102 protein-coding genes and 1 tRNA gene (2 of these 103 running past the window's edge) are annotated in these 115,343 nt (G+C 72.2%); 76 read left to right on the top strand and 27 right to left on the bottom strand.

Translation table 11 applies throughout. The features are described from left to right. Window positions 1-864, bottom strand: the 5' portion of a protein-coding gene (locus AC3X7R_RS16205; protein WP_489966710.1) for a DUF58 domain-containing protein. Its footprint begins 411 nt before the window's first position; 864 of the gene's 1,275 nt are visible here — the first part of the coding sequence; it begins with the start codon at window positions 862-864; its stop codon lies off the left edge, out of view. Further along, complete coding sequence (locus AC3X7R_RS16200; RefSeq protein WP_489966709.1) at window positions 857-1,834, bottom strand: AAA family ATPase; 978 nt, start codon at window positions 1,832-1,834, stop codon at window positions 857-859. The genes AC3X7R_RS16205 and AC3X7R_RS16200 overlap by 8 nt, the downstream gene beginning before the upstream one ends. A 411-nt stretch (window positions 1,835-2,245) precedes the next feature. Here AC3X7R_RS16200 and mraZ point away from each other — a divergent pair, with 411 nt between their 5' ends. From mraZ to AC3X7R_RS16075, 25 genes are all read left to right on the top strand, one after another. Beyond that, window positions 2,246-2,674 carry a division/cell wall cluster transcriptional repressor MraZ gene (gene mraZ, locus AC3X7R_RS16195; protein ID WP_489966708.1) on the top strand — a complete coding sequence of 143 codons (429 nt, stop codon included), beginning with the start codon at window positions 2,246-2,248 and terminating at the stop codon, window positions 2,672-2,674. Window positions 2,675-2,884: 210 nt separating this feature from the next. Continuing rightward, window positions 2,885-3,043: a hypothetical protein gene (locus AC3X7R_RS16190; protein ID WP_489966707.1), complete on the top strand. Its 159-nt coding sequence runs from the start codon at window positions 2,885-2,887 to the stop codon at window positions 3,041-3,043. 8 nt (window positions 3,044-3,051) lie between these two features. After that, the gene (gene rsmH / locus AC3X7R_RS16185; protein ID WP_489966706.1) at window positions 3,052-4,017 is read left to right on the top strand and encodes a 16S rRNA (cytosine(1402)-N(4))-methyltransferase RsmH; all 966 of its coding nucleotides are present in this window, start codon (window positions 3,052-3,054) and stop codon (window positions 4,015-4,017) included. Then, the gene (ftsL, locus tag AC3X7R_RS16180) at window positions 4,014-4,502 is read left to right on the top strand and encodes a cell division protein FtsL (RefSeq protein WP_489966705.1); all 489 of its coding nucleotides are present in this window, start codon (window positions 4,014-4,016) and stop codon (window positions 4,500-4,502) included. Before rsmH ends, ftsL begins: the two co-directional genes overlap by 4 nt. A gap of 98 nt (window positions 4,503-4,600) precedes the next feature. Next, a complete protein-coding gene (locus tag AC3X7R_RS16175; RefSeq protein WP_489966704.1) occupies window positions 4,601-6,391 on the top strand; it encodes a peptidoglycan D,D-transpeptidase FtsI family protein in 1,791 nt (596 codons plus the stop codon). Between the two features lie 32 nt (window positions 6,392-6,423). Then, window positions 6,424-7,941 (top strand): UDP-N-acetylmuramoyl-L-alanyl-D-glutamate--2,6-diaminopimelate ligase, encoded by a 1,518-nt coding sequence (locus AC3X7R_RS16170; protein ID WP_489966703.1) that lies wholly within the window; start codon window positions 6,424-6,426, stop codon window positions 7,939-7,941. Window positions 7,942-7,946: 5 nt separating this feature from the next. Next, window positions 7,947-9,335 (top strand): UDP-N-acetylmuramoyl-tripeptide--D-alanyl-D-alanine ligase, encoded by a 1,389-nt coding sequence (locus AC3X7R_RS16165; RefSeq protein WP_489967091.1) that lies wholly within the window; start codon window positions 7,947-7,949, stop codon window positions 9,333-9,335. Continuing rightward, on the top strand, window positions 9,332-10,405 hold the full coding sequence (gene mraY / locus AC3X7R_RS16160; protein ID WP_489966702.1) for a phospho-N-acetylmuramoyl-pentapeptide-transferase: 1,074 nt from the start codon (window positions 9,332-9,334) through the stop codon (window positions 10,403-10,405). The genes AC3X7R_RS16165 and mraY overlap by 4 nt, the downstream gene beginning before the upstream one ends. Continuing rightward, window positions 10,402-11,862 carry a UDP-N-acetylmuramoyl-L-alanine--D-glutamate ligase gene (gene murD / locus AC3X7R_RS16155; RefSeq protein WP_489966701.1) on the top strand — a complete coding sequence of 487 codons (1,461 nt, stop codon included), beginning with the start codon at window positions 10,402-10,404 and terminating at the stop codon, window positions 11,860-11,862. Before mraY ends, murD begins: the two co-directional genes overlap by 4 nt. A 23-nt stretch (window positions 11,863-11,885) precedes the next feature. Further along, window positions 11,886-13,136: a putative lipid II flippase FtsW gene (ftsW, locus tag AC3X7R_RS16150; RefSeq protein WP_489966700.1), complete on the top strand. Its 1,251-nt coding sequence runs from the start codon at window positions 11,886-11,888 to the stop codon at window positions 13,134-13,136. A 12-nt stretch (window positions 13,137-13,148) separates the two neighbouring features. Continuing rightward, window positions 13,149-14,219 (top strand): undecaprenyldiphospho-muramoylpentapeptide beta-N-acetylglucosaminyltransferase, encoded by a 1,071-nt coding sequence (gene murG, locus AC3X7R_RS16145; RefSeq protein WP_489966699.1) that lies wholly within the window; start codon window positions 13,149-13,151, stop codon window positions 14,217-14,219. Beyond that, complete coding sequence (gene murC / locus AC3X7R_RS16140; RefSeq protein ID WP_489966698.1) at window positions 14,216-15,634, top strand: UDP-N-acetylmuramate--L-alanine ligase; 1,419 nt, start codon at window positions 14,216-14,218, stop codon at window positions 15,632-15,634. Before murG ends, murC begins: the two co-directional genes overlap by 4 nt. Further along, the gene (locus tag AC3X7R_RS16135) at window positions 15,634-16,389 is read left to right on the top strand and encodes a cell division protein FtsQ/DivIB (RefSeq protein ID WP_489966697.1); all 756 of its coding nucleotides are present in this window, start codon (window positions 15,634-15,636) and stop codon (window positions 16,387-16,389) included. Before murC ends, AC3X7R_RS16135 begins: the two co-directional genes overlap by 1 nt. 216 nt (window positions 16,390-16,605) lie before the next feature. After that, window positions 16,606-17,874, top strand: coding sequence for a cell division protein FtsZ (gene ftsZ / locus AC3X7R_RS16130; protein WP_489966696.1), 1,269 nt, complete (start codon window positions 16,606-16,608; stop codon window positions 17,872-17,874). Between the two features lie 3 nt (window positions 17,875-17,877). Beyond that, a complete protein-coding gene (locus AC3X7R_RS16125) occupies window positions 17,878-18,567 on the top strand; it encodes a purine nucleoside phosphorylase YfiH/LACC1 family protein (protein WP_489966695.1) in 690 nt (229 codons plus the stop codon). Continuing rightward, window positions 18,564-19,259: a YggS family pyridoxal phosphate-dependent enzyme gene (locus tag AC3X7R_RS16120; protein ID WP_489966694.1), complete on the top strand. Its 696-nt coding sequence runs from the start codon at window positions 18,564-18,566 to the stop codon at window positions 19,257-19,259. The genes AC3X7R_RS16125 and AC3X7R_RS16120 overlap by 4 nt, the downstream gene beginning before the upstream one ends. Before the next feature lie 58 nt (window positions 19,260-19,317). Then, window positions 19,318-19,818, top strand: a complete 501-nt coding sequence (locus AC3X7R_RS16115) for a cell division protein SepF (RefSeq protein ID WP_489966693.1) — start codon at window positions 19,318-19,320, stop codon at window positions 19,816-19,818. 9 nt (window positions 19,819-19,827) lie between these two features. Then, window positions 19,828-20,130, top strand: a complete 303-nt coding sequence (locus tag AC3X7R_RS16110) for a YggT family protein (protein ID WP_489966692.1) — start codon at window positions 19,828-19,830, stop codon at window positions 20,128-20,130. A gap of 109 nt (window positions 20,131-20,239) precedes the next feature. Continuing rightward, a complete protein-coding gene (locus tag AC3X7R_RS16105; protein WP_489966691.1) occupies window positions 20,240-21,010 on the top strand; it encodes a DivIVA domain-containing protein in 771 nt (256 codons plus the stop codon). A 174-nt stretch (window positions 21,011-21,184) separates the two neighbouring features. Next, window positions 21,185-21,943, top strand: a complete 759-nt coding sequence (locus tag AC3X7R_RS16100) for a TraR/DksA family transcriptional regulator (protein WP_489966690.1) — start codon at window positions 21,185-21,187, stop codon at window positions 21,941-21,943. Next, window positions 21,916-22,479 (top strand): signal peptidase II, encoded by a 564-nt coding sequence (gene lspA, locus AC3X7R_RS16095; protein WP_489966689.1) that lies wholly within the window; start codon window positions 21,916-21,918, stop codon window positions 22,477-22,479. Before AC3X7R_RS16100 ends, lspA begins: the two co-directional genes overlap by 28 nt. Further along, window positions 22,476-23,414 carry an RluA family pseudouridine synthase gene (locus tag AC3X7R_RS16090; protein ID WP_489966688.1) on the top strand — a complete coding sequence of 313 codons (939 nt, stop codon included), beginning with the start codon at window positions 22,476-22,478 and terminating at the stop codon, window positions 23,412-23,414. Before lspA ends, AC3X7R_RS16090 begins: the two co-directional genes overlap by 4 nt. Further along, the gene (locus AC3X7R_RS16085) at window positions 23,411-23,920 is read left to right on the top strand and encodes a GNAT family N-acetyltransferase (RefSeq protein ID WP_489966687.1); all 510 of its coding nucleotides are present in this window, start codon (window positions 23,411-23,413) and stop codon (window positions 23,918-23,920) included. The genes AC3X7R_RS16090 and AC3X7R_RS16085 overlap by 4 nt, the downstream gene beginning before the upstream one ends. 234 nt (window positions 23,921-24,154) lie before the next feature. Next, complete coding sequence (gene dnaE / locus AC3X7R_RS16080; RefSeq protein WP_489966686.1) at window positions 24,155-27,712, top strand: DNA polymerase III subunit alpha; 3,558 nt, start codon at window positions 24,155-24,157, stop codon at window positions 27,710-27,712. Then, complete coding sequence (locus AC3X7R_RS16075) at window positions 27,697-28,278, top strand: hypothetical protein (RefSeq protein ID WP_489966685.1); 582 nt, start codon at window positions 27,697-27,699, stop codon at window positions 28,276-28,278. Before dnaE ends, AC3X7R_RS16075 begins: the two co-directional genes overlap by 16 nt. A gap of 48 nt (window positions 28,279-28,326) precedes the next feature. Here AC3X7R_RS16075 and AC3X7R_RS16070 read toward each other — a convergent pair whose 3' ends face one another. Continuing rightward, complete coding sequence (locus AC3X7R_RS16070; RefSeq protein ID WP_489966684.1) at window positions 28,327-29,004, bottom strand: LON peptidase substrate-binding domain-containing protein; 678 nt, start codon at window positions 29,002-29,004, stop codon at window positions 28,327-28,329. A 71-nt stretch (window positions 29,005-29,075) separates the two neighbouring features. On the opposite strand from AC3X7R_RS16070, the gene hisD reads away from it, so the two are divergent. From hisD to hisF, 6 genes are all read left to right on the top strand, one after another. After that, on the top strand, window positions 29,076-30,371 hold the full coding sequence (hisD, locus tag AC3X7R_RS16065; RefSeq protein ID WP_489966683.1) for a histidinol dehydrogenase: 1,296 nt from the start codon (window positions 29,076-29,078) through the stop codon (window positions 30,369-30,371). Beyond that, complete coding sequence (locus tag AC3X7R_RS16060) at window positions 30,368-31,474, top strand: histidinol-phosphate transaminase (protein WP_489966682.1); 1,107 nt, start codon at window positions 30,368-30,370, stop codon at window positions 31,472-31,474. Before hisD ends, AC3X7R_RS16060 begins: the two co-directional genes overlap by 4 nt. Then, window positions 31,471-32,103: an imidazoleglycerol-phosphate dehydratase HisB gene (gene hisB / locus AC3X7R_RS16055; RefSeq protein WP_489966681.1), complete on the top strand. Its 633-nt coding sequence runs from the start codon at window positions 31,471-31,473 to the stop codon at window positions 32,101-32,103. Before AC3X7R_RS16060 ends, hisB begins: the two co-directional genes overlap by 4 nt. Before the next feature lie 5 nt (window positions 32,104-32,108). Then, a complete protein-coding gene (gene hisH / locus AC3X7R_RS16050) occupies window positions 32,109-32,729 on the top strand; it encodes an imidazole glycerol phosphate synthase subunit HisH (RefSeq protein ID WP_489967090.1) in 621 nt (206 codons plus the stop codon). Window positions 32,730-32,818: 89 nt separating this feature from the next. After that, window positions 32,819-33,556 (top strand): bifunctional 1-(5-phosphoribosyl)-5-((5-phosphoribosylamino)methylideneamino)imidazole-4-carboxamide isomerase/phosphoribosylanthranilate isomerase PriA, encoded by a 738-nt coding sequence (gene priA / locus AC3X7R_RS16045; protein ID WP_489966680.1) that lies wholly within the window; start codon window positions 32,819-32,821, stop codon window positions 33,554-33,556. Further along, window positions 33,553-34,317, top strand: a complete 765-nt coding sequence (gene hisF, locus AC3X7R_RS16040) for an imidazole glycerol phosphate synthase subunit HisF (RefSeq protein WP_489966679.1) — start codon at window positions 33,553-33,555, stop codon at window positions 34,315-34,317. Before priA ends, hisF begins: the two co-directional genes overlap by 4 nt. Before the next feature lie 29 nt (window positions 34,318-34,346). On the opposite strand, the gene AC3X7R_RS16035 is transcribed toward hisF, so the two are convergent. Beyond that, entirely contained in the window at window positions 34,347-34,964 is a 618-nt protein-coding gene (locus tag AC3X7R_RS16035; RefSeq protein ID WP_489966678.1) for a TIGR03085 family metal-binding protein, read from the bottom strand. Window positions 34,965-35,110: 146 nt separating this feature from the next. On the opposite strand from AC3X7R_RS16035, the gene AC3X7R_RS16030 reads away from it, so the two are divergent. The 13 genes from AC3X7R_RS16030 to pyk all read left to right on the top strand — a co-directional run bounded on the left by AC3X7R_RS16030 (window position 35,111) and on the right by pyk (window position 52,128). Further along, window positions 35,111-36,916: an ABC transporter ATP-binding protein gene (locus AC3X7R_RS16030; RefSeq protein WP_489966677.1), complete on the top strand. Its 1,806-nt coding sequence runs from the start codon at window positions 35,111-35,113 to the stop codon at window positions 36,914-36,916. Next, complete coding sequence (locus tag AC3X7R_RS16025; protein WP_489966676.1) at window positions 36,913-38,763, top strand: ABC transporter ATP-binding protein; 1,851 nt, start codon at window positions 36,913-36,915, stop codon at window positions 38,761-38,763. Before AC3X7R_RS16030 ends, AC3X7R_RS16025 begins: the two co-directional genes overlap by 4 nt. A gap of 16 nt (window positions 38,764-38,779) precedes the next feature. Next, on the top strand, window positions 38,780-39,136 hold the full coding sequence (hisI, locus tag AC3X7R_RS16020; protein ID WP_489966675.1) for a phosphoribosyl-AMP cyclohydrolase: 357 nt from the start codon (window positions 38,780-38,782) through the stop codon (window positions 39,134-39,136). Beyond that, window positions 39,129-39,767: a Trp biosynthesis-associated membrane protein gene (locus AC3X7R_RS16015; protein WP_489966674.1), complete on the top strand. Its 639-nt coding sequence runs from the start codon at window positions 39,129-39,131 to the stop codon at window positions 39,765-39,767. The genes hisI and AC3X7R_RS16015 overlap by 8 nt, the downstream gene beginning before the upstream one ends. A 46-nt stretch (window positions 39,768-39,813) precedes the next feature. Continuing rightward, window positions 39,814-40,014, top strand: coding sequence for an HGxxPAAW family protein (locus AC3X7R_RS16010; protein WP_489966673.1), 201 nt, complete (start codon window positions 39,814-39,816; stop codon window positions 40,012-40,014). Window positions 40,015-40,079: 65 nt separating this feature from the next. Beyond that, window positions 40,080-40,862 (top strand): indole-3-glycerol phosphate synthase TrpC, encoded by a 783-nt coding sequence (gene trpC, locus AC3X7R_RS16005; RefSeq protein ID WP_489966672.1) that lies wholly within the window; start codon window positions 40,080-40,082, stop codon window positions 40,860-40,862. Then, window positions 40,859-42,106, top strand: a complete 1,248-nt coding sequence (gene trpB / locus AC3X7R_RS16000; RefSeq protein WP_489966671.1) for a tryptophan synthase subunit beta — start codon at window positions 40,859-40,861, stop codon at window positions 42,104-42,106. Before trpC ends, trpB begins: the two co-directional genes overlap by 4 nt. Then, on the top strand, window positions 42,103-42,897 hold the full coding sequence (gene trpA, locus AC3X7R_RS15995) for a tryptophan synthase subunit alpha (RefSeq protein ID WP_489966670.1): 795 nt from the start codon (window positions 42,103-42,105) through the stop codon (window positions 42,895-42,897). Before trpB ends, trpA begins: the two co-directional genes overlap by 4 nt. Then, window positions 42,894-43,526, top strand: coding sequence for an SCO family protein (locus tag AC3X7R_RS15990; protein WP_489966669.1), 633 nt, complete (start codon window positions 42,894-42,896; stop codon window positions 43,524-43,526). The genes trpA and AC3X7R_RS15990 overlap by 4 nt, the downstream gene beginning before the upstream one ends. Before the next feature lie 22 nt (window positions 43,527-43,548). Further along, window positions 43,549-44,448: a prolipoprotein diacylglyceryl transferase gene (gene lgt, locus AC3X7R_RS15985; protein WP_489966668.1), complete on the top strand. Its 900-nt coding sequence runs from the start codon at window positions 43,549-43,551 to the stop codon at window positions 44,446-44,448. 124 nt (window positions 44,449-44,572) lie between these two features. Then, window positions 44,573-49,102: a glutamate synthase large subunit gene (gene gltB, locus AC3X7R_RS15980; protein WP_489966667.1), complete on the top strand. Its 4,530-nt coding sequence runs from the start codon at window positions 44,573-44,575 to the stop codon at window positions 49,100-49,102. Further along, window positions 49,095-50,555, top strand: a complete 1,461-nt coding sequence (locus tag AC3X7R_RS15975) for a glutamate synthase subunit beta (protein WP_489966666.1) — start codon at window positions 49,095-49,097, stop codon at window positions 50,553-50,555. Before gltB ends, AC3X7R_RS15975 begins: the two co-directional genes overlap by 8 nt. A gap of 118 nt (window positions 50,556-50,673) precedes the next feature. Then, window positions 50,674-52,128: a pyruvate kinase gene (pyk, locus tag AC3X7R_RS15970; RefSeq protein ID WP_489966665.1), complete on the top strand. Its 1,455-nt coding sequence runs from the start codon at window positions 50,674-50,676 to the stop codon at window positions 52,126-52,128. Between the two features lies 1 nt (window position 52,129). On the opposite strand, the gene AC3X7R_RS15965 is transcribed toward pyk, so the two are convergent. After that, window positions 52,130-52,203, bottom strand: a tRNA-Leu gene (locus AC3X7R_RS15965). A gap of 73 nt (window positions 52,204-52,276) precedes the next feature. Here AC3X7R_RS15965 and AC3X7R_RS15960 point away from each other — a divergent pair. From AC3X7R_RS15960 to AC3X7R_RS15940, 5 genes are all read left to right on the top strand, one after another. After that, window positions 52,277-52,885, top strand: coding sequence for an ANTAR domain-containing response regulator (locus AC3X7R_RS15960; protein WP_489966664.1), 609 nt, complete (start codon window positions 52,277-52,279; stop codon window positions 52,883-52,885). A 177-nt stretch (window positions 52,886-53,062) separates the two neighbouring features. Further along, entirely contained in the window at window positions 53,063-54,358 is a 1,296-nt protein-coding gene (locus AC3X7R_RS15955) for a branched-chain amino acid ABC transporter permease (protein ID WP_489966663.1), read from the top strand. Window positions 54,359-54,370: 12 nt separating this feature from the next. Continuing rightward, the gene (locus AC3X7R_RS15950) at window positions 54,371-55,492 is read left to right on the top strand and encodes a branched-chain amino acid ABC transporter permease (RefSeq protein WP_489966662.1); all 1,122 of its coding nucleotides are present in this window, start codon (window positions 54,371-54,373) and stop codon (window positions 55,490-55,492) included. Continuing rightward, entirely contained in the window at window positions 55,485-56,480 is a 996-nt protein-coding gene (locus AC3X7R_RS15945; RefSeq protein WP_489966661.1) for an ABC transporter ATP-binding protein, read from the top strand. The genes AC3X7R_RS15950 and AC3X7R_RS15945 overlap by 8 nt, the downstream gene beginning before the upstream one ends. Continuing rightward, the gene (locus tag AC3X7R_RS15940; protein WP_489966660.1) at window positions 56,477-57,253 is read left to right on the top strand and encodes an ABC transporter ATP-binding protein; all 777 of its coding nucleotides are present in this window, start codon (window positions 56,477-56,479) and stop codon (window positions 57,251-57,253) included. Before AC3X7R_RS15945 ends, AC3X7R_RS15940 begins: the two co-directional genes overlap by 4 nt. Before the next feature lie 96 nt (window positions 57,254-57,349). Here the strand turns inward: AC3X7R_RS15940 and AC3X7R_RS15935 are convergent, their stop codons facing one another. Continuing rightward, window positions 57,350-58,696 (bottom strand): ABC transporter substrate-binding protein, encoded by a 1,347-nt coding sequence (locus AC3X7R_RS15935; protein WP_489966659.1) that lies wholly within the window; start codon window positions 58,694-58,696, stop codon window positions 57,350-57,352. Between the two features lie 309 nt (window positions 58,697-59,005). Between AC3X7R_RS15935 and AC3X7R_RS15930 the strand changes: the two genes are divergently transcribed. Continuing rightward, window positions 59,006-59,560: a GNAT family N-acetyltransferase gene (locus AC3X7R_RS15930; RefSeq protein ID WP_489966658.1), complete on the top strand. Its 555-nt coding sequence runs from the start codon at window positions 59,006-59,008 to the stop codon at window positions 59,558-59,560. Window positions 59,561-59,578: 18 nt separating this feature from the next. Here the strand turns inward: AC3X7R_RS15930 and AC3X7R_RS15925 are convergent, their stop codons facing one another. After that, window positions 59,579-60,028: a hotdog fold thioesterase gene (locus AC3X7R_RS15925; protein WP_489966657.1), complete on the bottom strand. Its 450-nt coding sequence runs from the start codon at window positions 60,026-60,028 to the stop codon at window positions 59,579-59,581. 53 nt (window positions 60,029-60,081) lie between these two features. Between AC3X7R_RS15925 and polA the strand changes: the two genes are divergently transcribed. After that, window positions 60,082-62,754: a DNA polymerase I gene (gene polA / locus AC3X7R_RS15920; protein ID WP_489966656.1), complete on the top strand. Its 2,673-nt coding sequence runs from the start codon at window positions 60,082-60,084 to the stop codon at window positions 62,752-62,754. Between the two features lie 10 nt (window positions 62,755-62,764). Here the strand turns inward: polA and AC3X7R_RS15915 are convergent, their stop codons facing one another. Then, on the bottom strand, window positions 62,765-64,042 hold the full coding sequence (locus AC3X7R_RS15915; protein ID WP_489966655.1) for a lipopolysaccharide biosynthesis protein: 1,278 nt from the start codon (window positions 64,040-64,042) through the stop codon (window positions 62,765-62,767). A 129-nt stretch (window positions 64,043-64,171) separates the two neighbouring features. Here AC3X7R_RS15915 and AC3X7R_RS15910 point away from each other — a divergent pair, with 129 nt between their 5' ends. Together AC3X7R_RS15910 and AC3X7R_RS15905 are read left to right on the top strand one after the other, a co-directional pair. Then, window positions 64,172-65,848 carry an MmpA family trehalose lipid delivery protein gene (locus tag AC3X7R_RS15910; RefSeq protein WP_489966654.1) on the top strand — a complete coding sequence of 559 codons (1,677 nt, stop codon included), beginning with the start codon at window positions 64,172-64,174 and terminating at the stop codon, window positions 65,846-65,848. Between the two features lie 72 nt (window positions 65,849-65,920). Continuing rightward, on the top strand, window positions 65,921-66,082 hold the full coding sequence (locus AC3X7R_RS15905) for a DUF2613 family protein (protein ID WP_489966653.1): 162 nt from the start codon (window positions 65,921-65,923) through the stop codon (window positions 66,080-66,082). Window positions 66,083-66,157: 75 nt separating this feature from the next. On the opposite strand, the gene AC3X7R_RS15900 is transcribed toward AC3X7R_RS15905, so the two are convergent. Beyond that, complete coding sequence (locus AC3X7R_RS15900) at window positions 66,158-67,330, bottom strand: glycosyltransferase family 4 protein (RefSeq protein ID WP_489966652.1); 1,173 nt, start codon at window positions 67,328-67,330, stop codon at window positions 66,158-66,160. 116 nt (window positions 67,331-67,446) lie between these two features. Between AC3X7R_RS15900 and AC3X7R_RS15895 the strand changes: the two genes are divergently transcribed. Both AC3X7R_RS15895 and AC3X7R_RS15890 read left to right on the top strand, forming a co-directional pair. Further along, a complete protein-coding gene (locus AC3X7R_RS15895) occupies window positions 67,447-68,208 on the top strand; it encodes a class I SAM-dependent methyltransferase (protein WP_489966651.1) in 762 nt (253 codons plus the stop codon). Continuing rightward, window positions 68,175-72,338, top strand: coding sequence for an alpha-(1->3)-arabinofuranosyltransferase domain-containing protein (locus AC3X7R_RS15890; RefSeq protein WP_489966650.1), 4,164 nt, complete (start codon window positions 68,175-68,177; stop codon window positions 72,336-72,338). Before AC3X7R_RS15895 ends, AC3X7R_RS15890 begins: the two co-directional genes overlap by 34 nt. On the opposite strand, the gene AC3X7R_RS15885 is transcribed toward AC3X7R_RS15890, so the two are convergent. Continuing rightward, entirely contained in the window at window positions 72,239-73,441 is a 1,203-nt protein-coding gene (locus AC3X7R_RS15885) for an acyltransferase family protein (protein WP_489966649.1), read from the bottom strand. The genes AC3X7R_RS15890 and AC3X7R_RS15885 overlap by 100 nt on opposite strands. Window positions 73,442-73,639: 198 nt before the next feature. Here AC3X7R_RS15885 and AC3X7R_RS15880 point away from each other — a divergent pair, with 198 nt between their 5' ends. Continuing rightward, window positions 73,640-74,521, top strand: a complete 882-nt coding sequence (locus AC3X7R_RS15880) for a PorA family protein (protein ID WP_489966648.1) — start codon at window positions 73,640-73,642, stop codon at window positions 74,519-74,521. A 65-nt stretch (window positions 74,522-74,586) separates the two neighbouring features. Here the strand turns inward: AC3X7R_RS15880 and AC3X7R_RS15875 are convergent, their stop codons facing one another. Further along, window positions 74,587-75,429 (bottom strand): class I SAM-dependent methyltransferase, encoded by an 843-nt coding sequence (locus AC3X7R_RS15875; RefSeq protein ID WP_489966647.1) that lies wholly within the window; start codon window positions 75,427-75,429, stop codon window positions 74,587-74,589. Window positions 75,430-75,635: 206 nt separating this feature from the next. On the opposite strand from AC3X7R_RS15875, the gene rpsA reads away from it, so the two are divergent. Next, entirely contained in the window at window positions 75,636-77,111 is a 1,476-nt protein-coding gene (rpsA, locus tag AC3X7R_RS15870) for a 30S ribosomal protein S1 (RefSeq protein ID WP_489966646.1), read from the top strand. A 42-nt stretch (window positions 77,112-77,153) separates the two neighbouring features. Here the strand turns inward: rpsA and AC3X7R_RS15865 are convergent, their stop codons facing one another. Next, window positions 77,154-77,783, bottom strand: a complete 630-nt coding sequence (locus AC3X7R_RS15865) for an AMP-binding protein (protein WP_489966645.1) — start codon at window positions 77,781-77,783, stop codon at window positions 77,154-77,156. 44 nt (window positions 77,784-77,827) lie between these two features. Here AC3X7R_RS15865 and AC3X7R_RS15860 point away from each other — a divergent pair, with 44 nt between their 5' ends. The 3 genes from AC3X7R_RS15860 to AC3X7R_RS15850 are packed head-to-tail and all read left to right on the top strand — an operon-like array spanning window position 77,828 to window position 80,724. Further along, on the top strand, window positions 77,828-78,736 hold the full coding sequence (locus tag AC3X7R_RS15860; RefSeq protein WP_489966644.1) for a sulfotransferase domain-containing protein: 909 nt from the start codon (window positions 77,828-77,830) through the stop codon (window positions 78,734-78,736). 57 nt (window positions 78,737-78,793) lie between these two features. Further along, window positions 78,794-79,432: a dephospho-CoA kinase gene (coaE, locus tag AC3X7R_RS15855; protein ID WP_489966643.1), complete on the top strand. Its 639-nt coding sequence runs from the start codon at window positions 78,794-78,796 to the stop codon at window positions 79,430-79,432. Then, window positions 79,429-80,724, top strand: a complete 1,296-nt coding sequence (locus tag AC3X7R_RS15850) for a glycoside hydrolase family 3 N-terminal domain-containing protein (protein ID WP_489966642.1) — start codon at window positions 79,429-79,431, stop codon at window positions 80,722-80,724. Before coaE ends, AC3X7R_RS15850 begins: the two co-directional genes overlap by 4 nt. Window positions 80,725-80,731: 7 nt before the next feature. Here AC3X7R_RS15850 and AC3X7R_RS15845 read toward each other — a convergent pair whose 3' ends face one another. Both AC3X7R_RS15845 and AC3X7R_RS15840 read right to left on the bottom strand, forming a co-directional pair. Continuing rightward, on the bottom strand, window positions 80,732-81,697 hold the full coding sequence (locus AC3X7R_RS15845; RefSeq protein WP_489966641.1) for a sigma-70 family RNA polymerase sigma factor: 966 nt from the start codon (window positions 81,695-81,697) through the stop codon (window positions 80,732-80,734). A 161-nt stretch (window positions 81,698-81,858) separates the two neighbouring features. After that, entirely contained in the window at window positions 81,859-84,111 is a 2,253-nt protein-coding gene (locus tag AC3X7R_RS15840; protein ID WP_489966640.1) for a S9 family peptidase, read from the bottom strand. 47 nt (window positions 84,112-84,158) lie between these two features. On the opposite strand from AC3X7R_RS15840, the gene AC3X7R_RS15835 reads away from it, so the two are divergent. The 3 genes from AC3X7R_RS15835 to AC3X7R_RS15825 are packed head-to-tail and all read left to right on the top strand — an operon-like array spanning window position 84,159 to window position 86,359. After that, the gene (locus tag AC3X7R_RS15835) at window positions 84,159-84,848 is read left to right on the top strand and encodes a 5-oxoprolinase subunit PxpA (RefSeq protein ID WP_489966639.1); all 690 of its coding nucleotides are present in this window, start codon (window positions 84,159-84,161) and stop codon (window positions 84,846-84,848) included. A gap of 3 nt (window positions 84,849-84,851) precedes the next feature. Further along, window positions 84,852-85,526 (top strand): 5-oxoprolinase subunit B family protein, encoded by a 675-nt coding sequence (locus tag AC3X7R_RS15830; protein WP_489966638.1) that lies wholly within the window; start codon window positions 84,852-84,854, stop codon window positions 85,524-85,526. After that, window positions 85,523-86,359, top strand: coding sequence for a 5-oxoprolinase subunit C family protein (locus tag AC3X7R_RS15825; RefSeq protein ID WP_489966637.1), 837 nt, complete (start codon window positions 85,523-85,525; stop codon window positions 86,357-86,359). Before AC3X7R_RS15830 ends, AC3X7R_RS15825 begins: the two co-directional genes overlap by 4 nt. Here the strand turns inward: AC3X7R_RS15825 and AC3X7R_RS15820 are convergent. Further along, a complete protein-coding gene (locus AC3X7R_RS15820) occupies window positions 86,346-87,653 on the bottom strand; it encodes a DNA polymerase IV (RefSeq protein ID WP_489966636.1) in 1,308 nt (435 codons plus the stop codon). The genes AC3X7R_RS15825 and AC3X7R_RS15820 overlap by 14 nt on opposite strands. Window positions 87,654-87,795: 142 nt before the next feature. Between AC3X7R_RS15820 and AC3X7R_RS15815 the strand changes: the two genes are divergently transcribed. Next, on the top strand, window positions 87,796-88,707 hold the full coding sequence (locus AC3X7R_RS15815; RefSeq protein WP_489966635.1) for a DUF4192 domain-containing protein: 912 nt from the start codon (window positions 87,796-87,798) through the stop codon (window positions 88,705-88,707). A 40-nt stretch (window positions 88,708-88,747) separates the two neighbouring features. Beyond that, window positions 88,748-90,211 (top strand): glutamate-cysteine ligase family protein, encoded by a 1,464-nt coding sequence (locus tag AC3X7R_RS15810; protein WP_489966634.1) that lies wholly within the window; start codon window positions 88,748-88,750, stop codon window positions 90,209-90,211. Between the two features lie 60 nt (window positions 90,212-90,271). Here the strand turns inward: AC3X7R_RS15810 and AC3X7R_RS15805 are convergent, their stop codons facing one another. Next, complete coding sequence (locus AC3X7R_RS15805; RefSeq protein ID WP_489966633.1) at window positions 90,272-90,757, bottom strand: hypothetical protein; 486 nt, start codon at window positions 90,755-90,757, stop codon at window positions 90,272-90,274. Between the two features lie 135 nt (window positions 90,758-90,892). Between AC3X7R_RS15805 and AC3X7R_RS15800 the strand changes: the two genes are divergently transcribed. From AC3X7R_RS15800 to AC3X7R_RS15785, 4 genes are all read left to right on the top strand, one after another. Continuing rightward, window positions 90,893-91,291, top strand: coding sequence for a universal stress protein (locus AC3X7R_RS15800; protein ID WP_489966632.1), 399 nt, complete (start codon window positions 90,893-90,895; stop codon window positions 91,289-91,291). Window positions 91,292-91,358: 67 nt separating this feature from the next. Next, a complete protein-coding gene (locus AC3X7R_RS15795; protein ID WP_489966631.1) occupies window positions 91,359-91,514 on the top strand; it encodes a hypothetical protein in 156 nt (51 codons plus the stop codon). Between the two features lie 88 nt (window positions 91,515-91,602). Further along, window positions 91,603-92,172, top strand: coding sequence for an HhH-GPD-type base excision DNA repair protein (locus AC3X7R_RS15790; RefSeq protein WP_489966630.1), 570 nt, complete (start codon window positions 91,603-91,605; stop codon window positions 92,170-92,172). Between the two features lie 318 nt (window positions 92,173-92,490). After that, entirely contained in the window at window positions 92,491-93,729 is a 1,239-nt protein-coding gene (locus AC3X7R_RS15785) for an RNA polymerase sigma factor (RefSeq protein ID WP_489967089.1), read from the top strand. A gap of 136 nt (window positions 93,730-93,865) precedes the next feature. Here AC3X7R_RS15785 and AC3X7R_RS15780 read toward each other — a convergent pair whose 3' ends face one another. After that, entirely contained in the window at window positions 93,866-94,342 is a 477-nt protein-coding gene (locus AC3X7R_RS15780; protein ID WP_489966629.1) for a DUF456 domain-containing protein, read from the bottom strand. Window positions 94,343-94,412: 70 nt separating this feature from the next. Further along, a complete protein-coding gene (locus tag AC3X7R_RS15775) occupies window positions 94,413-94,652 on the bottom strand; it encodes a DUF7455 domain-containing protein (RefSeq protein WP_489966628.1) in 240 nt (79 codons plus the stop codon). Between the two features lie 231 nt (window positions 94,653-94,883). On the opposite strand from AC3X7R_RS15775, the gene AC3X7R_RS15770 reads away from it, so the two are divergent. Then, window positions 94,884-96,956: a DNA gyrase/topoisomerase IV subunit B gene (locus AC3X7R_RS15770; RefSeq protein WP_489966627.1), complete on the top strand. Its 2,073-nt coding sequence runs from the start codon at window positions 94,884-94,886 to the stop codon at window positions 96,954-96,956. A 66-nt stretch (window positions 96,957-97,022) separates the two neighbouring features. Here AC3X7R_RS15770 and AC3X7R_RS15765 read toward each other — a convergent pair whose 3' ends face one another. From AC3X7R_RS15765 to AC3X7R_RS15750, 4 genes are read right to left on the bottom strand one after another with little or no spacing between them, the layout of a single operon-like run. Beyond that, window positions 97,023-97,517, bottom strand: a complete 495-nt coding sequence (locus tag AC3X7R_RS15765; protein ID WP_489966626.1) for a beta-class carbonic anhydrase — start codon at window positions 97,515-97,517, stop codon at window positions 97,023-97,025. Next, the gene (locus AC3X7R_RS15760) at window positions 97,514-99,301 is read right to left on the bottom strand and encodes an MFS transporter (RefSeq protein ID WP_489966625.1); all 1,788 of its coding nucleotides are present in this window, start codon (window positions 99,299-99,301) and stop codon (window positions 97,514-97,516) included. Before AC3X7R_RS15760 ends, AC3X7R_RS15765 begins: the two co-directional genes overlap by 4 nt. Then, window positions 99,298-100,023, bottom strand: coding sequence for an LppX_LprAFG lipoprotein (locus AC3X7R_RS15755; protein WP_489966624.1), 726 nt, complete (start codon window positions 100,021-100,023; stop codon window positions 99,298-99,300). The genes AC3X7R_RS15760 and AC3X7R_RS15755 overlap by 4 nt, the downstream gene beginning before the upstream one ends. A gap of 37 nt (window positions 100,024-100,060) precedes the next feature. Next, entirely contained in the window at window positions 100,061-102,532 is a 2,472-nt protein-coding gene (locus AC3X7R_RS15750) for a DNA gyrase/topoisomerase IV subunit A (protein WP_489966623.1), read from the bottom strand. Between the two features lie 77 nt (window positions 102,533-102,609). Here AC3X7R_RS15750 and AC3X7R_RS15745 point away from each other — a divergent pair, with 77 nt between their 5' ends. Genes AC3X7R_RS15745 through AC3X7R_RS15730 form a run of 4 tightly spaced genes read left to right on the top strand, consistent with a single transcriptional unit; the run spans window position 102,610 to window position 107,726 of the window. After that, complete coding sequence (locus AC3X7R_RS15745; protein ID WP_489966622.1) at window positions 102,610-105,321, top strand: bifunctional acetate--CoA ligase family protein/GNAT family N-acetyltransferase; 2,712 nt, start codon at window positions 102,610-102,612, stop codon at window positions 105,319-105,321. A 40-nt stretch (window positions 105,322-105,361) separates the two neighbouring features. Then, window positions 105,362-105,985 carry a sulfotransferase family 2 domain-containing protein gene (locus AC3X7R_RS15740; RefSeq protein WP_489966621.1) on the top strand — a complete coding sequence of 208 codons (624 nt, stop codon included), beginning with the start codon at window positions 105,362-105,364 and terminating at the stop codon, window positions 105,983-105,985. Window positions 105,986-106,005: 20 nt separating this feature from the next. Next, window positions 106,006-106,605 (top strand): DUF5998 family protein, encoded by a 600-nt coding sequence (locus tag AC3X7R_RS15735; protein ID WP_489966620.1) that lies wholly within the window; start codon window positions 106,006-106,008, stop codon window positions 106,603-106,605. Next, entirely contained in the window at window positions 106,602-107,726 is a 1,125-nt protein-coding gene (locus AC3X7R_RS15730) for an alkaline phosphatase family protein (RefSeq protein ID WP_489966619.1), read from the top strand. Before AC3X7R_RS15735 ends, AC3X7R_RS15730 begins: the two co-directional genes overlap by 4 nt. A 12-nt stretch (window positions 107,727-107,738) precedes the next feature. On the opposite strand, the gene AC3X7R_RS15725 is transcribed toward AC3X7R_RS15730, so the two are convergent. Beyond that, the gene (locus AC3X7R_RS15725; RefSeq protein WP_489966618.1) at window positions 107,739-109,325 is read right to left on the bottom strand and encodes an MDR family MFS transporter; all 1,587 of its coding nucleotides are present in this window, start codon (window positions 109,323-109,325) and stop codon (window positions 107,739-107,741) included. A gap of 153 nt (window positions 109,326-109,478) precedes the next feature. Next, a complete protein-coding gene (locus AC3X7R_RS15720; RefSeq protein WP_489966617.1) occupies window positions 109,479-110,132 on the bottom strand; it encodes a thymidine kinase in 654 nt (217 codons plus the stop codon). 80 nt (window positions 110,133-110,212) lie between these two features. On the opposite strand from AC3X7R_RS15720, the gene AC3X7R_RS15715 reads away from it, so the two are divergent. Then, the gene (locus AC3X7R_RS15715; RefSeq protein WP_489966616.1) at window positions 110,213-111,223 is read left to right on the top strand and encodes an aldo/keto reductase family protein; all 1,011 of its coding nucleotides are present in this window, start codon (window positions 110,213-110,215) and stop codon (window positions 111,221-111,223) included. Continuing rightward, window positions 111,220-112,065, top strand: a complete 846-nt coding sequence (locus AC3X7R_RS15710) for a sulfurtransferase (RefSeq protein ID WP_489966615.1) — start codon at window positions 111,220-111,222, stop codon at window positions 112,063-112,065. The genes AC3X7R_RS15715 and AC3X7R_RS15710 overlap by 4 nt, the downstream gene beginning before the upstream one ends. Here the strand turns inward: AC3X7R_RS15710 and AC3X7R_RS15705 are convergent. From AC3X7R_RS15705 to AC3X7R_RS15695, 3 genes are all read right to left on the bottom strand, one after another. After that, a complete protein-coding gene (locus AC3X7R_RS15705) occupies window positions 112,034-112,894 on the bottom strand; it encodes an MOSC domain-containing protein (protein ID WP_489966614.1) in 861 nt (286 codons plus the stop codon). The two genes, AC3X7R_RS15710 and AC3X7R_RS15705, sit on opposite strands and share 32 nt — an antisense overlap. A 13-nt stretch (window positions 112,895-112,907) precedes the next feature. Continuing rightward, window positions 112,908-113,927 (bottom strand): septation protein SepH, encoded by a 1,020-nt coding sequence (gene sepH, locus AC3X7R_RS15700; RefSeq protein ID WP_489966613.1) that lies wholly within the window; start codon window positions 113,925-113,927, stop codon window positions 112,908-112,910. Between the two features lie 119 nt (window positions 113,928-114,046). Continuing rightward, on the bottom strand, window positions 114,047-115,343 hold the 3' portion of the coding sequence (locus AC3X7R_RS15695) for a D-arabinono-1,4-lactone oxidase (protein ID WP_489966612.1). The gene runs 8 nt beyond the window's last position; the window shows 1,297 of its 1,305 coding nt (coding positions 9-1,305); its start codon lies beyond the right edge, outside the window; the stop codon is at window positions 114,047-114,049.

Raw genomic sequence — 115,343 nt, 5'->3', positions numbered from 1 at the left:
CGGGTCCTCTCCCGCGGCGGTCACCAGGCGCACCGCGTAGCCCCGGTGAGCCAGGTGCACCGCCACCGACGCCGCGGCGGCCACGGCCGCCTCCAGGGACGAGGCCGCGCCGTGCCCGCGGTGGGCGGTGAGCCGGTTGTCGAGCAGCACGGTGGCCCGGGACTGCCAGGGCTGCTCCTCCCGGCGCACCATCAGCTCGCCCATCCGCGCCGAGCTGGGCCAGTGGACGCGGCGCAGGTCGTCGCCGCGCCGGTAGTCGCGCACGGTGACGTCCTCGGCGCTGCCGGTGGCGAACGAGCGAGGACGGTTGTCGCCCGACCCGGACCAGACGCCGCCCAGGGGGATCGGAGGCAGGGGAGTGACTCGCGGTGTCACCGTGAGGGACGCGGTGGTGTGGAACGCCCGCCCCAGCTCGACCAGGCCGAACGGGTCGGTGACCCGGATGGTCATCGGGCCGACCTCGTAGTGGCCGCGCACCTCCGAGCGGAGCCGGTAGCTGACGTGCCGCTGCCACACGCGACTGATCCCCTCGAGCACGAAGCGCGGCCGCGCTCCGAGGCTGTAGGGGATCTGCTCCTCCAGCAGCAGCACCCCGGTGGGGGTGCGTCCCTCGTTGGTGAGGGTGAGCGAGACGGTGGCCGGCTGGCCGGCCGAGACCAGCCGTGGCGCGACCTCCCGCTCGAGCGCCAGCCGGTAGCGGGACCGGGCCAGGACCAGGGCCGAGACGACGGGCAGCAGGGCGACCAGCACCCCGACCCGGACCAGGGAGGACTGGCCGAGCACGATGGCACAGGCGATCGCGGTGGCCCCTCCGGCGAGGAAGGCCCGGCCGCGCAGCGTCAGCGCGCCGAGTGCCTCACGCACGACCGAGGTCCGGGACCGGGACGGTCTCCACGAGGTCCGCGAGGACCGCCTGGCTCGTGCGGCCGCTCATCGTGGCCTCCACGGTCGGGATCAGCCGGTGGGCGAGCACCGGCTCGGCGAGGCGGTGCAGGTCGTCGGGGAGCACGTAGTCGCGCCCGGCCAGTGCCGCCACGGCCTTGCTGGCGCGCACCAGGTGGAGGGTGGCGCGGGGCGAGGCGCCGAGGTTGAGCTCGCGCGAGTGCCGGGTCGCGGTGGTCAGGGCGACCGCGTAGTGACGTACGGCGTCGGAGACGTGGACCTGGCCGACGATGTCGACCAGCTTGCGCACCGCGCCCGCGTCGGTCACCGGCTCGAGGTCGTCGAGAGGGTTGCGGCTGGTGTGGGAGTCCAGCATCGCGATCTCCGCGGAGGCCACCGGGTAGCCCACCGAGACCCGGGCCATGAACCGGTCGCGCTGGGCCTCGGGGAGGGTGTAGGTCCCCTCCATCTCGATCGGGTTCTGGGTCGCGATCACCATGAACGGTGCCTCGAGGTGGTAGGTGGTGTTGTCGACGGTGACCTGGCGCTCCTCCATGCACTCCAGCAGCGCCGACTGGGTCTTGGGGGAGGCGCGGTTGATCTCGTCGCCGACGACGATGTTGGCGAAGACGCCACCGGGGCGGAACTCGAACTGCCGGGTGTCCTGGTTGAAGACCGAGACCCCGGTGACGTCGGAGGGCAGCAGGTCCGGGGTGAACTGGATCCGCCGCACCGTGCAGTCGATGCTGCGTGCCAGGGCCTTGCTCAGCATGGTCTTCCCGACACCCGGGACGTCCTCGATCAGCAGGTGTCCCTCGGCGAGGAGGACCACGAGTGCGGCCGTGACCACGTCGGGCTTCCCCTCGATGACGCGCTCGACGTTCTCCCGCACCCGGGTGGTGACCCGGCGCACGGTGTCCAGGTCGGCGCCGCCGGCAGCAGGCACGCTCACTCTCGTCTTCCCCTCGTCGCGACGCAGGCGCTGCGCCGGTCTTCCCTGAGGCGTCCACGGTAGTCGAACGGTGGGGAAGGCGGTGCTCCCTCGGCCGGGGGGACCGGCGGGGGCGGTCCGTTCCCCGGGTGTTCCTCCACTCCGCTCCACCGTCTGCGTCCCGTCCTCCACCGGCGCTCCACCGGCGCCGCTCCTGGGCGACAGCGGAGGAGGCCGGCACGCCGCTGACCTGCGCGTTCGCCCCACCTGCCCGGGGAGATCCCTCCCCGGGGGCCACGCGGTCCGACCGTCTCGCCGGAGACGGCGCGGGCGAAAACGGGGAGGGAAGTCATCAATTCTGGTTGATCGTGGGGGATTGTGGGGTAGTGTGGTGGAAAGTGGTGGAGGGGTCGACTTGCAGGGGGTGCCCGGATGTTCTTCGGGACCTACACGCCCAAGCTCGACGACAAGGGCCGGCTCTTCCTCCCCGCGAAGTTCAGGGACCAGCTGACAGAGGGGCTCGTCGTGACCAGAGGGCAGGAACGTTGTCTGACCATCTGGTCGCTCGAGGACTTCGGTCGGCTCACCGAGCGCCTGGCCCAGGCGCCGGTGACCAACAAGGGCACCCGCGACTACGTCCGCATGCTGTTCGCCGCCGCCAGCCAGGAGGTGCCGGACAAGCAGGGGCGGATCTCGATCCCCCCGGTCTTGCGGGAGTACGCCTCCCTCACCAAGGACGTGGTGGTGATCGGCTCCATGAACCGGATCGAGATCTGGGACCCGGCGTCGTGGGCCACCTACAGCGAGGAGCAGGAGCAGGTCTTCTCCGAGCTGAGCGACGAGGTCTTCCCGGGCATCTGACCGGGACGACACACCAGGTTCCACAACTCCACAGCGGCAGCGCAGGGCCAGGTCTCGTGCCCGCTCCCTCGAACCATCTGGGGTCACTTCCCCGGCACCAGACGGTCTTCCCATCGACGGAGCGGGCAGGGACCTGACCACTGCGACGCCGCCGCACACGAAGCACACCATCCGGGCACCAGCCGGACCAGCACGTGAAGGGTCGAGACCATGCAGAGGACGTACGCAGGCGGCACCGCCGTCGGGGCGGGCCGACCGCTCCGGGTGCGCGACCAGGCCCGCGAGGCACTGGCCGTGATGGCCTTCTCGGCCCTCGCCTCGGCGTCCGTCGTGGTGGCGGTCCTCGTGCTGACGACGTTGGGCAAGTAGGACCGGACATGGAGGGCTCCCGACACGTCCCGGTCCTGCTGGACCGGGTCGTCGCGCTGCTGGCGCCTGCACTGACCGGCACGGCCCCCGTCCTGGTCGACTGCACGCTCGGGCTGGGCGGGCACACCGAGGCCGTGCTCGAGCGGTTCCCCTCCGTCCGGGTGATCGGCATCGACCGGGATCCCCAGGCCCTGGCGCTCGCCGGTGAGCGGCTGTCCCGTTTCGCGGACCGGTTCACCGGGGTGCACGCGGTCTACGACGAGATCGGTGCCGTGGTCGCCGGCCAGGGCCTCGACCACGTCGAGGCGGTCTTCTTCGACCTCGGGGTCTCCTCGATGCAGCTCGACGTGCGGGAGCGCGGCTTCGCCTACGCCCAGGACGCCCCGCTGGACATGCGGATGGACGGCAGTGCCGGTCTCACCGCGGCCGACGTGCTCAACACGTACTCGGCGGCCGAGCTGACCCGGGTGCTCAAGGAGTACGGCGAGGAGAAGTTCGCCCGCAAGATCGCCGGCGCGGTGGTGAGGGAGCGCGAGAAGGAGCCCTTCACCCGCTCGGGGCGCCTCGTGGAGCTGCTCTACGCGGAGATCCCGGCGCCGGCCCGGCGCACCGGGGGACACCCGGCCAAGCGGACCTTCCAGGCGCTGCGGATGGAGGTCAACGACGAGCTCGGCGTGCTCCGACGCGCCCTGCCCGCGGCCCTGGCCGTCGTGGGCGTCGGTGGGCGGGTCGTCGTGGAGGCCTACCACTCGCTCGAGGACCGGATGGTCAAGCGCGCCTTCGTCGAGGCCACCCGGCTCGACGTCCCCGAGGACCTCCCCTTCGTCCCGGCTGGGAGCGAGCCCGCCATGCACCTGGTCACCCGCGGCGCCGAGGTGGCCGACGAGCAGGAGATCGCCCAGAACCCACGCGCGGCCTCGGTCCGCCTGCGTGCCGTCGAACGAGTCCGACCCGACCGAGGAGCAGCCAGATGAGCAGTCCAGCAGTGCAGATCCGCTCCCGCGTCGCCTCCCTCGGTGAGGCGGCCGTCTCGCGGGCCCGCCTCACCGTGGTGCCGCAGACCCGGACGCCGGCCGCCCGGGTCCCCTTCGTCTTCCTGGTCTCGGTGATCCTGCTGACCGGGGTGATCGGGCTGCTGATGTTCAACACCTCCATGCAGCAGGCCTCCTTCACCGCGACCCGGCTCGACGAGCAGGCGGCCACGATGGCCGCCCGCGAGCAGTCGCTGAGGATGGAGCTCGACGACCTGCGCGACCCCCAGCGGGTGGCGCTCCAGGCCCAGCGGATGGGGATGGTCATCCCGAGCACCCCGGTCTTCCTCACCCTCGACGGAGAGGTGATCGGCTCGCCCGGCCCGGCGACGGCCGAGGACGGGCTGCGGCTCACCCCACGACCGCCGGGGCTTCCCGCAGGGCTGCGCCCCGCCGTGGAGTTCGTCGAGGTGCCGCCGGCTCCGTGACGCCCGGCAAGGAATGGGGCGACACGGCCACCGCCTGAGCGGAACCGGGTCCCGTGCCGGGTATCAATGAGCAGCAGTCGTTCGAAGGAGAGCTCCCCGTGTCCAGCACCCCCGGTCCGCCCCCGGCTCCCTCGAGCCGACGGCCGGGTCGACTGAGCCGCCGCGGCTCGCCGATGTTCCGCCTCCGGTTCGGCTTCGTCGTCATCGCGATGGTGCTCTCGGTCTTCGGAGGGCGGCTCGTCCAGCTCCAGGGGATCGACCCGCGCTCCTACGCGCAGATGGCCGCCGAGGAGGGCGTGATCGACGTGACGCTGCCGGCCACCCGGGGCCAGATCCTCGACCGGCGCGGCGAGCCGCTGGCCGGTTCGGTCGCGGGGCGGATGGTGGTGGCGGACCCGAAGATGACCGCCGAGGACGCCCCCGCGCTGGCCACCCTGCTGAGCAACGAGCTCGGGGTCGACTACTTCGCCGTCCTGGACCGCCTCCGGGCGGAGGACAGTCGGTTCGAGTACATCGACCGGCGGGTCCCGGCCACCGAGGCGGACCGGGTGCTGGGGCTGGTGAAGGCGGAGGGCTTCAAGGGGATCACCCTGCGTGACGACCCGATCCGCGACTACCCGGCGGGCGACGTCGCGGCGAACCTGGTCGGCTTCATGGGGGTCGACGAGCCGCTGGGCGGCCTCGAGCGGACCTTCGACGCGCAGCTCTCCGGTACCGACGGCAAGGCGCGCTACACCGTGGGCAGCGGCCACCGGGTCCCCCTGGGGGAGCGGTCGGTCACCAAGCCGGCCAACGGGGAGCCGCTGCGCACCACGCTCGACCGGGACCTGTCCTGGTTCGTCCAGAAGGTGCTCGAGGAGCAGCGTCAGGCCTACCGGGCCGAGAGCGCGGCCGCCGTGGTGATGGACACCCGCAGCGGTCACCTGCTCGCCGTCGCCGACGTCCCCACCTTCGACGCGAACGCGCCCACCGAGAGCGACGAGGCCGACCTGGGCTCCCGGGCGTTCAGCGACGTCTTCGAGCCGGGCTCGGTGCAGAAGGTCCTCACGGCGGCTGCGCTGGTGGACGCCGGCAAGGTCACCGCCCGCACCCGGATCAAGGTGCCCGGCAGCCTGGCCCGCCAGGACCGGGTGATCAACGACTGGTTCGACCACGACACCATCCGGCTGACCATGGCCGGGGTGATCGCCAAGTCCTCCAACATCGGGACCGTGCTCGCCGCCGACCAGTTCACCCCGGCCGAGCTGGCCGGCTACCTGACCCGCTTCGGGCTCGGGCGCAAGACACAGGTGGGCGTGCGCGGCGAGACCCGCGGCCTGCTGCCGTCCGGCGAGGTCATGACCTCCCAGACCAAGGACCGCATCGCCTTCGGGCAGTCGCTCTCGGTCAACGCGGTGCAGATGACGGCGGCGGTCAACACGATCGCCAACGACGGGGTGCACGTCTCGCCCAGCCTGATCGAGGGCACCGCGACCGCGGACGACGGCACGGTGGTCGGCACCGACGTCGCGACGCGCGAGCGGGTGGTCTCCCGGCGGGCCGCGCGGCAGACCGCGAAGATGATGGAGCGGGTCGTCGACCCCGAGGCCGGGGTGGCCCCCAGCGCCCAGGTGGAGGGCTACCGCGTGGCGGGCAAGACCGGCACGGCGCAGCGCGTCGACCCCGAGTGCGGCTGCTACGACGGCTCCTTCTCCCTCTCCTTCGGCGGCTTCGCCCCGGCGGACGACCCCCGCTTCACCGTCTACGTGGTCATCCACAACCCCGCCGTCGACGGCGGCGGCGGCTCCGTGGCAGGCCCGGTCTTCTCCCGCATCATGGGGTACCTGCTCTCTCGCTACCGGGTGCCGCCCACGGGTTCGAAGCCGTCGCAGCTCCCGGTCGAGTGGTGACCCCGCGCCCGGGCGGCGATAGTGTCGCCGGGATGGTGGGCAGTGAGACGACAAGACCTGCGCGGCCTCCGAGCTCGACCCTGACCGAGCTCGCCGAGTGGCTGGGCACCCACGTCGCACCCCGGGTCCTGGGCGAGGGCCGGACGGCAGTCACCGGGCTCACGCTCAGCACCGCCAGGGTCGTGCCGGGCGACCTCTACGTCGCCCTCCCGGGCTCGCGGGTGCACGGCGCCCGCTACGCGGCCCAGGCCGTGGCGTCCGGCGCCGTGGCCGTGCTCACCGACGCCGAGGGCGCCGCCATGCTGGAGGTCGAGGTGCCGACGATCGTGGTCGAGGAGCCCCGGCGCGTCCTGGGGCCGCTCTCGGCCCACGTCTACGACGACCCGGCCTCCGCCCTGCGGCTGATCGGGGTGACCGGCACCCAGGGCAAGACCACCACCACCCGGCTCGCCGAGAGCGCCCTGCAGGGGGCCGGCGTCCGGGCCGGGGTGGTGGGGACCGTCGGGACCCGCATCGCCGGGCAGGACGTCCCCACCTCGCTGACCACGCCCGAGGCCCCCGACCTGCACGCGCTGCTGGCGCTGATGCGCGAGCGGCAGGTGGAGGCCTGCGCGATGGAGGTCTCCAGCCATGCCCTGGTGATGGGCCGGGTCGACGGACTGGTCTTCGACGTCGCGACCTTCCTCAACCTGGGGCGGGACCACCTCGACTTCCACCACGACCTGGAGGAGTACTTCGCCGCGAAGGCGTCGCTCTTCACCCCCGAGCGGGCTCGCCTGGCCCTGGTCAACGTCGACGACGCCCACGGTCGCCGGCTGGTCGAGACGGTGGAGATCCCCGTGCGCACGTTCTCGGCCGCGGGCGCCGACGCCGACTGGCGGGCGGTCGAGGTGGCCACCACGGCGTGCGGCTCCACCTTCACCGTCCTGGGGCCGCGGGGGGTGTCCGTGGCTGCCGGCGTGCCGCTGGCCGGCGACTTCAACGTGAGCAACGCGCTGGCCGCCATCGCCTCCTGCGCCGAGGCCGGCTTCGACCCCGCCCGCGTCTCGGCCGCGCTGGCCTCGGGGCCCGGGGTCCCGGGGCGCCTGGAGAGCGTGGAGGAGGGACAGCGGTTCGCCGTCGTCGTCGACTACGCGCACAAGCCGGACGCCGTGGAGGCCACGCTGCGCACCCTCCGGCCGCTGACCCAGGGCCGGGTGCTGGTGGTGCTCGGTGCCGGCGGGGACCGCGACCCGGGCAAGCGCCCCCTGATGGGCGAGATCGCGGCCCGTCTGGCCGACGTGCTCGTGGTGACCGACGACAACCCGCGCGGTGAGGACCCGGCCGCGATCCGGCGGGCGGTGCTGGCCGGGGTCCCGGACGGGACGACGACGGAGGTGCTCGAGGTCGGCGACCGGCGCCGGGCGATCCGCGAGGCGCTCGTGCGCGCCGCGCCGGGCGACATCGTGCTGGTGGCCGGCAAGGGGCACGAGACCGGCCAGGAGGTGGCCGGCGTCGTCCACCCCTTCGACGACCGCGACGTGGTCCGTGAGGAGCTGGCAGCGCTGTGATCGAGATGACTCTGCGGCAGCTGGCCGACGTGCTGGACGGGCGGGTCGTCGGGCCTGGCGACCCGTCCGGGACCGCCGTGGTGGGCGAGGCGTTCCTCGACAGCCGCTCGCCTGCCCCGGGCGGGCTCTTCGTGGCCGTCGCGGGGGAGCGCTCGGACGGGCACGACCACGCGGCCGCCGCCGTCGCCGCGGGGGCGGCGGCCTACCTGGGCACTCGCGACGTCGGGGTGCCCGGCGTGGTGGTGCAGGACGCCGTGGACGCGCTGGGCCGGCTGGCGCGGCACCTGGTCGACCAGCTCCCAGGCCTGACGGTGCTGGCCCTCACCGGCTCGCAGGGAAAGACCGGCACCAAGGACTACCTGGCCCAGGTGCTGGCCGGGGAGGGCGCCACGGTGGCCACGGCGGGGAACTTGAACAACGAGCTCGGGGTGCCGCTCACCGTGCTGCGGGCCACCCCGGCCACCAGGTTCCTCGTGGTCGAGATGGGGGCGCGCGGAGTCGGACACATCGCCCACCTCTGCGCGATCGCGCCGCCGCGGGTCGCGGCGGTGCTCAACGTCGGGACGGCCCACCTGGGCGAGTTCGGCAGTCGCGAGCGGATCGCCCAGGCCAAGGGCGAGATCATCGAGGGGCTGCCCGCCGACGGGACGGCGGTGCTCAACGCCGGCGACGAGCTGGTCCGGGCGATGGCCCCCAGGACCAGGGCGCGGGTGCTGACCTTCGGCCGCGGCGGCGACGTCGGCGTGCGCGGGCTCACCGCCGACGAGCTGGGGCGCTACGGCTTCGAGGTCGGCCACGAGGGCCGCTGGGCTCCGGTGCGGCTCTCCCAGCTGGGGCCCCACCAGGTGGAGAACGCCGTCGCGGCCGCGGCGATGGCCCTCGCGGTCGGGGTCTCGCTCGACGACGCCGCGGAGCGGCTCACCGCGTCGGTGGCCGCCTCCCGGTGGCGGATGGAGCTGCACCGGCGCGGGGACGGCCTGCTCGTGGTCAACGACGCCTACAACGCCAACCCGGAGTCCATGGAGTCCGCCCTGGAGGCACTGGGGCACCTGGGCGCCTCCCGGTCGGGCCGGACCGTCGCGGTGCTGGGGGAGATGCGCGAGCTGGGCGCGGACTCGGAGTCCCAGCACCGGCGGGTGGGCGCCTCCGCGGCTGCCGCCCAGGTCGACGTCCTGGTCACGGTGGGCCCCGTGGCGGCCGCGATGGCCGACGCCGCCCGCGAGGACCCGGGCTGGCGGGGCACGGCGGTGGTGACCGGCACCCGTGACGAGGCGCTGGCCTGGGTGCGGGAGAATGTCGCGGCCACGGACTCGGTCCTGGTCAAGGCATCCCGTGGTGCGGCACTCGAGCACATCGCGGACGGACTTCTCGAGGAAAGGGACGCTGCTCGATGAGAGCCATCCTGTTCGCAGGCGGACTCGCCCTCATCTTCTCGCTGCTCGGTACCCGGGTGGCGATCACCGTGCTGTCCAACCGCGGCTACGGCCAGGAGATCCGCGACGACGGCCCCACGACCCACCACACCAAGCGCGGCACGCCCACCATGGGCGGCATCGTCATCATCGGGGCCTCGGTGGTCGCCTATTTCCTGGCCAAGCTGATCACCGGCCAGGTGCCCACCGCGTCGGCGCTGCTCCTCCTCTTCCTCTTCGTCGGACTCGGCACCGTCGGGTTCCTCGACGACTTCATCAAGATCGTGAAGCAGCGCAGCCTGGGCCTGCGCAGCAAGGCGAAGATGATCGGCCAGACCGTGGTCGCCCTGATCTTCGGCTGGCTCGCGCTCTCGCCGATGCTCGAGGACGAGCGCGGTGAGACCCCGGCGTCGCGGCACATCTCCTTCATCCGGGACTTCGACTCCTGGGTCGTCCCGACCGCCCTGCTGCTGGTCTTCCTGTGGTTCCTGATCACCGGCTTCAGCAACGCGGTGAACCTGACCGACGGCTTGGACGGTCTCGCCACCGGCGCCTGCACGGTGGTCTTCGCCGCGTACACGCTGGTCAACATCTGGCAGAACAACCAGTCCTGCTCCATCCAGCAGGGCAGCACCTGCTACGAGGTGCGCGACCCCCTCGACCTCGCGGTGGTCTCCGCCGCGATCATGGGGGCCTGCTTCGGCTTCCTGTGGTGGAACGCCTCCCCGGCACAGATCTTCATGGGCGACACCGGCTCGCTCGCCCTCGGCGGCGCCCTCGCCGGCCTCGCCATCCTCACCCGGACCGAGCTGCTCCTCCTGGTGATCGGAGGCCTCTTCGTGATCGAGACCCTCTCGGTGATGCTGCAGGTGGGCTTCTTCAAGGTCACCAAGGGGCGGCGCATCTTCCGGATGGCGCCGCTGCACCACCACTTCGAGATGCTCGGCTGGGAGCAGGTGACGGTGGTGGTCCGGTTCTGGATCATCACCGGCCTGGCCGTGGCCGCCGGCCTCGGCATCTTCTACGCCGAATGGGTGGCGGGGATCGGATGAGCGGCCACGACCCGACCTCCCTGGGACGCACGGACTCCTGGGACGGCGTACGAGCCGTCGTGGCGGGCTTCGGCGTCTCCGGCTTCGCCGCGGCGGACAACCTCAACCACCTCGGTGCCGGCGTCGTGGCCCTCGATGCGACCACGTCGGGCGACAAGGAGGAGCGGGCCGAGCTGCTCGAGGTCCTCGGGGCCGAGGTCAGGCTGGGCGAGGGAGCCACCGACCGGCTGCCCGAGGACGCCGACCTCCTGGTCGTCTCGCCCGGCTGGCGCCCGGACGCCCCGCTGATCGCTCAGGCGCACGCGCGGGGGATCCCGGTCTGGGGTGAGGTCGAGCTCGCCTGGCGGCTTCGGCACCCCGACGCGCCCGCTCCCTGGCTCGCGGTCACCGGCACGAACGGGAAGACCACGACCGTGCAGATGCTCGACTCGATCCTGCGGGCCGCCGGACTCCGCTCGGTCGCGGCCGGCAACGTCGGGCTGCCCCTCGTCGAGGTGGTCATGGACCCCGAGCCCTACGACGTCATCGCGGTGGAGCTCTCCAGCTTCCAGCTGCACTACACCTCGTCGGTGCGCGCCGAGTCGGCCGCGGTCCTCAACGTGGCCGAGGACCACCTCGACTGGTACCCCTCCATGGACGACTACGCCGCGGACAAGGCGAGGATCTACGACCATGTCGAGCGCGCCTGCGTCTACAACGTGGCCGACGAGCTGACCAGGCGCATGGTCGAGGAGGCCGACGTCGTCGAGGGTGCGCGGGCGATCGGCTTCACCCTCGGCGTCCCCGGCGTCGGCATGCTCGGGCTCGTCGACGAGATCCTCGCCGACCGCGCCTTCATCGAGGAGCGTGCCTCCAGTGCTGCCGAGCTCTGCACGCTCGACGACCTGGCCTCCCGGGCACCGCACTTCGTGGCGGACGCCCTGGCCGCCGCCGCCCTCGCCCGGGCGCACGGGGTCCCGCAGGCGGCCGTCCGCGACGGGCTGCGCTCCTTCCGTCCCGACGGTCACCGCATCGAGCACGTCGCGACCTTCGCCGGCGTCACCTGGGTCGACGACTCCAAGGCGACCAACCCGCACGCCGCCCGGTCCTCCCTCCAGGCCTACGACCCGGTCGTCTGGGTCGCCGGTGGCCTGGCCAAGGGGGCGCACTTCGACGACCTGGTGCAGTCGGTCGCGGGCCGGCTGCGGGGAGTCGTGCTGCTGGGACGGGACCGGCACGTGATCGCGGACGCCCTTTCGCGACACGCGCCCGATGTGCCTGTCATCCAGATAGGGGACGGGGAGACTGGGGATCCCATGGAGCGTGTCGTCGACGCGGCAGCCGGCCTCGCCCGTCAGGGCGACACCGTCCTGCTGGCGCCGGGATGTGCCTCCATGGACATGTTCGCCGGCTACGGCGCGAGAGGTGACGCCTTCGCCGCAGCCGTGCGGCGCAGGCAGGGCGGACAGACGGACTGAGACGAGGCAGCGAGGGAGCGCAGATGACCACCGCGAACCCCGAGCACGTCTCCGGCCGCAGCCTCACGTCGTGGGGGAGGACCCTGCGCCACGCGATGGACCGGCCCCTGACCTCCTACTACCTGCTGCTGGGGGCGTCGGCGCTGCTGCTGACGATCGGCCTGATCATGGTGCTCAGCGCCTCCAGCGTCCGTTCGTTCAAGTTCTACGACGACTCCTACGCGATCGTGAAGCGACAGCTGCTGTGGGTCGCGATCGGCATCCCGGCGGCCTGGGTGGCCTCGCGCCTGCCCTACTCCGCGATCAGACGGCTGGCCTGGCCGGGACTCGCGGTGTCGATGGTGCTCCTCGCCCTGGTCCAGGTGCCGGGCCTGGGCATCACCGTCAACGGCAACACCAACTGGCTCGGCGTCGGCCCGTTCGCGGTCCAGCCCTCCGAGGTCGCCAAGCTGGCGATCGTGCTCTGGGCCGCGCACGTCTACGCGCACAAGGAGCGACGCCTCGACCGGCTGCACCACGTGATGGTCCCGGTGGTGCCCGGCATGCTGGCCGTCATCCTCCTGGTGGTGCTCGGGCGTGACCTGGGCACCGCGCTCGTGCTCTTCGCGATCCTGCTCTCCATGCTGTGGATCGTGGGGGCGCCCAGCCGGCTCTTCGTCTTCTCCAGCTCGGTGGTCGGCGTGGTCGCCCTCTACCTGGCGTCCACCAGCTCGGAGCGGCGTGAGCGGCTGACGAACTTCGTCGACCCCTTCAAGGACTACCACGACACGGGGTGGCAGCCCGCCCACGGCCTCTACGCCCTCTCCACCGGGGGCTGGCTCGGGCAGGGCATCGGGGGGTCGACGCAGAAGTGGGGCGACCTGCCGGAGGCGCACACCGACTTCATCTTCGCCGTGCTGGGCGAGGAGCTCGGCCTGGTGGGGACGCTGCTGGTCATCCTGCTCTTCCTCACCATCGCCTACGCGGCGACCCGGGTCGCGGTCGCCACCGAGGACCCCTTCGTCCGCTACGCCACCTTCGGGATCGTGGTGTGGCTCCTCGGGCAGATGATCATCAACGTCGGCATGGTGCTGGCACTGCTGCCGGTCATCGGGATCCCGCTGCCGCTGATCTCCTACGGCGGCTCGGCGTTGCTGCCCTCGCTGGTCGCGCTCGGTCTGCTGATCGGGTTCGCGCGCCGGGAGCCTGATGCCGCCGCGGCCCTCAGGGCACGTCGCCACGCCCGTGCCACCGGGGTGACGGCCATGTCTCCCTCCGGTCGCGGCACCGCCTAGGCTGGAAGGGATATGCGCGTCCTTCTCGCCGGCGGTGGAACCGCCGGCCACACCTCGCCCCTGCTCGCCACCGCCGACGCCCTGCTCCGGCTCGACCCGGCCACCCGGATCACCTGCCTGGGGACCAGCACGGGCCTGGAGGCCCGGCTCATCCCGGAGGCGGGCCTTCCGCTCGAGGTGGTGCCGCGGGTGCCCCTGCCCCGTCGGCCGGGACCCGACCTCCTGCGCACCCCCTCCCGGCTCTGGGCCGCCCGGCGTGCCGCGCTGGAGATCGTGGACCGGGTGCGTCCCGACGTGGTGGTCGGGTTCGGGGGATACGTCTCGGTGCCCGCCTACCTGGCCGCCCGGTCCCGTCGCCTCCCCCTGGTGGTGCACGAGGGCAACGCCCTGCCGGGGGTGGCCAACCGCCTCGGGGCGCGGATGACCCGCCACGTGGCGACCAGCTTCCCCGACACCGCCCTGCCGCACGCCAGCTACCTCGGGCTGCCGGTGCGCCGGATGATCTCGACGTTGGACCGCGCCGCGCTGCGCGACCAGGCGCGTGCCGAGTTCGGCCTCCGCCCGGACCTCCCGGTGCTGCTGGTGACCGGCGGTTCCCAGGGGGCCGCGCGGATCAACGCCGCGGTCCTGGGCGCGGCGTCCGACCTCGCCGCGGCCGGGGTGCAGGTGCTCCACGTGGTCGGGCCCAAGCAGGAGGCGGTCGCCCCGGTGGGCGACGTCCCCTACGTGGTCCGGCACTTCGTCGACCGGATGGACCTGGCCTACGCCGCCGCGGACGCGGTGCTCTGCCGCGCGGGCAGCAACACGGTCACCGAGGTCTCCGGGGTGGGCCTGCCGGCCGTCTTCGTCCCCCTGCCGATCGGCAACGGTGAGCAGGCGCTCAACGCGCGCCCCGTCGTCGACGCCGGCGGGGGGCTCCTCGTCGCGGACCAGGCCCTGACCCCCGAGTGGGTGCGGGCCACGCTGCCCGGACTGCTCACCGACACCCACCGGCTCAGCGACATGGGGCGGGCGGCGTCCCAGGTGGTCGCGCTGGACGCGGACGAGAAGCTGGCCCGGATGATCCTGGGGGCAGGCCGGTGAAGCTCCCGGTGCCCGAGGACCTGTTGCCCGTCGAGGAGCTGGGGCGGGTCCACTTCGTGGGGATCGGCGGTGCGGGTCTCTCCGCGATCGCCCGACTGATGCTGGCCCGGGGCGTGAGGGTCTCGGGGAGCGACGGCGCGCCGTCCCCGACCCTCGACCGGCTCGCCGAGCTCGGTGCCCAGGTGCACGTCGGGCACGACGGGGCGCACGTGGGCGAGGCGGACACCCTCGTCGTCTCCACCGCGGTCCGCGACGACAACCCGGAGGTGGTCGAGGCACTGGGCCGGGGGCTGCGCGTGTGGCCGCGGTCGGCCGGGCTCGCCTCGCTCATGGCCGGCCGGCGCACCGTCGCGGTGGCCGGGACGCACGGCAAGACCACCACCACCTCGCTGCTCACGGTCGCGCTGCAGGCCGCGGGGGCCGACCCGACGTACGCCGTCGGCGGCGACCTCGCCGCCACCGGGGCCAACGCGCACGAGGGGTCGGGCGACCTCTTCGTCGCCGAGGCCGACGAGAGCGACGGCGCCTTCCTGGTCTACCGCCCCCACGCCGCGGTGGTGACCAACGTGGAGGCCGACCACCTCGACCACTTCGGCACGGAGGAGGCCTACCGGGCGGCCTTCTCGGCGTTCCTGGAGCGCCTCGACCCGGACGGGTTCCTGGTCTGCGTCGTCGACGACCCGGGAGCGGCCTCGCTGGCAGCCGAGGCGCGGGCGCGCGGCCTGGACGTCGTCGGCGTCGGGGAGTCCGAGGGCGCCGACCTGCGCCTGGTCGGGCTGAGCTTCGAGGGCACGCACTCCTCGTCGACGGTGCTGGCCGGTGGGGAGGAGCTCGGGCGGCTGCGCCTGCGGATCCCGGGGCGCCACTACCTGCTCGACGCCACGGCGGCGCTGGCCGCCGGGCTCCGCCTCGGCTACCCCTTCGCCGACCTGGCCCGCGGCCTGGAGGGGTTCACCGGCACCCGGCGGCGGATGGAGGCCAAGGGCGAGGCGGGCGGCGTCCGGGTCTACGACAGCTATGCCCACCACCCGGTCGAGATCGCGGGCGACCTCCAGGCCGCCCGGGCCGTGGCCGGCGAGGGGCGCGTGGTGGTCGCGTTCCAGCCTCACCTCGTCTCGCGCACCCGCATCTTCGGGCGCCAGATGGGGGAGGCCCTCGGGGCCGCGGACGAGGTGGTCGTCCTGGACGTCTACGTCGCGCGCGAGGACCCGGACCCGGAGGTGACCGGAGAGCTGGTGGCCCGCGCCTGCCCCCTCCCGGACGACCGGGTGGTCTTCGTCCCGGAGATGGCCGAGGTGCCCGCCGAGCTGGTGCGGCGCGCCCGTCCGGGTGACCTCGTGCTCACCCTGGGCGCCGGCTCGGTCACCTCGCTGGGGCCACGTGTCCTGGAGCTCCTGGCAGAGGATCGCCGCTGATGGTCCGGCTGCCGGGCCGGATCGGCGACCTGCCACCCGCGGAGCGGACCCGCCGGCGCTTCCTGCGACGCCAGTGGGCACGCCGCTGGGGCGTCTGGCGCCGACTCGGACTGACCCTGCTGGTCGTCGGGCTGCTGGCCACCGGCGCGTGGCTGGTCTGGTTCTCCGACGTGCTGGGTGTCGACCGGGTCGACGTCCAGGGGGGCCGGCTCCTCTCGGAAGGCGAGGTCCGCGAGGCTGCCGGCATCGACGCCGGGGAGCCGCTCGCGCGGGTCGACCTCGACGGGGTCCGGCGTCGGGTCGAGACCCTCGCCGAGGTGCGGGCGGCCCAGGTGCGCCGGCAGTGGCCGGACGGCGTCGTGGTCGAGGTGGAGGAGCGGGTGGCGATCGCGGTCGTCGACCTGGGCGGCAGCCTGCGGGGGCTGGACCAGGAGGGCGTCGTCTTCACCGAGTACCGCAGTGCGCCCGCCGGGCTGCCCCGGGTGCTGGTGGTGGGGGAGCTCGACAGCGACGCGCTCCAGGAGGCGGCCGACGTCGTCTCGTCCCTGCCCGCCGAGATCGCGGAGCGGGTCCACCACGTCGACGTGGAGACGGTCGACCAGATCTCGCTGGTGCTCCGCGACGAGCGCGTGGTGCTGTGGGGGTCCGCGGAGGAGTCGGCCCAGAAGGCGGCCGTGCTCGAGGCCCTGCTGACGGCCCGGGACGCGCGACGCTACGACGTGAGCGTGCCCGGTCAGCCCGTCACCTCCGGCTGACCCGCTCGGGCGCCCATATTTCCGGCGCGTCGGCGGCGTGTTGGACGAGATCGGGGCCGGGGCGTGCCTAGTGTCTTCCCCAACGCGAGGTTGACATAACTATAACCCTCAGGCTCACGGTTAGGGTTCCGGCCCGGCCGGAGCGGGAGAGGCCTTGCATCCTCTCCACCACAGACCCCGAGGGCCTCAGGGCCCCGACCAAGGAAGGCGTAGACCGTGGCAGCAGCCCAGAACTACCTGGCGATCATCAAGGTCGTGGGCATCGGTGGTGGTGGCGTCAACGCCGTCAACCGGATGATCGAGGTCGGCCTCAAGGGCGTCGAGTTCATCGCGATCAACACCGACGCCCAGGCGTTGCTGATGAGTGACGCCGACGTCAAGCTCGACATCGGCCGCGAGCTCACCCGTGGCCTCGGCGCCGGCGCCAACCCCGACGTGGGGGCCCGGGCCGCCGAGGACCACGCCGACGAGATCGAAGAGGTCATCAAGGGGGCCGACATGGTCTTCGTGACGGCCGGCGAGGGTGGCGGCACCGGGACCGGCGGCGCCCCCGTGGTGGCGCGGATCGCGCGCTCGCTCGGCGCGCTGACCATCGGTGTGGTGACCCGGCCGTTCGCCTTCGAGGGCCGGCGCCGTGCCAACTCCGCGGAGGAGGGGATCAGCCAGCTGCGCGAAGAGGTCGACACCCTCATCGTGATCCCCAACGACCGCCTGCTCTCGATCAGCGACCGCAACGTCTCGATCCTCGACGCCTTCAAGCAGGCCGACCAGGTGCTGCTGCAGGGTGTCTCGGGCATCACGGACCTGATCACCACCCCCGGCCTGATCAACCTCGACTTCGCCGACGTGAAGTCGGTGATGGCCAACGCCGGCTCCGCCCTGATGGGCATCGGCTCGGCGCGCGGCGAGGACCGCGCCGTCGCCGCGGCCGAGATGGCGGTCTCCAGCCCTCTGCTGGAGGCCTCGATCGAGGGCGCCCACGGCGTGCTGCTCTCCATCGCGGGGGGCTCCGACCTCGGCTTGTTCGAGATCAACGAGGCGGCCGCCCTGGTCTCCGAGGCCGCCCACGCGGAGGCCAACATCATCTTCGGCGCCACCATCGACGACGCCCTCGGCGACGAGGTGCGGGTCACCGTGATCGCGGCCGGGTTCGACGGCGGGATGCCGAAGCGGCGGGAGAACAGCTCCGGCTTCAACCGGCCGACCGCGCAGTCCTCCCAGCAGGGCCGGCCGGTCGTGCCGGCCACGCCGAGCCGGGAGTCCGTGCGGCCCCCGTCGGAGGCGCCCGAGCGGCGTGCCCCGAGCCCGGCGATGGCCCAGTCCTCCGCCTCCGACGGCAGCGGCCGTGGGGCCGGCCAGTCCGGCGCCGACGGGCGTCCCTCGGGTGCCCGCGAGAGTGCCCCGGCCACCACCTCGCGGCCCCGTCCGTCCCGGCAGGTCGAGTTCGAGGACGACGACCTCGACATCCCGGACTTCCTGAAGTAGTCCGTGTTCGCCTACCGAGACTCCCGCGAGAGCGACGTCACCCGCACGCGGGTCGAGGTCGCCTTCACCGACTCCTCCCGAGACCTCCAGGGGCTGCGGCCGGGCTTCCCGGCCGCCCTCGCCGAGGTGGAGGAGGCGGCAGGGGTCCGGTTCGCCCGTCTCACCCAGGTCCACGGCGCCGAGGTGGTCCGGGCCACCGGACCGATGGCGCTGGACGAGGTCCCCACCGGGGACGCCCTGGTCAGTGACGTGCCCGGGCTGGGCCTGATGGTCCGGGTGGCCGACTGCGTCCCGGTGCTCCTCTCCGACCCGCAGGCCGGCGTGGTGGGCGCGGTCCACGCCGGGCGGCCCGGGATGGTCCTCGACGTGGTCACCCGTGCCGTCGAGGAGATGCGCGAGCTCGGGGCGGGGCGCCTGGTGGCATGGCTCGGGCCCCACGTCTGCGGACGCTGCTACGAGGTCCCGGAGGCCATGCGAGCCGAGGTCGCCCGCCTCGTCCCCGAGTCGTACGCCGAGACCTCCTGGGGCACCCCGTCCCTCGACATCGGCGCCGGGGTGCGCGCCCAGCTGCGCCGTGCCGGCGTCGAGGTGGTGGAGGTCGGTCGCTGCACGCGTGAGGACCCGGCCCTGCACTCCTACCGGCGCGACGGCGCCGAGGCCGGTCGTCTCGCCGGCCTGGTGTGGGCGGCATGAGCAGGCGCGAGCAGCTGAGCGCCAACCTGGAAGCGGTCCGCGCGCGCATCGCCCGGGCTCGTGCCGCAGCCGGCCGCGACGACGAGGTGGCGCTCGTGGTGGTCACGAAGTTCTTCCCTGCCGCCGACGTGCGGCTGCTGCACGAGCTCGGGGTCCGCGAGGTGGGGGAGAACCGCCACCAGGAGGCGGCCGCCAAGACCGCGGAGCTGGCCGGGCTGGATCTGCGCTGGCACTTCATCGGCGGGCTGCAGAGCAACAAGGCCGCGGCCGTGGCGGCCTACGCCCACGTGGTGGAGTCGGTGGACCGCCGCAAGCTCCTCGAGCCGTTGGCCCGGGGTGCCGAGCGTGCCGGCCGTCGGCTCGATGTGCTGCTGCAGGTCAGCCTCGACCCGCCCGGGGCGACCCACCGTGCCGGAGCCGCACCCGACCAGCTCGCCGACCTCGCCGAGCAGGTCCACACGCACGAGGCCCTGCGACTGGGCGGACTGATGGCCGTCGCGCCGCTGGGCGAGGAGCCGGAGCGCGCCTTCGACCGTCTCGCCGCGATCAGGGAGTCGTTCCTCGCGGAGCACCCGGACGCGACCGTGCTGTCGGCAGGGATGAGCGCGGACCTGGAGGCCGCGATCGAGCGCGGGGCGACACACGTGCGTGTCGGCTCCGCGGTCCTGGGTCCCAGGCCGGAGGTCTTGTAATGTCCAAGAAGAGGATCGTGCCCGTGAGGGGCGCCACGACGTACCGGAGGAAATTGTCATGAGCGGCGCGATGCGCAGGATCGGCGAGTACCTCGGCCTGCTCGAGGACACGGGACGGTACGACGACTTCGCCGCCGACGACCACGCGGCGGAGACCAGCACGGTCCACGGCCGGGTGGAGGACCGCGCACAGTCGCGCGAGCGTCATCCCGCCCCGGTCGCCGATCTCTCAGAGCGGCGCCGCCCGGCGCCGGTCCCCGACCCTGGAACGGTCCACGAGTTGAGTCGAATCACCACCCTGCACCCGCGCACCTACAACGAGGCACGCACCGTCGGCGAGCAGTTCCGGGAGGGGATCCCGGTGATCATGAACCTCTCCGAGATGGACGACTCCGACGCCAAGCGACTGGTCGACTTCGCGGCCGGCCTGGTCTTCGCCACCCGCGGGACCATCGAGCGGATCACCAACAAGGTCTTCCTCCTCTCGCCACCCAACGTGACCGTCGCGGCCGAGGAGAAGGAGCGCCTCGTCGAGGGCGGTTTCTTCAACCAGAGCTGAGGTCCCCCGGTGGTTGTCGTCGGAACGGTCCTGTATGCCGTCCTGTGGTGCTTCCTGGCCCTGATGTTCGTCCGCTTCGTGGTCGACTGGGTGCAGGTCTTCGCGCGTCAATGGTCGCCCAAGGGTCCACTGCTCGTCGTGCTCGAGGTGGTGTACACCCTCACCGACCCCCCGATCAAGGCCGTGCGGCGGTACGTGCCCCCCATCCGGCTCGGCTCCGTGGCTCTGGACCTGAGCTTCATGATCGTGCTGGTGGCCGCCTACCTGCTGCTCTGGGTGGTCGGCCGCACCTTCGGCGTGGTGGGTGCCTAGCCGCCCGTGAATCACCAGCCACACGGGTCCCTGAACACGGCCGCCCGTCGAGCGCTATTGTTCCAACAGCAGCACCACAAGTTTGCCGACGAAGAGATTGGGTGAGGTCATGCCGCTGACGCCTGAGGACGTGAGCAACAAGCGCTTTACTCCTGTCCGTCTCCGCGAGGGATACGACATGGGGGAGGTCGACCAGTTCCTGGACGAGGTCGAGGCAGAGCTTGCCCGGTTGACCAAGGAGAACGACGACCTGAGGGCCAAGCTCTCGGCCGCGCAGAAGGCCGGCGCCGGGGCACCCGGCTCGTCGCCGTTCGCGATCAACACCGAGCCGGTCAAGGCGCCCGAGCCGACGCCGGCTCCTGCGCCCGAGCCCGTCAGGGCGCCCGAGCCGGTGGCCGCGGCCCCGGCTCCCGTCGAGACGATCAAGGTCGAGACCGTCCCGGACGCCTCCAACGCCGCTGCGCGGCTGCTGGAGATCGCCACTCGCAACGCCGACGAGCTGGTCGACGCCGCGAAGAACGAGGCGGACCGCATCGTGGGCGAGGCCCGCACCAAGGCCGAGCGCCTCGAGGCCGAGTCGAAGACCAGCTCCGACCGCATGGAGGCGGAGGCCCGCCAGCGCGCGCAGATGCTGGACTCCGAGACCGCCGAGCGTCGCCAGCAGATGTTCGGTGACCTGGAGAAGGAGCGGGACAAGCTCAACGGCGAGGTGGAGACCCTCCGCTCGTTCGAGCGCGAGTACCGCTCCCGGCTCAAGACCTACTTCACCCAGCAGCTGGAGGCACTCGAGGGCACGGCCAGCCTCGAGAACCCGGCTCAGGGAGAGGGCGTGCCGGCTCCCAAGCGGCTCCGTTCCATCCTGGGCGAGGACGAGGGCTGAGACCCTCTCACCCGATCGGCAACAGACGGCTGGCTCCGCAAGGAGCCAGCCGTTCTGCGTTGCGGTGAGACGGTTCGCAAAGGCGGGTTGAGTGGCGCCCAACCACGGGCTAATCTCCCTACCCAGCGTGTGGCACCTGCCACATCTTTTTCTTGTCCCAAAGGGGCGTGCTCCATGGCTGGCAGTGCTCGGAAGTCCCTGGCCGGATCGGCGGCCGCCGCGGCGCGACGAGTCATCGGGCGGGGGGCGGGCGATGAGGCCCCCGTCGAGGTGAGTGTCCCGCCGGTCCCGAAGGCCGCGCCCGCCAAGAAGGTGACGGCGAAGAAGGCTCCGGCGAAGAAGGCCCCGGCCGCGAAGAAGGCCGCGCCGGCCAAGAAGGTTCCGGCCGCGAAGAAGGCCCCGGCCGCGAAGAAGGCCCGGACGGTCGAGGAGGCCGCGGCGACCGACGCGGCCACCAAGAAGTCCACCCAGCCGAGCGAGAGGTCGACCCCGGTGAAGAACGCGGCAGTCAAGAAGGGGTCCGCCAAGAAGGCGCCCGCCAGCGCGCTGCGGGTCAGGGCGGGCGACGAGGCGTGGTCGAAGGCGGAGCTCGGCGAGGTCCTCGCCGACCTGCACCTGCACCGCGACCGGCTGGTCGAGATCATGGAGGCGCAGGAGCTCGAGCTGAACGGGTTGATGAGGGACGCCGGCGACGGCGCCGGCCACGACCAGGCCGATCTGGGTGCCACCAGCTTCGAGCGGGACCACGAGCTCACCCTGATGAACAGCGAACGGGAGATGCTGGAGCAGATCGAGCGGGCGCTGGCCAGGATCGACGACGGCACCTACGGCGTCTGCGAGTCCTGTGATGAGGCGATCGGCAAGATGCGGGTCATGGCATTCCCGCGTGCCACACTGTGCCTGTCATGCAAGCAACGCGAGGAGCGTCGCTGAGTTTCAGCGACCAGGTCAACACGTCCGATCGGCGACGCCGAGCCCGCCGGGTCTTCCTGCTCCTGGCCGTTCTGGGCCTGGCGGTCGACCAAGGCTCGAAGGCGTGGGCCCTGTCCGCGCTGGAGGACGGCGACCGCCCCCTGCTGGGTGACTGGTTCACGCTGCACCTGGTGTTCAACCCGGGTGCCGCCTTCAGCATGGGCACGGAGTTCACCGTGGTGCTCACCTGCCTGGCGATCGTGGCCGTGCTGGTCATCGGCTTCCTGAGCCGCCGGATCGGGAGCGTCTTCTGGGCCGTCGGCATGGGACTGCTGCTGGCCGGCGTGGGTGGCAACCTCGTGGACCGGATCCTGCGCGACCCGTCGCCGTTCCGCGGCCACGTGATCGACTTCCTGGCCCTGCCCAACTGGCCGGTCTTCAACTTCGCCGACGTCTTCATCAACGTCGCGGCGGGCATCATCATCCTGCAGAGCTTCCGCGGCATCACCCTGAGCGGCGAGCGGGACACCGCCGCGGCGACGAAGGACGAGGCATGAGCGGCCACGCCGAGCACCGCACCGTCCTGGTGCCGGAGGGCCTCGCAGGCGAGCGGGTGGACGCGGCCATGGCCAGGATGTTCGGGTTCTCCCGCACCCGGGCCTCCGAGCTGATCGCCCAGGACCTCGTGCTCCTCGACGGCGCGGGGGTGGCCAAGAGCGAACGGGTCACCCCGGGCTCGATGCTCGAGGTCACCATCCCGGTCGAGAAGGACCCGCTCGCCGTGGTGCCCCAGACGGTCGAGGGGATCAAGATCATCCACGACGACGACTCCATCGTGGTCATCGACAAGCCTGTCGGGGTGGCGGTCCACCCTAGCCCGGGGTGGAACGGCCCGACCGTCGTCGGCCACCTGGTCGCCGCCGGGTTCCGCATCGCCACCTCCGGCGCCTCGGAGCGGCAGGGGATCGTGCAGCGGCTCGACGTCGGGACCTCGGGCGTCATGGTGATCACCAAGTCGGAGCACGCCTACTCCCTGCTCAAGAACGCCTTCCGGCGCCGCACCGTGGACAAGACGTACCACTCGCTGGTGCAGGGCCATCCGGACCCGCTGGAGGGCACGATCGACGCCCCGATCGGGCGCCACCCCAAGTTCGACTACAAGTTCGCGGTGATGGCCGACGGCCGGCAGAGCGTCACGCACTACGAGACCCTCGAGGCGCACCGGTTCGCCAGCCTGCTCGAGGTCCACCTCGAGACCGGCCGGACCCACCAGATCCGCGTGCACATGGCGGCGCTCAAGCATCCCTGCGTCGGCGACGTCACCTACGGCGCGGACCCGGTGCTCGCCCGCCGGCTGGGCCTCGAGCGGCAGTGGCTGCACGCGGTCAAGCTCGGCTTCGAGCACCCCGATAGCGGCCAGTACGTCGAGTACGAGTCCGAGTACCCCGACGACCTGGCCCACGCCCTGGAGACGATCCGGGACGAGCGGTGAGCCCCGGGCCGCAGGCGGAGCCGCACGCCGGGCCCGGCGCTGACCTGGCGCTGAGGCCGGGTACCGAGCAGGACCTGCCGGGCGTCGCCGAGCTCTATCTGCGGGCCCGCCACCACGCCGTCCCGGCGGTGCCGCCCCTGGCCCACCCGGACCCCGAGGTGCGTGCCTGGGTCCTCACCTGGGACCTGGCGAGCCACGGCCTCTGGCTCGCCGAGCGTCCGGTCCAGGACCGGGCCGACCCGCTGGTGGTGGGCTTCGCGCTGCTCACGCCCACCTGGCTCGACCACCTGTACGTCGACCCCGCCCACCAGGGGAGCGGGGTGGGCTCGGCGCTCCTCACCCTGGCCCAGGCCCTGCGCCCGGAGGGACTGGGCCTGTGGGTCTTCGAGTCCAACGTGGCGGCCCGGCGCTTCTACGCCCGGCACGGCTTCGTCGAGGTCGAGCACACCGACGGCTCGGAGAACGAGGAGCAGGCGCCGGACATCCGCCTGGCCTGGCCCGGCTGAGCAGAGGTTCGAGGCCCGGTTCGTGCTCGGGCTGGACGGCCGGGCGAGGGGCTGGGCGCACGGCCACGGACGCGCCGTCAGCTGGTGGTGAGCGCGCCGGCGGCGCGTCCCGGACCGCCGCTGCCGTGTCGTGTCGGAGGGGTCTGAGAGGCTGTCGTAGGCTGGCTTCCTTCCCCAGGACGCGTCAGCCGCGCCTGCTCCAGCAAACCCTCGGAAGGTGTGGAAGAGCCACTCATGTCGGCCGGTTCCAACGACAGCTTCGTGCATCTGCACGTCCACACTGAGTACTCGATGCTCGACGGTGCCGCACGGCTGCAGCACATGGCCGAGCGCACCGCCGAGCTCGGCATGCCGGCGATCGCGATGACCGACCACGGCAACGTCTTCGGTGCCTACGAGTTCTACAAGAAGGCGAAGGCCGCCGGCATCAAGCCGATCATCGGCATCGAGGCCTACTTCACCCCCAACATCTCGCGCTTCGAGCGCAAGCGCGTCAACTTCTACCAGGGTGGCCCGGACGACGTCTCCAGCCGCGGCGCGTACACCCACATGACGCTCCTCTCGGAGAGCACCGAGGGGATGCACAACCTCTTCCGGCTCTCCACGGGTGCCTGGCGTGACGGCTTCTTCCAGCACCCCCGCGCCGACCGCGAGCTGCTCTCGCAGTACGGCAAGGGCCTCATCGGCACCACCGGCTGCCCGTCCGGGGAGATCCAGGTCCACCTCCGGCACGACAACTACGAGGCGGCTCGGCAGACCGCGGGCGACTTCCAGGAGATCCTCGGGCGCGACAACTACTTCCTCGAGCTGATGGACCACGGCCTCTCCATCGAGACCCGGGTCCGCGACGGGCTGCTCCGCCTGGCCAAGGACCTGCGCATCCCGCTGCTCGCCACCAACGACTCCCACTACGTCCTCCAGGAGGACGCCGCCGCCCAGGAGCACCTGCTCTGCATCAACTCGGGCAGCACCATGGACATCCCCGCCGGGGACGGTCCGGGCCAGCGGTTCGCGTTCTCCGGCGACGGCTACTACATCAAGAGTCCCGCCGAGATGCGCTCGCTGTGGGTCGACAAGCACGGCCTCCGCGAGGCCTGCGACAACACGCTCTGGATCGCCGAGCGCTGCGACGTGGAGTTCACCGAGGGCAACGGCACCTACATGCCCCGGTTCCCCTGCCCTCCGGGGGAGGACGAGAACTCCTGGCTCGTCAAGGAGGTCGAGCGGGGCCTGAGGGTGCGCTACCCCGCGGGGATCCCCGACAAGGTGCGCAAGCAGGCCGACTTCGAGGTCGGCGTCATCACCCAGATGGGGTTCCCCGGCTACTTCCTGGTGGTCGCCGACTTCATCAACTGGGCCAAGGACAACGGCATCCGCGTCGGACCCGGTCGTGGCTCCGGTGCCGGCTCGATGGTGGCCTACGCCATGCGGATCACCGACCTCGACCCGCTCGAGCACGGCCTGATCTTCGAGCGGTTCCTCAACCCCGACCGCATCTCGATGCCCGACTTCGACATCGACTTCGACGAGCGTCGTCGCGGCGAGGTCATCAAGTACGTCACCGACAAGTACGGCGACGACCGCGTCTCCTACATCATCACCTACGGCACCATCAAGGCGAAGCAGGCCGTCAAGGACTCCTCGCGCATCCTGGCCTACCCCTTCTCCATGGGCGACCGCATCACCAAGGCCATGCCGGCGGCGGTGATGGGCAAGGACGTCCCGCTCCAGGAGATCTTCAACCCCGACCACAAGCGCTACGGCGAGGGTGGGGAGTTCCGCGCCCTCTACGACGCCGAGCCGGACGTCAAGCGGGTCGTCGACACCGCCATGGGGATCGAGGGCCTGAAGCGGCAGTGGGGTGTGCACGCCGCCGGCATCATCATGTCCAGCGAGCCGCTGATCGACGTGATCCCGCTGCTCAAGCGGCCCTCCGACGGCGCCATGATCACGCAGTTCGACTACCCGACCTGCGAGTCCCTGGGCCTGATCAAGATGGACTTCCTGGGTCTGCGCAACCTCACGGTGCTCGACGACGCGGTGAAGAACATCAAGGCCAACCGCGGCGAGGACGTGGTCCTGGAGGACCTCACCCTCGACGACCCGGCCACCTACGGCCTGCTGCAGCGCGGGGACACCCTGGGCGTCTTCCAGCTCGACGGTGGTCCGATGCGGGCGCTGCTGCGCTCGATGCGACCCGACACCTTCGAGGACATCTCCGCGGTCGGCGCCCTCTACCGGCCCGGCCCCATGGGGGCCGACTCCCACAACAAGTACGCGCGCCGCAAGACCGGGCGTGAGCCGGTCGAGCCGATCCACCCCGAGCTGGCCGAGGCGCTCCAGGACATCCTGGGCGAGACCTACGGGTTGATCGTCTACCAGGAGCAGGTCATGGCGATCGCCCAGCAGCTCGCCGGCTACACGCTCGGCCAGGCCGACCTGCTGCGCCGGGCGATGGGCAAGAAGAAGAAGGAGGAGCTGGACAAGCAGTTCGCCACCTTCTCCAGCGGCATGCAGGAGCGCGGCTACTCGATGGCCGCGATCAAGACCCTGTGGGACATCCTGCTCCCGTTCTCCGACTACGCCTTCAACAAGGCGCACTCGGCGGCCTACGGCCTCGTCTCCTACTGGACCGCCTACCTCAAGGCCAACTACCCGGCCGAGTACATGGCGGGGCTCCTGACCTCGGTCAAGGACGACAAGGACAAGATGGCGATCTACCTCAACGAGTGCCGTCGCATGAAGATCGCCGTCCTGCCCCCCGACGTCAACGAGTCGGCCGCCAACTTCACCCCCGTCGGCACCGACATCCGGTTCGGCCTCACCGCGGTGCGCAACGTCGGCGCCAACGTCGTGGACGGCATCGTCTCCGCGCGGGAGGAGAAGGGGCGCTTCACCGACTTCAACGACTTCATGGGCAAGGTCCCGGCCCTGGTCTGCAACAAGAGGGTCATCGAGTCCCTGATCAAGGCCGGCGGCTTCGACGAGATGAAGCACCGCCGGCGCGCGCTGGTGACCATCCACGAGAGTGCGGTCGACCAGTACGTCGACATCAAGAAGAACGAGGCGATCGGCCAGGACTCGCTCTTCGGCGGCCTGGACGAGGCCGACCAGGGGTTCGGCATCTCGGTGACCGTCCCCGACATCGACGAGTGGGACAAGATGACCCTGCTCGGGCACGAGCGCGAGATGCTCGGCCTCTACGTCTCCGACCACCCGTTGATGGGCCTCGAGCACGTGCTGTCGGCGGGCACCGACTGCACCATCGGGCAGCTCATGCTCGACGAGGACCGGCCGCACGGCAGCACCCTCACGGTCAGCGGCCTGGTGACCTCGGTCAACCGCAAGATCACCAAGCGCGGCGACGCCTGGGCCACCATCACCCTCGAGGACCTCGACGGCGCCATCGAGGTGCTGCTCTTCCCGAGCTCCTACCAGCTGGCCGCGCCCTACCTCTCCCAGGACGCGATCCTGCGCGTCAAAGGTCAGCTCTCCCGGGACAAGGACCAGCCCGAGCTGCGGGGCCAGGAGGTCACGGTGCCCGACCTCACCGACGGCCCCAGCGGGCCGGTCGTCATCTCCCTGCCGTCGACCCGGTGCACGGCCCCGGTCGTCGAGCAGCTGCGCGACGTGCTCTCCACCCACCCGGGGATGACCGAGGTCCAGCTGCGTCTGCTCACCCGCACCTCCACGACCGTGATGAGGCTCGACAACCGGCTGAGGGTCACCGCGAGCCCCGCGCTCTTCGCCGACCTGAAGCAGCTGCTGGGTCCCGGATGCCTGACCAGCTGAGGGCGGCGGCGGGTCCGCTGCTGCGGCGCCTCCTCCTGCTCGTGGTGGTCTGGGCGGCGTGGGGGGCCGTGCTCGGCGTGGTCTGGGAGTGGCTGTGGGAGCCCCCCGAGGGCAAGGCCTTCCAGGGCGAGTTCTTCCTCACCCGGGCCGGGCTCGCCCAGGACGTCTCCGCCACGGCGCTCTTCGCCGTCATCGGGGTGCTCGGGGGGCTGGTGCTCGGCGTGGTCCTCGCCCTCCGGGCCCGTGGCACCGAGCTCGTCACGCTGGCCGGCGCCTGCCTCGGCTCGGTCCTCGCGGCCTGGCTGATGTTCCACGTCGGCCACGCCCTGGGTCCGCCGGACCCGTCCGTCGTGGCCGCCACGGCGCCGGAGATGACCTCGATCCCCGGGGACCTCACGCTCGCCGGCGCGGGCAGCGCACCCTGGCCCTTCTGGTTCGAGTCGAGCGCGTTCTGCGCGCTGCCCGTCGGCGCGCTCCTCGGTCTGGCGGGAGTCTTCCTCTCGAGTCCCTCGCGGGCCGACCGTCGTGAACGAGCCGCCCGTCCCGAACGAGCTTCCCTGAGCTGACGGCCGGAGCTGACGGCCGTAGCTGACGGCCGTAGCTGACGGCCGGTCTCAGTTGGGAGACCAGCGCGTGCGTGCGACCTCGGTGGCGGGCAGGGAGGGGATGACGTTCATCGCGCGCAGCTCCTCACGGAGCAGCCGGGTCACCAGCTCGAGCCGGTCGGAGGTGTCGTCGGCCTCGAGCAGGGACTGCCGCTCGGCCATGGGGAGCGGCGCCAGCGCCGAGAGCGTCCAGGACAGGTAGTGCGGGTCCCGCGGCAGGGCGCCGGAGAACGGGTCCTCACGGAACTGGGAGATCGCGGCGCGGTACGCGGTGAAGGTCGCCCGGGCCCGGGCGACGAGCTCCTCGGGGACCGTCACCTCCCGGTCGGCCAGCGCGGTGACCCGGGCGGCGGGGTACTCCTCGGCGGTGACGAGCTGGTCGAGCCGGAAGCGGCTGCGTCCCACCGCGACGATGTCGAACCCTCCGTCGGGGAGCGGGTCGATCTCCGCGAGCTGGAGCAGGCAGCCGACCCGGTAGAGGGACTGGGAGCCGTGGTCCCCGACCTCGTAGCCCTCGCGGATCGCCACCGACCCGAAGACGCGTTTCGCCGGGTCCGGCTCCGCGGCGAGGTGGCGCACCAAGGCCCGGTACCGGTCCTCGAACACGTGGAGCGGTACCGAGACTCCCGGGAAGAGGACGGTGCTGAGCGGGAACATCGGCAGCACCTCGGGCGGCGTCTGGCTCACGGGCCCAACCTAGTTTGTCCACCGCGGGTCCGGACAATGGGCTCGCTCAGGGGCAGACCTACAATTGGCCCATGATCCGCCGCCTCGACCTCCGGGACGCTGACGCGTCCGTCGACTACCGCGCCGAGGTGCCGCGCGCCGAGTTCGACGTCGAGACCGCGGTCCATGTCGTGCGACCGATCTGCGACGACGTCCGGGCCCGTGGCATGGAGGCGGTCCTGGAGCTGACCGAGCGCTTCGACGGCGTGCGCACCAGCGACGTCCGGGTGCCCCGCGAGGCGCTCGACGCGGCGCTGCGCGACCTGGACCCCACGGTCCGGGCGGCGCTGGAGGAGTCCGTGCGCCGGCTGCGCGCCACCTGTGAGGCCGAGCTGGAGCACGACGTGGTCACCGAGCTCGCGCCCGGCGCCGTGGTCACCCACCGCAAGGTCCCGGTGGACCGGGTGGGCCTCTACGTCCCCGGGGGGCTGGCCCCGCTGGTCTCCTCGGTGGTGATGAACGTGGTGCCGGCCCAGGTGGCCGGTGTGGGCTCGATCGCCCTGACCAGTCCGCCCCAGAAGCACAACGGGGGACTGCCGGAGTCGACGATCCTGGCCGCGTGCGCGCTGCTGGGCGTCGAGGAGGTGTACGCCGTGGGCGGCGCCCAGGCGATCGCCATGCTGGCCTACGGCGCCGGCCCGTGTGCGCGGGTCGACCTGGTCACCGGGCCGGGCAACATCTACACGGTGGCGGCCAAGCGGCTGCTGAAGGGCGTCGTCGGCATCGACTCGGAGGCAGGCCCCACCGAGATCGCCATCCTGGCCGACGACTCGGCGAAGGCCGCCCACGTCGCCGCCGACCTCATCTCCCAGGCCGAGCACGACCCGATGGCCGCCTCGGTCCTGGTCACCGACTCCGAGCGCCTCGCGGCCGAGGTCGAGGTGGAGCTGGACAAGCAGGTCGGCGCGACCCGTCACGTCGAGCGGGTGCGCACCGCGCTGACGGGGCGGCAGTCGGGCATCGTCCTGGTCCGTGACCTCGAGCAGGGCCTGGAGGTGGTCAACGCCTACGCCGCCGAGCACCTGGAGATCCACACCGCCGACGCCGCCGCCGTGGCCGCCCGGGTCCGCAACGCGGGTGCCGTCTTCGTCGGCACCTGGGCGCCGGTCTCCCTGGGCGACTACTGCGCCGGCTCCAACCACGTGCTGCCGACCGCGGGCTGCGCCTGCCACTCCTCGGGGCTCTCGGTGCGCGCCTTCACCAGGTCGGTGCACGTCGTCGACTACTCGCGCGAGGCCCTGGTGGAGGTCGCCGACCACGTGGTGGCCCTGGCCGAGGCCGAGGACCTGCCCGGTCACGGCGAGGCAGTGAAGGTCCGCCTCCGGTGACCTTCCCGCCCCTGCGCGCGGACCTGGTCGGCCTGGAGCCCTACGGCGCGCCCCAGATCGACGTCCCCGTCCAGCTCAACGTCAACGAGAACCCCTACCCGCCCTCGGCGACGGTGGTGGCCGACATCGCGGCCGCGGTGGCGGCGGCGTCGGCGACGCTCAACCGCTACCCGGACCGCGAGTTCGTCGAGCTCCGCGCCCGGCTCGCCGACTACCTCAACTCCTCCGGCGGCTCGGGCATCACCCCCGACCAGGTGTGGGCCGCCAACGGCTCCAACGAGGTCATGCTCCAGCTGCTCCAGGCCTTCGGTGGGCCGGGCCGGTGCGCGCTCAGCTTCGCCCCCACCTACGCGATGTATCCCGAGTACGCCCGCGACACCGTCACCGCGTGGGTGCAGGGCCGGCGGGCCGAGGACTTCGCGCTCGACCTCGAGGAGGCCCGCAGGCTGGTGCTCGAGCACCAGCCGTCGGTGGTGCTGCTGCCCTCGCCCAACAACCCCACCGGCACCGCGTTGCCACCGGAGGCGGTCACCACGCTGTGCGAGGCGGCGGAGAACGGCGTGGTCGTGGTGGACGAGGCCTACGGCGAGTTCCGGCGTACCGGCACCCCGAGCGCCCTCGAGCTGCTGCCGCGCCACCGCAACCTGGTGGTGACCCGCACGATGAGCAAGGCGTTCGCGCTCGCCGGAGCCCGGGTCGGCTACTTCGCCGCCGCCCCGGAGATCTGCGACGCGGTGCGCGTGGTGCGGCTGCCCTACCACCTCTCCGCGGTCACCCAGGCCACCGCACTGGCGGCCCTACGGCATGCCGACGAGCTCCTGGGCCGGGTCGACGACCTGCGCCGCGAGCGTGACCTGCTGGTGGTGTGGCTGCGCGAGCAGGGCTACGAGGTGGCCGACAGCGACGCGAACTTCGTCTACTTCGGGCGGTTCGCCGACCGGCACGCGACCTGGCAGGGTCTGCTCGACCGGGGGGTGCTGATCCGCGAGGTCGGCCCCGACGGCTGGCTGCGGGTCTCGGTAGGGACGCCGGAGGAGATGGCAGCATTCAGAGAGGCCCTGGTGGACGTGACCACCGGCGCCACGAGCGAGGAGCAGGCATGAACGAGCAGCAGGACCGGTTCCGGCGTCGTACCGCGGTGGTCGACCGCGAGACCCGGGAGACGAAGGTCCACCTCGAGCTCGACCTGGACGGCACCGGTCGCACGGACGTCAGCACCGGGGTCGGCTTCTACGACCACATGCTCACCGCCTTCGGCCGGCACGCCCTGGTCGACCTGGTCGTCCAGGTCGACGGCGACACCCACATCGACGCCCACCACACGGTGGAGGACACCGCGATCGCGCTCGGCGAGGCGATCCGGACCGCGCTGGGCGACAAGGCGGGGATCCGCCGCTTCGGCGACGCCACCGTGCCGCTCGACGAGGCGCTGGTCCAGGCCGTGGTCGACGTCTCCGGTCGCCCCTACTGCGTGCACGACGGGGAGCCCGAGGGGCAGCAGTACGTCGTGATCGGCGGCACGGGCGCGGGGTACGTCGGCTCGCTGACCCGCCACGTCTTCGAGTCGGTGGCCCACCACGCCCAGATGGCGATCCACGTCAGGGTGCTCGGCGGCCGCGACCCGCACCACATCGTGGAGACCCAGTTCAAGGCGTTCGCCCGAGCGCTGCGCGACGCCGTGGCCCTCGACCCCCGTGAGACCGGAGTGCCTTCCACGAAGGGCACCCTGTGAAGGACGTGGTGGTCCTCGACTACGGGTCGGGGAACCTGCGGTCGGTGGTGCGCGCGGTCGAGCGCGCCGGGGCCCGCGTCACGCTCAGCTCCGACCGCGCCACCGCCGAGGGTGCCGACGGCCTCGTGGTGCCGGGCGTGGGTGCCTTCGCGGCCTGCATGGAGGGGCTGCGCGCGGTGCGCGGCCACGAGATCATCGGCCGTCGCCTGGCCGGCGGACGCCCCGTGCTGGGGATCTGCGTCGGCATGCAGATCCTCTTCTCCCGCGGGGTCGAGCACGGGGTCGAGTCCGAGGGGTGCGACGAGTGGCCGGGCGTGGTCGAGCGCCTGCAGGCTCCGGTGGTGCCCCACATGGGGTGGAACACCGTCGAGGCGCCCGAGGGCACCGTCCTCCTCGCCGGGCTGGCCGAGGAGCGCTTCTACTTCGTCCACTCCTACGGGGTGCGCTCCTGGGAGCTGGTCACCAACGACCGGACCCGTGCCCCGCTGGTGACCTGGGCCGAGCACGGAGGGGACCGGTTCGTGGCCGCGGTCGAGAACGGTCCGCTCAGCGCCACCCAGTTCCACCCCGAGAAGTCCGGGGACGCCGGTGCGGCGCTGCTCCGCAACTGGGTGGGCACCCTGTGACCGCTGCCCAGGGGTCCCCTTCCCCCGCCCCCACGCACGTGTCGTCGACCGTGCCGACACCCTTCCCGACCTCACCCAGGAGAAGCACCGTGCCCGACCACCTCGAGCTCCTTCCCGCCGTCGACATCGCCGGTGGCCAGGCCGTCCAGCTCGTCCAGGGGGTGGCGGGCTCGGAGAAGCGCTTCGGTGACCCCGTCGAGGCCGCCCTGCGCTGGCAGGAGGCCGGGGCGGAGTGGCTCCACCTGGTGGACCTGGACGCGGCGTTCGGCCGCGGCCACAACCGGGAGCTCCAGGCCGAGATCGTGGGCCGCCTGGACATCAAGGTCGAGATGAGCGGCGGGATCCGCGACGACGAGTCGCTGGCCGCCGCGATGGCGACCGGCTGCCGGCGGGTCAACATCGGCACCGCCGCCCTGGAGCAGCCGGAGTGGTGCGCACAGGCCATCGCGACCTACGGCGACCGGGTCGCCATCGGCCTCGACGTCCGGGGCACCACCCTGGCCGCCCGTGGCTGGACCCGGGAGGGCGGCGACCTCTTCGAGGTGCTCGCCCGGCTGGACGGCGAGGGGTGTGCCCGCTACGTGGTGACCGACGTCAACAAGGACGGGATGCTCCAGGGGCCCAACCTGGAGCTGCTGCGCACCGTCTGCTCCCGCACCGACCGCCCGGTGGTGGCCTCGGGCGGGGTGACCGAGCTGGCCGACCTCGAGGCCCTTCAGTCGCTGGTGCCCGAGGGGGTGGAGGGGGCCATCATCGGCACCGCGCTCTACGAGGGCCGCTTCACCCTCCAGGAGGCGCTCGCCCTGACCCTCCCGCCCCGCTCATGACCCTCGCCGTCCGCGTCATCCCGTGCCTCGACGTCGACGGGGGTCGCGTCGTCAAGGGAGTGAACTTCCAGCAGCTGCGTGACGCGGGGGACCCGGTCGAGCTGGCGCGTGCCTACGACGCCCAGGGGGCTGACGAGCTGACCTTCCTCGACATCTCCGCCTCCCACGAGGGGCGGGCCACGACGATGGAGGTCGTCTCCCGCACCGCGGAGGAGGTCTTCATCCCGCTGACCGTCGGCGGGGGAGTCTCCTCGGTCGAGGACGTCGACCGCCTGCTGCGGGCGGGCGCGGACAAGGTCGCGGTCAACACCGCGGCGATCCGGCGGCCCGAGCTGGTGGCCGAGATCGCGGACCGGTTCGGCAGCCAGGTCCTGGTCCTCTCCGTGGACGCCCGCCGCGCGGCCGGCACCGACTCCGGGTTCGAGGTGACCACCCACGGCGGGCGGCAGTCGGCCGGCCTGGACGCGCTGGAGTGGGCGTCGCGTGCCGCCGGGCTGGGTGCCGGCGAGATCCTGCTCAACGCGATGGACGCCGACGGCACCCGCGACGGGTTCGACCTCGGCCTGATCGCGGCGGTGCGGCACGAGGTCTCGGTGCCGGTGATCGCCAGCGGCGGTGCCGGCCGGCTCGAGCACTTCGCGCCCGCGGTGGACGCCGGCGCCGACGCGGTGCTGGCCGCGACCGTCTTCCACTTCGGCACCCTGACCGTGCCGGAGGTCAAGGAGGCTCTCGCGGCCTCCGGGCACCCGGTCCGGCGGTAGGCGCCGGCCCGGCCGTCCGGACCGGGCGCTCAGGTCAGGTCGAACGCCGTCCGGAACCTCGCCACGGCGTCGGGCGGTCCCTCGACGGCGACGTCGCGGCTCGGGCGCCCGGAGAGGAGCAGCAGCAGCTCGGAGGGCCGGCCGGTGAGGACCACCGGATCCGGTCCGCGGCGCAGCACCGCGCGGCGGCCGTCCTCAGCCACCGCGACCACCGGCGTGCCGGCGGCCCGGACCAGGGCGCGTCCGGCGAGCCTGAGCTGGCGCCACAGCGTCTCCTCGTCGTCCGCCGGGAGAGCGCGAGGCTGCCACCCGGGGCGGGCCCGCCGGAGGTCCTCGTGGTGCACGAAGAACTCGACCGTGTTGAGCGCGCGCTCGACGGGGCCCCGGGCCCAGGGGGCGGGGGTGCGGAGCGTGGCCACCAGCTCGGGCAGGTCCTGACGGGTGCGCTGCTCCATCGCGCGGTCGAGCAGGCCCTTCAGCGGGGGTGCCGCCAGCCCCACCGCCGCCGCCGAACGCTCCCGGACCAGCAGGTGGGCGACGAGGTCGCGGGCGTCCCAGCCCGCGCAGCAGGTCGGGGCGGAGGCGCCCACCTCCAGGGCGGTGTCGCACAGCGCGAGACGTTCCCGGCGGGCCAGTGGCGCGGTCATGGTGCCAGCGTAGGGGGGCGACGGGCGCGGGGCGCCCCAGCGGGCGGAGGCCTGGCCCGGGAATAGCCTGAGTGCCCACGGCGGTTGCGGTGGGAGCCGGGTGAGTCCCTCGGCGGCAGTCGACGCGACGAGGAGGCAGACGCACGGTGGAGCAGAAGGACGCGCTGCGCGCCTCGACCACCCGCCAGGGGTTCGCCGTCCTGGCCGTCGCGATCCGACGGGAGCCGGTGATCTTCGCGCTCTCCACGCTGGGCAGCGTGCTCTTCGCCGTGCTCACCGTGGCGGACGCCTGGGTGCTGGGCTGGGCGACCGACCACGTCGTCATCCCGGCCTTCGAGGACGGCGAGATCGGGACCGGCCTGCTCTGGACCGTCGTCGGCCTCTTCGTCGGCGTCGCGGTGCTCCGCGCGGTCGGCATCGTGGCGCGTCGTCTCGGTGCGGGGCTCATGCAGTACCGGATGCAGGCCCACACCCGGCGTGCGGTGACCCGCCAGTACCTGTCGCTGCCGATGGAGTGGCACCAGCGGCACCCGACGGGTCAGCTGCTCTCCAACGCCTACTCCGACGTGGAGGCCGCGTGGGGGCCGATCGCGCCGCTGCCGATGGCGCTGGGCACCGTCGTGATGATGGTCATCGCGGTCGTCCAGATGCTCGTCGCGGACGTCGTCCTCGCCGTCGTCGGCATGCTCGTCTTCCCGGCCGTCGTCGGCGCCAACCTCGTCTACCAGCGGCTCTCCTCGCCGCTGATGACCGCCGCTCAGGGGCTGCGGGCCGAGCTGAGCGAGATCGCCCACGAGTCCTTCGACGGCGCCATGGTCGTCAAGACGCTGGGCCGCGAGACCGAGGAGACCGAGCGCTTCCGGGCCAAGGCACACGAGCTGCGCGACGTGCTGACCCGGGCCGGCCGGGTCCGTGCGGTCTTCGACCCCGCCCTCGCCGCGCTGCCCAACCTCGGTGTCCTCGTGGTGCTCGCCGTCGGCGTCTCGCGCGTCCTCTCGGGTGCGACCGACGCCGGCGACGTGGTCACCGTCGCCTACCTGCTCACCATCGTCGCGTTTCCGATCCGGGCCATCGGCTGGCTGCTGGGGGAGTTCCCGCGCAGTGTCGTCGGCTTCCGGCGGACCAGGTCGGTGATCCGGGCCACCGGGTCGATGCCGTACGGGGAGTCGGTCCTCCCGCCCTCCCCGCGGGGCGCGGAGCTGCGGGTGGAAGGGCTGGGCTACGCCTACGACCAGGCCACCCCGGTGCTCCGCGAGGTCTCCTTCGACGTCGCGCCGGGCCGCACCGTGGCCGTGGTCGGCTCGACCGCCTCCGGCAAGAGCACCCTCACCGCCCTGCTGGCCCGGCTCCTGGACCCGGACCGGGGACAGGTGCTGGTCGACGGCGTCGACGTGCGCGCCCTGCGCCGCGGTGAGCTCGCGCGGGCGCTGTCGCTGGTGCCGCAGACCGCCTTCCTCTTCGACGACACGGTGCGCGGCAACATCACGCTGGGGGCCGACGTCTCCGACGACGAGGTCTGGGCGGCGCTCCGCACGGCCCAGGCCGACGGCTTCGTCGCCGCGCTGACGAGCGGCCTCGACACCCAGCTGGGGGAGCGCGGCGCCTCGCTCTCCGGCGGTCAGCGCCAGCGGATCTCCCTGGCCCGGGCGCTGGTCCGAAGGCCCCGGCTGCTCGTCCTCGACGACGCGACCTCGGCGGTGGACCCCGAGGTGGAGGCCCGGATCCTGGCCTCCCTGCGGGACGGCAACTCCGAGACCACCCTGGTGGTGGTGGCCTACCGCAAGGCCACGATCGCCCTGGCCGACGAGGTGGTGCACCTCGACGGCGGCCGGGTCGTCGACCGCGGCACCCACGCCGAGCTGCTCGCGCGCAACCTCGACTACGCCCGGCTGGTCAACGCCTACGAGCACGAGCTGGACGACGACGTCGAGACGGTGGGGGAGCGGACATGAGCGGCACCACGCGGAAGCCGGAGACCGTCGTGGAGCCGGCGCCCGAGCGGGGGCCGGCCGTCTCGGGGACGAAGGTGACCAGCGGCGAGGAGATGGGCGCGATGGCGACGATCCGTCGCGGCCTGGCGATCTCGCCCGAGCTGACGCAGGGCATGCGGGTGACGTTCGTGCTGGCCGTGCTGGCCTCCCTCGGCCAGGTGATCGTGCCGGTCGCGGTCCAGCAGACCCTGGACCGGGGCATCAACGGGCCCGGCGGACCGGACGTCTCGTTCGTCGTCTGGACCGGCGTGATCTGCGCCGTGGGGGTCCTGCTCACCGGCGTCGCCTCGTACCTGATGACCAGCCGGCTCTTCACCGCAGCCGAGCGGGGCCTGGCGACCCTGCGGGTCAAGGCGTTCCGGCACGTCCACGACCTGCCGATGCTCACCCAGAGCACCGAGCGGCGGGGCTCCCTGGTCTCCAGGGTGACCACCGACGTCGACCAGGTGAGCCAGTTCCTCGTCTTCGGCGGCCTGATCCTGGTGGTCAGCGTGGGGCAGGTGGTGGTGGCCACCGTGATCATGGTGATCTACAGCTGGCAGCTCGCCCTGGTCGTCTGGCTCTGCTTCGCGCCGCTCTTCGCCTCGATCCGGTACTTCCAGCGCAAGCTCTCCGAGGCCTACGGCATCGTCCGGAGGCACGTCGGCACCATGCTCTCGGCGATCTCCGAGCCCGTCGTCGGCGCTCCGGTGGTCCGCGCCTACGCCGTGGAGGAGCGGACCCAGGGCCGGATCGACGCGGCCATCGACGACTTCAAGGCCGCCAGCGTCAAGGCCCAGACCTACACGGTCGTCTCCTTCTCCCTGGGGGGCATCTCCGCGGGGCTGGCCAACGCGGGCGTGCTGGTGGTCGGCGTCCTCCTGGGGTTCACCGGGGACATGACCGCCGGGCAGGTCCTGGCCTTCGCCTTCCTGGTGACCCTCTTCGTGGGCCCGGTGCAGATGGGCACCCAGATCCTCACCGACGCGCAGAACGCGATCGCCAGCTGGCGGCGCGTGATCGGGATCATCGAGACCCCCGCCGACCTCGTCGACCCCGGCGAGTCGGGCCGGCTGCTGCCCCGCGGACCGGTCGACGTCCGGTTCCAGGACGTCACCTTCGCCTACCCCGGCGGCCCCCCGGTGCTCCACGACGTGGACCTGTCGATCGCGGCCGGCACGAGGATCGCGATCGTGGGCGAGACCGGATCGGGCAAGTCCACCTTCGCCAAGCTGCTGACCCGCCTCATGGACCCCACCAGCGGCGCCGTCCTGCTGGACGGAGTCGACGTGCGCGACATCCGTCACGAGAGCCTGCGCCGCAGCGTGGTCCTGGTGCCCCAGGAGGGATTCCTCTTCGACGACACCATCGCGGCCAACGTGCGCTACGGGCGGCTCGAGGCCACCGACGACGAGATCATGGCCTCGGCCCGCGAGCTCGGTCTCGCGGACTGGGTCGACGGGCTCCCCGAGGGTCTGGGGACGCGGGTGGGCCAGCGGGGCGACTCCCTCTCCGCGGGGGAGCGACAGCTCGTCGCGCTGCTGCGCGCCCACCTGGCCGACCCCGACCTGCTGGTCCTCGACGAGGCGACCAGCGCCGTCGACCCCGAGCTGGAGATGAGGATCGGGCGCGCGCTCGAGCGCCTCATGTCGGGCCGCACCTCGGTGACGATCGCGCACCGGCTCTCCACCGCCGAGCAGGCCGACGAGGTCGTGGTGGTGGACCGGGGCCGGGTCGTCCAGCGCGGTCCGCACGCGGTGCTGGCCGCCCAGCCCGGCTCGGTCTACGCGAGGCTCCACGACTCCTGGGTCGCGCAGCAGGGACACTGAGCGGATACTGGACGCCGTGAGCACCCTGGATCCCGCTGTCGCCGACCGTCTCAAGCGCACCGCGGAGGGACTGGTCCCCGCCGTCGTGCAGCAGCACGACACGGGGGAGGTGCTGATGCTGGGCTGGATGGACGACGAGGCCCTGGCCCGGACCATGAGCACCGGCCGCGCGACCTACTGGTCCCGCAGCCGCCGCGAGTACTGGGTGAAGGGGGAGACCTCCGGCCACCGTCAGTGGGTCAAGGAGATCCGTCTCGACTGCGACAAGGACACCCTGCTGGTCAAGGTCGACCAGGAGGGCGCGGCCTGCCACACCGGCGACCGCACCTGCTTCGACGCCGACCTCGTGTGGGAGGGCCCCGGGCGTGGCTGAGCGCACCTTCGGCCCCACCGTGCTCGCCGGGCTGACCGGCGGGGTCCTGGCCGCGGTCTCCGGCAGCCGTGACTGGGTCGCCCTCGACGGCGCCTCGCGGGAGGACGCACTCGCGCAGGTCTTCTGGGACAGCTCGCCCGGGGTCGCCCAGATGCCGTTGGGCGCTGCCCTCGGGCTGGTCGTGCTGGCGTGCTGGGGCGTGATCCTGGTCAGCCGTGGCCTCGTGCGGCGGCTGGTGGCGGTGGCGGGGCTGCTCGGCGCGCTGGGCCTCGTGGCGACGTGGGTGGTCGCGCTGGTGCAGCTGCCCGACCAGGTCGCCGTCCGGCTCGCGGACGCCGGTGTCGCGCACGGTGCCCTGGAGCGGACCGGCTGGTTCTGGGTCGCCCTGCCCGCCGCCCTGCTCTGCGTGGTGGCGTGCGCCGTGGCCGTCCGGCAGGCGCCGAGGTGGCCGGCGATGGGGGCGCGGTACGACGCCCCCGGCTCCGGCGCCCACGGGGCCGGCGCCCCCGGGGCCGACGGCGGCGTGGACGCCGCCGACGCCACCGGTGCGGGGGCGCGGCCGCAGGACCCCACCGACCTGTGGAAGGCGCTGGACGAGGGCCAGGACCCGACCCGGGACCCCGCCCCCTAGAATGGCGGCGGAACTTTGCCCACCGCTGACCTTGGAGCGCACCTGAATGGCTGACAACCACGGCAACACCCCTGCAGCATGGACCGCGGTGTCGGTCGCCTTCCTCGGCTTCGTGGTCGGCAGCATCGCGCTCATGCTCGACCCCGTGAGCATGGTGCTCTTCTGGGTGGGCGTGGCACTGGCCGTCGTGGCCCTGCCGCTCTTCCTCGTGATGGACAAGATGGGCTACCACCAGTCCAGCCACTGAGCGCCGGACGGAGCCGGGCTCCGGCCCGGCTGCCGTCACCACGATCTGCAGAAGCGAGTGAACCCGTGTCCGTTCTCGACGACATCGTCGCCGGTGTCCGGGTCGATCTGGCGCGTCGCGAGGCCGAGGTCCCGCTGCGCGACCTCCGGGCCGCCCTGGCCGACGTCGACGCCCCCCGCGACCCGATGCCGCACTTCCGGGCACCGGGATCCAGCGTCATCGCCGAGGTGAAGCGGCGCAGCCCCAGCAAGGGCGATCTCGCGGACATCCCCGACCCCGCGGCCCTCGCCGGCGCCTACGCCCGTGGCGGTGCGGCCGCCATCTCGGTGCTCACCGAGGAGCGGCGCTTCGGCGGGTCGCTGGCCGACCTGCGGGCGGTGCGCGCGGCGGTGGACGTCCCCGTGCTGCGCAAGGACTTCATCGTCGAGCCCTACCAGCTCCTCGAGGCCCGGGCGGCGGGTGCCGACCTGGCCCTGCTGATCGTCGCGGCCCTGGACGACGACCGCTTGCGCGCCCTCTACGAGCTCGCCGGCGAGCTGGGCCTCACGGTGCTGGTCGAGGTGCACGACGAGGACGAGACCCGACGTGCCGTCGAGCTCGGCGCCGAGCTCGTGGGCGTCAACGCCCGCAACCTCAAGACGCTGGCCGTGGACGCCGCGACCTTCGGCCGCCTGGCCCCGCTGGTCCCCGGCGACCGGGTCAAGGTGGCGGAGTCCGGGATCAACGACTCCTCCGACGTGGCCGGCTTCGTCGCCCAGGGCGCGGGAGCGGTGCTGGTCGGCGAGGCGCTGGTGCGCGACGGCGACCCGGAGCAGGCCGTCCGGGCGATGACCGGGGTGACGGCGTGAGCACGGCGCCCGGAGCCTTCGACGCCGACGAGCGCGGCTTCTTCGGCGACTTCGGCGGCCGGTTCATGCCGGAAGCCCTGATTGCGGCCCTCGACGAGCTGGACGCCGCGTGGCGCGACGCCATGGCGGACCCGGCCTTCGTCGCCGACTTCGACAAGATCCTGGTCGAGTACGCCGGCGCCCCGAGCCGGCTCTACCACGCCGAGCGCCTCTCCGCGCAGGTCGGCGCCCGGGTGCTGCTCAAGCGCGAGGACCTCAACCACACCGGCGCGCACAAGATCCGCAACGTGCTCGGCCAGGCCCTGCTCACCAAGCGGATGGGCAAGAGCCGGGTGATCGCGGAGACCGGGGCGGGTCAGCACGGCGTGGCCAGCGCCACGGCCGCGGCCTACTTCGGCCTCGACTGCACGGTCTACATGGGAGCCGTCGACACCCGGCGCCAGGCCCTCAACGTGGCGCGGATGCAGCTGCTCGGCGCCACCGTCGTCCCGGTCGACTCCGGGAGCGCGACGTTGAAGGACGCCATCAACGAGGCGTTGCGCGACTGGGTCGCCAGCGTGGACCACACGGCGTACCTCTTCGGCACCGCGGCCGGTCCGCACCCCTTCCCCAGCATGGTCCGGGAGTTCTGCCGCGGGATCGGTGACGAGGCGCGGGCCCAGTGCCTGGAGCAGTACGGCCGGCTGCCGCACGCCGTGGCCGCCTGCGTCGGGGGCGGCTCCAACGCCATCGGCATCTTCACCGCCTTCCTCGAGGACCCCGAGGTCGCCCTCCTGGGGTTCGAGCCCGGCGGGGACGGGGTCGAGACCGGCCGGCACGCCGCCACCATCCACGCCGGTGCCAGCGGGGTGCTGCACGGCGCCCGCACCTTCGTCCTGCAGGACGAGGACGGGCAGACCGTCGAGTCCCACTCGATCTCCGCGGGCCTGGACTATCCCGGCGTGGGGCCGCAGCACGCCCACCTGGCCCGGGTCGGGCGGGCCACCTACCGGCCCGTCACCGACACCGAGGCGATGGAGGCGATGGCGCTGCTCAGCCGCACCGAGGGGATCATCCCGGCCATCGAGAGCGCCCACGCGCTGGCGGGGGCGTTGCGCGAGGTGCCCGCCCTGGTCGAGGAGCACGGACCGGAGGCGACCCTGCTGGTCAACCTCTCGGGCCGCGGCGACAAGGACATGGGCACCGCGATCGAGTGGTTCGGCCTGGGCCGCACCGCCGACGGCGGGACGGGGGAGCCCCGATGACCGCTCGGAGCGCCTTCGACCGGGCGCGTGCGGAGGGCCGGGCGGCCCTGATCGGGTACCTCCCGGCCGGGTTCCCGGACGTCGAAGGGTCGGTCGACGCCCTGCGGGTGATGGTCGACTCCGGCTGCGACGTGATCGAGATCGGGCTGCCCTACAGCGACCCGGTGATGGACGGCCCCACCATCCAGGCGGCGGCCCAGCAGGCCCTCGACGGCGGCATCCGCACCCGCGACGTGCTGCGCGTGGTGGAGACCGTGGCCGCGACCGGCGTGCCCACGGTCGTCATGACCTACTGGAACCCGGTCGAGCGGTACGGCGTGGAGCGGTTCGCCGCCGACCTCGCCGCCGCGGGCGGTGCCGGGCTGATCACGCCCGACCTGACGCCCGACTCCGCCGAGGAGTGGCTCGCGGCGGCCGACGCCCGCGACCTCGACAAGATCTTCCTGGTCGCGCCCAGCTCGACCGAGGAGCGGATCGCCATGACGACCGCCCACTGCCGCGGCTTCGTCTACGCCACGGCGGTGATGGGGGTGACCGGTGCTCGCACGACCACCAGCGACCTGGCGGCGCCCCTGGTGGCGCGGACCAAGGCGGTCACCAGCCTGCCCGTCGGCGTCGGCCTCGGGGTGAGCAACGCGGCGCAGGCCGCGGAGATCGCCGGCTACGCCGACGGGGTGATCGTCGGCTCCGCCTTCGTGCGGACCCTCCAGGAGCACCGGGACGACCGCCGGGCCGGGCTCCGCGCCCTCGCGACGCTCACCGAGGACCTGGCGCGGGGGGTGCGGCGATGACACGGCGACCACGGACCACCCTGCTGGGTGTCCTCCTGGCGCTGGCCCTGCTCGCGGGGTGCGGTGGCGGGGAGGCCGCCGGCGACGCGGGAGCCTCCACCCTGGACGCCGACGGACTGCACGGCACCGCCCTCGACGACCCCTACGAGGTGCCCGACACCGCGCTGGTCGACACCTCCGGTGCGGAGTACTCACTGACCGACGCCGACAAGGACCTCACCCTGGTCTTCTTCGGCTACACCCACTGCCCGGACATCTGCGGGATCGTGATGTCGTCGATCGCCAGCGCCCTGGTCCGGCTCGACGAGGCGGACCGCGAGCGGGTGGACGTGGTCTTCGTGACCACCGACCCGGCCCGCGACGACCCGCAGACCCTGCGGCGCTACCTCGACGCCTACGACCCGACGTTCGAGGGTGCGACCGGCAGGATGAGCACCATCGTGAGGACCGCGCGAGAGCTGGCCGTCTTCGTGGAGAAGGGCGAGAAGCTGCCCGGCGGCGGGTACGAGGTCGTGCACAGCGACCCGGTGCTCGGGCTGGACGGCGAGGGCCGGGCGACCACCGTCTGGTCGGCCGACACCTCCGCCCAGCAGCTCGCCGAGGACATCGAGGAGCTGCTCTCCCCGTGACCCCGCCCAGGAGTGGAGACCCATGCTCGCCCAGCTGACGGCGTTCGCCATCCCGAGCCCTGACCAGGGCGTGTGGCACCTCGGTCCCCTCCCGCTGCGCGGGTACGCGCTGGCGATCATGGCCGGCATCGTGGCCGCGGTGTGGATCGGCGAGCGCCGGTGGGTGGCCCGGGGCGGCACCGCGGGCGAGGTCCAGGACCTGGCCATCTGGGCGGTGCCGTTCGGACTGGTCGGGGGACGGATCTACCACGTCGCCACCGACTACGAGCGCTACTTCGGGCCTGACGGCGACCCCTGGGCCGCGCTGCAGATCTGGCGCGGCGGCCTCGGCATCTGGGGGGCCATCGCGCTGGGCGCCGTCGGGGTGATGATCGGCGCCCGGCTCCACCACATCCGGCTCGCGCCGATGCTGGACGCCCTCGCGCCCGGCGTGCTGGTGGCCCAGGCGATCGGGCGGTGGGGCAACTGGTTCAACCAGGAGCTCTACGGCCGGCCGACCGACCTGCCGTGGGGGCTGGAGATCGACATGGCCCACCGGGTCCCGCAGTACAGCGGCCCTGAGGACGCCGACCTCCTCTTCCACCCCACGTTCCTCTACGAGTCCCTCTGGGCGCTGGCAGGCTTCGTCGTCGTCGTCTGGGCCGACCGCCGGTTCCGGCTGGGCCACGGGCGGGTGCTGGCCCTCTACGTGATGGTCTACACGCTGGGGCGCGGCTGGATCGAGACGCTGCGCATCGACGACGTGCAGATGTCGGACGTCGGGGGACTGCGGCTCAACGTGTGGACGTCGGTGGTCCTCTTCGCCCTCGCGCTGGCCTGGTTCGTGATCTCCGCGCGGCGCCATCCCGGCCGGGAGGGCGCCGTCTACACCGACTCCCGCACGCCCGAGGCCGAGGCCGTCGACGTGGAAGGGCGTGACTGAGCCCTGTTACAGGGTGGTAAAGTCGGTCCTCGCGCTGGCCAACGTCGTCCCGTGCTCGCACCACGCCTTGCCAGTTCGCCCGCAGCCGGCCTCCGGCCCGGGCGCAGACGACGGGAGGATGCCCATGCATGCATTCCCTCCGCCCCAAGGGCTCTACGACCCCACCCACGAGCACGACGCGTGCGGTGTGGCTTTCGTGGCGACCCTGACCGGCGTTGCCAGCCACGACATCGTTGCCAAGGCGCTCACCGCGCTGCGCAACCTCGACCACCGCGGTGCCGCGGGCGCCGAGACCAACTCCGGCGACGGGGCCGGCATCCTGATGCAGGTGCCGGACGCCTTCCTCCGCGAGGTCGTCGACTTCGACCTGCCGGTCCCGCAGGGCTACGCCGTGGGCACCGCCTTCATCCCGGGCAGCCCCGAGGAGGTCTCCAAGATCAGGCAGCGGATCGAGGAGATCGCCGCTGAGGAGGACCTCACGGTCCTCGGCTGGCGCGAGGTCCCGATCGAGCCCGGCATCCTGGGGGCGACCGCGCGCAGCGTGATGCCGGCCTTCACCCAGCTCTTCGTCGCCGCCAGCGGCGCCCGGCGGACCGGGATGGCGCTCGAGCGGATGGCCTTCTGCCTGCGCAAGCGCGCCGAGCGTGAGACCGGGGTCTACTTCCCGTCGCTCTCCTCGCGGACGCTGGCCTACAAGGGCATGCTGACCACCGACCAGCTCGACACGTTCTTCCCGGACCTGCGCGACGAGCGCGTCGCCTCCGCGCTGGCCGTGGTGCACTCGCGGTTCTCCACCAACACCTTCCCCAGCTGGCCGCTGGCCCACCCCTTCCGCTTCATCGCCCACAACGGCGAGATCAACACCGTGATGGGCAACCGCAACTGGATGCGGGCCCGCGAGGCGCTGCTCTCCTCCGACCTGATCCCGGGCGACCTGGAGCGGCTCTTCCCGATCTGCACCCCCGGCGCCTCGGACTCCGCCTCCTTCGACGAGGTGCTCGAGCTGCTGCACCTGGGTGGCCGCTCGCTCCCGCACTCGGTGCTGATGATGATCCCCGAGGCGTGGGAGAACCACACCGAGATGGACGCCGCCCGCCGCGCGTTCTACGAGTTCCACTCGACCCTGATGGAGCCGTGGGACGGCCCGGCGTGCGTGGTCTTCACCGACGGTCGCCAGATCGGCGCCGTGCTGGACCGCAACGGGCTGCGGCCCTCCCGCTACTGGGTCACCGACGACGGCCTCGTCGTCCTCGCCTCGGAGGTCGGCGTGCTCGACCTCGACCCCGCGACCGTGGTGCGCAAGGGTCGCCTGCAGCCGGGCCGGATGTTCCTGGTCGACACCCAGGACCACCGCATCGTCGAGGACGAGGAGATCAAGAGCCAGCTCGCCTCGGAGCAGCCCTACGACGAGTGGCTGCACGCCGGGCTGATCAACCTCGACAGCATCCCGGACCGTGAGCACGTGGTGCACACCCACGCGTCGGTCACCCGGCGCCAGCAGGTCTTCGGCTACACCCAGGAGGAGCTCCGCATCCTGCTGACCCCGATGGCCAACACCGGGGGTGAGCCGATCGGCTCGATGGGCACAGACACACCGATCGCGGCGCTGTCGGAGAAGCCGCGGCTCCTCTTCGACTACTTCGCCCAGCTCTTCGCCCAGGTGACCAACCCCCCGCTGGACGCGATCCGCGAGGAGCTGGTGACCTCCCTCTACGGCACGGTCGGTCCCGAGGCCAACCTGCTCGAGCCCACCCCCGCGTCGTGCCGGCAGGTGGTGATCCCGTTCCCGGTGATCTCCAACGACGACCTGGCCAAGCTGCGCCACATCAACCACGACGGCGACATGCCGGGCTTCATCACGCACGTCTCCCGCGGTCTCTACGAGGTCGACGGCGGCGGCACGGCGCTGGCGGCGCGGCTCGAGGAGATCTGCCGCGAGGTCTCCGAGGCGATCGCCCGGGGCGCGCGGATCATCGTGCTCTCCGACCGGCACTCCACCGCGGAGCTGGCCCCGATCCCGTCCCTGCTGATGACGGCGGCGGTCCACCACCACCTGGTCCGGGAGAAGACCCGGACCCAGGTCGGCCTGGTGATCGAGGCGGCCGACGTCCGCGAGGTGCACCACGTCGCCCTGCTGATGGGCTACGGCGCAGCCGCGGTCAACCCCTACCTGGCGATGGAGTCGGTGGAGGACCTGGCGCGCGAGGGCTACTACGTCAAGGAGGAGCCCGCCAAGGCGGTCGCCAACCTGATCAAGGCGCTGGGCAAGGGCGTGCTGAAGGTGATGTCCAAGATGGGCGTCTCCACCGTGGCCTCCTACACCGGTGCGCAGATCTTCGAGGCCGTGGGCCTCTCCCAGGAGGTGGTGGACAAGTACTTCACCGGCACCACCTCCAAGCTGGGCGGCATCGGGCTCGACACCATCGCCGAGGAGGTCGCGCGGCGCCACGCCACGGCGTACCCGCGCGGTGGGATCGTGCCCGGCACCCGCGAGCTCGCCACGGGCGGGGAGTACCAGTGGCGCCGTGACGGCGAGCCGCACCTCTTCGACCCGGAGACGGTCTTCCGGCTCCAGCACTCGACGCGCAGCGGCCGCTACGACCTGTTCAAGGAGTACACCCGTCGGGTGGACGAGCAGTCCGCGCGGCTGATGACCCTGCGCGGGCTCTTCAGGTTCAACCCGGACCGTCCGCCGGTCCCGCTGGAGGAGGTCGAGCCGGTCTCGGAGATCGTCAAGCGGTTCTCCACCGGCGCCATGTCCTACGGCTCGATCAGCCAGGAGGCGCACGAGACGCTGGCGGTCGCGATGAACCGGCTGGGCGGCAAGTCCAACACCGGTGAGGGCGGCGAGGATCCCGACCGCCTCTACGACCCGGAGCGCCGCAGCTCGATCAAGCAGGTCGCCTCGGGCCGCTTCGGGGTGACCTCGGAGTACCTCACCAACGCCGACGACATCCAGATCAAGATGGCCCAGGGCGCCAAGCCCGGCGAGGGCGGCCAGCTGCCGGGCCACAAGGTCTACCCCTGGGTGGCCAAGACCCGGCACTCCACGCCCGGCGTGGGCCTGATCTCGCCCCCGCCGCACCACGACATCTACTCGATCGAGGACCTCGCCCAGCTGATCCACGACCTGAAGAACGCGAACCCGTCCGCACGGGTGCACGTCAAGCTGGTCGCGGAGGTCGGGGTCGGCACGGTCGCGGCCGGCGTCTCCAAGGCGCACGCCGACGTGGTGCTCATCTCCGGGCACGACGGGGGCACGGGCGCCTCGCCCCTGACGTCGCTCAAGCACGCGGGTGGGCCCTGGGAGCTCGGCCTGGCCGAGACCCAGCAGACCCTGCTGCTCAACGGGCTGCGCGACCGGATCGTGGTGCAGGCCGACGGCCAGCTCAAGACCGGGCGCGACGTGGTCATCGCCGCCCTCCTCGGCGCCGAGGAGTACGGCTTCGCGACCGCGCCGCTGGTGGTCTCCGGCTGCATCATGATGCGGGTCTGCCACCTCGACACCTGTCCGGTCGGCGTCGCCACCCAGAACCCGGTGCTGCGCGAGCGGTTCACCGGGAAGCCGGAGTTCGTCGTCAACTTCTTCGAGTACATCGCCGAGGAGGTGCGCGAGCTCCTCGCCGAGCTCGGCTTCCGCACGCTCGACGAGGCGATCGGCCAGGTCGGCGCCCTCGACGTCGTCGAGGCGATCGAGCACTGGAAGGCCTCCGGCCTCGACCTCGCCCCGATCCTGCACCAGGTCGAGCCGCAGCAGCAGTTCGACGGTCAGGACCTGCGGCGCACCAAGAGCCAGGACCACGCGCTGGAGAAGGCCCTGGACAACCGCCTGATCGAGATCGCGCGGCCCGCACTGGAGTCGGGTGAGCCGGTGCGAGCCCAGATCGAGGTCCGCAACGTCAACCGCACGGTCGGCACGATGCTCGGGCACGAGGTCACCAAGCGGTACCGCGGGGAGGGCCTGCCCGACGGGACCATCGACCTGACCTTCACCGGGTCGGCCGGACAGTCCTTCGGTGCCTTCGTGCCCCGGGGGATGACGCTGCGGCTGGAGGGCGACGCCAACGACTACGTGGGCAAGGGCCTCTCCGGCGGCCGGATCGTGGTCCGGCCCGACCGGGCCGCCGGCTTCGACGCCTCCCAGCAGGTCATCGCCGGGAACACGATCGGCTACGGCGCGACGTCGGGCTCGATCTTCCTGCGCGGACAGGCCGGCGAGCGGTTCTGCGTCCGGAACTCCGGTGCCACCGCGGTCGTCGAGGGGGTGGGCGACCACGGCTGCGAGTACATGACCGGCGGCAGGGTCGTGGTCCTCGGACCGACGGGCCGCAACTTCGCCGCCGGGATGTCGGGTGGCTACGCCTTCGTCCTCGACCTGGACCAGGGGCGGGTCAACCCCGAGCTGGTCGAGCTGGCCCCGGTCACCGGCGACGCCGTCGCCGAGCTCCAGGGCATCGTGCGCGAGCACCTGGAGGAGACCGGGTCCTCGGTGGCCCAGGCGCTGCTCGACGACTGGGAGAGCGCGGTGACACGGTTCACCGAGGTCATGCCCAGCGACTACAAGCGGGTCGTCGAGGCCCGCGCGGAGGCCCTCGAGGAGGGCCTCGACGAAGACGAGGCCGCAGCGCGGATCATGGAGGTGCTTCATGGCTGACCCCAAGGGATTCCTCAAGCACGGACGCCAGGTGGCCACCCGGCGGATGGTCGAGGAGCGGGTGAAGGACTGGAACGAGGTCTACCCCGACGGCATCGGGCGGGCACTCCTGCCCATCATCAACACCCAGGCGGGCCGCTGCATGGACTGCGGCATCCCGTTCTGCCACCAGGGGTGCCCGCTGGGCAACATCATCCCCGAGTGGAACGACCTGGTCTGGCGCGACGACTGGGACGGCGCGATGGACCGGCTCCACCTGACCAACAACTTCCCGGAGTTCACCGGGCGGCTCTGCCCGGCGCCGTGCGAGACCGCCTGTGTGCTGGGGATCAACCAGGACCCGGTCACCATCAAGAACGTCGAGGTGGCGATCATCGACCGCGCCTGGGAGTCCGGCTACGTCCGGCCCCAGCCGCCCGAGTGGCTCTCGGGACGGACCGTGGCGGTGATCGGCTCCGGCCCCGCCGGCCTCGCCGCGGCCCAGCAGCTCACCCGAGCCGGGCACACCGTCGCGGTCTACGAGCGTGACGACCGGGCCGGGGGGCTCCTGCGCTACGGCATCCCCGAGTTCAAGATGGAGAAGAAGCACCTGGACCGGCGACTGGACCAGATGCGCCGTGAGGGCACGATCTTCCGGACCGGCGTCGAGGTCGGCACCGGCAACCTCTCCGGCTCGCGCCTGCGGGAGCGGTACGACGCGGTGGTGCTGGCCACGGGCTCGACCCTGCCGCGTGACCTGCCCGTCCCCGGGCGCGAGCTCGACGGGATCCACCAGGCCATGGAGTTCCTGCCCCACGCCAACCGGGTCGCGCTCGGCGAGGAGGTCCCCGACCAGATCCGCGCCGACGGCAAGCACGTGGTGATCATCGGAGGCGGCGACACCGGCGCGGACTGCCTCGGCACCTCCATCCGCCAGGGCGCCGCGAGCATCACCCAGCTGGAGATCCTGGCCCAGCCGCCCGTGGAGCGGCCGGCCGGGCAGCCCTGGCCGACCTACCCGATGACCTTCCGGGTCTCCTCCGCGCACGAGGAGGGCGGGGACCGTGTCTACGCGGTCTCCACCCAGGAGTTCCTCGGCGACGACCAGGGGCGCGTCCGTGCCCTGCGGCTGGTCGAGGTGGACAGCACCTTCACCCCGGTGGCCGGCACCGAGCGCGAGATCCCGGCCGACCTGGTCCTGCTGGCGATGGGCTTCACCGGCCCTCAGCGCGCCGGGCTGGTCGAGCAGCTCGCCGTCGAGCTCGACGAGCGCGGCAACGTCGCGCGCGACGACAAGTACGCCACCTCGGAGCGTGGGGTCTTCGTGGCCGGCGACGCCGGCCGTGGGCAGTCGCTCATCGTCTGGGCCATCGCCGAAGGTCGCGCCGCCGCGGCTGCCGTCGACGAGTACCTGACCGGCTCCACCGCCCTGCCCGCCCCGGTGCCGCCCACGGCCCGCCCCCTGGTGGTCTAGGCAGGACGGGAAGCACCGAGCGTCACGCGCCCCGGGTCGGCCCTGCCGACCCGGGGCGTCGTCCGTCCCGCCCGGCGCCGCACCGTGGCTTGGATCGTTCAAGGGGTAGGCTCGTGGTGTGCGTAGAGCAAAGATCGTCTGCACCCTTGGCCCCGCGGTGGGCACCCCCGAGAAGATCCGCGAGCTGGTCGAGGCCGGCATGGATGTCGCCCGGCTCAACATGAGCCACGGCTCCTACGACGACCACGCCCGGATGTACCGGATGGTCCGGGAGGCCAGCGACGCGACCGGTCGGGGCGTCGGCATCTTCGCCGACCTCCAGGGGCCGAAGATCCGGCTGGAGTGCTTCCAGGACGGCCCGGTCGTGCTGGAGGCCGGCCGGCTGTGGACCATCACGACGCGCGACGTCCCGGGCGACCTGGTGGCCTGCGGGACGACGTACAAGGGGCTGCCCGGAGACGTGGCGGTGGGCGACCCGATCCTGATCGACGACGGCAAGGTGCGCCTGGTCGTCGAGGCGGTCGAGGGCCCCGACGTGCGCACGCGGGTGGTGGTCGGCGGGCGGGTCTCGGACCACAAGGGGATCAACCTGCCCGGCGTCGCGGTCTCGGTGCCCGCGCTCTCGGAGAAGGACGTGGACGACCTGAGGTGGGCGCTGCGCCAGGGTGTCGACTTCATCGCGCTCAGCTTCGTGCGTGCCGCCGCCGACGTGGATGACGTGCGGGCCGTGATGGCGGAGGAGGGGTTCTCCGTCCCGGTGATCGCCAAGATCGAGAAGCCCCAGGCGATCGCCAACATGGAGTCGATCATCGACGCCTTCGACGGCCTGATGGTGGCCCGCGGCGACCTCGGCGTGGAGTGCCCCCTCGAGGACGTCCCGCTGATGCAGAAGACGCTGGTCGAGCTGGCCCGCCGCCACGCCAAGCCGGTGATCGTCGCCACCCAGATGCTGGAGTCGATGATCGGCGCGCCGGCCCCGACCAGGGCCGAGGCCTCCGACGTGGCCAACGCGGTGCTGGACGGCACCGACGCGGTGATGCTGTCGGGGGAGACGAGCGTCGGGCAGTACCCGCTGGAGGCGGTCCGGACGATGGCCCGGATCATCGAGTCGACCGAGGAGCACGGCCTGGCCCGGATGGCGTCCCTCACGTGGGCGCCCCGGACCCGTGGCGGCATCATCTCGAAGGCCGCGGCGGAGGTCGCCGAGCGGGTGGGGGCTCGCTACCTGGTCGCCTTCACCCAGAGCGGCGACTCGGCCAGGCGTCTGGCCCGCTACCGCGGAGCGATCCCGGTCCTCGCGTTCACCCCGTTGGCCAGCACCCGGTCGAGGCTCTCGATGACCTGGGGCGTGGAGACCTTCAAGACCTCCGACGTCGAGCACACCGACGAGATGGTGCGCCAGGTCGACGAGGCGCTGCTGGCGATCGGTCGGGTCCAGGAGGGGGAGCAGGTCGTCATCATCGGCGGCAGCCCGCCCGGGATCGCCGGCTCGACCAACGCCCTGCGGATCCACCGGATGGGCGATGCGATCCACGGCAAGGCGCCGGCGTACCGGAGGCTCGGCGAGCGCTGAGTGCCCCGGGTGGGATTCGAACCCACACTGGACGGTGTTTGAGACCGCTTCCTCTGCCGGTTGGGATACCGGGGCCCGGCAAGGCGACACCGTACCGGAACCGCACGGCGGTCCCTGGACACGGGGCGGGAAGGCTAACCTCTGCTGCGTGAACGCGACCGAGCCCCGATCCACCCCGCGCGTCGTCCTGGCCGAGGACGAGGCGCTGATCCGCATGGACCTGGCCGAGATGCTCTCCGAGGAGGGCTACGACGTCGTCGGCCAGGCCGGCGACGGGCAGCGGGCGATCGAGCTGGCCGAGGAGCTGCGCCCCGATCTGGTGATCCTCGACGTCAGGATGCCGGTGCTCGACGGGATCGCGGCCGCGGAGCGGATCGCTGCCCAGCGGATCTGCCCCGTGGTGATCCTCACCGCATTCTCCCAGCGCGAGCTCGTCGAGCGCGCCCGGGACGCCGGGGCGATGGCCTACCTGGTCAAGCCGTTCAGCAAGTCCGACCTGGTGCCCGCCATCGAGATGGCGGTCAGCCGCTTCGCGGAGGTGCGCAGTCTCGAGGCCGAGATCGGCGACCTGACCGAACGGCTGGCGACCCGCAAGTCGATGGACCGGGCCAAGGGAGTCCTGCAGTCGGAGCTGGGGATCAGCGAGCCCGAGGCCTTCCGCTGGATCCAGAAGACCGCCATGGACCTGCGGCTCTCGATGCGTCAGGTTGCCGACGGCGTGATCACCCACGGCCCGGGCATCGCCGGTCATTCCTGACCCCCCGTGGGCCTCCGGGAGCCGCTGCGCCGGAAAGGTCACTGTTTGGCATCACTCGGTCCGATGGTCGGGGTGATCCTCCCCAATGTGGTGCGTCACACCTACACTTCCGTGTGCGTCCGCGGCGGGCGTGCCGATGGGAGGGCTCGAGTGAAGGTTCGCCAAGATTCGCCCCAGGTGTCTCCACGAGCCTCCGGCGGCGTCAAGCTGCTGCTGGTCGCGCTCGTCGCGGGGCTCGCCTGGACGTTGATGCCGGCGGCGCACGCGGTGATGACGCTGTGCATGCCGAGCGAGACGACCGGTTGCCTCGGCGGCACCCTCCGCACCGAGGAGGGCGTCGTCCCCGACGCGGACGTCAAGGTGACCAGTCCCTCGGGCGAGGAGACCGTGCTCACCACCAACGAGCAGGGCAAGTGGAACCTCACCGTCGAGGAGGAGGGCCCCTGGACGCTCGAGGTGGACGCCGAGTCGCTCCCCGACGGGGTGGCGACCACCGGCGAGGAGGTGGTGACCGTCCAGGCCCGCTTCGGTGCCACCATCCCCGGGCTCATCCCCGTGCGGACCGAGAACTTCAGCTCGGAGCGGAGCTTCACGGAGTACCTCGCCCAGAGCACCGTCAACGGACTGCGGCTCGGGCTGCTGCTCGCCCTCGCGGCCGTCGGTCTCTCCCTCATCTACGGGACCACCAGGCTCTCCAGCTTCTCCCACGCCGAGCAGGTCACCCTCGGCGGCATGGTCGCCTACGGCCTGGTCAACGTGGGCGGGCTCAACCTCTGGCTGGGCGGGGCGCTGACCGTGCTGATCTGTGCGGCGACCGGCTGGACCCAGGACCGGATCATGTGGCAGCCCCTTCGGCGCCGCGGCCTCGGCCTCACCCAGATGATGATCGTCACCATCGGTCTCTCCCTGGCCATGCAGTACTGCTTCCAGTACTTCGTGGGGGCGCGCACCGTCCGGGTGATCCAGGACAACCCCGGCGTCGCCGAGCTCGGTCCCATCACCCTCACCTACCAGTCCCTGGCCGCCATGGGCATCTCGGTCCTGGTCCTCGCGGCGGTCGGCTACGCCCTGCTCCGCACCCGGGTCGGGCGGGCCACCCGCGCCGTCTCCGACAACCCCGCCCTGGCGGCCGCCTCCGGGATCGACGTCGACAAGGTGATCCGCCTGGTCTGGGTCGTGGCGACGGGTCTCGCCGGACTCTCCGGGATCATGTACGCCCTGGTGACCAACGGCATCAAGTGGGACTCCGGGATGCAGATCCTGCTCCTGCTCTTCGCCGCGGTGACCCTCGGCGGGCTCGGCACCGCGTTCGGTGCCCTGCTGGGCGCGCTCATCATCGGGATGGTCGTCGAGCTGGCCCCGGTCTTCGGCATGCCCGGCGACTTCAAGTACGCGACCGCGATGCTCATTCTCATCCTGCTCCTGCTGGTGCGGCCCCAGGGCCTGCTCGGCAAGGCTGAGCGGGTCGGGTAGGAAGGGAAACCCATGACCATGGATGCAGAGGCACGCACGCTCGCCGAGGCGCCGGAGCGGGAGCCCAGCCGGCTCCGCCGGGGGCTCGTGATCACCGGCGGGATGGTCGGCGGACTCGTCCTGCTGTGGCTGGTGGGCCAGTTCGCGCCAGGGGACGTCGGCTCGATCGCCCGGGCGATGATGCGCGAGGCCATCTCCCCGCAGACCGCGGCGGTCGCCATCGCGGTGATCGGCCTCAACGTGCACTTCGGCTTCACCGGGCTGCTCAACATCGGCCAGGCCGGGTTCATGCTGCTGGGGGCCTACGGCTTCACGATCTCCATCAGGTACGACGTTCCCCTGGTGCCGGCGGTCCTGATCGGCCTGATGGCCGCGGTGGTCTTCGCGCTGATCCTGGGCCTGCCGACCCTCAAGCTGCGCGGGGACTACCTGGCCATCGTGACCATCTCGGCGGCGGAGATCATCCGCTACGTCGGGCGCTCCGCACTGCTGACCGACTTCACCGGGGCGGCCCAGGGCATCCAGGGCAAGACCTACCGCGACCCCTTCACCGACCTGTCGTTCTTCGGGAGCGGGGACGCGAGCATCGGCTTCCTCAACTACCAGATGACCGGCGTCAACGGCTGGTGGGTCAGGTTCGTGGCGTGGACCCTGGTGGGTCTCTGCGTGCTCGGCATCTTCCTGCTGGTGCGCAGCCCCTGGGGGCGTCTGCTGCGCGGCATCCGCGAGGACGAGATGGCCATCCTGAGCCTGGGCAAGAACGCCTTCGCGGTGAAGATGCAGGCCCTGGTCATCGGTGGTGTCCTGGGCGCCCTCGGCGGCATGGTCTACGTGCTGCCCTCCGCGGTGCAGCCCGACTCGATGGGTCGCGCGCTGACGTTCTTCGCCTGGACCGCCCTGCTGCTCGGTGGCGCCGCCACCATCTTCGGACCGGTGCTGGGCTCGATCCTCTTCTTCACGGTCCGGATCTTCATCAAGGGGACCGCCGACGTGCTGGTGCCCAACTCGCTGATGAACAGCCAGCAGACCGAGCAGTTCTCCTGGATCGTGGTCGGCGTCGCGCTGATGCTGCTGGTGATCTTCAAACCACAAGGAATCCTCGGCGACAAGAGGGAGCTTCGGTTCAATGTCTGAGACCAAGACCGGGGCGACCCCGTTCGACAGCGCCGATCCCGAGCAGCGACGGGCGCTCATGGCCGGCGTCGCGCCGGAGCCCGGCTCCGCCAAGCCCGACCCCATCCTCAAGGTCGACAACATCGTCCGCTCCTTCGGCGGCATGACGGCGGTGGACGTCGACCACCTCGAGGTCCAGCGCGGGGTCATCACCGCCCTGATCGGCCCCAACGGCGCGGGGAAGACCACGTTCTTCAACCTGATCACCGGCTTCGACAAGCCCACCTCGGCCCGCAGCGGTGCCCACTGGTCCTTCGACGGCGCCACCCTGGACAAGACCTCGCCGGCCAACGTGGCGCGCGCCGGCATGGTCCGCACCTTCCAGCTCACGAAGGCGCTCAACCGCATGACGGTGCTCGACAACATGATGCTGGGCGCCACCGGCCAGGCGGGGGAGAACCTGCTCAAGTCCTGGCTCTCACCCCTGTGGCGGGCCCAGGAGAGGGAGATCGAGGTCAAGGCCAAGGACCTCCTCCAGCGGTTCCAGCTCCTGGAGAAGAAGGACGACTACGCCGGCAGCCTCTCCGGCGGCCAGCGTAAGCTGCTCGAGATGGCGCGGGCGCTGATGACGGACCCGAAGATGATCATGCTCGACGAGCCGATGGCCGGCGTGAACCCCGCGCTGACCCAGTCGCTGCTGGGCCACATCCAGAGCCTGCGCGACGAGGGGATGACCGTGCTCTTCGTCGAGCACGACATGCACATGGTCCGCCACATCTCCGACTGGGTGGTGGTGATGGCCGAGGGCCGCATCGTGGCCGAGGGAGCGGCGGACGAGGTGATGAGCAACCCGGCCGTGATCGACGCCTACCTGGGCGCCCACCACGACACCGACCTGGGTGACGACGCGTTGCTCAACGACGAGACCATGGACCAGCTCGCCGAAGAGGTGCGGGGCGAGGCCGAGGCCGAGCCCGAGGCCGCCGGCGCGACGGAGGAGAGCCGATGAGCCAACAGACGGATGGGACCGTGCCCGTCATCGAGGCGCAGGACATCGTCGCCGGCTACCTGCCGGGCGTGAACATCCTCAACGGGTGCAGCCTCAAGGCCTACCCGGGCGAGATGATCGGGATCATCGGGCCCAACGGGGCGGGCAAGTCGACGCTGCTCAAGGTCATCTTCGGCCTCGTCAGCGTGCACGAGGGCACGGTGCGGCTGCACGGCGAGGACATCACCAACGCGCGGACCAACACGCTGGTGGAGATGGGTGTCGGGTTCGTCCCGCAGACCAACAACGTGTTCCCCAGCCTCTCCATCGAGGAGAACCTGCGCATGGGCCTCTTCCTGCGGCCCAAGAAGGTGGGCGAGCGGCTGGCCGCCATGTGGGACCTCTTCCCAGTCCTCCACGACCGGCGCAACCAGAACGCGGGCGCGCTGTCCGGGGGCGAGCGCCAGTCCCTGGCCATGGCCCGGGCCCTGATGATGGAGCCGTCGGTGCTGCTGCTCGACGAGCCCTCGGCGGGTCTCTCGCCCGTGCGTCAGGACGAGACCTTCCTGCGCACCCGGATGATCAACAAGACGGGCGTCTGCGTCGTCATGGTGGAGCAGAACGCCCGCCGCACCCTGCAGATCTGCGACCGCGGCTACGTCCTGGACCAGGGGCGTGACGCCTACACGGGGACGGGCCGCGAGCTGGCCAACGACCCCAAGGTCATCGAGCTCTACCTCGGCACCCTCGCCGCCGACCTGGAGACGCAGGACGGCGCGCAGGGCCCCGCCTGACCGCTCCGCCGGCCGGCGTCCGCGTCACGGATGCCCGCCCACGCAGAAGGCCCCGGACCTCTCGGTCCGGGGCCTTCCGCGTGTGGGGTGAGCCGGTCAGATCTTGCCCTCGACCGTGCCCGTGCGCTCGTTCTTGTTGTTGCCGTCGAAGGTGTAGATGCCGACGAAGGCGGACGACGGGTCGTTGTCCTCGTTGATCGCACCGATGCCCGAGGGACCGACGTAGCGGATCTCCTCACCGGCCTCGATCAGCTCGACGCAGTCGGCGTAGGTGGTGCACTCCTCGCCGTCGGTGGCACCCGAGACGGCCGCCAGGTTCTTCTGGACGGTGGTCGACTTGGTATCCCCGCCCTTGACCGCGGCCAGCGCGGCGAGGAGCACTGCGTCGTAGGACTCCTGGCCGTAGGCGAAGTCGGTGAGGGTCTCGTTCTCCGCCTGCTCGTACCAGGCGATGAGCTTGTCACCGAACTCCTCGGCGACCTCGCCGCCGGGGATCGTGCCCTGCGCGCCCTCGAGCGTGCCGGCCTCGAAGTCGGCGGTGTAGTCGGCGGTGTTGCCGTCCGTGAAGTACGTCTTCGGCATGTCCCAGCCCTGCGCGGCGAGCTCGGGCACGATCGCCTTCGTCTCGTCGAAGGCGAGGACCACGATGGCGTCGGGCGAGGAGTTGAGCGCCGCGGTCACCTCGGCCGAGAAGGTGGTCTGGCCGGCCGGGAACTCGTCCCCGTCGCCCTTGCCGCCGTAGACGACCTCGCCACCGGCCTCGGTGAAGGTCTTCTCGACCGCGTTGCGCAGCCCGGTGCCGTAGGTGTCGTTGAAGACGAGGAAGGCCAGCCGCTGGTGGCCGTCCTGGGCGATCAGGTTGCCCAGCGCGTTGCCCTGGATGGTGTCCGGGGGAGCGGTGCGGAAGTAGAAGTCCGAGTAGCCGCTGAGGTCGAGCGCCGTGTTGGCCGGGGAGATCTGGACGATCTTGTTGTCGGTCAGGGTGTCCACGAAGTTGAGGGACACGCTGGACGAGGCCGCGCCGATGACCACCGAGGGCTTCCCGGAGACCATGCTCTGGGCCGCGGAGGTGGAGATCGACATGTCGGTGGAGTCGCCCGAGTCCTCGATGACGTGGCAGGCGTCAGCGCCGCCCACGCCACCGGCGGCGTTGATCTCGGAGACGGCCAGGCCGACGCCCGAGATCTCCGGGGGGCCGAGGTAGGCCAGGTTGCCGGTCAGCGGCAGGATGCCCCCGACCTTGAAGGTGTCGGCGCTGGTGACGTCACCCGAGCACTCGTCGTTGGTGAACGTCATCTCCGTGGCGTCGGCCGACGGGGAGTCGCTGGCCTCGTTGCCGGCGTCCGTGTCTTCGGTGTCGCTGCCGCAAGCGGTGAGCGCGAGGGACAGCGTGGCGGCGCCCGCCATCACCTTCAGCCAGGAGGCTTTTGTGGATCGATTCACGTCGTGAACCTTTCTTTCAGAAGTTGTCTTCCACCGGCGCCCGTTCCAGATGGGTGGGCTCAGCCCTGTCAAGGTAGGGCTGACGGGCACCTGCGAGCCGCGCCCGCACCCGGTCGTTGCCGATTCGTTACTCGCCGCCCGGTATGCGGACCGATGGCGTGCTCGCGGCTCTGCGGGCGGTGGTCCGGACCGGGCGTCCCCGCCCCTCCCGGAGGGCCGTGGTAGCCGGTATCGTGCTCACCGGCGCGTGCGGGGGCAAGGTGCTGACAGAGTCCCGGCAGGCGGAGGTTGACCATGGTGCGAGCGAGCGTGACATTGCGACCGGCCACCCTCGACGACGCCGACGTGCTCGTCGAGCTGTGGGGCGACGCCCTGCGCCGAGGTCCTGCGGTGCAGCAGGCGGCGGACGTCCTGCGGATCCTCGAGGCCGCGGAGAGCAGCCCGGAGGTGTGCGTGCTGGTGGCGGAGGTGGACGGGCGGGTCGCGGGAGCCGTGCACCTCGAGGTGACGACGATCTCGTCGGTGAACCTGGAGCCGGTGGTGCACGTGGTCGCGCCGCACGTCGATCCCGACCACCGGCGGCGCGGGGTCGGCACGGCGTTGATGGAGGCGGCCGTCACGTTCGCGGAGGACCGGCAGGTGGGCCTGGTCGGGGCGGCCGCCATCGCCGGCTCCCGGGACGCCAACCGGTTCTTCGCCCGGTTGTCGCTGGGCGCCGAGGCGACGCTGCGGATCGCCACCACCCAGAGCGCACGGCACCGGCTGGCCGCCCTGCGGCCCGAGCGCGCCGGGCAGCAGGGGTCGCGCCACCTCGACCGGGTCCTGGCGGCCCGGCGGGTCCGCCGCCGCGAGCGCGTCTCCTGAGCCCCCCCGCGGCGGGGGTCAGCGCGTGCGGTCAGCCGGGATCAGCGCGCAGGTGATCCGGGAGGTGCACAGCCGGCGTCCCTGTTCGTCGGTGATCACGATCTCGTAGGCCGCGCTGGTCCGACCACGGTGGATGGCGGTGGCCACCCCGGTCACGATCCCGGAGGTCGCCCCTCGGTGGTGGGTGGCGTTGATGTCCACCCCGACCGGGATGCGGTCGGGGTGCGCGTGCACCGCGGAGGCCATCGACCCCAGCGACTCCGCCAGCACCACCGAGGCGCCGCCGTGCAGCAGGCCGAAGGGCTGGGTGTTGCCCTCGACCGGCATGGTGGCGACCGCGCGCTCGGCGGAGAGCTCGAGGACCTTGATGCCCATCTTGTCCGCGAGCGCGCCGTTGTGCTCGGTCATCAGGGCGATGAGGTCGTCGGGGGAGGGGGCCTGGTCGGGGAGGCTGCGGGGGTCGCTCATGCCCCCATTCTGGCGGACGCGGTCCCGTCGCCGCCGGCGGATAGGGTCGTGGCGTGACCGTGACGCACTCCCGCCCCCGACTGCTCCTCCTCGATGGCCATTCCCTGGCCTACCGCGCCTTCTTCGCCCTGCCGGTGGAGAACTTCTCCACCACCACCGGGCAGCCGACGAACGCCGTCTACGGCTTCACCTCGATGCTCATCAACGTGCTGCGCGACGAGGAGCCCACCCACGTGGGCGTGGCCTTCGACCGCTCACGGCAGACGTTCCGGCTCGAGGAGTACGCGGAGTACAAGGCCAAGCGCAACAAGACGCCCGACGAGTTCAAGAGCCAGCTCCCGCTGATCCAGGAGGTGCTGGACGCCCTGCACGTCCCGCACCTGTCGGTCGAGGGCTACGAGGCCGACGACATCATCGCCACCCTCTCCACCCGGGCGGTGGCCCAGGGCATGGAGGTGCTGATCCTGACCGGCGACCGCGACTCCCTCCAGCTGGTCGGGGAGACCGCCACCGTGCTCTACCCGATGCGCGGGGTCTCCGAGCTGGCCCGGATGACGCCCGACGCGGTGGAGGCGAAGTACAACGTCCCCCCGCACCGCTATCCCGAGCTGGCGGCTCTGGTCGGTGAGGACTCCGACAACCTGCCGGGCATCCCCGGGGTGGGGCCCAAGACCGCGGCCAAGTGGATCAACGAGTACGACGGCCTGGACAACGTCATCGCCCACGCCGACAAGGTGAAGGGCAAGGCGGGGGAGAACCTCCGGCTCCACCTGGGTGACGTGATCCGCAACCGCCGGCTCAACGCCCTGGTCTGCGACCTCGAGCTGGAGCTGAGCCCCGACGACCTGCTCCGCCAGCCGTGGGACCGGCAGGAGGTGCACACGCTCTTCGACGGCCTGGAGTTCCGCGTGCTCCGGGACCGTCTCTTCGAGTCGCTCACCTCCGAGGAGGACGTCGAGGAGTCGGGCTTCGAGCTGACCGGTGCGGTCCTCGGCCCCGACGAGGTCGGCCCCTGGCTGGCCGAGCACGCCGAGGCGACGATCGGGCTGCACGTCCGCGGAGCCTGGGGCGCCGGGACCGGCCACGTGGAGGCACTGGCCTTCTCCACCGCGGGCGGGGACGCCGCCTACGTGGACGTCGCCACGCTGTCGCCCGCCGACGACGCGGCACTGGCCTCGTGGCTGGCCGACGAGGACCGGCCCAAGGTGATGCACGACGCGAAGGGCCCCATGCTGGCGCTGGCCGCCCACGGCTGGTCGCTGGCCGGGCTGCGCAGCGACACCGCCCTCGCGGCGTACCTGGTCCGCCCCGACCAACGCTCCTACGACCTCGCCGACCTGACCCTGCGCTACCTGCGCCGCGAGCTGCGCGAGGAGGTCGAGGACGGCCAGGCGCTCCTCTTCGACCAGGACGAGGCGGTCGCCGACGTGGCGATGCTGCGGGCACGGGCCGTGGTGGAGCTGGCGGCCGCCCTGGAGGACGCCGTGGAGGAGCACGGCGGCACCCGCCTGCTGGCGGACGTCGAGCTCCCGCTGGTCCACATCCTGGCCGGCATGGAGCAGACCGGCATCGGGGTCGACCTCGACCATCTCCAGGCGCTCGAGGCGGAGTTCGGCGACGAGGTCCGCAGAGCCGCCGAGGAGGCGTTCTCGGTCATCGGCAAGGAGATCAACCTCGGCTCGCCCAAGCAGCTGCAGGTCGTCCTCTTCGACGAGCTGGGGATGCCCAAGACCAAGCGGACCAAGACCGGCTACACGACCGACGCCGACGCCCTGCAACAGCTCTTCGTCAAGACCGAGCACCCCTTCCTGCTGGCCCTGCTGCGCCACCGCGACGTCAGCCGGCTCCGCCAGACGGTGGAGGGACTGCTGAAGACCGTGGCGCCGGACGGCCGCATCCACACCACGTTCAACCAGATCATCGCGGCGACCGGCCGGCTCTCCAGCACCGATCCCAACCTCCAGAACATCCCGGTGCGCACGGAGGAGGGTCGCCGGATCCGTGCCGGCTTCGTGGTGGGGTCCGGCTACCAGACCCTGATGACGGCCGACTACAGCCAGATCGAGATGCGGATCATGGCGCACCTCTCCGAGGACGAGCTGCTGATCGAGGCCTTCCGCTCGGGCCACGACTTCCACTCGATCACCGCCTCCCGGGTCTTCGGGGTGGAGGCCGACGCGGTGACCGGGGAGATGCGCGCCAAGATCAAGGCGATGAACTACGGGCTCGCCTACGGGCTCTCGGCCTACGGATTGAGCCAGCAGCTCAAGATCGAGCCCTCCGAGGCGCGCGTCCTGATGGACGACTACTTCGAGACCTTCGGTGGCGTGCGGGACTACCTCGGCGGCATCGTCGACGAGGCACGTCGGTGCGGGTTCACCGAGACCATCATGGGACGTCGTCGCTACCTGCCCGACCTGACCAGCGACAACCGCCAGCGTCGAGAGATGGCGGAGCGGATGGCCCTCAACGCTCCGATCCAGGGCTCAGCGGCAGACCTGGTGAAGGTGGCCATGCGGGGAGTCCACACCGCGATGGCTCGGCAGGGTCTCCGCTCCCGGATGCTCCTCCAGGTCCACGACGAGCTCCTCTTCGAGGTGGCCGAGGGCGAGCTCGAGTCACTCGAGGCGCTGGTGCGCGACGAGATGGGCCGGGCGGCCGACCTGACCGTGCCCCTCGACGTCTCGGTCGGCACCGGCCGCAGCTGGCACGACGCGGCGCACTAGGCGCGGCGTCCTAGACGGTGCGGTCGGGCACGTCCGAGGCGGGGGACTCCTCGACGGGCGCCTGGTTCTCGTCGTCACCGAGCAGGTAGAAGCTGATCGCGGCGAGCGCCGCGAGCAGGGCGATGTCGACGGTGGCCACCCAGAGCAGGAGGCCGTCCACCGAGCTGGTCAGGACGGCGCCGACGACGAGGGTCGCCATGGCCCCCCAGACCAGGTAGACGGAACGCTGGCCCTGCCGGGCGATCACGGAGTAGACGAGGAGCTGGAGCATCGCCAGGGCGGTGCCCAGGACGGCGAAGGCCCACAGCCTGCCCTCGATCTCGGCGAACTCGCGGCCGCCGACGAACTTCAGCGCCACCGAGGAGAGGACCCACGCGGCCAGGGTGCCCAGCACACCCATCGCGGCCACGAGTCCGAGACCCCGGGCCAGCGCCCGGCGCCGGCCCTCGGCCGCCGCCATCGACGGGAAGGCCACGATGACGACGAACTGGGGGAGGAAGAGCATGGCCTTGGTCAGGATCAGACCGCTGGCGTAGAGGCCGGCGTCATGCCCCGACAGCACGTTGCGCGCCACGATCAGGTCCACGTTGGAGAGGATGAAGAACGCCAGCAGCGCCTGGGAGTTCTGCAACGCCTCCTTGGCCACGGCGCGACCGCCGTGGGTCTGGGAGGAGGCGCCCGGGACGCGGTCGTGGCGCAGCGCCCACCACCCGACCAGGACGGGGGCCACCGAGGTGATCGTGACCGCCAGCATCGCGGAGAACTCGGTCGGCTGCCACGCCAGCATCGCCACCCCCACCAGGAGGCGGGGAACGCCCGCGGCGACGTAGAGGAGGCCCAGGGGGAGCCAGCGGCGCTCTCCCTGCAGCGTGCCGGCCAGGCCACCCATCATGGTGAGGGGGACCATCGCCGGGCCGATGAGCGCCGCCATCGCCAGGTTGTCCAGGTTGAGCAGGACGTTGATCGCGGGTGCCAGCAGGAAGAGCGCGGCTCCCAGGAGCAGCGCCACCCGGGTGGTGACGCGCAGGACCTGGGTCTGGATCTGGTCGACGTGGTCGGGGTCGGCGGAGATCCGTCGGGCGGCAGTGGTCTGCAGCCCGAGGCTGACGACACTGACGACGAGCAGCAGGTTCATCATCGCCGCGAACGCCCCGTACTGCTGGGGACCCAGGAGTCGTGCCGCCAGGATGGTGTAGCCGTACGACGCCACGTTCATGATCGCCATGGCGACCGCGATCCCAGCCCCGCTGTGCATGAGGCCGCGCACGCGCCCGCTCAGAGTTCTCACGTCGGCCGAGACTACGCGGAAGCCCGCGTCCGGCGGCGTAGGGGAGGCGCGCGTGCCGCGCGGTGCCCGGCCACGACCGGCGGCCGGACCGACTACGGTGTGCCCAGCGTCGTGGGGAACGGAGGCCTCGTGGGTCGATGGGAGAGGTGGCTGCCGGCCGCCTGGTCGGCGGTGCTGACCCTCCTGCTGCTCGGCCCGGCGCTGGCTCCGGGGTTCCTGCTCACCTACGACATGGTCTGGGTGCCGGACCTGACGCTGCGGCCCGAGTCGTTCGGTCTCGGCCCGGCGCTGCCTCGCGCGGTGCCGGCGGACGCGGTCGTGGCCGTGCTGGACGAGCTCGTCCCCGGCATGGTCCTGCAGAAGATCGTGCTGGTGGCGGCACTCGTGGGGGCGGGCGCCGGTGCCGCGGCGCTGACGCGTGGCCTCCCGGTGGCGGGCAGGTGTGCGGCCGCCACCGTCGCGGTCTGGAACCCCTACGTCGTCGAGCGGCTCCTCCTGGGCCACTGGACGATGCTCGTCGCGTACGCCGCGCTGCCATGGGCCCTGCTGTGGTCGCACCGCCTCCACGTGACCGGGCGGCTGCCCGCTGGCCTGATGGTCCTGCTGCCGTTGTCGTCGTTGAGTCCCAGCGCCGGCCTCATGCTCGCGATCGCCGTGGCCGCAGCGGGCCTGCGCCGCGGTACGGCCCTGGCGGTCACCGTGCTGCTGGCGGCGGCGAACGCGCCGTGGGTCGTCTCGGGGCTGCTCCACGCCGGCTCCGCGACCTCCGACCCGCGGGCGGCGGAGCTCTTCGCCCTGCGTGGGGCGCTCCTCCCGGCGCCGCTCGAGGCACTGGCGCTGGGGGGCGTGTGGAACAGCGAGGTCGTGCCGGCGAGCCGCGAGGGCCTGCCCGCCGTGGTCGGGCTCGTGGTGCTGGTGGCGCTCGCCGCCTGCGGGGCCAGGTCCTGGTGGGCGCGGACCGACGGCCGGCTCCGAGCCGCCACCCTGGTCGTGTGGGCCGTGGGCATGGCCCTGGCCCTGGTGACGTGGGCCGTGCCTCCTGCGTCCGGCTGGCTGGCCGGGCACGTCCCGGGCGGTGGACTGTTCCGTGACGGGTCCAGACTGCTCGGGCTGGGGGTGCCCCTCCTCGCCGTGCTGGTCGGGCACGGCGTGGCCTGGCTGGTCTCGCGTCTGGCGGTCCGGTGGCAGCGCGGTCTCGTGGGCGCAGCGCTCGTCCTCCTCCCCGTGACGCTCCTGCCCGACGCGGCGTGGGGGGCGGGGCTGCCGTCGCCCGTCGCCTATCCCGCGTCCTGGGCCGAGGCCCGTCCGGCCCTCGCGGAGGAGGGGGGCCGCGTCGCGGTGCTGCCGTTCGCCAGCTATCGCGCCCCCGTCTGGAACGCGCGGGGGAAGGTGCTCGATCCCGCCGGTCGCTACTTCTCCGCCTCCATGGTGACCTCCGACCAGCTCGCGATCGACGGGAAGCTGCTGGCGGGGGAGGATCCGCTGGCCGGGCGAGTGGCTTCCGCGCTGCGGGCCGCCACCCCGGCCGAGCGGACCGCCGGGCTGCTGGCGGCGGGCATCGACCGGGTGCTGATCGAGCAGGACCTGCGCGCCGCGGTCCCGGAGCTCCGGGGGAGGGTCGTCTTCGACAACCAGGCGTTCGAGGTGCTCGACCTGGGGGACCCCGCCCCGCGTGCGGACCCGGGGTGGTGGCTCCCGGCGGTCGCGGTGGCCTGGGCGGCGTACTCCGGGTCGTTCCTCGGGGGAGCCGCGCTGGCGTGGCGACGTCGGCGCCGCCGCGAGACGCGGGTCCCGACACGGGGGTGATTTGGGACGAAGATGGCGTGCAGCCGCTACCGACTGGTAGCGTGGGTAGGAGTCAATTGAGGGAGGACAACTGTGGGAAGCTCCATCATCGGTGCCTTTGTGAGCCTGCTGGTCGGTACGGGGGTCGCAGCCGCGACTGTGATCGGCGTGATCTCGTCCCAGACGAGTGCGCCGACCTCGTCGCCCGCCGACGTCAACGAGTCGTCGATCATCGTCGACTACGGCAGCAACTGACGCACGAGCGGTACCCCTGAGGACCGGCGCTTCACCCTTCCGGAACTCTTCGAGCCACGCCAGGACCCCGAGGACCTACACGGTCTCCTCGGGGTCCTGCTCGTGCACCGTGACTCCGTGCCAGACCTCGTGGAGGACGCGGGCGAACGAGCCGTGGGAGTGCTCCCAGGTGAAGCGGTGACTGGTCTTCCGGGCGCCTTCGGCGAGATCCTCGCGGAGCGCCTCGTCGGTCAGCACGCGACGCAGGCCGTCGACGAGCTCCTCGAAGCTGTCGGCCAGCAGGCCTGAGACGTTCTCGTCGATGGACTCCTGGGTCCCGCCGGCGGAGCGGTAGGCGACCGTCGGGGTGCCGTGCATGCCCGCCTCGCCGACGACCAGCCCCCATCCCTCCTTGAGGGAGGGGAGTGCCATCACCCAGGACTCGGCGTAGACGCGCTGCTTCTCGGCCTCGGTGACGTGTCCCAGCAGCTCCACGTCGCCGCGGGGGTCGACCTTCGCGGCGTGGACCCGGAGCTCGTCCTCCCACCAGCCCGACCCGACGATCCGGAGGCGGAGTCCGGGGATCTCCTCGCGCAGCACCGACCAGGCGTCGATGGCGTGCTCGACCTGCTTGTGCGGCACCAGCCTGCCGACGACGCAGATGGACGGCGCCTCGGTCCTCGGCACGGCGAGCGGGGCGCACGGCGCGGTGCCGTTGTGGACCACGGCGACGCGGTCCGGGTCGACCCCGAGCTCACCGAGCTCCTCGCGGGTCGCGCGGGACACCGCGACGTACTGGCAACGCCGGTAGAGGCGGGGGGCCAGCCGGGACTCGATCCACCACCCGACACGTGCCACCGGCCCCGGGTAGACCACCGGCCACTGCTCGCGGTGCACGTGGTGCACCAGCACCACCACGGGCCGCCGGGTCACCAGTCGGGAGAAGAAGGGGAGCCCGTTCTGCACGTCGACCACCGCGTCGACCCGGCCGAAGCGCCGGGTGGCCAGCAGGAACATGCCCCAGGCGTAGACCGAGAGCTTGGTGCCGCGGCGCACGAAGCGCACGGAGCCCGTCAGGTCCTCGGCGGGGGCCTCCTGGTGGGCCGCGCAGAAGATGGTCACCCTGGCTCCGCGGGAGACCAGTCCACGCGCGATCTCCTCGAGGTAGACCTCCGCGCCGCCGCCCTCGGGATTGCGGACGTCCCGCCAGCTCAGGAACACCACGTGGCGGCCCTGCAGCGAGAGTGCCCCCGCACGGGTTCCGTTCATGGTCTCTCCCACCCTCGGCTCCTTCGTCGCCACTGGTCCCGCACCTGCTCCCTGGCCCAGCACACTACGACAGAACCGGCCTCGGAGTTACTCGTCGGTCAGGTATGGTCGCGGCCGTGAAGACGCCGACCATGTCCGCCGCCGAGCGGACCAGCGCGCGCCTTGAGACCCTCAGGCGCTCCATCCGGCTCTTCCAAGAGTTCCGGGTCGAGCAGACGGACCCGGCCAGGTTCTACACCGCCCTGGCGGAGGACTCCGCGCGCCAGCTCTCCGGCTACCAGGACCTCGCCGGCATGACGATGCTCGACGTGGGCGGTGGCCCTGGCTACTTCCGTGACGCCTTCCGAGCGCGGGGGGCGACCTACTACGCGCTCGACGCCGACGTGGGCGAGCTCTCGAGCGCCGGCCAGATCGCGCAGGGCACGGTGCTGGGCAGCGGCATGCAGCTCCCGTTCCGTGACGACTCGCTGGATGTCACCTACTCCTCCAACGTGCTCGAGCACGTCCCGGAGCCGTGGACCATGGCCGAGGAGATGGTCCGGGTGACCAGGCCGGGTGGGCTCGTCTTCCTCAGCTACACCGTCTGGTACGGCCCGTGGGGGGGCCATGAGACCGCCCCCTGGCACTACCTGGGCGGCAGGTTCGCCCGTCGCCGCTACGCCCGCCGCCACGGTCACGAGCCGAAGAACAAGTTCGGCGAATCCCTGTACAAGGTGACGGTCCGTGATGGACTGGCGTGGGCGCGCGCCGCGACCTCCGCGGAGGTGGTGGCGGTGCTGCCCCGGTACAACCCGCGGTGGACGTGGTGGTTGCTGCGTGTGCCCGTGATCCGTGAGGTGGTGACGTGGAACCTCGTGCTCGTCCTGCGCAAGAGGTGACCCCGGACCGCCACGTACCCTCCGTCGACTCCGGCGGTGACGCCGGGAGATGGCGGGTCCGGCTGCTCGCGGGCTGCGCGCTGCTCACCGGCCTCGCCTTCATCCAGTCGTCGGGGTACCAGGTGGCGGACACGAAGTTCGACCTCGTCGCCGACCCGTTGGAGTTCCTCTCCCGTGCCCTCCACCTGTGGGACACCGGGGCCCTGGGCCAGCTGCAGAACCAGGCCTACGGCTACCTCTGGCCGATGGGCTCGTTCTTCCTCCTCTTCTGGGGCTACCAGTTCCCGGAGTGGGTGATCCAACGACTCTGGCTCTCCCTGGTCCTGTGCGTCGCCTTCGTCGGCGGCGCCCGGCTGGCGCGCGTCATGGGGGTGCGGTCGCAGGCGGCCGCCCTGCTCGCTGGACTCGCCTTCGCAGCCTCGCCACGCATCCTGAGCACCGCCGGGTGGATCTCCATCGAGGCGTGGCCCAGCGCGGTGGCTCCGTGGGTGCTGCTGCCGCTCGTGCGCGGCAGCATCCAGGGCTCCACCCGGCGAGCCGCCCTGCTCGCCGGCTTCGGCGTGGCGCTCGTCGGAGGCGTCAACGCCGCCGCGACCTTCGCGGTGATCCCGCTGGGCGCCCTCTGGCTGCTCACCCGCACCCCCGGGCCCAGGCGCCGCAGCCTGATGCTCTGGTGGCCCCTCTTCACGCTGATGGGCACCTTGTGGTGGCTCGTGCCCCTGTTCCTGCTCGGGACCTACAGCCCACCCTTCCTCGACTACATCGAGTCGGCCCAGGTCACGACGTTCCCGACGACCGTCTTCGACGCGCTGCGCGGGACCTCGGCCTGGGTGCCCTACCTCGACGAGACCCGGCGAGGCGGGCGCGACCTGACGATGACGCCCTACGCGGCGCTCAACAGCGGGATCGTCCTCATGCTCGGCGCGATCGGCATGTGCCTACGGTCCAACCCGCACCGCCAGTTCCTGATCCTGAGCACCTTCGCCGGCCTCTTCCTGGTCACGATGGGACACCTGGGCACGGTCCAGGGCTGGTTCGCCGGCTCGCTCCACGAGGCGCTGGACGGGGTGCTGGCGCCCGTGCGCAACGTGCACAAGTTCGACCCGGTGGTGCGCCTGCCACTCGTCATGGGACTCGCGTGGTTCCTCGACGAAGCCGTGCGCGCGAGCAGCCGAACCCGGAGCACAGGCTCGTCGGTCCCGCGCTGGCTGCAGCCCCGGTGGACCTTCGGAGGCCTCGCCGTCCTGGGCGTCGTGGGCGCCTCGATGCCCCTCCTGTCAGGCAACCTGCTGACGACCGAGCGGGTCGCCGAGACGCCCGGCTACTGGCAGGAGGCGGTCGAGTGGCTCGATGACAACACCGGGGAGTCGGCGGTCCTGGTGGCCCCCGGCTCGGAGTTCGCCGAGTACCTGTGGGGCCAGCCCCAGGACGAGCCCGTGCAGTACCTCGGCCTGGACCGGTGGACGATCCGCAACGCGATCCCGCTGACCCCGCCGGGCAACATCCGGATGCTCGACGCGATCGAGGAGCGGTTCAGCCAGGGGGAGGGGCAGGCGGGCCTCGCGACGTACCTGCGGCGAGCCGGCATCGGCTACGTGCTGGTCCGCAACGACCTGACCCCGTCCCCCGAGATCCCGGACCCGGCGCTCGTGCACCAGGCACTCATGGAGTCCCCGGGCATCCGGCGGGTGAGGGGGTTCGGGCCGGAGATCGGCGGGGACGGGAGCCTGACGAGTCCGGACGGGCGTCTCCTGCCCAACGGCGGCTGGGACTTCGAGCGATCGGCCATCGACGTCTACGCGCTCACCGACCAGCCCACCCGCGCCGCGTCGTCGGACGCCCTGCCGGTCGTGGTCGGTGGGCCCGAGGACCTGCTGGGCCTCTCGAACGCCGGGCTGCTGGGCGACGAGCCGGCGCAGCTGGCCGCGGGGTCGGAGGAGGCCGTCATCGGTCCGGAGACCCGCCTGCTGCTCACCGACGGGATGCACGAGCGGGAGCGCAACTTCGGCCGCATCCACGACGCGGTCTCGCCGGTGCGCACCGAGGGCGACGTGCGTCGTTCGCTCAACCCTGCCGCGGACTACCGCCTCGAGGACGGCGACCGGTGGCTGACGACCGCCAGGCTGCTGGGGGCGCGCGCGCTGTCGGCCTCGAGCTCGCTCGCGGATCCCAACTCGGCCGGCGGCTCGCGAAGGTCCCGGTTGCCCTACGCCGCGGTCGACGGCTCGAAGGAGACCGAGTGGGTCGTCGGCGACGGGCAGGGGACTGGGTGGTGGCAGGTGGAGCTGGAGGAGCCCAGCGTCCTCCGCACGCTGTCGGTGCGGCTGGGCACGCAGGGCGCGGCCCGCGCTGAGGTCCGCGTGGTCACCGACCGGGGGGCGTCCGGGTCGAGCACCATCGCGAGCGGGCAGGTCGGCCAGTTCGACCTGGGCGACGAGCCCGTGTCCTGGGTGCGGGTGGAGGACACCGGCACGCTGGGGCGGCTCGCCCTCGCCGAGGTCTCCGCCGAGGGACTGACGGTCGAGCGCCCGCTCGTCACGCCGGCGCTGCCCACCGGGGCGCCCGCCCCCGAGGCGGTCCTGCTGCGCACCGTCTCCGACGGTCGCACCGGATGCGTGGTGGTCGAGGAGCGCGTGCCCTGCCGGGAGTCGCAGGTCGTCGAGGCGGAGGAGCCCGAGGGCTTCGACCGGATCGTTCCGCTGCCGGCCCAGGTCGACTACAGCGCCTCGCTGACCGCCCGCCCGCGGATGGGGACCGACCTGGTCGACCTGCTGCAGCGTGACCAGCTGCTGAAGGCAGAAGCCAGCTCCACCGGACCGGCCGATGCCCGCGCCTCGGGGCTCGCCGCGATCGACGGCGACGTCGGGACCAGCTGGACGCCGAGCACCGAGGACGAGCGGCCGGAGCTGACGCTGCGGTTCCCCGACCAGCGGGTGATCGACGGCATCAGGGTCGTGGTCGACGACGAGGCGCCCGTGCGTCGTCCCACCGCCCTCACGCTGCGGTGGCCGGGTGGGTCGAAGGAGATCGAGCTCGACGAGCAGGGGCGCGCCGACTTCCCCGCCGTCACCGCGGACCGGCTCAGCCTGCGACCGACCGAGGGCGAGAACGCCAGCTCCGTAACCAGCACCGGAAGGTCCGAGGTGCTGCCGCTCGGGATGAGCGAGGTCCAGCTGCGCGGGCTCGACCTTCCCGCGCTCTCGCTCTCGCGCCAGGAGCGGAGCTACGGCTGCGGTTCGGGGCCCACCCTCGAGGTGAACGGCGAGGAGCGCTCCACGGAGCTGGTCGCCAGCCCGGCCGCCCTCTATGCGATGGAGGTGGTGAAGACCCGTCCCTGCGACGAGACCGGGGTCCGGCTGGAGCCCGGCGAGAACCGGATCCGGTCGCTGTCGACCGGCGCCCTGGTCGCGGAGACCGTGGCCCTGGAGCGGGCCTCGTCGTCCTCGGCCGCGGACCCGACGGTCCACCCGGCGGCCGCGCAGGGGACCAGGGTCACCACCCGTATCTCGCCCACCGCCGACGACGAGGTGGTCCTCCTCAGGCAGAACGCCAACGCGGGGTGGGTGGCGCAGCAGGCCGGCGAGACTCTCACGCCGGTGACGGTCGACGGATGGCTGCAAGGGTGGCGCGCCGGCCCGAGTGGGCTGGACCCCGTGTTCGCGGAGTTCAAGCCCGACCGGGTCTACCAGACGGGCGTGGTCTTCGGTCTCGCGCTCTTCGTGATGCTCGCCTTCCTCGCCTTCCAGAGCAGAGGGTGGGACTCAGGTCGCGAGACCGCGCCCGCCGGACCCCGGAGATTCGGTCCGCTGGCGACCGGGGTCCTCGGGCTCCTCGCCCTGGGCACGCTGGGCGGTTGGGTCGGGGTCCTCGTCGGCGGCGCCGCCTGCCTCCTCCTGGCCGGGGTACGGCGGTGGGGCGACGACGTCGCTCCCTGGCTCTGCGGGGCCGCCTTCTGGGTCGCCTCGGGCGCCTACTTCTTCCGCCCCTGGGGGAGCAGCGACGGGTGGGCCGGTGACTGGGCCTGGCCGCACTACCTCGCTCTGGCTGCCCTGGCCGGAGTCCTGCTCCTGTCGCTGGAGCCGGGCACGCGGTCCTTGAAGCGCATGAAGGGCGTCTCCACCGATCGGTAGAGCACCTCGGCGGCCACCAGGGTGAGTGCCAGGGTGGCCAGCCAGATCCCGAGCATCTGACCGGTGAAGAGCGGGTAGTCGGTGAGCCAGCCGACCGCGTGCAGCACCGGGAGGTGGATGCAGAACATGGCGTAGGACGTGTGGCCGAGGTGGCGCAGCAGGGGAGTGCTCATCACGCGGTGGTAGCCCGTCCCGGGACGCGCGAAGACACCGGTGGCCACCACGATCGTGCCCACCAGGAGGTAGAGCAGGTTCTTGGTGACCGCCTCGGCCGTGGTGGGAGGCACCAGCAGCGTCGGCCCGGCAAGGGGAGTGGTGGCCACCAGCATCAGCCCCAGGACCAGGACCCAGCAGGCGCCGGGCTGCAGCCCGATCGCCTCGGCGGTGCGGCGCAGCCACCGCGGAGCCTCGCCCCTGGCGAGCAGCACCTCGGCGAGGGCAAGCAGGATCCCGGCGCCGAACCAGCCGCCGAAGGCGGGCAGCCACTCGTTCACCGGGACGTTGTCGGTGCCGGGAACCCGGGCGGCCAGGCCGCTGAGCCAGGCGATGCTGAGCACGAGCATGCCCAGCACCAGGAGGAGCAGACGACGGACCGGGAGCCCACGACGCGAGCTGCCCAGGCCGAGAGCCATGAGGGCGGGGAGCGCGACGTAGAAGGAGACCTCGGTCGCGAGGCTCCAGGTGTGCGAGAGCCCCGCCGGCAGTGCGGGGTCGACGTAGATCCCGAGCATCGCCACCGTGGACAGCACCTCGCCGGTCGCCATGTCGGCGTTGTCGCTCACGAAGTAGACGGCGAGCAGGGCGGTCACGACGTAGAGGGGGTAGATCCTCAGCAGGCGTCTCCACAGGTACCGCCGGACGTCCGGCCGCTCGGTGCGCCCGGCGCTGGCCGAGATCCACTTCCGGGAGAGCAGGAAGCCGGAGAGGACGAAGAAGACCGCCACCCCGACGTCGAGACGGGAGTACATCGGGCCCAGGATCGGGTGGGAGCCGTAGGACCCGGTCCAGAACGCGACGTGGGTGGTCAGGACGGCGAGGGCCCCGACGAACCGCAGTGTGTCCAGGACGGGGTAGGAGTCGGACTCCGCCGGTGTGCTGGTCACAGGTGTCCTCCCGGGGAGACCGTGGGACGGGCCGCGTCCAGTCCCCCGGGCAGGACGGACGGCCGAGGCCACGATGACTGGTCCACGTCGGTGACTATCTCACGAAGGCCGGCGTCGGCAAGACGCTTCGAGACATGACTGACTGACGAGTAACAACCTGTTAGTGTGCCGCTCACCACATGGGACTGGAGGAAATACGTGCGCAAGATCATCAGCTGGGTGCTGCTCTTTATGGGGGCATTCCTGCTCGTCGCCGCGGCGATCGGTGCGTTCTGGGCGCCCGGCCAGGTCAAGAAGACCCCCCTGGACATCGACCAGGTGACCCGCCTGTCCGGTACCGCCGTCTACGTCGGCGACCCGTACGACGTCAGGGTCGCCAACTACACCAAGGTCGACTCCGAGGCCTCGGACGACGACGTGGCCGTCTTCGTGACGAACACCTGCCTCGTCAAGGACGTCCCGAACACCCCCGACTGCGGCCGGGGCGGGACCGGTAAGGATGCGGACACGAACGTCATCAACATCGGCGACGACATGTTCGCCACCGACCGGGTCACGGCGGAGTCCGTCGACCAGGAGGGCTACCTGCCCGACACGACCGTCCAGCACGAGGGCGTCGTCAACAAGTGGCCGTTCGACCCCGAGAAGCGTGACTACGTCTCGTGGGACAGCATCCTCGAGACGGGGGTGACGGCGGCCTACGTGGGGGAGCGGGAGATCGACGGTCTTCCCACCTACGAGTACACCGTCAGCGTCAGCGAGGAGCCCGCGATCGTCTCGGGTGACATCTCCGGCTTCTACAGCCAGACGAAGACGGTCTGGGTCGACCAGGTCACCGGCGCGCTCATCGACCAGGACCAGGACGAGCTCCGCACCAGTGAGGACGGTGAGGTCCTGCTGGACCTCGACGTCTCCTTCACCGACGAGCAGGTCGCCGTCAACGTCGCGGACGCCAAGGAGAACGGCGCCAGCCTCAAGCTGATCACCAGCACCGTCCCGCTGGTGGGCGTCATCGCTGGGCCGATCCTCATCATCATCGGGCTGCTGCTGGCTCGCCGGCCGAAGAGGAGCACGAGCTAGCCGCTCGCGCCGCTCACGTCCGCCACGGCTCCCGCACCCGCACAGGGTGCGGGAGCCGTCGTGCGTCATCGGTCCAGGTCGCAGACGAGGATCGCCGTCCCGGGGGTGAGCAGGCCCCGGGTGCGCGACCAACCGCCCCAGACCCGGTCGTGGTCGGGTGGCCACTCCGGCTCGAGGAGGCGGCGCAGGGCGAAGCCGCGGTCAGCGAGCAGCTCGACCCAGTCGCCCAGGGTGCGGTGGTGCTCCACGTAGGCCACCGTCCCCGTCTCGTCGTCGATCTCCACGTACGGCGTGCGGTCCCAGTAGGACTGGGTCGCGGTGAGCCCGGCCTCGCCCGGGTCGTCGGGGAACATCCACCGGGTCGGGTGGGTGATGGAGAAGGCGAGCCGGCCACCCGGGGTCAGCACCCGGACGACCTCGTCGAGACAGCGCCCGAGGTCGCTGACGAACTGCAGGGCGCCGAAGGACGAGAAGACGATGTCGAAGGCGCCGTCGGAGAAGGGGAGCTCGGTCGCGGTCGCCCGCACCGACGGGACCGCGACGCCCGTGTCGAGGTCGAGGCGCAGCGAGTGCTGGAGCTGGCGGTGGGAGAGGTCCAGGCCGAACGCCAGCCCGCCCTGGGCCCGGATCCAGCGCGAGCACTGGCCGGCGCCGCTGCCGATCTCCAGCACGCGCCGACCCGACACCTCGCCCAGCACCCCGGCCTCGGCCTCGGTGAGCCCCTCGGGGCCCCAGACGAAGCCCACGTCACCGAGGAACTCACCGTGCGTGGCCTGGTACTCGTCGGCGTAGCGGTCCCAGTCGGGGCCGTTGGCCCGCCTGGACTCGGCCTCGTCCACCCTCCGGCGCTCGACCCGCACGGCCTGTGGTTGGTGGTCGGTGGGGTGGGGGCGCGACGATTCGGGCACGGGACGAGGCTAACGCGCGGCTGCCTCTGTCCGTGCGCGGCGCCGGGTTGGACGCTGACCGCGAGTGACGCGTAGACTTGTCGATTGCGCCAGTCGTCTGCCCGGGTCCCATACGGAGCGGACCCCCGCTCGTCGCCCTCCTGGACGACGAAACCGACTTCAGGTGTGCCCGCACGACTCCATCCATCCAAGGACATCCCGCCCCTATGACGAGTACCATCTCCGCTCTTCCGGACTACGACGCCCCTCAGGTGGCGATCAACGACATCGGGTCCGAAGAGGACTTCCTCGCCGCGATCGACGCGACCATCAAGTACTTCAACGACGGCGACATCGTCGACGGGACCATCGTCAAGGTCGACCGTGACGAGGTCCTCCTCGACATCGGCTACAAGACCGAAGGCGTCATCCCCTCGCGCGAGCTGTCGATCAAGCACGACGTCGACCCGTCGGAGGTCGTCTCCGTCGGCGACAAGGTCGAGGCCCTGGTGCTCCAGAAGGAGGACAAGGAAGGTCGCCTGATCCTGTCCAAGAAGCGCGCACAGTACGAGCGCGCCTGGGGCACGATCGAGCAGGTCAAGGAGGAGGACGGCGTCGTCGAGGGCACCGTCATCGAGGTCGTCAAGGGCGGCCTGATCCTCGACATCGGTCTGCGCGGCTTCCTGCCGGCGTCCCTGGTGGAGATGCGTCGCGTCCGCGACCTCCAGCCCTACGTCGGCCAGACGCTCGAGGCGAAGATCATCGAGCTCGACAAGAACCGCAACAACGTGGTCCTGTCGCGTCGCGCCTGGCTCGAGCAGACCCAGTCCGAGGTCCGCCACGGCTTCCTCACCCAGCTCCAGAAGGGGCAGATCCGCAAGGGTGTCGTCTCCTCGATCGTCAACTTCGGTGCCTTCGTGGACCTGGGCGGCGTCGACGGCCTGGTGCACGTCTCCGAGCTCTCCTGGAAGCACATCGACCACCCGTCCGAGGTCGTCACCGTGGGCGACGAGGTCACCGTCGAGGTGCTCGACGTCGACATGGACCGCGAGCGCGTCTCGCTGTCGCTCAAGGCGACGCAGGAAGACCCGTGGCAGCACTTCGCCCGGACCCACCAGATCGGCCAGATCGTGCCGGGCAAGGTCACCAAGCTGGTGCCCTTCGGCTCGTTCGTCCGGGTCGAGGAGGGCATCGAGGGCCTGGTCCACATCTCCGAGCTGGCCGAGCGCCACGTGGAGATCCCCGAGCAGGTCGTCCAGGTCAACGACGACGTCATGGTCAAGATCATCGACATCGACCTCGAGCGTCGCCGGATCTCGCTGTCGCTGAAGCAGGCCAACGAGACGGCCACCGCCACCGACGTCGAGGAGTTCGACCCGACGCTCTACGGCATGGCTGCCACCTACGACGAGCAGGGCAACTACATCTACCCCGAGGGCTTCGACCCGGAGACGGGCGAGTGGCTCGAGGGCTTCGACGAGCAGCGGGCCATCTGGGAGGAGCAGTACGCCAAGGCGCACGCTCGCTGGGAGGCCCACGTCAAGCAGCAGGCCGAGGCCAAGGTGGCCGAGGTCGAGGCCGGTGAGGCCACCTCGTACAGCTCGGGCGGCGAGCCCGCGGCTGCCCAGGAGACCGGCGGCTCGCTGGCCTCCGACGAGGCCCTGCAGGCCCTGCGCGAGAAGCTGACCGGCGGCGGCGCCTGAGTCCAGGCCCCGACCCAAGCGTCCTGAACGTCCCGTCCACCCTCAGGGTGGGCGGGACGTTCCGCGTCCCGGCGGCTCAGGAGCCGAGCTGGTCTCGCCGGATCTTGCCCGTGGCGGTGCGGGGGAGCTCTGGCCCCAGTCGGCGTCCGGTTCGCCGTAGACCGCCACGTCGGCGACGGCCGGGTGCTCCCGCAGGGTGTTCTCCACCTCGAGGGGGTAGACGTTGACCCCGCCGCTGATGATCAGGTCCTCCCGCCGCCCGACGGTGCCGGGCCGGCGCAGCCACTCCTCGGACCGGCAGGCGGTGACCTGGCCCGCCGTGGAGCCGTAGAGCTCCCAGGTCGAGCCCGCCGGGAAGAGCTCGATCAGCCGCTGCTCGACCGCGGGCGGGCACGGGGCACCGGTGTGGGCGACGAGGCGGAAGCAGCTCAGGTCGGGCACCCCGACCTCGTCCCAGTGGCCGAAGAGCCGTTGCAGGTGGGTGGGGACGCAGAACATCGTCGTCGGCCGGCCCGTGGTGCCGCTGGTGACGTGCATCGGGCGCCCGAGCGGGAGGAGCCCGTGGACCGGGTGCGGTAGCGCCCCCGCGAGGGTCGCCAGGCCGTCGCTCTCCTCGACCACCAGGACCGGATCGACGTCCTCCAGGATCCCGGCCCGCTCACGCTCGGTCACGGCGACGATCCTGCCATCCGGGCCGACTGATAACCTCCGGCACCATGCCCGTCGAGACCCCGCCCCCGCTCGGCTGGCAGCGCTACACCTTTTCGATCGTCGGCGTGCAGAAGTCGGGCACGTCGACCCTCTCGGCGCTCTTCAACGCCCACGTCAACATCGCGAAGGCGCCGCGCAAGGAGATCCACTACTTCGACAAGGACAACGTCGACTGGGCCCGCACCGACCACCGCGACTACCGGGTGCCCCGCCGGCGCAGGGCGCACCGGCACATGGGTGACGCCACCCCCCGCTACCTGGCCTGGCCGGGTGCGCTGGAGCGGATGCGGGACTACGACCCGGGCATGCAGCTCATCGCCATCTTCCGCGACCCCCTCGACCGGCTGGTCTCGCACTGGACCATGCTCAGGCTCCGGCACGGCGAGGCGGGGCCCGACTGGGCGGAGTTCACCGCCTGGCGGCCCGAGTCGATGCCCGACCGGGTGCCGCAGGACCTGCGCGGCAAGGCCGATCCGGGACGCTTCCAACGGGCCTCGGGCGTGATCCGTGGCTACTACGGCAGCCAGGTCGGACGCGGGCTCGAGCTCTTCCCACGAGAGCAGTGGCTCTTCATGGACTTCGCCTCGTTCCTCTCCGACCACGAGCGTCATCTCGACCTGGGCACCGACTTCCTGGGGCTCCCGAGGTTCGAGGAGCACCCGCCGCTGCGCCACCTGATGAAGGCGACGGGCGCGATCACCGGGACGCCGCCCACCGGCTCCGAGCTGTGGGAGCTGGCCGAGCGCTACCGCCCCGAGGTGTCACAGTTCGCCGAGCTGACCGGGCTGTCGGTGGAGCACTGGACGACGGTGCGCCTGCTGGCCGGCGATCTCGACGCGGATGAGCTGGCGGCCCGGTACGCCGCGAAGGCGGGACTCGTGGGGGCGGACGTGGGGACCGGGGACGTCGGCTGAGGCCCGGCACGTAGTCTCGTCAGGTCCAGTCAGCGAGCAGGAGACGGGTGAGGAGCAGTGCGGGTCGGACTGACCGGTGGCGTGGCCTCGGGCAAGAGCACGGTCTCGAGGATCCTCGCCGAGCTCGGGGCGGTGGTGATCGACGCCGACCTCCTCGCGCGGGAGGCGGTGGAGCCCGGTTCCGAGGGGCTGCGTGAGGTGGTCGCGGAGTTCGGCCCCCAGGTGCTGATGCCGGACGGCGCACTCGACCGCCCCGCCCTGGGCGCGCTGGTCTTCGCCGACGAGGGGAGGAGACGGGCCCTGGAGGCCATCATCCACCCCCGCGTGCGGGCCCTCGGCGCCGCGCTGGAGGCTGCCGCCGCCCCGACGGCGCTCGTCGTCCACGACACCCCGCTGCTGGTGGAGACCGGACAGGCGGGCGCCTTCGACGCCGTCGTGGTGGTCGACGTGCCGGTGGAGACCCAGGTCGCGCGGATGGTCGCCGAGCGAGGGGCCACGGTCGAGGAGGCCCGGGCCCGGATCGCCGCGCAGGCGACGCGGGAGGAGCGACTGGCGGTCGCCAGCCACGTGCTCGACAACTCGGGCACGCGGGAGGAGCTGCGCCGCGCCGTGGTGGCGCTCCACGACGAGCTGACGAGAAGGGGGGCTGCGCCGCAGCCCGCCGACGGCACGCGGGCGTCAGGAGACGACCGGTGAGGGTGCTCCTGGCCGCCCTGCTGGTGCTGTGCCTGGGTGCCTGCGGGCTGCTCGGGGACGGCTCGGCAGGCCGGTCGGCACCACGACCCAGCGAGGGGTCCGACGACGGCGGCTCCGCGGCGTCCCAGGAGACGGCCGACCGGACTCCGCTGCTCTGGGGGCCGACTCCCGAGGAGGTGGAGCGTGCCCGGAGCCTGGTGGCCGGCTGGGAGCCGGAGCGGCTCGCCGGCCAGGTGATCGTCGGGCGCTACCACTCCGCCGACCCCCAGGTGCCCGCCCAGCTGGTGCGCGACCTCCACCTCGCCGGGGTGGCGGTGACCTCCGGGAACGTCGTCGACGAGCAGCAGGTGCGCGAGACGACCGCCGCCGTCGTCGCGGCGCACGCGGAGGACGGGCGCACCCACCCACCGGTGATCGGGGTGGACGAGGAGGGCGGGTCGGTCGCCCACCTGAGGGGGGTGGCGAGCACGTTCCCGGCCTTCCGGGCGGCCGGCGACGCGATCGACGTGGACCGTGCCCAAGGCGGACGAGCCGGGCGCCAGGCGGTCAGGGCGGCCATGCGGGCCTCGGGGCTCGAGCTGCGCGACCTGGGCTTCACCTGGGTCTTCGCCCCGGTGGCGGACGTGACGATCGGCTCGGCCGACCCCACCATCGGGAGCCGTTCGCCCTCCACCGACCCGAGGACCGCTGCCACCGCGGCTGCCGCGGCGGTGCGCGGCTACAACGCGGCCGGCATCGTCTCGACCACCAAGCACTACCCCGGGCACGGCAGCGCCACGGGGGACTCGCACCTGGTGCTGCCCAGGCTGGACACCCCGATGGACGAGCTCGTCGCCCGCGACCTGCTTCCCTTCAAGACCAGCATCCGTGCGGGGGCGCCGGCGGTGATGATGAGCCACCTCGAGGTGACGGCCCTGCAGCCGGGGCGGCCGGCCACGGTGGCCTCCAAGGTCTACCGCCACCTGCGCGAGGAGATGGGGTTCGACGGGGTGGCGATCACCGACTCACTCGGGATGGGCGCCGTGGCGGAGCTGGACTTCCCCGCCGTCCGGGCGCTCCAGGCAGGGGCCGACCTGCTGCTGATGCCCGTCGACACCCGGGCCACGCACGACACGGTCGTCCGCGCGATCAACGACGGGACGCTCTCCCGCGCCCGCGTGGAGGAGGCCGCCGCCACCGTGGTGGCCGTGCAGCTGTGGCAGCAGCGGCGCGCGGCCCGGACCCCCGTCCCCCTCGACGTCGTGGAACGCGCACAGGCGGCAGCCTCCGCGCTGGAGGCTGCCGCCTGGTGAGAGCGGCTCAGGCCGCGAGGTCCGGGTCGCCGAGGCGACGCAGCTTCTGCAGCGCCTCGCGCTCCAGCTGACGGACCCGCTCGGCGGAGATGCCGTGTCGGGCCCCGATGTCGGCGAGCTTGTGCTGACGGCCGTCCACCAGGCCGTAGCGCGCCCGGACGATGTCGGCCGAGCGGTCGTCGAGCTGGGAGACCAGCCGGTTGAGCCGCTCGCGGGACTCCACGTCCAGGACGTTCATGTCGGGACTCGGCGCCGTCTCCTGGGCCATCAGGTCGCCCAGGGAGGTGTCGCCGTCCTCGTCGATCGGGGTGTCCAGCGAGACGTGGTCGCGTCCCCAGGCCATCAGGTCGAGCACCCGCTCGAACTCCATCCCGAGCTCGTCGGCGATCTCCTGCGGGTCGGGCTCGCGACCGAGCTGGCGCTCCAGGTTGCGGCGGGCGCTGCCGACCTGGTTGAGCTCTTCGACGACGTGCACGGGCAGCCGCACGACCCGCGCCTGCTGGGCGATGCCGCGAGTGATGGCCTGGCGGACCCACCACGTGGCGTAGGTGGAGAACTTGTAGCCCTTGGTGTAGTCGAACTTCTCGACGGCGCGGATCAGGCCGGTGTTGCCCTCCTGGATCAGGTCGAGCATGGGCATCTGCGCGCGACCGTACTTGCGGGCGATGGAGACGACCAGCCGGAGGTTGGCGGTGATGAAGGTGTCGACCGCCTGGCGACCCTGCTCGGCGAGCCACTCCAGCTCTTCCTGGGTGGCGCGCCCCGGCGCCCCACCCTTGCGCCGGCCGACCCGGCCCTCGCGCAGCAGCGCCTCAGCCATCAGCCCGGCCTCGATGCTCTTGGAGAGCTCGACCTCGCGGGCGGCGTCGAGCAGCGGGGTGCGCGCGATCTCGTCCAGGTAGAGCCCGACACTGTCGCGCCCCTCGATCTCGCGGGACGTGCTGGTGGTGCGAGCTGCTGTTCGGGTTGCCATTGCCGCCTCCTGCTCCGTGACCGTCGACGTGGTCACATCGTCGTCAACGACCCGAGGGGATCGGTCATTCCCGAGCACCCTGTGAGTCGCTGTCTCTCTCACCAGCAACGACGTCCGGGGGGCGGCGAGAGTTGCCGGGTGGAGCAACTCTCAGGGACTTCTCAGGGGGTACCGGTCTCCGCCGTGCCGTCTGCCCCCGGTACCCCCGCCCTCACGGCGTCATGCACCGGACCGGCGGCGGCCAGGCCCATCCGGTCGAGGATCCAGGCGAGGGAGAAGGCCCGGTCGTGCCAGGCCTTGTAGCGTCCTGAGACCCCGCCGTGGCCCGCCGACATCTCCGTGCGCAGCAGGAAGTCCCGGCGGCCGACCGCCGTGGCCCGCAGCCGCGCCACCCACTTGGCGGGCTCTACGAAGAGCACCCGGGTGTCGTGCAGGGACGTCTCGGCCAGCACCGGCGGATAGTCCACCGCGGCGACGTTGTCGTACGGCGCGTAGCCGGCGATCCGGGCGTAGGCCTCCGGGTCGCCCTCGGGGTTGCCCCACTCGTCGTACTCACCGACGGTGAGCGGCAGGGACGCGTCGAGCATGGTGGTGAGGGTGTCCACGAACGGCACGCTGGCCACCACCCCCGCGAAGAGCTCGGGCGCCTCGTTGAGGGCGGCGCCCACCAGGAGCCCGCCCGCGCTGCCGCCTTCCGCGACGAGGGTCTCCGGAGTCGACCAGCCGCTCTCGACCAGGTGCCTGGCCACGTCGACGAAGTCGTGGAAGCTGTTCTCCTTGTGCTCCAGCTTGCCCTGGTCGTACCACCGCCGGCCCATCTCGCCCCCGCCGCGGACGTGCGCGATGGCGAAGGCGGCACCGCGGTCCAGCAGGGAGAGCCGGGAGGGCGAGAAGTAGGGATCGATCGAGGCCTCGTAGGCGCCGTACCCGTAGAGCAGGGTCGGGACGGGACCGGCGTCCCGGGCGCCCTTGCGGCACACCAGGCTCACCGGCACCCGCTCGCCGTCGCGCGCCGGGGCCCAGAGCCGGTGCTCCTCGTAGTCGTCCGCGTCGTAGCCGCCCAGCACCGGGGTGCGGCGCAGCAGGGTGAGCTCGCGGGTGCGCACGTCGTAGTCGTAGACCGACGAGGGGACCGCCAAGGAGGTGTACCCCAGGCGGACGGTGGGCTGGTCGAAGGCGGGGTTGGCGCCGGAGCCGACCGTGTAGACCTCCCGGTCGAACTCCACCAGGTAGTCCTCACCGGGCCCCTCGGCGCCGAGCTCGATGATGCGGAGCTGGGTGAGGCCCTGGCTGCGCTGGTGGACGACCAGGTGGCCGGCGAAGGCGTCGACCTCCTCCAGCCGGACCGACGGGTCGTGCGCCACCAGGGGGGTCCACTCCTCGGGCGGGGCGGGCGCCACCGACGCGGTCGCGATCTCGAAGTCGGGCCCGGTCCCGTTGTGCAGGACGAGGAAGACCTGACGCCCCGCCAGCACGGCGGGCTCCAGGGTGTACTCCAGCCCCTCCCGCCGCGCCGACCAGGTGACGAAGCCGGCGCCGGGCACCGTGGTGTCCTTGACCTGCCACTCGGTGGTCGTCTTGGAGCCGCTCACCACGAAGAGGAACCGGTCGTCGCGGCTCCTGCCGACGCCGACCCAGAAACGCGGGTCCTCCTCGTGGAACACCAGCTCGTCCGCGTCCTGGGAGGTGCCCAGCCGGTGGCGCCACACCTTGTCGGAGCGCCAGGCCTCGTCGACCGTCGTGTAGTAGAAGCCGGACCCGTCCGGCTCCCACGTCACCCCGCCCAGCACCCCTTCCACCACGTCGTCGAGCATCCGGCCGCCCTCGAGCTCCTTGACGCGCACCGTGTATCGCTCGTCCCCGGTGGTGTCGACGGACCAGGCGAGGAGCCGGCCGTCCAGGCTCAGCGCGGAGCCGCCGAGGGAGAAGAACTCGTGTCCACGGGCGAGCTCGTCGAGGTCGAGCAGGATCTCCTCGCCCGGCAGGGCGGGTCGGTCCGGGGAGGCGTCGCCGTCCGGCCGCGGGGGAGTCCAGTCGTCCGGGTCGAGGACCGGCACGCGGCAGCTGGCGCCGTACTCCCGACCCTCGAAGGAGCGCGCGTAGAACCACCAGCCGCGGTTGCGGGTCGGCACCGACAGGTCCGTCTCCTTGGTGCGCGCCTTGATCTCCTCGAAGAGCCTGGCGCGCAGGTCGGCGAGGTGCCGGGTCCGCTGCTCCGTCCAGGCGTTCTCCGCCTCGAGGTGGGCCAGCACCTCGGGGGACTCCTTATCACGCAGCCAGTCGTACTCGTCGGTGCGCTGGTGGCCGTGCAGCTCCCGCGTCACCGGGCGACGGGCGGCCGCGGGAGGGGCGGTCGGGGCTGCGGTGGGGGTGGGGGAGGGAGCGGACGTCGGCTCGACCGGGGTCTCGGGCATGTGGCCGAGGGTACGACCTGCCCGGGACCGGGAGCAGAATGGTCGGCGTGCACGTGGACCTGAACGCCGACCTCGCCGAGGAGGTCACCGACGACCTGGCGCTGCTGCCCCTGGTCACCAGCGCCAACGTGGCGTGCGGCTACCACGCCGGCACGCCCGCGGTGATCCGGGTCGCCTGCGCGGAGGCGGCGCGGCTCGGGGTCTCCGTGGGTGCCCAGGTCTCCTACGCCGACCGGGAGAACTTCGGCCGGGTACGCACCGACCTGCCGGCCCAGGTGCTGCGCGAGCAGGTGGCGGACCAGGTCGGTCTGCTCACCGACATCGCCACGGCGGAGGGGACGGCGGTCCGCTACCTCAAGCCCCACGGCGCGCTCTACCACCGCGTGGTCGACGACGAGGAGCAGGCGGCCGCTGTGCTGGCCGGGTCCGGACGGCTCCCCGTGCTGGGCCTGCCCGGCGGCCTGCTCCTCCGGATGGCCGAGGCGCAGGGGCGCACCGCGTGGCGGGAGGCGTTCCCGGATCGCGGTTACACCGAGGACGGCGGGCTCGTCCCGCGGGACCAGCCCGGCGCGCTGGTGGTGGGGGAGTCGGAGGTGGCCAGACGCGCCGTCGAGCTCGCCGGTGCCGGCACCGCCCACTCCCTCTGCCTGCACGGTGACTCGCCCGGCGCGGTGGCCCATGCGCGGGCCGTGCGGCGCGCCCTCGAGGGCGCCGGCTTCGCCCTGCGTGGACTCTGAGCCATGGCCGCCGATCCCGACGCCGAGCCCGTGCGTCACGCCGGGCCCCCCGCCCGGTCGAGGCACCTGCTGGGCCTCCTGCCGGCGGGACCGGGCGCGGTGCTGGTCGAGGTGACCGACCACCGCGCGGCCGGCTCGCTCGCCGCCTGGATCCGTGCCTCCTCGCTGTCGTGCCGCGACGTCGTCCCGGGTGCCCGGACGCTGCTTCTCGACGGAGTGTCGGCCGAGGCGAGGGCGCTGCTGCCGGAGCTGCTCGCACGGTGGCCCGGCGTCGAGGCCGCGCCGTCCGGGGAGGGCGCGGGCGTCGAGGTCCCGGTGACCTACGACGGCGCGGACCTCGCCCGGGTGGCGAGCCTGTGGGGGACGTCGGTCGCCGAGGTGGTACGCCGGCACACGGAGATCGAGTTCGTCTCCGCCTTCTGCGGCTTCGCCCCCGGGTTCAGCTACCTGGCGGGCCTCCCCGCCGAGCTGGCGGTCCCGCGGCTGGCCACGCCACGGGCCCGGGTGCCGGCGGGCTCGGTCGCCCTCGCCGACCGCTGGTGCGGGATCTACCCGGCCGCCTCTCCCGGGGGCTGGCTGCTGCTGGGCCGCACCTCGGCCCCGGTCTGGGACGCCTCACGCGCCCACGCCCCGGCTCTCCTCCCGCCGGGGACCAGGGTCAGGTTCACCGTCGCATGAGCCTGCTCGTCACCGATGCCGGAGCGCTGACCACGGTCCAGGACCAGGGCCGTCAGGGGTGGGCGCACCTCGGCGTCCCGCCCGCCGGGGCGTGCGACGCCCCGGCTGCCCGGCTGGCCAACCGGCTGGTCGGCAACGAGCCGGACGCCGCCCTGTTGGAGACGACCCTGGCCGGGACGGAGGTCGTGGCACAGCGATCGCGCGTGATGGCGGTGACCGGTGCGCTCTGCGAGGTGCGGGTCGACGGTCGGGTCGTCCCGCTCGACCAGCCCGTCCCGGTGCCGGCCGGGGCGCGGATCCGGGTCGGCCCCGCGCTGGAGGGCGTGCGCAGCTACCTGGCGGTCGCCGGGGGGATCGACGTGCCGTCCGTGCTGGGATCGCGGTCGACCGACACCCTCTCCTGGCTGGGCCCGCCGCCCGTGGCCGCCGGCGACGTGCTCCGGCTGGGGGCACCCACCCGGGACCCGGTGGCGGTGGACGTGAGCCAGCGGCTGCCCAGGCGGCGCGAGCTCCGTCTCCATCCCGGGCCGCGGGCCGACTGGCTGGGTGACCTGACCGTGCTCGAGGGGCTGCGCTACCGGGTGGGGGCTGCCTCGAACCGGATCGGACTCAGGCTGGAGGGCACCTCCCTGGCCCGACGCCAGGGGGAGCTCGCGAGCGAGGGGCTGGTGCTCGGGGCCGTCCAGCTGCCGCCCTCGGGGCACCCGGTGGTCTTCCTCCACGACCATCCCGCGACCGGCGGCTACCCGGTCGTGGCGGTCGTCGATCCCGCTGACCTGGCGGAGTGCGCGCAGGCGCGTCCCGGTGACGAGCTCAGGCTCACCCTGGTGTGACCTGCTCGGGGACCTCGAGGTCCGGGTCGTCGTCCGGGAAGGAGCGCACCGGCCCGGGGCCCGTGGCGGCCGTCTCGAACCGCACGGTGACCACCCCCCGGCCCGAGCCCCAGACCCAGCCCGGCCCGAGCTCGGCGTGGACCACATCCATCCCGGGGCGCCAGCCGGCGGCGCGGCGCGGCGGCTCGAGGGCCGGCTCCTCGGTCTCCACCTCCTCGGTGTCCTCGCCGAAGAGCACCTCCTGCACCCAGTCGGCGAGCCCGGAGACGCCGACCCCCAGCAGGCGGACCCCACCGGAGGTGTCGAGGTCGGCGAGCAGGGTGCGGGCCAGGCGCGCGACCACGGACGGGGAGTCGGTGGGTGTCGGGAGGGTGGTCGACCGGGAGAGCGTGGTGAAGTCGTGGAGGCGGACCTTGAGCGTCACGGTGCGACCCGCCAGGCCCTGCTTGGACAGGCGGGCCGCGACGGTGCTCGCCTGGCGGGTGACGAGCGCCTCCATCAGCCGTCGGTCGGTCAGGTCGGTGTCGTAGGTGTCCTCCACGCTCACCGACTTCGCCTCGCGCTCGGCCACCACCGGTCGATGGTCCTGGGCGCGTGCCAGCGCGTGCAGGTTGTGACCCTGGGCGCGGCCGACCAGGCGGACCAGCTCCTCCTCCTCGACCGCCTCGAGCTCGGCCACCGTGTGGATCCCCGCCCGACGCAGGCGCTCCGTGGTGGCCGGACCGACTCCGGGGATGACGCTGACCGGGAGGGGGCGGAGCAGGTCGTGCTCCGTCCCGGGTGGCACCACGGTGAGTCCGTCGGGCTTGTCGAGCTCGCTGGCGATCTTGGCGATGAACTTGGAGGAGCCCAGCCCGACCGACGCGGTGAGCCCGTCGGTGACCTCGTGCACCCGCGTCCTGAGCCGTTCCGCGACCTCGGCGAGGGTGGCCACCTCCAGGTCCGGGAGATCCGCGTGGGCGAGGTCCACGAAGGCCTCGTCGAGGGAGAGCGGCTCCACGAGCGGCGAGAGGTCGCGCAGCACCGCCATCACCGCGGAGCTGGCCTCGCGATACGCGTGGAACCGACCGGAGAGGAAGGCGGCGTGGGGGCACCGGGCCCGCGCCTCGCGGGTGGACATCGCCGACCGCACGCCGAACCTGCGTGCCTCGTAGGACGCGGTGGACACCACGCCCCGGCCCCCGACCCCGCCGACCACGACGGGCTTGCCCCGCAGGGAGGGCTTGTCCCGCTGCTCGACCGAGGCGAAGAAGGCGTCCAGGTCGAGGTGGAGCACCGACGCGTGTGACCGCATCAGTCGCGCTCCTGCGTCCTCATGCCTCCCATTGTGACTCCGCGGGCCTCCCACCGTGCACAGGAGGACCGGGGCGGCGCTCGTCCCCAGGCCGACCCGGCGCCGCGGGCGCCCGGGGCAGCGGTCCGGGCAGCCTGCTGGCATGGAGATCCCGCTCGACCTCGTCGCCCGCTCACCCGAGGACCTGCTCGCCTGCGTGCCCCTGCTGCTCGGCTTCGTCCCGGAGGAGTCCGTGGTGATGGTCGGCCTGGGCGGAGCAGGCGCACCGCACGCCCGCGTCGACCTGGGCGGTCCGGAGGACCTGCCCGGGGTCTGCGCCGCGCTGATCGGGCCCGCACTCAGGCACGGCCTCGACCACGTCGTCCTTCTCGTCTACTCCGGACTCGACCGTGGCAGGGCCACCGCCGGGGGACTGCGGCGCGCCTTCGACCGCGCCGGAGTGACGGTGCTCGTGGTGCTCGGCTGCGACGGGCGCGCGTGGGCCCTCCTGGATCCTGAGGCGCGCGGACCGGCCACCGAGTTCGACGTCCTCGCCCATCCCTTCGTGACCGAGGCCGTGGTGCGGGGCCGCGTCGTGCACCGGTCCCGGGCCGCCCTCGCCGACTCGTTGGCGCCGGCGCCGGAGCGGGTGGCGCTGACCTCGCGGATCCTTCCGTGGGTGGCACGGCCCGACGCGGCCTGGGTGCGGTCGACCGTGCGCGGTCTCGTCCGCTCCGGGGGCGTGCCCGACCCCGAGCAGGTGGCGCGCCTGGCTCTGGCCGCCGCGGACCCCCGGCTGCGCGACGCTCTCTGGAGCGCGGTCTCCAGGGCGGAGGCACGGCGCCACGTCGACCTGTGGATCGCCGTGCTGAGGGCGACGCCTCCGGCGTTGACGTCGGCCCCTGCCGCGGTCGTCGGCATCCTGGCGTGGCGGACGGGGGACGGGGCCCTGGCCTGGTGCGCGGTCGACGTGGCCCAGACCGGCCCGGTGGTCTGCCCGTTGGCCCTCGTCGTCGCCGACCTGCTGAACCGCGCCGTCCCTCCGGACGACCACCAGGCGGGAGGCGCCGCCTGAGTTGTGCGCCAGGGAGCCCTCGGCTGGCTATCGTGACGCCATGGGCGCAGAGGTGGAAGCACAGGAGTTCTCCCGCTCCGACCGGACCCGGCACCGGGAGAAGGTCCGGCGGTGTCTCGACGTCTTCGCGCGGATGCTCCGGGAGTCCCGGTTCGACACGGACGATCCGATGACTGGCCTGGAGGTGGAGTTCAACCTGATCAACGCGGAGGGGGACCCCTCCCTGCGCAACGCGGAGGCGCTGGAGGCGATCGCCGATCCGGCCTTCCAGACCGAGCTGGGGCAGTTCAACATCGAGATCAACTGCCCGCCTGCCCGGCTGCGCGAGCGCGGCCTGGGGGCGTTCGAGGCGGGGTTGCGCGACAGCCTCAACAAGGCGGAGGCCCGCTCCGCCGAGGTCGGCGCCCACCTGGTGATGATCGGGATCCTCCCGACCCTGGCCGAGGGTCACATGACCCCGGACTCCCTGAGCCCCAACCCCCGCTACAAGCTGCTGAGCGAGCAGATCCTCAACGCTCGGGGCGAGGACATCACGATCTCGGTCTCGGGCCCCGAGCGCCTGGAGACGACCACGGACTCGATCGTCCCGGAGGCCGCCTGCACCAGCACGCAGTTCCACATCCAGACGTCGCCCGACGAGTTCGCGGCCTACTGGAACGCCAGTCAGGTGATCGCGGGGGTCCAGCTGGCGGTCGGGGCCAACTCGCCGTACCTGCTGGGTCGCCAGCTGTGGCGCGAGACCCGGATCCCGCTCTTCGAGCAGGCGACCGACACCCGCAGCGAGGAGCTCAAGGCTCAGGGGGTGCGACCGCGTGTCTGGTTCGGGGAGAGGTGGATCACCTCGGTCTTCGACCTCTTCGAGGAGAACGTGCGCTACTTCCCGGCTCTGCTTCCGGTCACCGAGGACGAGGACCCGTTGGAGGTGCTGGAGGCCGGTGGTACGCCGTCCCTGACCGAGCTCCGGCTCCACAACGGCACGATCTACCGATGGAACCGGCCCGTCTACGACGTGACGCCGGAGGGTCCGCACCTGAGGGTCGAGAACCGGCTGCTCGCGGCCGGTCCCACGGTGGCCGACACGATCGCGAACGCCGCCTTCTACTTCGGGCTGGTGCGCGCCCTGGCCACCAGCGAGCGCCCCCTGTGGTCCCAGATGTCCTTCAGCGCCGCCGAGGAGAACTTCCACGTGGCCGCCAGGCACGGGATCGACGCGCAGGTCTACTGGCCCGGACTGGGGCAGGTGAGCGCCAGCGACCTCGTGCTGCGCCGGCTGCTGCCGATGGCGGACGAGGGGCTGGCCGCGAGCGGCGTGGAGGCCGGTGAGCGGGACCACTTCCTCGGCATGATCGAGCAGCGATGCCTGCTGCGCACCAACGGCGCGGAGTGGTTCGTGCGCCAGATGGCCGCGCGGGACGACCAGGAGCGGTTCGACGCGCTGCGTGCCACCCTGCTCGACTACGTGGAGCGGATGCACAGCAACGAGCCGGTGCACACCTGGTCCTGATCGCCCGGTCCTGGTCGCCCGGTCCTGTCGCTCGGTCCGGGTCGCTCGGCCCGGCGACCCTCAGCTGCGCCGACGCAGCCGGCGCCAGGTCCGCTCCGCACCGCTGGGGTGGTGGCGCCAGCCGTGCCTGGTCAGCACCACGAAGCACGGAGGCAGGCCGAGCTGCTGCCAGGCCTCGCAGCCCGCTGCCTGCCACTCCAGGTCGCCCGGGGAGGGCTCCAGCTCCCCTGACCGTGCCAGCCAGAGCACCGGCTCCGGCACCAGCAGCAGCGCGCGGTTCGCCAGGGCGACCGCCACCTCGACGCGGCTGTCGTGGTCCAGGGGGTCCTGGGCGAGCGGACGGAAGCGACAGGCCCGCTCGGTCTCGGGCGAGCCCGGCAGCCCGGCTGCCAGGACCGGCGCCAGGCGGCCCCTCGGTGCGGCCGTCTTGTGCGCCAGCACCGCCTCGCGCAGACGCCGCTGGAGCTCGGCTGCCGGCGCCGCCGGCCGGGCGTCGCCGAGGCCGGGCTCGAGCGGGAGGTCCAGCGGAGTGGGCGGAGTGGGCACTGCGCCACCCTGCCCGAGTGGGCGTCCTCACCCGTCCGGTTCTCCACAGCCTCCCCAACGCCGACCGGATTGGGTACGGTGCTCGCGTGGACGCCGCCTGGCGCCCGCAGCAGCCTGTGAACGAGGGAGAAGCTGATGCCGACCGTGGTCGTGGGATATGTCGCCAAGCCGGAAGGGGAGGCGGCGCTGGCCAAGGCCATCGAGGAGGCCAAGCTGCGGGGAGCCAAGCTCGTGGTCGTCAACTCCCACCGGGGTGGTGCGGAGTACGACGGCGAGGCGGCTCAGCGGACCTCCCGCGAGATCGAGTCGGTCCAGCAGCGGCTCGACCAGGCCGCGGTCGACTACGACATCCGGCAGATGGTGCGGGGCTTCGAGCCGTCGGAGGACCTGATCAGCCTGGCCGAGGCCAACGCCGCCGACCTGATCGTGATCGGGCTGCGCAAGCGGACCCCCGTGGGCAAGCTGATCCTGGGCAGCAACGCGCAGCGGATCCTGCTCGACGCGCACTGCCCGGTGTTGGCGGTCAAGGCCTGAGACCGCCTCGGGGCGCGACGGCCTCCAGGTCCTTCGCCCCGGTCCTACCGCAGGAGGAGCTGTTCTTATGCCGACATGGGCGATCATCGTCTGCTTCGCCGCGTTCGTCATCGTGCTGAACCTGACGTTGTGGCTGTGCGGAGCCAAGGGCGGACCTGCCTCGGACTGGTACCGGGCCGAGAGTCAGGGCGATCAGAGCAACTTCGACCACCCCCAGTTCTGAGGTCGCGCCTCCCCGCACGTCGACCACCGGAGCCCCCTGCCGCCTGTGCGACGCGGATGAGAGGTCACCCGCGTCGTAGGCTGGGGACATGGGTTTCCAGATCGCCAACGAGCCTGAAGCAGACCGCGTCCTGGACCGGTACCCGTTCGCCGTGCTGGTCGGCATGGCGCTGGACCAGCAGTACGGAATGGAGCACGCGTTCCGCGGCGGTGCGAAGCTTCTGGACAGGCTTGGAGCGCTGGACACGGCCCAGATCGCCTCGATGGACCCGGACGACTTCAAGGCTGTCTGCTCGCAGCCACCAGCGGTCCATCGTTTCCCCGGATCGATGGCTGCCAAGCTCCACGGCATCGCGGAGATCGTGGAGGAGCAGTACGGGGGCGACGTCACCCGGCTCTGGAACGAGGCGAAGGACGGCAGGGACCTCCTTGCACGAGTGATGGCCCTTCCAGGCTTCGGCAAGCAGAAGGCCCAGATCTTCGTGGCGCTCCTCGCCAAGCAGATGGGTGTGCGCCCGGAGGGGTGGGAGGCCGCGGCCGGTGACTACGCGCTGGAGGGCTACCGCTCCGTCGCCGATGTGGTCGACGCTGGCAGTCTGCTCAAGGTGAGGGAGTACAAGCAGGCTGCCAAGGCTGCCGCGAAGGCCGCCAAGACGTAGGGACGACGAGGCAGAAGAAGGCCGCTGCCAGGAGTGGGGCGCAGGTGCTCACCGGGGGCATGGCAGAATGTGAAGCGCGGCCTTGACGTAACCGGGCCTTGCCGCGCCCCTTTTCCGTGACGAGAGGTGTTCGTGTCTTCGAACGCACGCAAGCTGCTCCCCGCCGAGGTGCTGTCGCACCCGGCCGTCGTGTCCCTCATCGAGGGTGGTTCGGCCACCGGCACGGTGACTCCGGACCAGGTGCGCCAGGCCAGTGACGCCGCTCTGGTGGAGCCCCGCCACCTGAAGGCGCTGCTCACGCATCTGAGCGGGCAGGGCATCACGGTCGACATCAGCGCCGGCACCGCGATCCGCACCGCCGCGGCCGGCGCCCCGCGCAAGACCACCACGGCCAAGGCCGCGAAGAGCTCGGCGGTCAAGGCGACGCCCGCGAAGAAGGCGGTCGCCAAGACGGCCGCGAAGAAGGTCGTCCCCGCCGACCCGGTGATCGGTGCCGACGGCAAGAAGGTCCTGCCCGACATCCCGGACGAGCAGTTCGAGAAGGACGTCGTCGTCGATCCGACGATCAAGGAGGACGAGAAGCAGGCCTTCGTCGTCTCCGCCGCCGACGACACCGACGAGCCCGAGCAGCAGGTCATGGTCGCGGGCGCGACCGCGGACCCGGTCAAGGACTACCTCAAGCAGATCGGCAAGGTCCCCCTCCTCAACGCGGAGATGGAGGTCGAGCTCGCCAAGCGGATCGAGGCGGGCCTCTTCTCGGAGGAGAAGCTGGCCAAGGGCGGCAAGCTCAGCGCCAAGACGCTCGAGGAGTTCGAGTGGATCGCCGAGGACGGGCGGCGTGCCAAGAACCACCTCCTCGAGGCCAACCTGCGCCTCGTGGTCTCGCTGGCCAAGCGGTACACCGGCCGCGGCATGCTCTTCCTCGACCTGATCCAGGAGGGCAACCTCGGTCTCATCCGCGCGGTGGAGAAGTTCGACTACACCAAGGGCTACAAGTTCTCGACCTACGCGACCTGGTGGATCCGCCAGGCCATCACCCGCGCGATGGCGGACCAGGCCAGGACCATCCGGATCCCGGTCCACATGGTCGAGGTCATCAACAAGCTCGCACGTGTGCAGCGCCAGATGCTCCAGGACCTGGGTCGCGAGCCCACGCCCGAGGAGCTCGCCAAGGAGCTCGACATGACCCCGGAGAAGGTCATCGAGGTCCAGAAGTACGGCCGTGAGCCGATCTCGCTCCACACCCCGCTGGGTGAGGACGGGGACTCGGAGTTCGGCGACCTGATCGAGGACTCCGAGGCGATCGTCCCGGCGGACGCGGTCTCGTTCACCCTTCTCCAGGAGCAGCTGCACGCCGTGCTCGACACCCTCTCGGAGCGCGAGGCGGGCGTGGTCAGCATGCGGTTCGGCCTCACCGACGGCCAGCCGAAGACGCTCGACGAGATCGGCAAGGTCTACGGGGTTACCCGGGAGCGGATCCGCCAGATCGAGTCCAAGACGATGTCGAAGCTGCGGCACCCCAGCCGTTCCCAGGTCCTCCGCGACTACCTGGACTGAGAGCTCCGGCGCCTGACACCTCAAGCCTCCTGAGGGGGTCAGGTCCCCGTGGCGGCACAACCCCGATCCGTGACGTGCGGGTCGGGGTTGTGGCATCCCGGGACGGTGCGTGGGTGCGCGCACCACACCGTTCCCGTCAGACCAGGAGGACGCCGGCTGCCCAGGCGAGGGTGGCCAGCAGGGCCGCCGAGAGCTCCACCGCCACGCTCAGGACGACGGCTCTCAGGACGTGGCCCGTCGAGCGCCGGGCAGCAGCCCTGCCCAGCCGGCGCTGCTCGGCGAGGTGGACGCCCAGCACGAAGCCGAGGACCAGGCCCACGACGGGGACCACGAAGAAGCCCACCACGGCGAGGACGCCACCGGCCCACAGGGTCGAGGCGGGGATGCCGGCGTCGCGCAGCCGGCGTCCCGGCACGACGTACTTGACCAGGGCCCCCGCCCCCAGCAGCAGGGTGGCGACGGCCAGGACCGTCCACGCGGTGCCGGTGCCGACGTACCAGGCCCACCCCAGGATCGCGATGAGCACCAGCAGCGTGCCGGGGAGCACGGGCACCAGGATCCCCACCAGGCCGATCGCGATGACCAGTCCGGTGAACAGGGTCGGCAGGCTCATGGGTCGACCTCGGGGTAGACGTGAACGGCCCCGGACCGTAAGGTCCGGGGCCGTGCGGAGCAGGGGCTTCTCAGGCTTCTGGCCTCGGAGCGGGGCCGAGCTTGTGGGTCTCGTCGACGACGGCGACCGCCACCTGGCGGAGCTTGTCGCCGTGCTCACGAGCGTGGTGAGCGCAGAAGAGCAGCTCGCCGCCGCTCTGGAGCTCCACCCGGAGGTAGGCCTGCGCTCCGCAACGGTCGCAACGATCCGCCGCCGTGAGGGCGGGTGTGGGGGCAACTGCAGTAGTCACATCGGCCTCGTTTCTCTCCATCGGTGTCTTGCCCAACGTACTTGGTCCGGCAAAAGTTTCCCCGGGATGTCAGGTCGACGAACCACTATCCAACCATGCTCGTCACTACCCGGTTTCAGTTATGCCCAACCCTCGACCTGTCGGTCTTGTTCCCGCGGGTGGTGTGCCGCCACGCTAGACCGGCAGACCGTCCGGAGGGTGCAGGCGTGCCGCGGGCCGTCGCCGGGCGTGTCGCGGGTAGATTCTCCTCTCGTGGCAGCACCGACGGACACCTCCTACAACGCAGCACACCTCCTGGTCCTCGAGGGACTGGACGCGGTGCGCAAGCGGCCCGGCATGTACATCGGCTCGACCGACACCAAGGGCCTGATGCACTGCCTGTGGGAGGTGATCGACAACGGCGTGGACGAGGCCCTCGCGGGGGCCGCACACCGGGTCGAGGTGACGCTCCTGGCTGACGGCTCCGCCGAGGTGGTGGACGACGGCCGGGGCATCCCGACCGACAAGGAGCCGAAGACCGGCCTGCCCGGCGTCGAGGTCGTGGCCACCAAGCTGCACGCCGGGGGCAAGTTCGGCGGCGGGTCCTACGTCGCCACCGGCGGCCTGCACGGCGTCGGCCTCTCGGTCGTCAACGCGCTCTCGTCGCGGATGGACATCGACGTCGACCGCTCGCCGTCCCAGCAGGGCATCAGCTTCCGCCGGGGCACCCCCGGCGTCTTCGACTCCGACGCCCCGGACAGCGGGTTCACGGCTCGCTCGGGACTGACCCGCAAGGGCAAGCGGGTGGCGCGAGGACGCAGCGGCACCCGGGTCCGCTTCTGGCCGGACCGGCAGATCTTCACCCGCGACGCCACCTTCGTCTTCGACGAGCTGGTCACGCGCGCCCGGCAGACGTCCTTCATCGTGCCCGGCCTCGAGCTCGTGATCCGCGACCTGCGGGGCGAGGAGCCGGTGGAGGAGACGTTCCGGCACGACGGCGGCATCTCGGAGTTCGCCGAGTTCCTCTCCACGGGCGAGCCCGTCACCGACGTGCTGCGGCTCCAGGGGTCCGGGCACTTCACCGAGACGGTGCCCCTCCTCGACGAGCTGGGGCACATGACCCCCCAGGAGATCGAGCGGGAGCTCGGGGTCGACGTGGCGCTGCGCTGGAGCACGGACTACGACACCACCCTGCGCTCCTACGTCAACGTGATCGCCACGCCGAAGGGCGGGACGCACGTCAGCGGGTTCGAGCAGGCCGTCACCAAGACCTTCAACGACGTGATGCGCTCCGCCAAGGTGCTGAAGGTCGGCGACCAGGACGTCGTGAAGGACGACGTGCTGGAGGGGCTCACCGCGGTCGTCACGGTGCGCCTGGCCGAGCCCCAGTTCGAGGGGCAGACCAAGGAGATCCTGGGGACGCCCGCTGCCCGCACCATCGTGCGCAAGGTGGTCGCGAGCGAGCTCAAGAAGTTCCTGACCTCGACCAAGCGGACCGAGAAGGCCCAGGCCAAGCTGGTCATGGAGAAGGTGGGCAACGCCTCCAAGACCCGGATCGCGGCCCGGCAGCACAAGGAGACCCAACGGCGGAAGAACGCCCTGGAGTCCTCCGCGCTGCCCGCCAAGCTGGTCGACTGCCGCACCACGGACAACGAGCGCTCCGAGCTCTTCATCGTCGAGGGCGACTCGGCGCTTGGCACCGCCAAGCTCGCGCGCGACTCGGAGTTCCAGGCGCTGCTGCCGATCCGCGGCAAGATCCTCAACGTGCAGAAGGCCTCGGTCGGGGACATGCTCAAGAACACCGAGTGCGCCTCGATCATCCAGGTCGTCGGCGCCGGTTCCGGGCGCACCTTCGACCTCGAGGCCGCCCGCTACGGGCGGATCATCTTCATGGCGGACGCCGACTCCGACGGCGCCCACATCCGGTGCCTGCTGGCGACCCTCTTCTTCAAGTACATGCCCGACCTGCTGGCCGCGGGCCGGGTCTACACCGCCGTCCCGCCGCTCCACCGCATCGAGCTGACCAACCCCAAGAAGGGCATGGACAAGTACGTCTACACGTACTCCGACGACGAGCTGCGCCGCAAGCTGGCGGAGCTGAAGAAGAAGAACCTGCGCTGGAAGGACCCGGTGCAGCGCTACAAGGGCCTCGGCGAGATGGACGCCGACCAGCTCGAGGAGACCACCATGGACCCGCGCCGCCGGACGCTGCGCAGGCTGACGGTCGACGACGCCGGCGACGCCGCGTCGGTCTTCGAGCTGCTGATGGGCTCCGAGGTGGCCCCGCGCAAGGAGTTCATCGTGCAGGGCGCCTACGAGGTCGACCTCGAGACGCTGGACGCCTGAGGGCGGCCCGGCGGCGCACCGTCGGGGTGCGCCCCGGGGCCGGTGCGCTCCCGGGGCGGGCCGAGCTCAGTCGACCTGACGCATCAGGCCGGTGTCGACGTCGTAGACGAAGCCGCCGACCAGCACGGTGGAGGGGATCAGCGGGTGGGACCGGACCTTGCGCACGTCCTGGCGGAGGCGGGCGACCTGGTCGTCGACCACACCGAACGACTGCCAGGTGGCGTCCTCGCCGACGGCGGTGCCGATCCGCTCCTGCAGCTCCGCCTCGCTGGCGGTGGTCATCGCGCACCGGGTGTGGGGCACCACCAGGACCCGCTCGACGCCGAGCAGGTGGGCGCCCAGGACCAGCGCCTCGAGCGCCTGCGGGGTGACCCGGCCGCCCGGGTTGCGGAAGATCTTGGCGTCGCCGTGCTTGAGGCCCAGCATCGCCAGCGGGTCGATGCGCGAGTCCATGCAAGTCACGATCGCGACGCCGGCATGGGCCCGCCCGTCGAATCCGCCGAGGTCGAAGTCGGCCGCGAAGGCCCGGTTGGCAGCCAGCAGGTCGTCGAAGTCGTTCACGAGGAAAAACCTAGCCCACTCACGACCGGTGCCTTCGCCGGGCCCGCCGCGCGAAGCAGCACCAGGGCCAGCACGGCCGCGAGCACGGCGCAGACCGCGGCGCCGGCGAAGACGGTCTGCTCCTGGGCGATCCCCGCCTCCTTCAGCAGGAGGGTGAACTCCCTGCAGCGGGAGGCGCCGTCGCACACCTCCCGGACGGGTGGGACGTCGGCCTGCTCGGCGTAGTAGCGGCGCAGGCCCAGCGTGGTGAGGGCCGAGATCCCCACCAGCATCCCGACCATCCGGGCCACCACCACCAGGGCACTGCTGAGCCCGTGGACGCCGGGCTCGGTGAAGGCGAGCACTGCCGCGTTCACCGGCGCGAGGGCCAGCCCGAAGCCGAGCCCGCCGACGACCAGCGGCACGCTGGCGTGCCAGTGCTCCAGGGCGTCGATGCCCCAGGTCGACATCCAGGCGAACGCCGCAGCGGCCAGGACCATGCCGAGGGCCGCGGTCGGGCCCGAGCCCCACCGGCGCGTGAGGAAGCCCCCGGCGACCGCGCCCAGGGGCAGGGCGACCAGGAACCGCACCAGCACCAGGGCTGCCATCAGCTGGGAGTCGCCGTAGATCGTGGTGCGCGCGAAGAGCGGGATGTCGATCAGCGCCGCGATCAGCGCGGCACCGACGAAGAAGCTGACCAGCATCGCGCCCCAGGCCGGGGTACGGCGCAGCGCGCCGCGCGGCACGATGGGGTCGGCGGCCCGCCGCAGGTGCAGGAGCAGGGCCACGCCCCCCAGCAAGGCGCCGGCGAGGTACCAGATCCCCTGGTCGGAGAAGACCTCCACCTTCGGGTCGGCGGTCGCGAAGGCGAGGACGACGCCGCCCAGCGCCACGGAGAGGAGCAGCGCCCCGGTCAGGTCCGCCTCACGGAGCGCGCGGGCCCAGGAGCCGACGTCCACCAACGGACGCCGGGCGGTGAGCAGCCGCGCGACGAGGAGCGCCGCCGCGACCATGGAGAGCACCCCCACCGGGGTGAGCCAGCGGCTGCCCGTCACGAACGGGACGAAGAGCTCGCCCCAGCGCACGTCGCGCATGATCGGCGGCGGCCGGAGGAAGGTCAGGGCGCCGGCGACGAGCACCAGGAGCGCCAGCGCGCCACCGAGGAGGTCGCGGCGATGCTGGCTGGGGGAGGCGAGGAGGTCGCGGGACCGGTCGTCGAGCAGGCTCGGGGCACGCGAGGCCAGGCTGCGGACCCCCGCGGCGAGCAGCAGCCCGACGGCCATGTTGAGGGCGAAGATCGCGCGCCAGTCTGCGAGCGCGAGCACCACCGCCCCGAGCAGCGGCCCCAGGACCGAGCCGATCTCCTGGACGGCCGAGACGATGCCGAGCGGGACCCCGCGTCGCTCCTCGGGGTAGAGGTCGGCCACCAGGGCCAGGGTGGCCGGGACCAGGCCGCCACCGCCGACGCCCTGGAGGAAGCGGCCGACCACCATGGAGGGCATGTCGTAGGCGAGCGTGGTCACCAGCGAGCCGAGCGAGAAGAGCACCAGCGAGAGCACGAGCACCGGCACCCGACCACGGATGTCGGCGATCCGCCCGATCAGCGGCAGCATGGCCACGTAGCCGAGGAGGAACCCGGAGACGATCGGGGCGGCACGCTGGAGCTGGTCGACCGGCACGCCCGCGCTGCCCATCATGTCGGGCAGGGCGAGCACGACGACGTAGGTGTCGGCGGCGGCGAAGGCCACCGCGACCGCGGCCAGCCAGAGCAGCGCCTGCTGGGCGCGATCGACGCGGGGCGTCACGGGGCGACGATCTCCCTGGTCGTGCCGTAGTCGGTCAAGTCGACCGTGTAGGTCATCTCGTCGCTGTCGGCGTAGAAGACCCCGGTGAGCTCTGCGCGCCTGAGCTCGCCCTCGTCGGTGACCAGGAAGACCACGTCGAAGGTGTCCCCGGCGCTGCTGGGGATCACGTTCTCCATCACCGCGCCGTCGATGGTGCCGGTATAGCTGGTCAGCACCTCGGCGTTGTCGACACCACCGCGCTCGCGGTCACCCTGTTGCGGGTCCTGCACCTCCTGCAGCAGGGTGGCGAAGCCCTGGTCCGGGCTGATCAGGAGCGAGGGGTCCGGCGCGCCGTACTCGGCCGGGTCGACGTCGGACCAGCCCGGAGCGAGCGGGATCTGGGCCCAGACGGTCCCGTCGACGGCGACCACCGGCACGTTGAAGACGTTGCCGGCGAGCCGGATGCCGAGGTCTCCCTCGAAGGCCGGCGCGTCAGTCGCCACGCCCACCGCGCTGGTCACGCCGGTGACGCCGTCGGGCAGGTCGTCGGTGGTCAGGGAGAGGTTGAGGCCCGAGGTCTCCACGAGCCGGTCGCTCGCGGTCTCCAGCACCTCCTCGACGTCCTCGTCCGCCCTCGGCTCCTCGGAGCTGCAGGCGGTCAACGTCACGGCCATGGTCAGGAGCAGGCCGGAGAGCGCGGCGCGCCGCGCACCACACGGGGCGACGGGACGTGGGGAGGTCATGGGGGCAGCGTCCCACAGGCCCCGAGCCCGGCGCTGCTCACGCATCGGCGGCCACCCCGAGCTGCCGGGCCACCGGAGGCGCCACGGCGACGACCGGAATGCTCCCCGGAGTGCCCGAGCCGTCCCGCCTGCCGTCGGCGGGAGGGAGCTCGACGGGCGCGCCGCTGGCGGCCGCCGCCCGCGCCGGCGAGGGGCCGGCCCAGGCGAGCACGAGGGTGTCCTCGCCCCGGAGGAACCGGTGGCAGCGGACCCCGCCGGTGGCCCGCCCCTTCGCGGGGTACTCGGTGAACGGGGTCACCTTCCAGGCCCCCGGCTCGGTGCCGGGCAGGGCCGTGGAGGCGCCGGAGGCGGTGAAGACCACGGCGTCCTCGCCGCTCAGGGCGCCGAACCAGATCACCTTCGCGCCGGCGCCCAGCCGGATGCCGGCGATCCCGCCGCCCGAGCGGCCCTGCGGCCGGACCCCGCCGGCGGAGAAGTGGAGCAGCTGGGCGTCGGAGGTGATGAAGCAGAGCTCCTCCTCGCCGGTGGCGAGGGCGACGGCGCCTACCACCTCGTCGCCGTCCTTGAGGGAGACGACCTCCCACTCGTCGCGCGCCAGCACCTCGGGGTTGACCCGCTTGACGACCCCCATCGCGGTGCCCAGGGCGATGCCCGGGCCGTCGGCGGTGAGGGGGGTGAGCGCCAGCGCACGCTCCCCGCTCTCCAGCTGCAGCACCTCGCTGAGTGGGAGCCCGCCCTGCAGGTTGGGGTCGTTGGCCGACGGCGGCAGCTCGGGCATGTCGAGGACCTGGGTGCGCACCAGCCGGCCGCGCGAGGTCAGGACCCCGACCTCCCCGCGGACCGTGGTCCGGACCGCGGAGACGATGACGTCGTGGTTGGCCCGGCCGCCGCCCTCGCCCGGGACCTCGTCGCTGGAGGAGCGGGCCAGCAGCCCGCTGGAGGAGAGGAAGGCGAAGCACGGGTCGTCCGCGACCTCGAGCGAGGCGGTGCCGGAGGCCACCGCCGTCCCGGCCGAGGCGAGCAGCACCGTGCGCCGGGGGGTGCCGAAGGTCTTCGCCACCTCCGCCAGCTCGTCGGAGACGACCTTGCGCAGCCGCTCCTCGTCGTTGAGGATCGCGTCGAGCTCCTCGATCGCCGCCTCCAGCTCCGCCTTCTCCTTGTCCAGCTCGAGCTTGGAGAACTTCGTGAGCCGGCGCAGCGGCATGTCGAGGATGTAGTCCGCCTGGATCGTGGTCAGGTCGAAGACCGTCATCAGGCGCTCCCTCGCCGCGGCGGCGTTGTCGCTGGCGCGGATCAGCTGGATCACCTCGTCGATGTCGAGGATGGCCAGCAGCAGGCCCTCCACCAGGTGGAGGCGGTCCGCCGCCTTGCCGCGGCGGAAGGTCGAGCGCCGTCGGACCACCTCGAGGCGGTGGGCCAGGAAGACCTCCAGCATCTCCTTGAGCCCCAGGGTGCGGGGCTGGCCGTCGACCAGGGCGACCGCGTTGATCCCGAAGGACTCCTCCAGCGGGGTCATCTTGTAGAGCTGCTCGAGCAGGACCTCGGGGACGAACCCGTTCTTGACCTCGATGACCAGCCGCAGGCCGTTCGCCCGGTCGGTGAGGTCCTTGATGTCGGAGATGCCCTGGAGCTTCTTGGACTGGACCAGCACCTTGATCCGCTCCACCACGCGCTCGGTGCCGACCCCGTAGGGCAGCTCGGTGACGACGATGCCCTTCTTGCGGGCGGTCACCGACTCGATCCGCGCGGTGGCCCGCATCTTGAAGCTGCCGCGCCCGCAGGCGTAGGCGTCGCGCACCCCGTCGAGCCCGACGATCTTGCCCCCGGTGGGCAGGTCGGGCCCCGGGATGAAGCGCATCAGGTCGTCCAGGCCGGACTTCGGGTGCTTGAGCAGGTGCCGCAGCGCCTGGACGACCTCGACCAGGTTGTGCGGGGCGATGTTGGTGGCCATGCCCACCGCGATGCCGGTCGCACCGTTGACCAGGAGGTTGGGGATGGCCGAGGGCAGGACCGCGGGCTCGAGCTCGCGGGAGTCGTAGTTGGCCTTGAAGTCGACCGTGTCCTCGTCGAGGGAGCCGGTCATGGCGACGGCCGCCGGAGCCATCCGGCACTCGGTGTAGCGCATCGCGGCGGGGGAGTCGTCGGGTGAGCCGAAGTTGCCGTGGCCGTCGATCATCGGCAGGCGCATCGACCAGGGCTGGGCCAGCCGCACCAGCGCGTCGTAGATGGCGCTGTCGCCGTGGGGGTGCAGCTTGCCCATCACCTCGCCGACCACTCGGGCGCTCTTGACGTGGCCCCGGTCGGGTCGCAGGGACATGTCGTCCATCGTGTAGAGGATCCGGCGCTGCACCGGCTTGAGCCCGTCGCGGGCGTCGGGCAGGGCGCGCGAGTAGATGACGGAGTAGGCGTACTCCAGGAAGGAGCTCTTGATCTCGTCCCCGACGTCGATGTCGAGGATGTGCTCCTCGAAGTCGTCGGGAATCGGGGACTTCGTGCCACGGCGTGCCATGCCCGCATTCTCCCGGTCACGGTCCGGGTTGCCGAGGTAGGGCGCGCCGAGCCGGAGGGACGCGTTAGATTCAGCACGTGACCGAAGCGGACTCCGCCACCCCCACCTCCCACGAGCCCCCCCGTCACTGGGAGGCGGACGTCCTGCTCAGAGACGGTCGGACCGCTCACATCCGGCCGATCAGGGCCAGCGACGCCGAGCTGATGGTCGACTTCTACAGCCGGGTCTCCGACGAGTCCAAGTACTACCGCTTCTTCGCCCCGATGCCGCGGCTCTCGGACCGTGACGTGGCGCGCTTCACCCAGGTCGACTACCGCGACCGGGTCGCCCTGGTGCTCCTGGTCGGCGGTCAGATGATCGCCGTCGGCCGGTACGACGCCGTGAAGCCGGGGCAGGCCGAGGTCGCCTTCCTGGTGGAGGACAAGCACCAGGGCCGGGGGATCGGTCAGCTGCTGCTCGAGCACCTCGCCCAGGCCGGGCGCGAGTGCGGCATCGAGCGGTTCGTGGCCGAGGTGCTCCCCGACAACCACCCGATGATCCGCACGTTCAAGGACGCCGGCTACCAGGTCGCCAGCCAGTACGACGACGGCCTGGTGAGCCTGGAGTTCTCCATCGACCCGACCGACACCGCCATCGGGGTGATGGAGCAGCGCGAGCACCGCGCCGAGTCCGCCTCGATCGAGAAGTTCTTCAACCCCCGCTCCGTCGCGGTCATCGGGGCCAGCCGGCGCCAGGACACCATCGGTCAGGCCCTGGTGCGCAACCTGGTGCTGGGCGACTTCACCGGCCGTGTCTACGCGGTCAACCCGACGGCGGACGCGGTCTCCGGTCTCCCCACCTACGCGTCGGTCACCGAGATCCCCGACGAGGTGGACGTCGCGATCGTGGCGGTGCCCGCCGAGTCGGTCCAGGAGGTGGTCCTGGACTGCGCGGCCAAGGGGGTGCACGGGCTGGTGGTGATCTCCTCGGGGTTCGCCGAGACCGGCGAGGAGGGCCGCAACCGGCAGCGTCAGCTCGTCGGGCTCTCCCGCTCGTACGGCCTGCGCCTGATCGGTCCCAACTGCCTCGGCGTGATCAACACCGCCCCCGAGGTCTCCCTCAACGCCTCGCTCTCCTCGGTGATGCCACCGCGGGGTCGTGCGGGCTTCTTCTGCCAGTCCGGGGCACTGGGCTCGGCGATCCTGGAGAAGGTGAACAACCGTGGCCTCGGACTCACCACCTTCGTGAGCGCGGGCAACCGCGCCGACGTCTCCGGCAACGACCTGCTCCAGTACTGGGAGGAGGACGACTCCACCGAGGTGGTCCTGCTCTACCTGGAGTCCATCGGCAACCCGCGCAAGTTCTCGCGCATCGCGCGGCGGGTCTCCCGGCGCAAGCCGATCATCGCGGTGCGGTCGGGCCGCACCACGCAGGGGGTGCCGATGGGACACGCGGTGCGCAAGATCGCCGCACCCTCGCAGTCGGTGGACGCGATGTTCCGGCAGGCCGGGGTGATCCAGGTGGACACCCTGGAGGAGATGTTCGACGTCGCCCAGCTGCTCGCCCACCAGCCGCTGCCCCGCGGCCGCCGGGTGGCGGTGGTCGGCAACTCCGACGCCTTGGGGCTGCTCGCCGCCGACGCCGCCGCCGGCGCGGGGCTGGTGGTCAACAAGCAGGTGGCCCTGGGCTCCGACGCAGGGGCCGAGGACTTCGAGGACGCGCTCGACGCGGCGATCGACGACCCCGAGGTCGACGCCGTGGCGGCGATCTACATCCCTCCCCTCAACGTCTCGGGGGAGGACGTGGCCAACGTGCTCGCTGCCATCGGCGAGCAGTCCGACAAGCCGCTGGTCACCACCTTCCTGGGCGCGGAGGGGGTGCCCGAGCTGCTGCGCGTGCCGGACGTGGCCGGGTCGACCGCCGGTCGCGGCTCGGTGCCGTCCTACCCGGCGGTCGAGGCCGCGGTGCGGGCGCTCGCCCGCGTCGTGGAGTACGCGATGTGGCTGCGCAGTCCGGACAAGCCGCCGGCGGACGCGGAGCTGGTCGACCGGCCGGCCGCCAAGAAGCTGGTCGGCGAGCTGCTGGCCCAGCACCCCGACGGCCACGACCTGGACGAGGAGTCCCTGCACGACCTGCTGGCCGCCTACGGCATCGAGATGTGGCGCAGCTACCCCGTGGCCGACCTCGAGGGGGCCCTGGCTGCGGGGGAGCGACTGGGGTGGGACGTGGTGCTCAAGGCGACGGCCCTGCACCTGCGGGACCGACCAGACCTCGCCCACGTGTGGCGCAACATCGACTCCGCCGCCGAGATGACGGACGCCTGGCACACCCTGCACGAGGTGATCGCCGAGCCGGAGGCGGCCGGGTTCGTGGTGCAGCGCAACGCACCGCCCGGCGTGCCGGTGGCGGTGGCCAGCATCGAGGACCCGCTCTTCGGGCCCGTGGTCTCCTTCGGCGTCGGCGGGCCGATGACCGAGCTCCTCCAGGACCGGTCGTTCCGGATCCCCCCGTTGGCCGAGCACGACGCCCAGGACATGGTGCGGGAGATCAAGGCCTCACCCCTGCTCTTCGGCTACCGGGGAAGCGAGATCGTCGACGTGGAGGAGGTGGAGCGGATCGTGCGCCGCGTCGCCCAGCTCCAGCACGACCTGCCGCAGGTGCGCTCGCTCTCGCTGCCGCTGGTGCTGGCGGGGCGCAACGGGTGCTCGGTGCTGGGCGGTTCCTGTCGGATCGAGCCGGTGCTGGACCCGCGGTCGGACTGGTTCGTCCGCCGGCTCAGCATGATGCCCGGGGACACGCTCCCGGACTGAGCGCGCGGAGCCGGCGGCGGCTCGCACTAGGATCGCGCCCGTGCTCGTCTCCGACTCCCACCGCTTCCTCTTCGTGCACGTGCAGAAGACGGGCGGGGTCAGCGTGGAGCACCTGCTCCGGCCCCTCCTCCCGGACGTGCGCACCGTGGACGGCCTGACCAGGCACGCGCGCCTCGGGCAGGTGCTGCGGGCCGAGCCCGGGCTCGCGGAGTACTGGACGGCCGGCTTCGTCCGCAACCCCTGGTCCCGACTCCTCTCCTGGTACGGGATGGTGCAGCGCTTCCGTGAGCTCGCCGCGAAGGGCTCCCCGAAGGCGAGGCGCTTCCTGGAGGGCGGAGGCTTCATGGCCGGCGTGGCCCGGGACTACCCCGACTTCGAGTCGTTCGTGATGCGGGGGCCCGACGACTGGCCACGGTTGCGCACCGCGCAGGTCACCTACCTGCGCGCTCCCGGGCGGGAGGCGGACTTCGTCGGCCGGACCGAGTCGTTCGAGGAGGACGTGCGCCGCGTGATGCTGCACCTCGGGCTCCCGACCCCGGAGCGTGTCCCTCGGGACAACGCGGCCCCTCCGCGCGACTACCGCGGCGAGTACACCGGCGCCATGCGCGATCGCGTCGCCGAGGTCTTCGCCGCCGATCTCGAGGCCTTCGGGTACGTCTTCTGAGGGCATGACAGACTGCCCCCATGCGCAGCAGGACCCCCGGTCAGACCGCGGACGCGAAAGACCACGCCAGACGCCTGCGGGTGGCGATCGAACGGACCGGCTACTACCCCGAGGTGGTCATCGACGGGGTGTTCGCGGCCTTGGGCGGCGAGGAGGTGGCCGCGTTCTACGTCCACCACGAGCCGACGTTCGAGCGCGACGAGGTGCGCCGTCACCTGACCGTGGCGGTGCTCACCGCCTCGCGCCTGATCCTGGCCCACACCGACGAGCACCCGGGTGACGACCTCCTGCCCGAGCCGCACACCTCGACCTCCACCGAGGCGGTCACGCTGTCGGCGGTGCGCTCGGTGGTGGTGACCCGGATGGTGGCGAACCCGACCTCCGGGCCCGCCCCCGCCGCGGAGGCGGTGCTGACGATCGGCTGGGGCGGCGTCTCCCGGATCGACCTCGAGCCGGCCTCCTGCGCCGACCCGCAGTGCGAGGCCGACCACGGGTACACCGGCGTGCTGGCCGGCGACGACTTCTCCCTGCGGGTCTCCGCGGCCGCCGAGGGCCGGGACGCCGTGACCGGGCTGCTCGACTTCGCGGAGGCCCTCTCGGCGCGGACCCGCGGGGCATGACCCCCGGCGCCTTCGCCGCCCCGGACTACGGGTCGCGGACGCTCAGCGACGTGGTGCCCGCCGTGGCCCGCTCCCTGGGGGTGCCTCTCGACGAGCAGGCGGGGTCGCTGGTGCTGCCCCAGGCGCCGTCGTACGTCGTCTTCCTGATCGACGGCCTGGGGGCTGAGCTGCTCAGGCGCTACGCCCACGCGGCACCGTTCCTCTCCTCGTTCCTCGACGAGGGCGCCACGGGGTCGGCCACCGTGCCCTCCACGACGGCGACGAGCCTGACGTCGTTCGGCACCGGCCTCCCCCCGGGAGCCCACGGCCTGGTCGGGTTCACCACCCGGATCCCCGGCACGGAGCGACTGCTCAACGCGCTGGCCTGGGACACGACGGTCGATCCCCGGCAGTGGCAGCCCCACCCGACCGCCTTCGCCCGGCTCACCGGTGCCGGGGTCTCGGTCACCGTGGTCAACAAGCGCGACTTCGTGGGCAGCGGTCTGACCGTGGCCGCCCACCGGGGCGCCGAGTACGTGGGCGCGGACCGGGTGGGGGAGCGGATCGCTGCGGTCCAGGCGGCTTCCGCCGCCCGGCCCTCCCTGACCTACGTCTACGACGCCGACCTGGACTGGACCGGGCACAAGTTCGGCGTCTCCTCCATGCAGTGGCTCCAGCAGCTGGCCATGGTCGACGCCGAGGCGGAGCAGATGCGCGAGGCACTGCCGTCCCACACCCGGATGCTGGTGATCGCCGACCACGGGATGGTCGACAGCCCGGCCGTCTCCCGGATCGACGTCGACGAGCGGCTGGAGCTCCGCTCCGGCGTCGCGCTGCTGGGCGGGGAGGCGCGCTTCCGGCACGTCTACTGCGCCGGCGGCGCCGTGGCGGACGTGGCCGCCACCTGGCGCGAGGTGCTGGGGGAGCGCGCCGAGGTGCTGACCCGCGACGAGGTGGTGGCGGCGGGCTGGTTCGGCGCGGTCGAGCCGGGGGTGCTGCCGAGGATCGGCGACGTGGTGGCAGCGTGCCGGGGTGACGCGGCGATCGTCTCCACGGCCGACTTCCCCTACGAGAACCAGCTGGTCGGGCTGCACGGGTCGCTCACCCCCGACGAGATGCGGATCCCGATCCTCGTGGCCTGAGCGCCGTCGGCCTCAGTCGGGCGCGGCCGGGGGCGCCGTCCGCTGCCCGGCGGCTTGCCCGGTGTCTTGCCCGGTGTCTTGCCCGGTGTCCTGTCCGGTGGCCTGAGCGGCGGACTTCCTGGCTCCGGTGCGGGGCAGGAAGAGGGCAGGCAGCAGGATGAGGGCGGTGAGCCCGAACGCCACCCAGAAGGCGAACTCGAAGGAGTCTGCGAGGACCGGCCCGACGACCCTCCTCGCCTCCGGGGTGAGGGAGCCGATCTGGTCGGCACCGCCGCCGGCTCCCCGCAGCCCGCGCGAGGCGAGGCTGTCGGCGAACCGCTGGGTGAGGGCCGTGATGAGCAGGGCGCTGCCCAACGACGCGCCGACCTGCTGGATCGCCGACAGGGTCGGTGAGGCCCGGGAGACCCGGTCCTTGCTCAGGTGGGCGTAGGCCGAGGAGACGGTCGGCATCATCACGGCGCCCAGGCCGAGGCCGCGGACGAACAGGGCTGCGCAGAGCCAGACGTAGGAGGTGTCGACGCCCAGCTGGGTGAAGGGGAAGGTGCCCAGCAGCGCCAGGCCGACCCCCACGGGCACGACGTACCCGGCGCCGAAGCGGTCGGTGAGCCGGCCGGCGACGATCATCGAGACCAGCGCGCCCAGGCCCTGCGGGACGAGCAGCAGCCCGGAGTCGAGCGCCCCCTCGCCCCGCACGCTCTGGTAGTAGAGGGGGAGCAGCAGCATGCCGCCGAAGAGGCCGATGGCGACGAGGAAGAGTGCGAGCGCCCCGCTGCCGAAGAGTCGGTCGGCGAGCAGCCGGACGTCGATGATGGAGGCGGCGCCCCGTCTCAGGCTGTACCACGCGTAGAGCGCCAGGCCGACCGCCCCGCCGACCAGCGGCGCGATCACCACCCGCTCGTCGAAGCCGCCCCGGGAGCTGGCCTCGGAGAGGCCGTAGAGGAGGCTGGCGAGGCTCAGGGAGAGCAGGGCCAGGCCGACGGTGTCGAGGCGGCCGGGGTCGTAGAGGCCGCGCTCGAGAGGCAGTCTCCACAGCGCCAGGGCGACGGCGACGATGCCGACGGGCACGTTGACCAGGAAGATCCAGTGCCAGCTGCCGTACTCGACGAGGAGACCGCCGAGGACCGGGCCGAGGATCGGGCCGATGAGCATCGGGACGCCCAGGATGGTCATGGCCCGTCCCATGTTGGCCGGGCCGGCGGCACGGGCGAGCATCGCCTGCCCGGCCGGGAGCAGCATGCCGCCGCCGAGGCCCTGCAGGATGCGGAACGTGATCAGCGACTCGATCGACCAGGAGGCGGCGCAGAGCGCCGAGCCGATCGTGAAGAGCGTCACCGCGGTGACCCAGACCGGCTTGGAGCCGAAGCGGTCCAGGGCCCAGCCGGTGATCGGGATGACGAGGGCCACCGCGAGCAGGTATCCGGTGACCACCCACTGCGTGGTGGGCAGGGTGGCGTCGAGGTCCCTGCTCAGGGAGTCGAGGGCGACGTTGACGATCGTGCTGTCGAGCACCGGCATGAGCATGCCGACGACGAGCACGGCGCCGACGGCGATCACCTCACGGTCGAGCCCTTCGGTCTCGTGCAGGGTGCTCTCTGACATGCCGGACTCCTGCGGGGCAGCGCCGGGGGCGGCCGCAGTCCCCGCTGACTCGGTCCGTCGGGCTCTCTGCGGACCAGGCTAGGAGGCTGTGCCGGAGGTCGGGCAGGGGAGAAGGACCCGGGTCGTACGGCCCCCGCTCGTGCCGGGGGCTCTTCAGCCGAAGGGGAGCGGCTCGGGCGCGAGGCTGACCGCCTTGGCCCGGGCGGCGGTGAGGCGTCGGCGGTGGTGCTGGCGGCACAGCACCTCGTAGGCGACGTCCCGGGGAGGCTCGTCGGCCACCTCGACGTCGCCGACCACCACGACCTCCCCCTCCACCACCATCGCGCCGTTCTCCGTCCGCGCGTTGTGGGTGGCCCGCTTGCCGCACCAGCAGAGCGCCTCCACCTGGAGCACGTTCATCCGGTCGGCCAGCTCCACCATCCGCGCCGAGCCCGGGAAGAGCACGGTGCGGAAGTCGGTGAGGATGCCGAACGCGAAGACGTCGACCTGCAGCTCGTCGACCACCTTGGCCAGCTGGTCCACCTGCGCGGGGGAGTAGAACTGTGCCTCGTCGCAGATGAGGTAGTCGATCCGGCCGCCCCGGGTCAGGGTGTCCACCACGTACTTCCAGAAGTCGAAGTCGGGGGTGACCTCGAGGGCCTCGTGGGTCAGCCCGAGGCGGCTGGAGAGCACGGCCTGACCGCCGCGGTCGTGGGCGGTGAAGATCCTGCCCGCCCGGCCCCTGGTGGCGTGGTTGTGGTTCGTCTGGAGGGCGAGGGTGCTCTTGCCCGAGTCCATGGTCCCGGTGAAGAAGTGCAGTTCGGCCACGGTCGAGGATCCTTCCACGACGCGCCGACGGCACGCCATCCGGGCTGCCGCCGGTTGGGCCTTGGCGCTAGCGTCGCCCCATGGAATTCCGACACCTCGGCAACAGCGGCCTCAAGATCTCCGAGATCACCTACGGGAACTGGCTCACCCACGGCTCCCAGGTGGAGAACGACGTCGCCACCCAGTGTGTCCGTGCCGCCCTCGACTGCGGGATCACCACCTTCGACACCGCCGACGTCTACGCCAACACCGCGGCCGAGACGGTCCTGGGGGAGGCGCTGAAGGGGGAGCGGCGGGAGTCCCTGGAGATCTTCACCAAGGTCTACTGGCCGACCGGGCCCAAGGGCCACAACGACAGCGGGCTCTCCCGCAAGCACGTGATGGAGTCCATCGACGGCTCACTGCGCCGCCTGCAGACCGACTACGTCGACCTCTACCAGGCACACCGCTTCGACGCCTTCACCCCGCTGGAGGAGACGATGCAGGCGTTCGCCGACATCGTGCGGGCCGGCAAGGCGCTCTACATCGGGGTCAGCGAGTGGACGGCGGAGCAGCTGCGGGCCGGCGTCGAGCTCTCCCGGGAGCTGGGCTTCCAGCTGATCTCCAGCCAGCCCCAGTACTCCATGCTGTGGCGGGTGATCGAGGACGAGGTGGTCCCCGCCTCGCGCGAGCTCGGTGTCTCCCAGATCGTCTGGTCCCCCATCGCCCAGGGGGTGCTGACCGGCAAGTACCTGCCCGGCCAGGCGCCGCCGCCCGGCTCGCGGGCCACGGACGAGAAGGGCGGGGCGGACATGATCGGCCGGTTCATGGCGGAGCCGACGCTGGAGGCCGTGCAGGGCCTGCGCCCGGTCGCGGAGTCGGTGGACCTGACCATGTCCCAGCTGGCCGTGGCCTGGGTGCTGCAGAACGACAACGTCGCCTCGGCGCTCGTGGGTGCCTCCCGCCCCGAGCAGGTGCACGAGAACGTGGCCGCGGCCGGGGTCCGGCTGCCGGCCGAGGTGATGACCCGGATCGACGAGGTGCTGGGAGACGTCGTGGTCCGCGACCCCGCCATGACCGCCAAGCAGACGATGACCCAGCGCCCCTCGTGAGCGTGGGCGGGCCGCTGGTCTCGGCCGAGGAGCTGGCGGAGCTCGTCGGGGCGGTGACGGTCCTCGACGTCCGCTACCGCACCGGCGCCCCACCGGGCGGGACCGGCCCGGCCGCCTTCCGGGCGGGGCACCTGCCCGGCGCGGCGTACGTCGACCTGGACACCGAGCTCGCCGCCCCTCCCGGGCAGGGTGGTCGCCACCCGCTGCCCGACCCGGCCCTCTTCCAGGCCGCGATGAGACGGGCCGGGGTGAGCGACCGCCGGCCGGTGGTGGTCCTCGACGACTGGCAGGGGCGGGCGGCGGCCCGGGCCTGGTGGCTGCTGAGGCTGCACGGGCACCGGGACGTGCGGGTGCTCGACGGGGGGCTGGCCGCCTGGCGGGCCCGCGGCGGGCTGCTCGTCGCCGCCGGTGAGGACGGTCGGCCGCCCGAGCCGGGCGACTTCACGGCCACCGGGGTCGCCGGCGACCCCGGCGGCATGCCGAGGGTGGCGGCCGAGGAGGTCCCCGGCGTCGGCGTGCTGATCGACGCCCGGGCACCGGAGCGTTACCGGGGCGAGGTGGAGCCCCTCGACCCGGTCGCGGGGCACGTGCCCGGCGCGGTCAACGTGCCCACCGAGCAGAACCTGACGCCCGACGGGCGCTTCCGCCCTGCCGACGAGCTGGCCGAGCTCTACGCGGCCGTGGGAGCCGTCCCGGGGGCCGACGTCGCCGCCTACTGCGGATCCGGCGTCACGGCCGCCCACGACGTGCTCGCGATGGAGCTGGCCGGGGTGCGGGCCGCCCTCTATCCGGGCAGCTGGAGCGGGTGGATCACCGACCCGGGTCGTCCCGTCGAACGGTGACCTCGACCTCGTCGCCGACCGACACGGTGCCCGTGGTCTCCGGGATCAGGTGTACGGCGAAGAGGGTCTTCCCCTCGTGGCGCCGGTGTCGTGCCAGGGTGCGCAGCGGCTCCTTGCCGGAGCGCAGGGACACGGGGTCGATGGTCGTGATCACGCAGCGGTCCGTGGGCTTGGCCCGGCGGAGCACGACGTCGCCCACGCGCACGCGCAGCCAGTGGTCCTCGGCGAAGGGCTCGTCCCCGTCCACCACCAGGTTGGGGCGGAACCGGTCCATCGGCAGGGGCGCGGGCGGCTGCTCCCCCCGCGCCTGAGCCTCCTCGCGGAGCCACTCGTCCAACCGTGCCAGCGACGCCTCGGAGGCCACGGTGAGCGGGTAGCCGTCGGCGTACGCCGTGTGGTCGCCGGGCTCGGAGTGGTGTGGGTTGAGCCGTCGGCGGGTCGGGTCGTCGCACCAGACCAGCCGCAGGTCGTCGCGGCCCAGGGCGGTGCGCAGCCACCCGTCGGCCTCGGGGCCGGCAGCCACCCCGGCGAGCTCGTGGGAGAACAGGCCGACCCTGACCCGGGGGCCCGAGGGATGGGCGAGGTGCAGGTCGGGCAGGGCGGGGTGGCGCAGGCGCAGATCCGACGCGAGCCCCGGGTCGGTGCCGGGGGTGTCCGCGACGACGCTGAGCAGCCCGCGCAGCTCGCGCGCGGAGACGACCGTGCCGTCGGCTGCCACGACGACCCAGTCGCGGTCTCCCGCCAGGCCTCGGAGCTGGAGCTGTGCGCGCGCCACCGTGCGGACGGCGGTGCTCTTCACCGGATGGACCCGCAGCGAGGTGACGCGCACGGACGGCCCGATCTCAGTCGCCGGAGCCGCCGCCGAACATGATCTCGTCCCAGCTGGGCACCGACGCGCGGCCTCGGCTCTTGCGCACCGGGCGGCGAGGCGCCTCGGTCCTGCCGGGCTCGTCCCGCTCGGGGGCCGTCTCGGGCTGCTCCTGCTCGGCGGAGGCACGCGTCTGTTCGTCGTCTCGCGGCTCCGCAGCGCGCGGCGCTGCCGCCGGGGACGGCTCGTCCTGGAGGAACGCCTCGACGGGGAGGCTCTCGGAGAGGTCGGCGGTCTCGTCGTGGGCGCTCGCCGAGGCGGCAGGCCGGGACGCGTCGGTGTCCCCGGCGAGCATCTCCAGGGCGTCGTCGCCGAGCGGCAGCTCCTCCGCGGGCACCGCGGAGAGACGGCGCCGGGTCGTCCCCGGGGCAGGCGGGGCCGGGGCCTCGGCGCGGGCGGGGGTCGGGCTCGCCTCGCCCACCAGCCACCTGGCGTGGTCGTTCTCGACCGTCACGTAGTTGCCGGGGATGTCGAAGGTGAAGGTCGCGGTGCCGCGGCGCTCGGGGGTGGTGAACTCGCCGGTGAGGGTCCACCGGCCGTCCTCGCGCCGGAACGCGTCCCACTCCACCGAGCCCGGGTCCACGTTCTCGCTGCGCAGGTGGGTGGAGACGGTCTCCTCGAGCGTCCTGCCCCCGCCGAGCGAACCGGAGCCCTCCGAGGAGCGCCGGCGCACCGAGGAGCGCTGCGCCCGCTCGGCGACGTGGGCACGCTCGGCCAGCACGGGGGCGGCGTACGGCATGATCTTCTCGACCGTCGCCTTGGCGGCCTGGGCCACCGCCTCGGGGGTCTCCCCGGCCCGGATGCGGGCCTGGATGTCACGAGGGCGGAGTGCGCTGTCCATTCGAATCTCCAACTGGCCGGGGCGGGGTTCCTCTCCGCGCAGGGCAGCGCGGAGCTTGGCGTCGGCAGCGAGGGTGAACTCCTCACCCGCGTCGTTGACCAGGAGCAACCGCTTGCGGTCCTCACTGAGTCCCACGAGCGTGAGGTGTGCCATCGCGTGCACTGCTCCTGCCACTGTCGGGCCCCGACGGTGGCCGGGGCATGTCCTTCGGTGGGGCGAGCCTACGCCAGCCCACCCGCCGCACGGGCGGACACGCGCGCACGAGGCGGCGATCAGGGCCCGAGCACCCGCTCGAGGTAGGGGTTGGCGAAGACCCGGTCGGGATCGAGTCGTTCGCGCAGCGAACGGAACCGGCCGAACCCCGGATGCAGGGCGGCCAGCTCGTCGGCCCCCAGCGAGTGCAGCTTGCCCCAGTGCGGCCGGCCGTCGTGGTCGCGGACCAGGTCCTCCATGGCGCCGAAGTAGGGCCGGTGGTCGACCGTGTGCGGGACGTGGAAGGCCAGGTAGCAGACGTCACGACCGTGAGCGGTGGACAGAGGGACGTCGTCGGCGGGTGCCGTCCGGATCTCCACCGGGAAGCCGATGCGCCAGTCGTGGGCGTCGATGACCCGCCTCGCCTCCCGCAGGACCGCCAGCCCGGCCTCGCGCGGGACGGCGTACTCCATCTCCCGGAAGCGCACCTGGCGGCTCGAGACCAGGACCCGGTGGGCCACGTCGGAGTAGCCGCGAGCGGAGAGCGCCCGGGTCGCCAGCCGGTTGACGGTCGGGACGACGGCGGGTGCGCGGACACCGAGGGTGGTGAGCACGCCGAAGAGCCTGTTGGCGAGCAGGTCGTCGTCCAGACGGCGTCGCCACGCAGGCAGCGGCCGCCGTTCGCTCACCTCGTCGGCCAGCCGGCTGTTGGCCTTGAGCAGGGCGCCGTCGCTGTGCGGGAACCAGTGCACGTCGACGTGGTGGTGCTCGGCCACCAGCTCGTCGTGGGTGGCGAGCAGCTCGTCCCAGCCGACCGGGCGCTCCTGCGCCAGGAGGAGGAAGAGCGGCTCGACGCGGAACGTCAGGGTGGTGAGGACGCCCAGGGCGCCGAGGCCCAGCCGGCCCAGCTCGAGGACGTCGGGGTTCTGCTCCGGGCTCGCGGTCAGCACCTCCCCGGTCCCGGTGACGAGCTGGAGGCCGCAGAGCTGCGCGGCCAGCCCCGCGGTCTGGCCGCCGCTGCCGTGCGTGCCCGTGGAGACCGCGCCGGCGAGCGTCTGCTCGGCGATGTCGCCCATGTTGTGCAGCGAGAGCCCGACCCGCTCCAGCTCGTGGTTGAGGTCCTTGAGGCGGGTGCCGGCACGGGCCGTCACCGTCATCGCGTCGCGGTCGACCGACACGATGCCGGTCATCCGGTCGGGTCTCATCATCGTGTGCAGGGGGGTCGCGATGCCGGTGAAGCTGTGGCCGGCGCCCACCATCTTGACCGTCGTCCCGGTCTCCCGGGCGTGCTCGACCGCCTCCACCACCTCGGTGGTGCCGCTGGGAGCGAGCACCCGGGACGGGTGGGCGGACTCGGTGCCGGCCCAGTTCTTCCAT

The sequence above is a fragment of the Nocardioides sp. Z22_16 genome (assembly GCF_058134365.1).
Note: the sequence above shows the minus strand (reverse complement) of the source record. Positions and strands in the feature narration are given on the sequence as shown.

Coding starts and splice junctions, on each gene's coding strand:
- AC3X7R_RS15790 (WP_489966630.1), top strand. CDS start 91,603: ATGGGTTTCCAGATCGCCAACGAGCCTGAAGCAGACCGCGTCCTGGAC.
- mraZ (WP_489966708.1), top strand. CDS start 2,246: ATGTTCTTCGGGACCTACACGCCCAAGCTCGACGACAAGGGCCGGCTC.
- AC3X7R_RS16090 (WP_489966688.1), top strand. CDS start 22,476: ATGAGCGGCCACGCCGAGCACCGCACCGTCCTGGTGCCGGAGGGCCTC.
- AC3X7R_RS15810 (WP_489966634.1), top strand. CDS start 88,748: ATGGGCGCAGAGGTGGAAGCACAGGAGTTCTCCCGCTCCGACCGGACC.
- AC3X7R_RS16075 (WP_489966685.1), top strand. CDS start 27,697: ATGCCTGACCAGCTGAGGGCGGCGGCGGGTCCGCTGCTGCGGCGCCTC.
- AC3X7R_RS15795 (WP_489966631.1), top strand. CDS start 91,359: ATGCCGACATGGGCGATCATCGTCTGCTTCGCCGCGTTCGTCATCGTG.
- ftsL (WP_489966705.1), top strand. CDS start 4,014: ATGAGCAGTCCAGCAGTGCAGATCCGCTCCCGCGTCGCCTCCCTCGGT.
- hisF (WP_489966679.1), top strand. CDS start 33,553: ATGACCCTCGCCGTCCGCGTCATCCCGTGCCTCGACGTCGACGGGGGT.
- trpA (WP_489966670.1), top strand. CDS start 42,103: ATGACCGCTCGGAGCGCCTTCGACCGGGCGCGTGCGGAGGGCCGGGCG.
- AC3X7R_RS16010 (WP_489966673.1), top strand. CDS start 39,814: ATGGCTGACAACCACGGCAACACCCCTGCAGCATGGACCGCGGTGTCG.
- AC3X7R_RS15820 (WP_489966636.1), bottom strand. CDS start 87,653: ATGCGGTCACACGCGTCGGTGCTCCACCTCGACCTGGACGCCTTCTTC.
- AC3X7R_RS15780 (WP_489966629.1), bottom strand. CDS start 94,342: ATGAGCCTGCCGACCCTGTTCACCGGACTGGTCATCGCGATCGGCCTG.
- rsmH (WP_489966706.1), top strand. CDS start 3,052: ATGGAGGGCTCCCGACACGTCCCGGTCCTGCTGGACCGGGTCGTCGCG.
- murD (WP_489966701.1), top strand. CDS start 10,402: ATGAGCGGCCACGACCCGACCTCCCTGGGACGCACGGACTCCTGGGAC.
- AC3X7R_RS15775 (WP_489966628.1), bottom strand. CDS start 94,652: ATGGAGAGAAACGAGGCCGATGTGACTACTGCAGTTGCCCCCACACCC.
- AC3X7R_RS16100 (WP_489966690.1), top strand. CDS start 21,185: ATGGCTGGCAGTGCTCGGAAGTCCCTGGCCGGATCGGCGGCCGCCGCG.
- AC3X7R_RS15725 (WP_489966618.1), bottom strand. CDS start 109,325: ATGTCAGAGAGCACCCTGCACGAGACCGAAGGGCTCGACCGTGAGGTG.
- AC3X7R_RS15940 (WP_489966660.1), top strand. CDS start 56,477: ATGAGCCAACAGACGGATGGGACCGTGCCCGTCATCGAGGCGCAGGAC.
- AC3X7R_RS16105 (WP_489966691.1), top strand. CDS start 20,240: ATGCCGCTGACGCCTGAGGACGTGAGCAACAAGCGCTTTACTCCTGTC.
- AC3X7R_RS15975 (WP_489966666.1), top strand. CDS start 49,095: ATGGCTGACCCCAAGGGATTCCTCAAGCACGGACGCCAGGTGGCCACC.
- AC3X7R_RS16170 (WP_489966703.1), top strand. CDS start 6,424: ATGGTGGGCAGTGAGACGACAAGACCTGCGCGGCCTCCGAGCTCGACC.
- AC3X7R_RS15900 (WP_489966652.1), bottom strand. CDS start 67,330: ATGAACGGAACCCGTGCGGGGGCACTCTCGCTGCAGGGCCGCCACGTG.
- mraY (WP_489966702.1), top strand. CDS start 9,332: ATGAGAGCCATCCTGTTCGCAGGCGGACTCGCCCTCATCTTCTCGCTG.
- dnaE (WP_489966686.1), top strand. CDS start 24,155: ATGTCGGCCGGTTCCAACGACAGCTTCGTGCATCTGCACGTCCACACT.
- sepH (WP_489966613.1), bottom strand. CDS start 113,927: ATGGCACACCTCACGCTCGTGGGACTCAGTGAGGACCGCAAGCGGTTG.
- AC3X7R_RS15800 (WP_489966632.1), top strand. CDS start 90,893: ATGCCGACCGTGGTCGTGGGATATGTCGCCAAGCCGGAAGGGGAGGCG.
- ftsW (WP_489966700.1), top strand. CDS start 11,886: ATGACCACCGCGAACCCCGAGCACGTCTCCGGCCGCAGCCTCACGTCG.
- AC3X7R_RS15925 (WP_489966657.1), bottom strand. CDS start 60,028: ATGAGCGACCCCCGCAGCCTCCCCGACCAGGCCCCCTCCCCCGACGAC.
- AC3X7R_RS15945 (WP_489966661.1), top strand. CDS start 55,485: ATGTCTGAGACCAAGACCGGGGCGACCCCGTTCGACAGCGCCGATCCC.
- AC3X7R_RS16120 (WP_489966694.1), top strand. CDS start 18,564: ATGAGCAGGCGCGAGCAGCTGAGCGCCAACCTGGAAGCGGTCCGCGCG.
- hisB (WP_489966681.1), top strand. CDS start 31,471: ATGAACGAGCAGCAGGACCGGTTCCGGCGTCGTACCGCGGTGGTCGAC.
- AC3X7R_RS15950 (WP_489966662.1), top strand. CDS start 54,371: ATGACCATGGATGCAGAGGCACGCACGCTCGCCGAGGCGCCGGAGCGG.
- AC3X7R_RS16165 (WP_489967091.1), top strand. CDS start 7,947: ATGACTCTGCGGCAGCTGGCCGACGTGCTGGACGGGCGGGTCGTCGGG.
- AC3X7R_RS15715 (WP_489966616.1), top strand. CDS start 110,213: ATGGAATTCCGACACCTCGGCAACAGCGGCCTCAAGATCTCCGAGATC.
- rpsA (WP_489966646.1), top strand. CDS start 75,636: ATGACGAGTACCATCTCCGCTCTTCCGGACTACGACGCCCCTCAGGTG.
- AC3X7R_RS15990 (WP_489966669.1), top strand. CDS start 42,894: ATGACACGGCGACCACGGACCACCCTGCTGGGTGTCCTCCTGGCGCTG.
- AC3X7R_RS15735 (WP_489966620.1), top strand. CDS start 106,006: ATGCGCAGCAGGACCCCCGGTCAGACCGCGGACGCGAAAGACCACGCC.
- lgt (WP_489966668.1), top strand. CDS start 43,549: ATGCTCGCCCAGCTGACGGCGTTCGCCATCCCGAGCCCTGACCAGGGC.
- murG (WP_489966699.1), top strand. CDS start 13,149: ATGCGCGTCCTTCTCGCCGGCGGTGGAACCGCCGGCCACACCTCGCCC.
- AC3X7R_RS15825 (WP_489966637.1), top strand. CDS start 85,523: ATGAGCCTGCTCGTCACCGATGCCGGAGCGCTGACCACGGTCCAGGAC.
- AC3X7R_RS15730 (WP_489966619.1), top strand. CDS start 106,602: ATGACCCCCGGCGCCTTCGCCGCCCCGGACTACGGGTCGCGGACGCTC.
- AC3X7R_RS15830 (WP_489966638.1), top strand. CDS start 84,852: ATGGCCGCCGATCCCGACGCCGAGCCCGTGCGTCACGCCGGGCCCCCC.
- AC3X7R_RS16035 (WP_489966678.1), bottom strand. CDS start 34,964: ATGACCGCGCCACTGGCCCGCCGGGAACGTCTCGCGCTGTGCGACACC.
- AC3X7R_RS16115 (WP_489966693.1), top strand. CDS start 19,318: ATGAGCGGCGCGATGCGCAGGATCGGCGAGTACCTCGGCCTGCTCGAG.
- AC3X7R_RS16025 (WP_489966676.1), top strand. CDS start 36,913: ATGAGCGGCACCACGCGGAAGCCGGAGACCGTCGTGGAGCCGGCGCCC.
- AC3X7R_RS15815 (WP_489966635.1), top strand. CDS start 87,796: ATGGAGATCCCGCTCGACCTCGTCGCCCGCTCACCCGAGGACCTGCTC.
- AC3X7R_RS16190 (WP_489966707.1), top strand. CDS start 2,885: ATGCAGAGGACGTACGCAGGCGGCACCGCCGTCGGGGCGGGCCGACCG.
- AC3X7R_RS15755 (WP_489966624.1), bottom strand. CDS start 100,023: ATGACCTCCCCACGTCCCGTCGCCCCGTGTGGTGCGCGGCGCGCCGCG.
- hisD (WP_489966683.1), top strand. CDS start 29,076: ATGATCCGCCGCCTCGACCTCCGGGACGCTGACGCGTCCGTCGACTAC.
- AC3X7R_RS15750 (WP_489966623.1), bottom strand. CDS start 102,532: ATGGCACGCCGTGGCACGAAGTCCCCGATTCCCGACGACTTCGAGGAG.
- gltB (WP_489966667.1), top strand. CDS start 44,573: ATGCATGCATTCCCTCCGCCCCAAGGGCTCTACGACCCCACCCACGAG.
- lspA (WP_489966689.1), top strand. CDS start 21,916: ATGCAAGCAACGCGAGGAGCGTCGCTGAGTTTCAGCGACCAGGTCAAC.
- AC3X7R_RS15860 (WP_489966644.1), top strand. CDS start 77,828: ATGCCCGTCGAGACCCCGCCCCCGCTCGGCTGGCAGCGCTACACCTTT.
- AC3X7R_RS15845 (WP_489966641.1), bottom strand. CDS start 81,697: ATGGCAACCCGAACAGCAGCTCGCACCACCAGCACGTCCCGCGAGATC.
- AC3X7R_RS16135 (WP_489966697.1), top strand. CDS start 15,634: ATGGTCCGGCTGCCGGGCCGGATCGGCGACCTGCCACCCGCGGAGCGG.
- AC3X7R_RS15840 (WP_489966640.1), bottom strand. CDS start 84,111: ATGCCCGAGACCCCGGTCGAGCCGACGTCCGCTCCCTCCCCCACCCCC.